The organism is Bradyrhizobium sp. HKCCYLRH2047 (genome assembly GCF_051168175.1).
Lineage (GTDB): Bacteria > Pseudomonadota > Alphaproteobacteria > Rhizobiales > Xanthobacteraceae > Bradyrhizobium.
On the sequence record NZ_JBNPUM010000020.1, the window covers coordinates 1 to 84109 of the forward strand.

Here is an 84109-nt window from a genome sequence, read left to right on the forward strand (position 1 = left end):
AAGGCCGGGCGCTGGCCGCGCCCGTGGCCCGCCTGCTCAAAAAAATGCAGGCGGCAGGTACCACAGGTCTGGCCGAATACGCCCGGCCCTCCCTGCGCGATGGTTTTGACGGCTGCTTCGCGTTCTCCCCGGCGCACCGGCTTTTGGCCACCGTTGCCTGCGCGGCGCGTGAGCGCCGGCGCAAGCGTGACACCAGCATCGGGGTGTCAGGACCGCGCGACTTGACCGTGCGTGCATCGCCGTTCGTCCGCGCGAATGATCACGCTGCAACGACACACGCCCATCGCATTCCGCTGCCGACGTCCATGACGACCGCGATACGTCCCCTCCGACGCAACGGAACGGGCCGGACTCTAATGCTGATTTTGCGAAATCGGCAAGTGGATTATTTTTCAGCGGAGGGCTGGACAGGATTTTCACGCGCGATCTGATTTGCCCGTCGGGCAGCCATAGCGCCGTCGCACTCCGCGACGCCGACCGGCCGGGTGCCGCGCCGGTTTCGGAGCTTAACCCTCATGGTGAGGAGCGCCGAAGGCGCGTCTGCGGACGATGCTGCGCATCGCCGGGCGAGCCACGAGGTCCGAGCAGGGACCTCGCCCTTCGAGACGCCCGCCTTCGGCGGGCTCCTCAGGGTGAGGAGAGGAGGCTTGCCGCGGGACTAAGTAGTCAGTGGCCAACACGGCGATCGTGGGCTCTCGTGAGGTTGGAGATGATGACCCATGTTCAACTCCGGCTTCGAAGCTAACCCTCATGGTGAGGAGGCGCGAAGCGCCGTCTCGAACCATGAGGCCCACGATGAGACCGCATACTCACCGCCTTGATCGCGCCTGCGATGCGTCACAGCGAAGGCCGTCATTGATCCAGATCAAACGCCCTCAAAAACACACCCCAGATCCGGATCAAATCCTTGATGTTCCTCGATTTGATCCAGATCAAACGGCCGCACGCCTACCGCAGCATGGCCCAGACACGTCCATATTGGCCGTCAAAAAGCGCCACATCTCGCCGTCAGATTCTGCGGCACAGCATGCGCTGATGACGCGAACTAACAGGCACGGCGGACCAACACGTCCGGCCCGAAATCGTCACACCAGCGCGCCCGTACAGAGAAACCAGCGTCCTGGAAAGCAATGCGAAACAACAGCGCTCAACGTTCGGCTCAACACGATTATGCTTCCCACCAACGACAGACCCGGCCACTCGCCCACGTGGCCGTGAACGTGGCACCGGCCCGGTATCAGCCGGCCGCACAGCCCGGCAGCCGCAGCACCGGACGCGGCGAGCGGCGGTTCTGGCTGACGATGCAGACGGTGATGCTGGCCGTCGGCGTGCTGCTGGTGAACCTGCTGCTGTTCTTTCCTGCGCTCGGCATCGCGCTGATGTGGAATCTGCTGATTCCCGTCGCGCCCTCCTTGGTGACGATCTCGCCCGGCCTGTGGCGCAACATCTGTCCGATGGCGACATTCCATCTGCTGCCGAACAAGATGGGCATCTCGCAGAACATCAGGATGCCGGAATGGGGCGCGGCGACGCTGGCGGTGATCAGCGTGACGCTTCTCTTCGTCGTGGTACCGATGCGGCGCATCGGGCTCAATGTCGATGGCCCGCTGACGGCGGTCATGCTGCTGTCGGCCGCGGTCATGGCGTTCGCGATGGGCTCGGTGTTCGAGATGCGCTCGGGCTGGTGCACCTCGCTGTGCCCGATCCATCCGGTCGAGCGGCTCTACGGCACCAACCCGGCGCTGACCTTCAAGAATGCCCGCTGCAACATCTGCGAGGCCTGCAGCAATCCGTGCCCCGACTCCACGCCGGAGCTGACGCCGACCGCCGGCGTGCCCACAAAAGTCCAGCAGTTCCTCGGCAACTTCCTGATCGGCAGCTTCCCCGGCTTCGTCTGGGGCTGGTATCAAGTGCCGGATTATCCGCCGCAGCAGGTCGACCAGGCCGCGATCATCACCGCCTATGTGTGGCCGCTGGGCGCCGCGCTCGTCAGCTACGTCGTGTTCAGGGTCGGCGAGCGCATCCTGCGCTACAGGCCGGCCGCCCGCACCCGGATGCATCGCATCTTCGCGGCGGCCGCGATCAGCACCTACTATTGGTATCGCCTGCCCGGCCCGGCGTCATTACTGCCGGACTGGTTTCCGCTGGTCTCGCATCTCATCACGACGCCATTCTTCTTCTGGTTCCTGGTGCTGCGCTCGCCGAAGGTGAGCTGGCTGAAGCGGCCGGTGATGGCGTCGAACTACTGGTCGAGCCGATTCGAGAGCACGGCCAACAAGAATCTCATCCGCGTGTCGCCCGGCAAGGCGTGAAGCCCCGCGGTCTCGTCCCACCATCGTCACAGCGTATCCGATCGAGGAGTAAACCATGTCGAACTTCAGGACCGTCACCGTCAAGGGCCGCCAGTTCCGCGTCCGCGCGGGTGACGTGCTGCTCGATGGCGCGCTCGCCAACGGCGTCGAGATTCCGTTCGACTGCCGCGCCGGCACCTGCGGCACCTGCATGGTTCACGTCTCGAAGGGACAGACGGTGTGCGGCGAGACGCATACGCAGGGCATGATCTATGCGTGCCAGGCGCGCGTCGTCTCCGACCTCGACGTCGACGTGGAGGACGTGCCGGAGATCGATATCAGCAAGGCACGGCTGGTCGGCCTGCGCGAGGTCGCGCCAGATATCATGGAGCTGATGATCGCGCCCGAGAAGAGCATCAGCTATCTGCCGGGCCAGTACTTCAAGTTCACCTTCGCCGGCTATCCGGCGCGCGCCTACAGCCCGACCGCCTCGTTCGACGGCCGCATCGGCGGCCGCGTCATCCATCTCAACATCAAGAAGGTCCGTGGCGGCCGCGTCACGCAAGCGCTCGGCAGCGGCATCCGGCCCGGCCATCGGCTGCGCATCCAGGGGCCCTATGGTCACGCGTTCCTGCGTCCGGGCGGCGCCGGCCGTCTCGTCCTCGCCGGCAGCGGCACCGGCTTCGCGCCGATCTGGGCGATCGCGGCGATGGCGCTGCGCGAGAATCGCAGCCGGCCGATGGTGATCATCGCCGGCGCCAAGAAACTGCCGCAGCTCTACATGACGCCGATCCTGGCGCAGCTCGCGCGGCTGCCGAATGTCACGATCATTCCGACCGTGGAGGAAGGCCCGATCAACCATCCGTCGATCCGCACCGGCCGCATCGAGCCGCATATGCCGACGCTGACGTCCTCCGATGTCGTCTATGCCTGCGGCTCGCCGCGCATGGTGACCGCGCTCGCCGGCATGGTCGAGAAGGCCGGCGCGACGTTCTATGCCGACCCGTTCGATTCAGCGCCGCCGGAAGCGCCATCCGGCCTGATCGGGCGCATCAAGACGCTCGTGGCGCGACGTCCGCCCGAGCCTGAGCCGGGCCGTGACGGCGGCAGGGGGCGTGACGCGTCGCTCGATCCGTTCGAGCGGGCGTTGTCGCTGGTGCCGAAGGATCCGATCGACGACGATCTCGGCCTGCGCCGGTCGGAGCCACGGCGCAGCCCGGCCGCCGAACGCGACCACGCGCTCTCGCTGGTCCGCGAGCGCGCCGCGCGCGGCGATCCCGCCCAGCTGCAGGAGCGCCCGCGCCGCGTCGCCGGCGAAATGGCGTCGGGGCATGTGTGAGGCGAGTGAGGCGGCCGCTCCAATTCCCAACATCGCGCTCGCAAGCATGAAGGGGCGTAGAGCCGGCAGAGCCGTGCAGCCGTCCTTCGAGACGCCCGCCTCCGACGGGCTCCTCAGGACGAGGGCTGAGTGTGCGGCGCGATCCTCAAGAGCTTCAAACCCTCTCCATGAACGCGCTAGCAGCGTGTTCATGGTCCCGTATGCAGCGGTTGCTCCGCCACTTGCCCCTCATGGTGAGGAGCGCCGCATCGCGGCGCGTCTCAAACCACGAGGCCCCAAATGCCTCGATGCACACCGGTCGTCACTCCGGGGCGCTCGCGCAAGCGAGCGAGCCCGGAGTCCATAGCCACGAATAGACGTGGTGGAGCACGATCACTGAGAGCCGTCTGACTCACGACGGCTGCGGCGTATGGATTCCGGGCTCGCGCTGCGCGCGCCCCGGAATGACGGCGAGGATGGAGAGGCAGCCCGTCGTCAAATCAGCTTGCGCCGCGCCAGGCTCCGCATCAGGGCGCCGACGCCAAACGTCCACGGCTCGCATTCGTCGCTGTTGCGCATGCGGTTGACGAGACGGCCGAGTTGGGGCGCCGAGATGGTGACGATGTCGTCGCGCTTGTGCGTGAAGCCCTGCCCCGGCGCGTCGCGGTCCTTGACGGGTGCGAACATCGTGCCGAGGAACAGCGCAAACCCGTCGGGATATTGATGCACGGCGCCGATGGTCTGGGCGACGAGATCGGTCGGATCGCGGCTGATCTTCGAGATCGAGGAATGACCGTCGAGCACGAACCCGTCGCTGCCGGTCACGGTGAGCGCGACGTCCATCTTGCGGACGTCGTCCAGCGTAAAGCTCCTGTCGAACAGGCGCAGCAGCGGTCCGATCGCGCAGGAGGCGTTGTTGTCCTTGGCCTTGGACAGCAAGAGCGCCGAGCGGCCCTCGAAGTCGCGCAGGTTGACGTCATTGCCGAGCATCGCGCCGACGATCTGGCCGCGGCTCGACACCGCCAGCACCACCTCCGGCTCCGGGTTGTTCCAGGTCGATTTCGGATGCAGCCCGGCATCCATGCCGGTGCCGACCGACGACATGGTCGGCGCCTTGGTGAAGACCTCGGCGTCGGGGCCGATGCCGACCTCGAGATACTGGCTCCAGGCGTTCTGCTCGATCAGCACCTGCTTGAGGTGCATGGCCTGGTCGGAGCCGGGCTTCAGCTTGGAGAAATCGTCGCCGACGAGACGCACCACCTCTGTCCGGATCGCCTCGGCCGAGGCCGGATTGCCGCGCGCGCGCTCCTCGATGACGCGCTCCAGCATCGAGATCGCGAAGGTGACGCCGGCCGCTTTGAGCACCTGGAGATCAACCGGCGCCAGCAGCCACGGCTTGGCGGGATCACGGCGATCGGGGGGCGTGTTGGCGAGGATCGCGGCGAGATCGCCGATGCGCTGCCCGCCCATGCCGCGCAGTGCAGCCGCGGGATCGTCGTGCTCGCACAGCGCGCTGACGGTCGGGAAGGCCGAGGTGACATCGTAGACGCCGTCATCGCGCACCGCCACAACGGCCGGACCATCGACGTCGGGCCGCCAGACCCGGCCGACCAGCGTTCCCTGGGTGCCGTCGTCGGGCAGCATGGTCTCGGGCGTCAGATTGATCATGGCGTTCTCCCTGGTGTCTCGTTGAGGCAGCCGTAGCATTGCTGCGAGAACGATCCAAGATGGGAGCGCGCGATCACCAGCTGTAGCGCACCGCGCCCTTGCCCGCGTAGGAGCGGCTGATGGTCGAGAACTCGCCTTCGAAGGTCGCGGCCGCCGACCAGCCGTTGCGCCAGGCGATTTCGGCCGAGGCCGTGGTGAGCGCGAGGTCGCGCGACTGCGCGGCGCCGTTGACGATGAAACTCGTGCCTGGCAGCGCCTGGAAGCTGGCGGTCATGGTGCGATCCGGGTTGAAATTGTGCGCCCAGGCGGCGCGGCCACGCAGCGACAGCACGCCGTCGGCGAGCGCAAACGACCGGTCGACGCGCGCGCCAAGCTCGGCGCGCGCATCCGTCACGGTCTTGCCGGCATAGCTCAGCGCGAAGGTGCCCGCGCCGGAGAGCACCTGCTCGGCATAGGACGGCAACACGTAAGCCGTCGCCTGCCCGCCGAGATAGGGCGTGACCCCGCCCCATCGCGTGGCGTAGCGGCGGCCAGCCTCGAGGCGGGCGGAATAGGCCGATGCATTGAAGCGGGCGCGGAGCTGGTCGACGCCCGCGACGGCCACGGTGCGGTCGGTGGTCACGTCGTGCCAGCCATAGGCGAGCGCGGCGGAGAGATAGTCCGGGCCGTTGCGATAGCGGGCGAAGGCGCCGGCCTGGAACAGGTCGGAGCGGCCGCTGCCGCCGCCATTGACGCTGAAGCTGGTGCCGCCGCCCGACAGCGCGAAGCCGGCCAGCCAGTTCGGCGACACGATGTAGTCGGCGCCGGCGGCGAGCCGACCTCGCGGATGGTGGTGTCGTTCGAGCCGAGCGCGGCATTGCCATCGGTGAACGAACCACCCCCAAACGGCGCCGCCCAGGTGCTCCAGCGCTCGTCGAAGCGCCGGGCCAAAGCGGCCTTGACCGGCATGCGCGCGAAGGCATCGCGCGGTGCGGCGCCCTGCCCTGCGTCGGCGAACGCCGCCGCCGGAGCCGATGGGTTCGCGATGCGCCCGGCGACGAAGGGATCGGTCATCAGGCCAAGGAAGATCTTCATCGAGTCGAACATCGCCTGCTGCGAGGCGGTGGCGATCTCGCCGGACGCCTGCGTCAGGCCGGCCGGGGTCAGCGCGCCGAAGGCGAGCGGGATGCCGCCGGTGCGGTTGAAATAGCCGGTCGTGGTGTCCGTGACGTTCTGCTGGTTGGTATTGGTCCCGGACGTGCCGAGCGTCAGGTTCAGATAGACGGTGTTGGCGTCGTAGCTCAGGCTCGAGGAGAAGTTGGCCGGCAGGTTGGTGTTGACCAGCGTGTTGAAGGTGCCGCTGATGCCGCCGGCGGCGTTGACGATCGTGTACTGCTTGTTGACATAGCTGCCGGGGGCGAACGCCGCCTGCACCGTGGCGCCACCCAGCGTCGCGGTGCCCGTCACGTTGACCCGGTCGGCATTGACCGGCGACACCTCGACCATGTAGCTCGCGGCAGCCGTGAACACGAGATTGCCCTGCACCGTCAGCAGCCCGATCGAATTGCCGGGCGCCAGCGCGCCGCCATTGACCAGCGTGCTACCGACGATGCCGTTGCCGCCGAGCGTGCCGCCGGCATTCACGGTCACGCTGCTGCCGGCGATCGAACCGTTGACGGCGAGGATGCCGCCATCGACCGTGGTCGGACCAGTGTAGGTGTTGATGCCGGACAGCATCAGCTTGCCGCTGCCGACCTTGGTCAGCGCGCCCGGTCCGACCGTGCCGCACTCGCACGGGTCGTAGTCGCTGATCACGCCGGAGACCTCGGTCGAGAGATTGTTGCCGCCAACCACCAGCGTGTTGAAGGCGCCGATGTAATAGCTGCCGGATCCCGCCAGGGAGCCGGCGGTGATGCGGCCGTCGCCATTGGCCCCCGTGCTGCCGGAGAAGTCGACCACGCCGGTGCCGTTGGTCACGAACTGCGCGGCGCCGCCGGTCGTATTGTCGAGGAAACGGGTGCGACCGCCCGCATTGGTGATGATGGTGGCGGAGCCTGCGGTCGCATGGTCGAAGAACAGGGTTGAAGCGCCGTCGTTGGTGGTGATGGTCGCATTCGCCGCGGTGGAATGGGCGTTGAACTGGATATGCCCGTCCATGTTGTTGGTGATCTCTGCGTTGCCCGCGGACGGCGTGTCGCTGCCGAAGCCCATCCCGAACATCAGGTAGGAATTGCCGCCATTGGTGATGACCGCGTTGGCGGCCGTCGCGGCATTGACGAACGCGACCAGGCTGAACGTATCATTCGTGATCGTCGCATTGCCGGCGCTGGTGTTGGCGTTGAACAGCGTGCGGCCCTGATGGTTGGTGATCACGGCGTTCCCCGCCGTCGCCGTATCGGTGCCTCCGGCGACGCCGAACGCCGTCGTGGCGATCGACTGGTTCACGATCGTCATCGTGCCGGCGGAGCTCGCGCCGAGGAAGTTGGTGGTGCCGCCATCATTGGTGAGCGAGACGATGCCGGACGTATCGGCCCTGACGACGTTGAAGATGCCGAAATTCGACACGTCGCCGATGATGCGGGCGGTGTGGGTGGCGTCGCCGAGCTGCAAGGTCGCGCCGTTGCCGATGAAGGTGCCGCCCGAATAGGAGTTGTTGCCGAGCAGGATGGTGGTGCTGTTGCCGAGCAGCTCGGCGCGCACGCCGGCAACGGTCTCGCCGAGATTGTTGTTGATCGTGATCGTCTGGCCGGAATTGGCGTCGTTGATGAAGCCCCAGCCGGAGCCGGCGACGCCGAAATTCACGTCGGCGCCGCCGATCGCATAAGACTGGGCGTTGCTGAGGACAATCCAGGAATCCGGATTGAGCGGCGCGGTGACCGTGATGGTCGATGGGCCGGTGGCGCCGAACAGCGCCCGCTGGCCGCTCGATGCGGGCGGCGCGCCGGCCGGCGGGGTCTCCCAGTTGGTCGCGAGGTTGTAGTCGGAGGTCGCAGTCGAAGAGCCGGTGCCGCCCCAGGTGTAGTCGGTCTGGGCCTGCGCCGACGTCGTCGGCCCGAGCCCGAAGAGCCCGAGCATGAGCCCCAGCGCGCCCCACACGCCTCGCGCCGTCGGACGCCCCGCCGTTTCGACCCGCCTCTGCACGCAATCCCCCGATCTTGCTCTGCACCCCCTGATGCAATCCAAGACCTAGCAGGCGCGCGGCGCCCGCCGAGATCGACGGCGCCCCTGTTTCTTGTTTGAAATCAGCGCGTTACGCGTTTGATCGCGGTTGTAGCGGGCGCGCAACGCATCCACCCAAAAAGTCGCCCCCCGCAATGGCCTGGGGGACGTGCGACCGATGGCTCACGGATTCGGCGAGCTCTCGCCGGCGACCTGCAGCAGTTGCGAGCGACGGACGCGCTCGCGATGGGCAGTGTAGAGGCCGCTGGAAACGATGAAGGCGGCGCCGACGATGGTCCAGACGTCCGGCACCTCGCCGAACACCAGGAAGCCGAGGATGCTGACCCACAGCAACTGGGTGTAGGAGAACGGCGCCAGCACCGAGGCGTCGGCATAGCGGAATGCCAGCACGACGATCCACTGCCCCATGGTCGAAGCGACGCCGACCAGCACGCCGAAGGCGATGTCCTGCCAGGACGGCGTGGTCCAGACGAACGGCACGATCGCGGTGAGCACGCAGACGCCGGCGATCGACGAATAGGTCATGATCGTGATCGCGTGCTCGCGCCCGCTCATCATCCGCGTCATGATCAGGGTGCAGGCCCAGGCGAAGGCCGAGACGATCGGAAACAGCGCAGCAAGATGGAACGCGCCGGTGCCGGGGCGAAGAATCACCAGCACGCCAAACAGGCCAACCGCGGTGGCGACCCAGCGGCGCAGGCCGACCTTCTCGCTGAGGAAGATGATCGACAGCGCGGTGACGAACAGCGGCGCGACGAAGCCGGTGGCGGAGGCCTCGGCGATCGGCAGGTAGCGCAGGCCGGTGATGAACATCAGCGACGAGCCGAGCAGCGCGACGCCGCGCAGCAACTGAAACTTGAGCTGCGCGGTGCGCATAGCGAACAGCGGCGAGCCCGGGATCATCGCCGGCACCATGATGAGTGCGAATACGACGAAGCGGATCCAGGTGATCTCGATCGAGGGCAGCGTCTTCGACAGATATTTCGCCGTCACGTCCGAGGTGCCGAGGAACACGGTCGACAGCAGGATCAGCGCAATGCCGCGGAACGGCCGGTCGGCGCGGGCGGGCGCGCGCTTGCGCCGGGCCTGCGGCTTGTCCTGCACGGACGTCGGCACGTCGTCGAGGCGCGCGGCGGCGGCCGCACTCGGGGGCGGGGTCACGGTCGAACTCGAAGGTTGGCAGAAGCGACGATTCGGTGAGTGGCGACAAAACGCCAATCACGGCCGCGGGACAACCCATGGAAAGCGGGCAGCCGATATGCGCTGGCTACGCGCCGAGGTAGCAAACATCCGTAATTTTCCGTGATGCTGCGCTACAGCATGGGCAGCCCACGCGGCTTCGGCCCGCGCGGAAAGGCGCGATCGATCGCGGCGATCTCGGCCGCGGTGAGCTCGATGTCGCCGGCCGCCGCATTCTGCTCGGCATGTTCGGGCCGCGACGCCTTGGGGATCGCGAACAGCGACGACGCCCGCGTCAGGAAGGCGAGCGCGACCTGGCGCGGCGTCGCGCCGTGCTGCTCCGCGATCCGCTGCAGCACCTCGCCGCCGGCGCTGCGGCGTTCCGGAAAGTCGTCATGGCCGAACGGCGAATAGGCGACCACCGCGACGCCGTGCTGGCCGCACCATGGGATGACGGCGTGCTCGATGGCGCGCTCCTGCAGGTGATAGAGCACCTGGTTGCAGGCGATCCTGCCCTCGCCTGCGACCTCCAGCAGCTCATCGAGATCGTCGACGTCGAAATTGCTGACGCCCCAGGCCGCGATCTTGCCGGCCGCCTTGAGCTCCTCGAACGCTGCCACCGTCTCCGCGAGCGGATAGGAGCCGGGCCAGTGCAACAGATAGCAGTCGAGCCGGTCGGTCTTGAGCCGCTTCAGCGAGCGCTCGCAGGCGGTGATGGTGCCACGGCGGGAGGCGTTGCTCGGCAGCACCTTCGACACCAGGAACACGTCGTCGCGCCGGCCGGCGATGGCTTCGGCAATGACGAGCTCGGCATCGCCATACATCTCCGCGGTGTCGATGTGGCTCATGCCGAGATCCAGGCCGCGCCGCAACGTGGCGATGGCGCGGCTGCGGTCGGCGTGGTCGAGATACCAGGTGCCCTGCCCGATCACGGACACACCGGCGCCGCCGGTTCCGAATGTCTTGTGCTTCATGGCGGCGAGCATAGAGGATGGAGCGCGCGACGTCGATTGGCGCTCCCCAGGAACGTCATTCCGGGGCGACGCGTCAGCGTCGAACCCGGAATCTCGAACCTGGTTTGCACCGGCTCGTTTCCGCCATGTCGAGATTCCGGGTTCGAGGCCTTGCGGCCTCGCCCCGGAATGACGGCGGGCTTGGCTAGCTCGCCACCTTCACCGACGCCTCGGCCTGCGCCGGCGTCTGCGCGATCAGCCGCTTCATCTCCGGAATGCACGAGCCGCAATTCGTTCCCGCCTTGAGCTGCGCGCCGATCGCGGCGGGCGTGCGCGCGCCGGCGGCGATCGCATCGCAGATGGTGTCGCGGCCGACGCCGAAGCAGGCGCAGACGATCGGGCCGCCGCCGACGCCGTCGGGCGCGCGGCCGGACAGCAGCATGCGGCGCTGGTCGTCGTCGAGACGATCGGCTGAAAACATCGTCTTCACGACGTTCCAGTCGCCGGCATCATGGCCCGGTCCGACGAAGACGCAGGTCTCGATGCGGTCGCCGCCGAAGGACGCGGCGCGATAGACGCCGCCGCCGACATCCATGTAGTCCGTGACATCGTCGGTGGCGCGCGCCTTGAACCACGCCGGCCAGCGCATGAGGTCGCCGTTGTCGGCGAACAGATAGCCGAAGCCGCCCTGCACCGTCGCCCGCGCCCACCACAGATGGGACGGCAGCGCGAGCTCGGTGCGCGACAGGATGAAGCCGCGGAAGACGTACTCATAGGGACTGATCGCGGCCGGCGTCGCCTTGGCCTCGGGCTGGCCGGAGAACGGATCGGTGTGCGAGGCGACGAGCGCGCCGACGCGGCCATGCGAGGAGTTCGTCGCGTTCCAATGGATCGGCGCGAACAGCATGCCGCGCTGCTGGCGCTCGCTGACGACGACCTTGAGGATGCACCGGCCGTGCTCGGTCGTCACCTTGGCGAAGCCGTCATGCATCAGGCCGTAGCGCAGCGCGTCGTCCGGATGCACCTCGACGAACGGCTCCGGCAGATGCGCCGATAGCCGCGGGCTCAAGCCGGTGCGCGTCATGGTGTGCCATTGGTCGCGGATGCGCCCGGTGTTCAGACGCAGCGGCCGCGCGGCATTGGTCTCGCTGCGCAGCGCCGGCACCTCCGGCGCGACGAAGCGGGCCTTGCGGTCGCCGGTGAAGAAGGCGCCGTCGGCGAAGAAGCGCGGCGCGGGCGGCTTGCCGGCGCGGACCGGCCATTGCACCGGCGCCATCGTGTCGTATTCGTCGTCGCTGAGGCTCGCCAGCGCGCCGATGTCGAAGTCGCGGCTGCCGTCGTTCTCAAACGCCGACAGCGCCGCATGCTCGCGGAAGATGTCCGCGGCGGAGCTGTAGTTGAAGGCGGAGGCGAAGCCGAGCCGCTTGCCGACCTCGCTCAACATCCACCAGTCCGGCATGGCTTCGCCGGCTGGCGCCAGGAAGGCGCGCTGGCGCGAGATGCGCCGCTCGGAGTTGGTGACGGTGCCCGACTTCTCGCCCCAGGCCTGCGCCGGCAGCAGCACGTGCACGCCGGCATCCACGGTGTCGTTGGCGCGGACGTTCTCGGAGACGACCAGCAGCTCGAGCTTCTTCAAGGCTGCGCGGACCAGATCGGCGTCCGGCAGCGACACCGCGGGATTGGTGCCGATCACCCACAGCGCCTTGATCTCGCCGCGCGCGATCGCCTCGAACATCGCGACCGCCTTCAGCCCTTCGTGGGTGGCGATATCGGGCGCCTTCCAGAAGCGTCTGATACGGTCGATGTCCGGCGGCGTGAAGCCCATATGCGCGGCGAGCTGGTTGGCGAGCCCGCCGACCTCGCGGCCGCCCATCGCGTTGGGCTGGCCGGTCAGCGAAAACGGCCCCATACCCGGCTTGCCGATGCGCGCGGTGGCAAGATGGCAGTTGAGGATCGCATTGACCTTGTCGGTGCCCTGAGCCGACTGGTTGACACCCTGCGAGTACAAGGTGACGACCTCTGGCGTGTCGCGGAACAGCTTGAAGAAGGCGGCGACATCGGGCTCGGACAGACCGGTGGCGAGCGCGGTCGCCGCGGTGCTGCCGGCAAGGCTGCGCGCGCGCGCCAGGGTCTCGTCGAAGCCAGACGTATGGCGCGCGATGTAGTCGCTGTCGAGCGCGCCGTTGTCGGCGAGATGCACCAGCAGGCCGGAGAACAGCGCCGCATCCGTGCCGGGCCTCAATCCCAGGAACAGGTCGGCTTCTTCAGCCGTGTCGGTACGGCGCGGATCGATGACCACGAACCTGGCGCCGCGCGTCTGCTTGTTGGCCAGCATGCGCTGGTAGAGCACCGGGTGGCACCAGGCGGCGTTGCTGCCCATGAAGACCAGCAGATCGGCCCGATCGAGATCCTCATATGTGCCGGGGACGGTGTCGGCGCCGAAGGCGCGGCGGTGGCCGGCGACCGACGACGCCATGCACAGCCGCGAATTGGTGTCGACATTGGCCGAGCCGAGAAAACCCTTCATCAGCTTGTTGGCGACGTAGTAGTCCTCGGTCAGCATCTGGCCCGAGAGATAGAACGCCACGGCGTCCTCGCCGTCGCGGGCGACGATGTGCTTGAGGCGGGTCGCGACGTGATCGAGCGCATCGCTCCACGCCACCCGCTCCATGCCGCCCTTGCAGCGGATCATCGGATAGAGCAGCCGGCTCTCGAGCCCGAGCGTCTCGCCGAGCGCCGAGCCTTTGGAGCAGAGCCGGCCGAGATTGGCCGGATGCGACGGATCGCCGGAGATCGCCGCGCCGCCGCTGCCGTCGGGCGTGGCGAGCACGCCGCAGCCGACGCCGCAATACGGACAGGCGGTGCGCACCGTGCGCAACTTGGGATCAACAGTCGTCATCGTGCGAGGTCCCCTCTCTCACGCTGCCCGTGGCCGCGCCGCGGCGCGGCCGAACATCATCTCGGTCCGGATCGCCGCGACCGGCTCGCGGCTGCGGATCAGGTCGCGATACCACAGAGCATCCCTGGTCTCCCCGATCAGCACGGCGCCGGTGAGGCGCCCGTCGGCGATGACGAGCTTCTTGTAGATGCCGCGCCTGGCATCGTTGAGCACGATCGTCTCGCTGCCCTCGGCACCAACGAAATCTCCGGCCGAGAACACCGACACCCCCGACACTTTCAGATTGGTCGAGACGACGCTGCCGCCATAGGCCGCCTTGCGTCCGGCCAGATGCTGCGCCAGCACCCGCGCCTGCTCGTAGGCCGGTTCGACCAGCCCGTAACAGGTGCCGCGGTGCTCGGCGCATTCGCCGAGCGCGAAGATGCCGGGCGCCGAGGTCTGCATCGCATCGTCGACGACGATGCCGCGGTTGACGGCGAGCCCCGCTTCCTTTGCCAAGGTCACATTCGGCCGGATGCCGGCGGCGAAGATCACCGCGTCCGCGGCGAGGCGGCGCCCGTCGGCCAGCTCGACGCCTTCGACCCGGCCGTTGCCGTGGATGGAAGCGGTGCTGGCATTGAGCAGAACCTCGATGCCCTTGCGCGCCACCAGCGACTTGAGCAGCGCGGCCGCCGGCGCATCGAGCTGCCGCTCCATCAGCCGGTCCATCAGATGCAGCAGCGTCACCTTGGCGCCGGCGCGCGCCAGGCCGTAGGCCGCTTCCAGCCCGAGCAGCCCGCCGCCGACGACCACCACGCGGCCCTTCTTGGCCGCCAGCGCCAGAAGCACGTCGGTGTCGCGGCTGTCGCGGAACGTGTGCACGCCCGGCAGATCGGCGCCCGGCACCGGCAGCCGCAGCGGCAGCGAGCCGGTAGCGAGGACCAGGCGCGAGAACGCCACGTTCTCATCGTTCTCGATCTGCAGCTCGCGGCGGCCGACATCGATGCCGGTCACGCGCGCACCGTATTTCAACGTCACGCCGCGCTCGCGCCACCAGGATGCCGGCTTGAGCTCGATCTCGTGGGACGCGGCCTCGCCGGCCAGCACCGACGACAGCAGCACGCGGTTGTAGGCCAGCCGCGGCTCCTCGCCGATGACGGCGATCGCGTAGCGGCCGAGCACGGTCTGCGACAATTCCTCCGCCAGCTTTGCAGCGGCCATGCCGTTGCCGACGATGACGAGCGGTTCACTCAAAGCGCCTACTCCGCCGCCTGCGCCTTGCCATAGGCTTCCGCGATCATGTAGCCGGACAGCGTGCCATAGGCCGCGGTCCAGGCGGCGGCGACCTCGGGCGTCCAGCCGTCGCCGAGTCCCTTCTCCAGCGTCCACAGCAGCGCGGCGCCGACCACCGGATAGTGCTCCGGCCTGGCGCCGTAATCGACGTGGCGCTTGGCGAGCGCGCTTGCCGCCGGCAGGATCGCAGGCAGGTTGGTCAATCCATTCACCACGACCGCCAAGGTCGCCATCAGCTTCTTGCGCTGCTCGGTGAGGTCGTCCGGAAACATCGCACGCACCTGCGGCGCGACCTCGAACAGGCGATCGTAGAAGATGGTCGCGGCCTGATCGGAGATCGGCGCGACCTTGGCAAAACTGTCCTGAACCAATGCGATCTGAGACGGCGTCATGGGAAATCCTTCGATGATGGAAACGAGAACCCGTTAGTCGCCCGACGCGGAGAGCGGTTCGATCCGCTCTCCGCTTTCCAATCGTTACGCCGCCTCGACGTAGCGATGGCGCTCGTAGAGGAATTCCAGCACGCGCTGCCGGCACTTCACGTAAGTCGGGTTGGTCGCGAGCTCGAGCCGCTTGCGCGGCCGCGGCAGCGCGACCTCGAGCACCTCGCCGATATGCGCGCTCGGGCCGTTGGTCATCATCACGATGCGGTCCGACAGCAGCACGGCCTCGTCGACGTCGTGCGTGATCATCAGGATGGTGTTGCCGAGCTTCTGATGCAGCGCCATCACCGAATCCTGCAGGTGCGCGCGGGTCAGCGCGTCGAGCGCGCCGAACGGCTCGTCGAGCAGCAGCACCTTCGGCTCCATCGCCAGCGCACGCGCAATGCCGACGCGCTGCTTCATGCCGCCGGAGATCTCGTTCGGGCGCTTGTCCTTGGCGTGGGCCATCTGCACGAGGTTGAGGTTGTGCATGGTCCAGGCGTCGCGCTCGGCCCGGGTCTTGGTCTTGGCGAACACCTTGTCGACGCCGAGACGCACGTTTTCATAGACCGTGAGCCAGGGCAGCAGGCTGTGGTTCTGGAACACGACGGCGCGGTCGGGTCCCGGCGAATTCACCTCGCGCTCCTCCAGCAGCACGCCGCCGGTGGTCGCCGTGGTGAGGCCTGCGACGATATTGAGCATCGTCGACTTGCCGCAGCCGGAATGGCCGATGATCGAGACGTACTCGCCCTTCTCGATCGAGAGGTTGATGTCCTTGAGCACCTCGGTGGTGGCCGCGCCGCGGGTGAAGGTCTTGTCGACGTGGTCGAGCTTCAGATAGGCCATGATCCGATCCTTCTCAGTTCGTCGCGGTGCCGCGGGTGACGACCTTGCCCAAGACCGCGATCAGGCGGTCGAGCACGAAGCCGATGATGCCGACATAGAACAGGGCGAGAATGATCTCGCTGATATGCGAGGAGTTCCACGCGTCCCAGATGAAGAAGCCGATGCCGACGCCGCCGATCAGCATCTCGGCCGCGACGATGGCCAGCCAGGACAGGCCGATGCCGATGCGCAGGCCGGTGAAGATGTAGGGCGCCGCCGCCGGGATCATGATCTTGGCGAAGAACTCCAGCGGATTGAGCTGCACCACCGCGGCGACGTTGCGGTAGTCCTGCGGAATGTTGCGGATGCCGACCGCGGTGTTGATGATGATCGGCCAGACCGAGGTGATGAAGATCACGAAGATCGCCGACGGCTGGCCGTCGCGGAACGCGGCCAGCGACAGCGGCAGCCAGGCGAGCGGCGGGATCGTGCGCAGCACCTGGAAGATCGGATCGAGGCCGCGCATGGCCCACACCGACTGGCCGATCAAGGTGCCGACACCGACGCCGACGACGGCAGCGATCGCGTAGCCGAAGGCGACGCGGCGCAGGCTGGCCTCGAGATGCCAGAACAGTCCCTTGTCGGCACCGCCATGATCGAAGAACGGATCGAGGATCAGTTCTCGGGTATCGCTGAACACCCGCGAGGGCGGCGGCAGCGCCGAGCCGGCCCGACGGCAGACCAGCTCCCAAATCAGCAGGAACAGGGCCAGCACGATCAACGGCGGCACCACACGCACCGCGGCCTCGCGGGCCATCTTTCCATAGCGTTCGGCTTTCGGCGCCTGCTTGGGCGTCATGGTCACGATGGACGCCGAGGTGGACGCCGCCGCGGTCGGCACGACCTGGGGAGCGCTATCGTTGGTCAACGCTGGCATGGACATCGGAAATCTTTCTCCGTGCAATGAGAGAGGCCGCGCGCCTCGCGCGCGCGGCGAGAGGTCCTAATCAGGCGTCGACGCGCTTGATCGACAGCGACTTCAGGTAGGCGGCGGGATCTTCCGGATCGAACACCTTGCCGTCGAAGAAGGTCTCCTTGCCGCGCGACTTGGAGGTCGGAATCTCGGCGGCGGCGACGTTCATCTCCTTGGCGGCCTCGCGCCAGATGTCCTCGCGGTTGACCTTGGCGATCAGCGACTTGGCGTCGAAGCCGGCCTCATACTTGCCCCACCGGATGTCCTCGGTGATGAACCAGAGGTCGTGGCTCTGGAACGGATAGGAGGCGAAATCACGCCAGTACTTCATGACGTGCGGCGAGTTCTCGACCACCTTGCCGGTGCCGTAGTCGAACTTGCCGGCGGTGCGCCCGGCGACGTCCTCGACCGGACAGTTCATCCACTGCCGCTTCGCCATGATGGTCGCCAGCTCCTGCTTGTTCTCCATCTTGTCGCACCACTGCTGGGCTTCCATGACCGCCATGGTCAGCGCCTTCGCGGCCTTCGGATACTTGTCGACATAGGCCGAGCGCATCGCGAAGGATTTCTCGGGATGCTTATTCCAGATCTCGCCCGTGGTGACCGCGGTGTAGCCGATGCCCTGGTTGACGAGTTGCGCATTCCACGGCTCGCCGACGCAGAAGCAGTCCATGGTGCCGACCTTCATGTTGGCTACCATCTGCGGCGGCGGCACCACGATGGTCTCGATATCCTTGTCAGGATCGATGCCGCCGGCGGCGAGCCAGTAGCGGATCCAGAGATCGTGGGTGCCGCCCGGGAAGGTCATCGCGGCCTTCACGGACTTGCCGGCGGCCTTCTTCTTCTCCAGCGCGGCCTTGAACGGCGCGGTATCGAGGCCGAGCTTGAGGTCTGCATATTCCTTGCCGACCGAAATGCACTGCGCATCGAGATTGAGCCGCGCCAGGATGTACATCGGCGTCGGCTGGTTGTTCTGCGTCACCTTGCCCGAGGAGATCAGGTACGGCATCGGCGTCAGGATGTGCGCGCCATCGATGCCGTTGCCCTCGGAGCCGAGCACGAGGTTGTCGCGCGTGGTGCCCCACGAGGCCTGCTTCTGCACGTCGACATCCGGCATGCCGTATTTGGCGAAGATGCCCTTGTCCTTGGCGACAAACAGCGGACCGGCATCGCTCAGCGCGATGAAGCCGAGCTTGGCGCCGGCGACTTCCGGCCCCGCCCCCTGGGCGAACGCTCCGCCCGGCAAGTTCAACTTCGCGGCTGCTAGCAGCGCGGCCGTGCCGGCGCCCGCCTTGAGAAGCTGACGACGGCTGAAGCCGTTACGGCGAGCAGGATTGGCAGTCTTCGTCATGAGTGCTGTCGTCCTTTGTCTGAAGAGCGCTCGATGGGTGAAATGGCCGTCCGTTGCGGGTCGCTGCGCCACGCACGAAAGCGCGTGTTCCGAGGTGGCCTCGGAAGGGGCAGCGTCACGATTCGGATGAGGATTGCGCGGACGGCATCGATGGCGTCGCAAATGCTCTTTCAAGCTTCGTGCCAACGCGCAAGTTTTGGATTTTGAAACTGATTCAACCGCTTAGCTTTGCACAGCGATCCATCAGAGCCGGGAGGCCGCATCCAAAATTTGCGATTCGCCCACTTTGTGTGCGCCGCACACAATGTGGGCATGCCGCGATTGTTCCATGAGCATCAGAGCGCCAAGACGGCTCTTTCAAGCAGCCGCGGCGACGGTATCCGAACGCAATCAATTGGAATGGCTAAACTTTTCATTGGCGCCAAATTTGGCACAGGCATTGCTTACAATTTTACAAGTCAACGATGACTGCGGTTCGCTGGACTGTCGAGGCCGATGGGGCCTGATTATCCGGGACGGACGCGCGCACGCGACCGAGGTCTTCTCGGCGCGGTCGTCGTGACGCCCTTCCCGCATTCGACATCCGATCCGCCTGCCCGTGGCGATGTCCTTCGAGAGCCAGACCCTCTCGCAAGGCAGCTCGCAATCCATTCCCGAGAGCAAGCAAAGGACGTTTGAATGTCGTATCTCGCGCCTTCCGAATTCGTGACCAAGATGGTGGACGCAGGCGAGTCCAAGATCTTCATGTCCACCCGCGACACCGTCATCCGCGCCTACATGGCGGGCGCTATCCTGGCGCTCGCGGCCTGGTTTGCCGTCACGATCAATGTGAATACCGGCCAGCCGATCATCGGCGCCCTGTTGTTTCCGGTCGGCTTCTGCATGCTCTACCTGCTCGGCTTCGATCTCCTGACCGGCGTGTTCGTGCTGTCGCCGCTGGCGCTGATCGACAAGCGTCCGGGCGTGACCATCGCAGGCGTGCTGCGCAACTGGGGACTCGTCTTCATCGGCAATTTCGCCGGCGCGCTGACGGTGGCCTTCATGATGGCGTTCGTGACGACCTTCGGCTTCACGCAGGAGCCGGACAAGGTCGGCGCCGTCATCGGCAATATCGGTGAAGGCCGGACGCTCGGCTACGCGGCGCATGGCGCGGCCGGCATGGCGACGCTGTTCATCCGCGGCATGCTGTGCAACTGGATGGTCTCCACCGGCGTGGTCGGCGCGATGATCTCGACCACCGTGCCAGGCAAGGTGCTGGCGATGTGGATGCCGATCCTGGTCTTCTTCTACATGGTGTTCGAGCATTCGGTGGTGAACATGTTCCTGTTCCCGTCGGGGCTGATGCTCCATGCGAAGTTCTCGATCATGGACTATCTGATCTGGAACGAGATCCCGACCGTGCTCGGCAATCTCGTCGGCGGCCTCTCCTTTACCGGCCTCACGCTCTATGCCACCCATATCAGGACGCAGCCGAAGCGCGATGCCAAGGTCTCCGTTCGCGCAGCCGCCTGATTTCATTTTCCCTCGGGAGCCCGCCCGCGCTAAGGTCGGGCTCCCTCGCCTTCGCCCCACAGCCAAATGCCATTGCGGATCACAATCGGAGCGCATTCCGACAAAGGGCAGAAGCCGGGCAACCAGGACTTCCACGGCGCACTGATCCCCGATGAGCCTGCGCTCAGCCTGAAAGGCATCGCGGTCGCCATCGCCGATGGCATCAGCAGCAGCGAGGTCAGCCACATCGCGAGCGAGTCCGCGGTCAAGAGCTTCCTGACCGATTATTACTGCACGCCGGATGCCTGGTCGGTGAAGACGTCGGCGCGACGCGTGATCACGGCCGCCAACTCCTGGCTTCATGCCCAGACCAGAGCCAGCCAATACGCCTATGACCGCGACAAGGGTTACGTCTGCACGCTCAGCGCGATCGTGATCAAGGCGGCCACCGCGCATCTCTTCCATGTCGGCGACTGCCGCATCTCACGCCTCGCCGGCCATTCGCTCGAGCAGCTCACCGACGATCATCGCGTCGTCATCTCGTCGCAGCAGAGCTATCTGGGGCGTGCGCTCGGGGTCAATCCTCAGGTCGAAATCGACTACCAGGCTGTCAGGATCGAGCGCGGCGACATCTTCGTGCTCGCGACCGACGGCGTTCACGAGCATGTCGGCAAGCGTTTTGTCGCCAACGTGTTGAAAGAGAATTCCCACGACCTCGACCAGGCGGCCCGCATCATCGTCGCCGAGGCGCTGGCGCAGGGCAGCGCGGACAATCTCACGATCCAGATCGTGCGGATCGACGAGCTCGGTGTCGGCGACGCCGCCGAGATTCCGGTCCAGGCCGAGCAGCTGCCGCCGGCGCCGCTGCTGGACGCGCGGATGATCTTCGAGGGCTACCGGATCTTGCGCGAGATCCATTCCAGCAGCCGCAGCCACATCTATCTGGCGGTCGACGTCGAGACGGAGCTCCCCGTCGCCATCAAGGTGCCTTCGATCGACCTGCGCGGCGACCCGGCCTATTTGAAGCGTTTCCTGATGGAAGAGTGGATCGCGCGACGGATCGACAATCCGCACGTGCTGAAGGCCTTCCCATCGACGCGCCGCCGCGATCATCTCTACGTCGTCACCGAATTCGTCGAAGGCCAGACCCTGGCGCAATGGATGATCGACCATCCGAAAGCCGATCTCGATACTGTCAGAGACATCATCGAGCAGATCGCCAACGGACTGCAGGCGCTGCATCGCAAGGAAATGCTGCACCAGGATCTGCGGCCTGCAAACATCATGATCGACCGGACCCGGACGGTGAAGATCATCGATTTCGGATCGGTGCGCGTCAGCGGCGTGGTCGAGGCCGACCCGGCCGCCGACCACGACAGCATCCTCGGCACCCAGCAATATACGGCGCCGGAATATTTTCTCGGCGAGGGCGGCTCCGAATGGTCCGATCAGTTCTCGCTCGGCGTGATCGCCTACCAGATGCTGACAGGCCGGCTGCCCTATGGCGCGCAGATGGCGCGCGCGAGAACCCCGGCACAGTTTCGCAAGGTGCGCTATCAGCCGGCCTCGGGCGATGACCAAACCGTCCCGCTCTGGATCGACGGGGCACTTCGCCGCGCCGTCCATCCGGTCGCTGCCAAACGTTACGAGAGCCTCTCGGAATTCGTCTTCGACCTGCGGCACCCCAATCCGGCCTATGTCGGCGGCGACCGGACGCCGCTGATCGAGCGCAATCCGCTGCTGTTCTGGAAGGCAACGACGGCGCTGCTCGCGATCGCCGTCGTCATCCTGCTCGCGGCTCGCCACGGCGGCTGGTAGGCGGGACTGGCGCTCGCCGCAGGATCAGGCGGGTTCAGGCGCGATCGCGCCGAGCGGCCTCGGCGCCACGCCTGCTCCCGGCTTCATGCGGAAATCATAGCTCATCAAGTGCCACGGCCCGGCCGCCAGCTTGCCGTCCGGCATCACCGCATCGGTGCGCCGCTGCACCTGGGCGATGAGGTCGTCCTTGACGCCGAAGACGACGTCGCTGTCGAGATATTCGTCGCCGCCGACGAAGACGTGGGTGATCAGCGGCTCGTAATCCTTGGCGTCCACCAGGAAATGCACATGGGCCGGGCGCATCGGATGACGCTTCGTCTCGAGGATCATCCGTCCCACCGGACCGTCGGTCGGGATCGGATAGCTGCAGGGCAGGATGGTGCGGAAGAAAAAGCGACCATCCGCATCCGTGATGAAGCGCGCCCGCGACGACGGACCATCGCTTTCATAGGACGGCCGCTGCGAATCGTAGAAGCCCTCGTCGTCGGCATGCCAGACATCGACCGTGGCGCCCGCCAGCGGAGCACCCGACAGATCGGTCACCCGTCCCTGGACGAACATCTTCTCGCCCTTGAGATCCGCCGAGATGTCGGTGCCGTGGGGCGTCACCTTGTGCTCGCCGACGTAGAACGGACCGAGCACGGTCGTCTCCGTCGCCCCTGCCCGGTCGCGATGATTGATGGCGTCGACCAGCATCGACACGCCGAGCACGTCGGACAGCAGGATGAACTCCTGCCGGCTCGCGGTGCAGGTCTGGCCGGTGCGGGTCAGGAACTCGATTGCGGCCGCCCATTCGTCGAACGTGAGATTGGTCTTGCGGACATAGTCGTGCAGCGAGGCCACCAATTCCTGCATGAGGAATTTGACCCGTGGGTCGGGTGTCCCCTCGAAGCTCTTGACGACGGCATCCGTGAGCTCGGCTTCGTTGAATTGCGTCATGGGCGGTCCTCCTGCGGCGAAGGCTACATCAGCCCGACGGGCGCTGCCATTGGAAGCGCGGCGATTTTCCGCTATCACCCAGCTCCAGCTCCATCGCCTTCGCGCAAGCCGTCCGCGCGGGCCACGAAAACCGAACGACAGCGGAGACGCCGATGCTCGCCCCCACTCCCGCCTCGCCCGAAACCGTCGGCATGTCGCAAGCCGCGCTCGACCGCATCGATGCCCACCTGAAACGGCGCTATGTCGAGGCAGGCCGTTTTCCAGGCACGCAGTTGATGGTCTATCGCCGCGGCAAGATCGTGCACGCGAGCTCGCTCGGCTTTGCCGACGTCGAGCGCAAGGTCCCGGTCCGGGACGACACGATCTACCGCATCTATTCGATGACCAAGCCGATCACCTCGGTCGCCTTCATGATGCTGGTCGAGGAGGGCAAGGTTGCGCTCGACGAGCCGGTCGCGAAATACATTCCGGAGTGGAAGAATCTCGGCGTGTTCGTCGCCGGCACGGCACCGGCCTTCGTCAGCCGGCCCCCGGCGCGGCCGATGCTGATCGTCGACCTGCTGCGCCACACCTCGGGCCTCACTTATGGCTTCCAGCAGCGCTCGAACGTCGATGCCGCCTATCGCGACGCCAAGATCGGCGCGGTCGAAAAGGCCGGCACCCTGCAGTCGATGATCGATGACCTCGCGCGGATTCCGCTCGAGTTCTCGCCGGGCGAGGCCTGGAACTACTCGGTGTCCACCGACGTGGTCGGCTATCTCGTCGGCAAGATCGCCGACCAGCCGTTCGAGCAATTCCTGAAACAGCGCATCTTCGATCCGCTCGGCATGAGCGACACCGACTTCCACGTTCCCGCGGCGAAGGCGCACCGGCTGGCGGCGTGCTACTCGGCCGACGCCGGCGGCGCCTTGTCGTTTCACGCCGCCGATCGCAAGGGCGGCCTGACCTTGCAGGACGACCCGGCGACCAGCACCTTCCTCAACCCGCCCGACTTCATCTCCGGCGGCGGCGGCCTGTGCTCGACCACGGCCGACTATCTGACGTTCTGCCGCGCATTGCTCAATGGCGGCGAGCTCGGCGGCGTCAGGCTGCTCGGGCCGAAGACGCTGAAGCTGATGACCTCGAACCATCTGCCTGGCGGCGTCGACCTGCCGGCGCTGTCGCGCTCGATGTTCGCGGAAGCGGCCTATAACGGCATCGGCTTCGGTCTCGGCTTCTCGGTGACGATGGACCCGGCCAAGACGCTGATCCCCGGCAGCGCCGGCGAATATGCCTGGGGCGGCGCGGCCTCCACCGCGTTCTGGATCGACCCGGCCGAAGAGCTGATCACGATCTTCATGACCCAGGTGCTGCCCTCAAGCGCCTACCCGATCCGCCGCGAGCTGCGCACGATGGTGTACGCGGCCATCACCGAGAGCAACGTTTAGGAGAGGCGCTGTGGCGGCAAAGCCGCTCAGGGAACCGACGATCCCCGCGCATTGCGCTTGGCGCGCTTGCACCGCTCTCCTATGCTGACAACGATGTGAACGGCTGCAACCGCCAGGACCTTGCGGACGCAGCCGCTCCAGCCTGATATGCGCTCGCTGCATACATTCGCCTGCGCCCGACGCATCTCCCCAGCCGACGTCAGTCCCAACGGCAATCAGCAGCGCCAGCTCAAACGGGGCATCCGTGCCAAAACTCTCCCTGCCGATCCGGCTTGCTCTTCTGGTCGCAGGGACCACGCTGCCGCTCATCCTGTTCGCAGGCGGGATCGTCTTGCACAACTACATGCAGGACCGCAGCGACGCCCGCCAGCGCGTGCTGGAGACGGTGCGCAGCATCCGCCTGACGCTCGATGCCGAAATGCAGCGCATGACCGGCGGCGTCCAGGTGCTGGCGCTGACCGATGCGCTGACCACCGGCGATTTCGAACGCTTCCGGCCGATCGCGATGGGCTTCCTCGAGCAGTACGGCAAGAACGGCACGATCGTGGTCGCCGACCGCGAGGGACGCCAATTGTTCTCGTCGGCGACGCCGGATACGGCTCACCTGCCGCCGCGCAACAACCGCGAGATCACCCGCCGCGTGTTCGAGACCAGGCAGCCGCAATATTCCGACCTGTTCTACGGCGTCGTGAAGAAGAGCCTGATCGTCACCGTCGAGGTTCCCGTCTTTCGCGACGGCGAGGTCGTCTATGACATCTCGTTCAGCCCGCCGATCGAGATGTTCCAGACCATCCTGGAAAAGCAGCGGCCGAACCCGGACTGGACCCTGTCGCTGCTCGACCGCCAGGCGACCGTCTTCGCACGCGTGCCGAATCCGACGAAGACGATCGGCAAGCAGGCCTCGCCCTCGGTCTTCGATCGCATGCGCAGCGAGCAGGAGGCGACGCTGTCGAGCGTATCGCTCGAGGGTGTGCCGCTGCTGTCGAGCTTCACCCATTCCACCCTGACCGGATGGACCATCGGCGCCGGCATCGCTGAGGATTCGCTGGTGGCGCCGCTGTGGCGCAACCTCGCCGTTACCAGCCTGCTCGGCGGCATCATGCTGGCGATCGGCCTGGCCTTCGCGGTGCGGATGGCGACGACGATCGCGCGCGCAGAGATGCTGCACGATCTGCTGATCGAGGAGCTCAATCACCGGGTCAAGAACACGCTGGCGATCCTGCAGGCGATCGCGGTGCAGACCTTCCGCAGCGCCAGCCGCCATGAGCGCGAGAAGTTCGAGGGCCGGCTCGGCGCGCTCGCCGAGGCGCATAATCTGCTCAGCAAGGAGAAATGGCAGGGCTCCGAGCTGCAGGACGTGATCGAGCGCGTGCTCAAGCCCTATCGCCTCAACACGCCCGACCGCATCAGGATCTCCGGCCCGAAGGTGGCGCTGTCGCCGCGGCTCGCGGTCGTGCTGTCGATGATCGTGCACGAGATCGCAACCAACGCCGCCAAGTATGGCGCGCTCTCGAACGACACCGGCACGGTCGATCTGTCCTGGGAGCTGACGAGCGCGGCCGACGCCGCGAAGAAGCTGCCGGCACGGCTGCGGCTGGTGTGGCAGGAGACCGGCGGCCCGGTGGTCTCGGCGCCGATCCAGCGCGGCTTCGGCTCCCGCCTGATCGAGCGCAGCGCGCGCGATCAGCTCGGCGGCGAGGCCACGGTCGACTTCCTGCCGCCGGGCGTGGTCTACACCATCACCTGCAAGCTCGACGATTGAGCCGCGTCAGCCGAACCTCTGCAGCGCCGGGAACGTCTCGAGCAGCCAGATGCTGAAGGTCGAGACCGCGCCGGTAAGAAAGCCGATGCCGGTGGCGATCATCAGCACGCCCATCGCGCGCTCGATGTTCACGAGATGGCCACGCATGCGCATGAACAGCGCCGAGAACTGCTCGATCATGAACGCCGCGACCAGGAACGGAATGCCGAGGCCGGCGGAATAGACGGCAAGGAGCCCGGCGCCCTTGGCGACCGTCGTCTCCGCGGCTGCGATCGAGAGGATCGCAGCCAGGATCGGCCCGATGCACGGCGTCCAGCCGAAGGCGAAGGCGAGCCCCATGACATAGGCGCCCCACAGGCCGACCGGCTTGGGGATCGGCAGCCGCCCTTCGCGCATCAGGAACGCGATCCGGGTCAGGCCGAGGAAGTGCAGGCCCATCACGATGATGACGATGCCGGCGAGAATGGACAACTGCTCCGACCAGGCCCGGATCAGGCCGCCGATCAGCGAGGCGCTCGCCCCCAGCATGACGAACACGGTGGAGAAGCCCAGCACGAACAGTGCGGCCGAGATCATCACCGCGCGGCGCGACGCGGCCGGAGGCTCCTCGCTCTCGATGTGCTCGATCGTGGCGCCGGTGAGATAGACCAGATACGGAGGAACCAGCGGCAGCACGCAGGGCGAAAGAAAACTGACCAGGCCAGCAATGAACGCGGCCGGAATCGATACGTTCTGGATCATGCGAGTCCCGCGATACGCCCCTCCAGGCGCAAGCCGGGGCACGACGCTTCTTGCCGCCGATACGGGGAATACGCAACAGACGTGCCGAAGTTACGGCGCTCAACGATGATCACCGCCTGCAGGCCTTCGCGAGGATTGAGCCCGACGTCCCCGGATCGGAGCCTCGTCGGCAAAGTCCCGCCCGGATGCGGCACGTCCACCCGTTCCAACCGGCTCGTCCGCGAGCCGCTGCGCGCATCACCGCGGGATCACGACATATCACAAATGCGCTAAATGCACCTTTGTGCACACATCGAACTGTGCTATTTCACCACTCGAAGCAAAGGCTGCCTGCGCTGACCCGGCTGCAGCTTCGGATCGCGCAGCTTGTCGGGATTGTCAGCTTGAACCATTTCATCGCAGAGCGATCTCAGATCGTCCTCGCTCAGACGGTTCAGCTTCATACGCAGGTCGAGGATGGCAACCGAGACCAAATGTGCCGATTCGCGATTGCCCGTCGCCGCGAGCGTGGCGCGGCACTGCTCCAGGGATGCAAGCACTGCAAGCATTTGTTCGTCTGAATTGGCCACAGGCGTCGTTTCCGTTCTAGCGTGCGACGAGATGGAGCCGAGCAACTCCCGACTCGCGGATGGCTTCCAAATACGTCATGTCGTTGCTCCCCCGCGCTTTGCCCATGCGGCTCATCCGAGCCGCGCGCCCACCCCCTGGGACGGCACGACGACGTCCTGGCATGGCGCATGGTGAAGACACATCACCGCTCCCCGGCATTCGATGAGTTAGCGCCACGATCCGTTCATCAAGATAGCATGACAACGGACCATCTTCGAATACCATTTCATTGCAGTCGAGGCAAAAACCGTCGATCTTAGGTTCGACTCGCGCTAAGCGTGTCTCTGTCCTACATGATGTGTCAGACCGCGCGTCTGCTGGCGGTAAGACCATGCTGCAGAGAACTGAACGTGGCAGACTCATCGACCCTCGATCGCTCAACCAAATCATGGCACGAACGTGCCCTGCCCGTAATTTATCGGAATCACTCTAGCAGGCGGAGAGAGCTTGTATGCGCGTTGCGGCGGAACGGGGCGTTCCTCAGAAGGAACGCCAGGACCTAGCCGAGACCCCTGCGACGCTGGCGCCAGGGGAGCACGGCGACTCGTCTGCTGCGGCAGGATCGAGCCTTGAACTGAGCCGAGAGAGTGGCGGCGCCAAGGGCGCAACGGCGAGCAAGCCGGCAAAAACTGCGACGGGCCGGGCCGCCCCGGCCAAGTCGACCGTGAGCAAATCGGCGCTGGCAAGCCTCACCGACTGGGATGCAGCGCGGATCTTCCTCGAGGTTGTCAGGGCCGGCAGCTTCCGCTCCGCGGCAGAGCGGCTGACGCTCTCGATCAATGCCGTACGGCGACGCATCGATGATTTCGAGCGGCAGATCGGCGCGACGCTGTTCACACGCGACGTCCACGGCGCTCGGCTGACCGACGAAGGCGCACTGGTGGTCTCTGCCGTCGAACGCATGGAGGCCGCGTCATTCGAGCTGCTGCGCGCGGGCGATGGTCTCGCCGGCGCTGCGTCGGGCGAGGTCCGGGTCGCGGTGACCGAGGGGCTCGGCACGTTCTGGCTGGCGCCGCGGCTGGTCGAATTTCAGCAGAGCTTTCCCAACGTCATGGTCGACCTCTATTGCGCGATGCGCTCGGCCGACGTGTCACGCCACGAGGCCGACGTGGCCATCCATCTCTCCCGGCCGGCGGCGCTCGACGTCAAGCTGGTCCGGCTCGGCCGCATGCACCTGATGTGCTTTGCGAGCGAGAAATATTTGGAGATATTTGGCATCCCAAAGACGATTGACGATCTCGTCAAACATCGCTTGGTTCTGCAGGTGGCGGACGAAGCCGCCGCCAACGCCGCCTTCGCCACCATCTTTCCCGGTTTCGAGCAGCGGGACCTGATCGCGATGACCACCAATGTCTCGAGCGCCAATTACTGGGCCGTGGCGCACGGCGCCGGCATCGGGGTCTTCCCAACCTATGCGAGTGCCCTGGGCGGGAAGATCATACCACTTGAGGTTGACCTCAAGTGGTCCTACGACATCTGGCTGTCTTACCATGCCACCACCGGACGCATCCCTAGGGTGCGTCACATGATCGACTGGCTGGTCGAGGCCTTTAACCCTGGCAAATACCCGTGGTTTAAAGACGAATTCATTCATCCACAGCAACTTAAAACAGTATATATGGGTGAACCCCTGACCCATCTATTCGGGGGCTTTCCGATGGAAGGACGGTAAAATCAGTATGAACAAATCAGCGGCAAAGAAAATGAAGCAGCGCAGTGCGGGCAAGCCCGACATCGAGCTCGGCAAGCGGATTCGCCTCCGGCGTGTGGAGCAGAAGATCTCGCAGGCTGAACTCGGCGAGAAGCTCGGCGTGAGCTTCCAGCAGGTCCAGAAGTACGAGAAGGGCGTCAACCGGGTCGGCGCTGCGCGTCTGCAGCAGATCGCCACCGCGCTCGACGTGCCCGTGACGTTCTTCTACGACGGCGACAGCAAGGCGCGCGAGGTCGAGAGCCTCCTGTTCCTGGACTCAGCCTTCAGCCTGCGGTTGCTGCGCGCCTACAGCAAGATCAAGGACCAGACCGTACAACGTCAGCTGGTATCCTTGATGGAATCGATCGCAGCGAACGAAGAATAGGCAAGGCTGTCTGATCCGTCAGACAGATCTGCCCGTGATGGATATGGACCATCTTCGCTCGAGGGCGCAACTTGGGGGCGCCAGGCTTTGCCAGCTCGGGCGAGTTCACTGCCTCGGCTCGAGGCCGAGTGATCGGCGCGGCCGGCACACCGGCCCTTCTCGTCCGCCCAGCGATCGCTGCGCGGTCTGAGGCTCCGTCGCCCTTGTATTCTCGTGCTCTCTGCCGTCATAGGAAGTGGCGGCATGGCGGCGTTTCGGTCCCGTCGGCCGACGCTGATCATGAACGCTGCGCGTCCTCTCCTGGGCCACCCGTGCACAGGTCGAGAGCATCGGCTCCGACGTCCTCTTGCCTGCCCATCGTGGCCTGAACTCACATTGACGCCGTCACCGGCGCGGTGAACGATGCCGGCCGCCTTGCCCTCCCTGCCGACGGACCCTCATGCCGACCATCTCCGAGCTCCCCACCACCTTCGCCGAGGGCAAGATCCTCATGACCAGAGCGAGCGACGGCGTCGGCATCATCACCTTCAACAACCCGGATAAGCGCAATGCGATGTCGCTGGAGATGTGGGAGGGGCTCGGCCAGGCCCTGGTCGCGCTGCGCGACGATGACGCGATCCGGGTCGTGGTGCTGACCGGCGCCGGCGGCAAGGCCTTCGTGTCCGGTGCCGACATCAGCCAGTTCGAGCAGAGCCGCCACAACGCCGCGGCCTCGGAGGCCTATGCCGAGCGCAGCGCCGCCCAGCGGGCGCTGCTCGCCGGCTACCCGAAGCCGACGATCGCCTGCGTCAGCGGCTTCTGCCTCGGCGGCGGCCTGCAGATCGCGATGCTGACCGACATGCGCTTCGCCGCCGCGGACAGCCAGTTCGGCATCCCCGCCGCCAGGCTCGGCATCGCCTATGGCTATGACGGCCTGCGCAACCTGGTGTCACTGGTCGGCCCGTCGCAGGCGCGGCTGCTGCTCTATACGGGCCTGCGGGTCGATGCCGCGGAGGCGCTGCGCATCGGCCTCATCGATCGGATGATCCCCAACGACGAGCTGCTGCCGGCGACGCTGGAGATCGCCCGCACCATCGCCGGCAATGCGCCGCTGGCGGTCAAGGCTGCCAAGATCACCATCGCCGAAGTGCTGAAGGACGAAAGCCGGCGCGACATGGAAGCCATCAAGCGGATCGGCGACGCCTGCATGGATTCGGAGGATTTCCGCGAGGGCCGCCGCGCCTTCATGGAGAAGCGCAAGCCGGCCTTCAAGGGACGTTAGAGCGCCTCCAGCACCGCCTTGGTCACGTCAATCGTGCCGGCCTTGCCGCCGAACTCGAACGGCTTGAGGCCGGAGGCATAGACCCGGTCGACGGCCAGCTCGATCCGCTGCGCCGCTTCGGCTGCGCCCTCGATGCCATGCGTGTCCGCCAGCCAGTCCAGCATCATCGCGGCCGAGAGGATCATCGCGGTCGGATTGGCCTTGCCCTGCCCCATGATGTCGGGCGCGGTGCCGTGGCAGGGCTGGAACACGGCGTGGCGGTCGCCGATGTCGGCCGACGGCGCCATGCCCATGCCGCCGACGAGACCGGCGGCGAGATCGGACAGGATGTCGCCGAACATGTTCTCGGTGACCAGGACGTCGAAATCCCACGGGCGCTTCACCAGCATGAGCGCGCAGGCATCGATGTAGAGGCGGTCCGTCTTCACGTCCGGATGAAGTTGAGCGACCTCGTCGAAGATCTTGCGAAAGTAGGCGAAGGCCTTGAAGACGTTGGCCTTGTCGACGCAGGCCAAAGTTCCCGAGCGGCCGCGCGCGCGGCGCCGGGCGGCGAGCTTGAAGGAGAAGTTGAACAGCCGCTCGGATGTCTTGCGGGTAATGACGAGGGTCTCGCGCGCCTCCTCATGTGTCACCACACCTTTGCCCATCGAGGCGAACAGGCCTTCGGTGGACTCGCGGATGACGACGAAGTCGATCCCGTGCTCGGCGGCACCAACGATCGGACTCGGCACGCCCGGGATCAGCCGCGCCGGCCGCACGCCGGCATAAAGGTCGAAATGGAAGCGCAGCTCGATCTGCGGCGCGATCTCGGTGTTGTCGGGATAGCGCACCGAGGGCAGCCCGCAGGCGCCGAGCAGGATCGCGTCCGCCTCTTCGCACAGCCGGATCGTGCTGTCGGCGATCGAGACGCCGGTTGCGAGATAGTTGTTGGCGCCGGCCTGGGCCTCGGTGAAGCGGAACGACAGGCCGGCCTTGGCCTCGACCTTGCGCAGCACCTCGAGCGCGGGCGCCATGACTTCAGGACCGATGCCGTCGCCGGGGAGGACTGCGATGTGGAGTGAATTGGTCGAGGGCATGGGCGACGCTTTCGAGGACGACATCAATGAGCCGTCATGCCCGGGCTTGACCCGGGCATCCACGACTTTCTAACGCCGCGGCGCCAAAGACGTGGATGGCCGGGTCAAGCCCGGCCATGACGAGCGGACGGAGTTGCGATTTACGGCGTCAGCACCGCACGGCCGACCAGCTGACCCTTTTGCAGATCGTGCAAGGCATCGTTGGCCTTGGACAACGGCATCGGCGTCACCGGGATCGGGGCGATGTGCTTGGCGCGGACGAGATCGAGCAGCTCCTTGGTCTCGCGGAGATTACCGACATAGCTGCCCTGGATGGTGACCGCCTTGATCGGAATGAGTGGCAGCGCCCACGGCGCGCCGCCGCCGAACAGGCCGACGATGACGAGCTTGCCGCCCTTGGTCAGGCAATCGAAGCCGAGCTGCGCGGTGGCGGCATTGCCGACCAGGTCGATGACGGCGCGGATCGGCTCGCCTGCGGCCTTGTTCAGTTGCTCCAGCGCATCCGGCGCCTTGCCGTCGACCGCCGCCAGCGCCCCGGCCGCCAGCGCCGCCTCGCGCTTGCGCGCGTCGATGTCGACCACGATCGCGCCCTTGCCGCCCATGGCCTTCAACAGCGACAGCGCCATCAGCCCGAGGCCGCCGGCGCCGAAGATCACGATCGGCGTGTCGAAGTCCTTCTCGACCTTCTTGAGCGCGCTGTAGGTCGTGACGCCCGAGCAGGCGTAGGGCGCGGTCGTCACCGGATCGAGGCCCTTGAGGTCGATCAGGTGGCGCGGATGCGGCACGGTCATGTGGTCCGCATAGCCGCCGTCGCAATAGACGCCGAGCGAGGCCGGCTTCAGGCACATGTTCTCGTCACCGGCGAGACAGGTGGCGCACTTGCCGCAGCCGATCCAGGGATAGACCAGCACGACGTCGCCGGCCTTCAGCCCGCCCTTCTCCGCCTCCGTGACCTCCGGCCCGAACGCCACGATCTCACCGGCGCTCTCATGGCCCATGGTCCGCGGCAGCGACACGCCGCGATCCTTGAGGGACAGCGGCTTGCGGCCGTGCCCGAGGTCGTAGCCGCCCTCCCAGATGTGCAGGTCGCTGTGGCAGACGCCGGCTGCCTTCACCTTGATCAGCACCTGCTTGCCGAACGGCTGCGGCGTCGGCTCGTCGACCTCGGTCAGCGGCGCATTGAAATCGGTGACCTTGAAGCTCTTCATGCTTTCACTCCCGTCGTCCGGCGCGGCCAGGACCGGACGGCGCATCGACGGGACGAGCGGCGCGGCTGCGCGCGGCAACGGCGCCTTTGGACCTCCTCCCGGCATGAGCGCGTCCGGCTGGTCCGGACTGTTCTTGCGATGTCGCGACATTGGCTGGAAACGCGTGGAGCGGCAAGGCTGCGCGCAGCATGTGCGGTCATGGCAGCCCTGCAGCGTTTTGCCTCAGCGAGCTCAAGGTTTTGCAGCGTCGCTGACGCCAGCCTCGCGCAGGATGCCCTCGGTGTGCTCTCCGAGGCTCGCGGCCCGGGGGCCGGCCGCAACTTTCGCCTCCGACATCCGGAACGGCAGGTTGACGACCTTGAAGTTGCCGGCTGCATCCTCCACATCGGCCAGCGCGCCGCGATGCGCGATCTGCGGATCAGCCAGCGCATCGGCCACGCTGCGGTAGGCCGAGCTGGGTACGCCGCCCGCGTTCAAGGCCTCCAGGCATTGGGCGACGTCGAGCCGGCGCGACCAGGCTTCGACGCCATCCATCAGCGCCCCCCAGTTTGCCCGCCGGTCGGAATATTTTGCGAATCTGGGATCATCGACCCAGTCCGGATGGCCGATCACGGTCATCAGGTTCTGGAAGGTCTTCTCGCTGGCGATGGCGATCATCACATAGCCGTCGCGACACTCCGCCGGGCCGAAGGTCGGCCGCGACGGCTGCGCGACGGGAAATTGCGACCATTGGATCTCGTTGAGCGTCAGGCTCAGCATCGATTCCAGCATCGAGCAGTCGATGTGCTGGCCGCGCCCGCTGCGCTCGCGCTGATACAGAGCGGAGGCGATGGCGCCGAACGCGTAGGTCCCGGTGACGACGTCGGCATGATAGATGCCGCAATAATCGGGCCGGCTGCGCCCCGGCTGGTAGGCGAGATGCGCCATGTCGTAGCCCGAAGCCGCATGGATCACCGGGGCATAGGCCGGGAGTTCCGCCGATGGGCCGGTCTGGCCGTAACCCGAGATCGAGCAGTAGATCAGCCGCGGGTTCAGCGCGCTCAAGGCCGCATAGTCCAGCCCGAGCCGCTGCATCACCCCGGGGCGGAAGTTCTCGACCAGGATATCGGCCGATGCGACCAGCCGGCACACCGCGGCGACACCGTCGCGCGACTTGAGGTCGAGCACGACGCTCTTCTTGCCGACGTTGAGCTGACCGAAAGCGGTAGAGCAGCCATGACGCATCGGAGGCCGGGTGCGCATGGTTTCACCTTCGACTGACTCGATCTTGATCACCTCCGCTCCCATATCGGCAAGCATGCGGGCACAGTGCGGGCCGGCGATGGTGGTCGAGAAGTCGAGGACACGCAGACCCTCGAAACATCCTGTCAAACGGCTCTCATCGTTTCCCACTAGACTCACCCTGGCAGCTCCCTGGTTTGAACTCTTCTCGCTCGGCACCGAGGCCGAGGCTCCGCTTTGCCGTCGCCGATTCACAAAGCGTAAGCCATCGATCGTCGTGCAGGTCGTTTCTAGATCGAACCATTCGATGTCGAAAGCGTTTGGCCTTTCGCCGCAATGCGGCAACGCTTTTCTTCATGACTGAATTTGGACCTTTTCTTGCATAGGACGAACATGGGGCTTGATCGAGGACATCTCTTGCGGGTTCTGTTCGTTACGACCGAAATGGACGATTTCGTCCGGGTGGGCGGACTGGCTGCCGTTTCGGCGGCACTTCCCCGGGCACTGCGCTCACATACCGACGTCAGGATCATGCTGCCCGGCTACCGGGACGTGATCGAGCAACTCACCCGCATCGAGATCGTCGGCCAATGTGCGCCTCTGGCAGAGATGCCGGGCTGCGCACTGGGACGGTCGTCGACCCGCGATGGCCTGCCGGTCTACGTCCTGCTCTGCGACGAGCTTTATGACCGGCCGGGCAACCCCTATGGCGACGAGAACGGGCAGGACTGGGCGGACAACGACATCCGTTTCGGCCGTCTCGCCGCCGCCGCCGCCGAGCTCGCAGCGGGCACGCTGGACAGGAACTGGGCAGCCGATCTGGTCCACGCCAATGATTGGCAGGCCGCATTGGTGCCGGCCTATCTGGCGTGGCGCGGGGTCGACGTGCCGTCGATCCTGACCATCCACAACCTCGCCTATCAGGGCCTGTTCCCGCGGGAGTCGCTGCGCCGGATCGGCGCTCCGGAATCCTCGTTCCACATCGACGGTCTGGAGTTCTACGACAAACTGTCCTTTCTCAAGGGCGGTCTGGTCTATGCGTCGCATCTCACCACGGTCAGCTCGACCTATGCCCAGGAGATCACGACGCCCGAGCTCGGCTGCGGGCTGGAGGGCCTGCTCCGGCAGCGCTCCAATGCCCATGAGCTGACCGGCATTCTCAACGGCATCGACGAGAGCTGGGATCCCCGCTACTGCCAGAAGCTGGCGCAGCCCTTCGCCGCGGGCGACTGGAAGGGCAAGAAGGCCAACGCCGACTACGTCCGCAAGCAGTTCGGGCTGGCCGTGTCGCGCGGTCCGATGTTCGGCATCGTCGCGCGCCTCGTTCATCAGAAGGGCATCGACCTGGTGCTGGAAGCCGCCGATGAGATCGTCGGCGCCGGCGGCCAGATCGTGGTCACCGGCACCGGCGAGCCGGCCATCGAGCGCGCCCTGATGGAGGCCCACCGCCGCCGGCCGGACGCGATCGGGGTCGCCATCGGCTTCAACGATGCGCAGGCGCGGCGCATCTTCGCCGGCAGCGACTTCACCCTGATGCCGTCGCGCTTCGAGCCATGCGGCCTGAGCCAGATGTATGCCCAGCGCTTCGGCTCGCTGCCGATCGGTCACCAGACCGGCGGCCTCGCCGAGACCATCACAGATGGCGAGACCGGATTCCTGTTCGAGAAGCCGTCGGCGGAATCCTTCCTCGGCGGGGTGAAGCGCGCGTTTTCAGCGTTCACCAGCACCGAACGGCTGAACGAGATGCGGCTGTCGGCGATGGCACGCTCATTCAGTTGGAACCTGTCGGCCGCCTGCTACAACGCGCTGTACCGGAAGATGCTGGCGTCTTAAGCCGGGACCGGCTGTCGTAGCCCGCATGAGCGGAGCGACATGCGGGATGATTTCAACGTTCGGAGCAGACCCCGGATATCGCTGCGCTCATCGAGGCTACGGCCAAATAACAAAAGCCCGGACATCGTCCGGGCTTTTTCATGGGCGCTTGAAAGGCTGGCTTCTTACGCCGCCCGGACCGCTTCCAGGAAGCTGCCGACCTCCCGCTTGAGGCGGTTGGAATCTCCAGCCAGCGACTTGGCCGACGACAGCACCTCGGCGGAGGCCGAGCCGGTCTGCGAGGCGCCGCGCTGCACGTCCGTGATGTTGGACGAGACCTGCTGGGTGCCGTGGGCCGCCTGCTGCACGTTGCGCGAGATTTCCTGCGTTGCCGCGCCCTGCTCTTCGACCGCCGCCGCAATGGCTGCTCCGATCTCGGCGAGCCGCTCGATCGTCGAGCTGATCGCCTGGATCGAATTCACCGATTCCTGCGTCGCGGCCTGCACGCCCGAGATCTGCTGTGAGATCTCCTCGGTCGCCTTCGCCGTCTGTTCCGCGAGCGCCTTCACCTCGGTCGCGACCACCGCGAAACCGCGGCCGGCGTCGCCGGCGCGCGCCGCCTCGATGGTGGCGTTGAGTGCGAGGAGATTGGTCTGTCCGGCAATGCTGTTGATGAGCTCGACGACGTCGCCGATGCGGGCTGCGGCCTGCGACAACTCGGCGACGCGCCCATTGGTCTGGCGCACCTGCTGCACGGCGTCGCCGGCCATGCGGGCCGACGCCTGGACCTGACGGCTGATCTCGGTCACCGACGAGGAGAGCTCCTCGGTGGCGGAGGCGACCGACTGAACGTTGGCGGACGCTTCCTCCGACGCAGCCGCCACCACCGTGCTGAGCTCCTGCGAGCGGCTAGCGGTGTTTGTCAGCATATCCGCCGACGTTTCGAGGCCCGAGGCCGCCGACGACACGGTGTTGACGATGTCGGCGATCGTCGACTCGAAGTTGCGCGTCAGCGCATCCAGCCGCCGGGCCCGATCGATCTGCGCCTGCGCGTCGCGCTGCGCGGCCTCGTCCGAAGCCTTCTTGGCGATCAGCGCGTCCTTGAAGATCTTCAGGGCGCGCGCCATCGCGCCGATCTCGTCCTTGCGGGACTCGTTGGGAATGTCGGCGCTCAGCTCGCCATTGGCGAGGCGCAGGGTCACGCCGGTCAGTCCGACCAGCGGGCCGATGACGCCGCGGACGACACCGATGACCACGGCGACCGACACGATCGCCACCAGCAGCAGAACGCCGAGCGCGATGAACAGCCGCAGCCGCGCCGCGCCGATCGCCTGATCGATGGCCTGATGCGCGGACTTCAGCGCCGCATCGCGCAGCACGATGACGTTGTTCAGCATCGGCGTGGTCCAGCGGCCCCACTCCTCAGCCGTGACCGGCGACGGCTGTCCGTCGCGCCCCGCCGCGACGATCTGACGGTAGCGCTGTTCGCCAGCACCCATCAGGGTCGTGCGCACATGCTCCAGCGCGGCGGACACCTCCGGCGTATTGCGAACGCTGCGCGCCGCGAGCTCGATCTGCTGCCACAGCAGGGTCACCTGTCCGCTCTGCTCGGTCACCTCGGCAAGACGCGCCGGGGTCCAGCTGACGTTCTGGATGAAGAAGCGCAGCACGGCGGAGCGCGCGCCGTTGATCGTGCGCATCGATTGCGACAGTTGCGCAAGCTGGGCCGAAGGCAACAGGTTCTCGACCTCGCCGCCGGCCCCCGACAGCTCGATCGCGGTCTCGTCGATGGCGGCATTCAGGGACTCGGCCGCCCGACCGAGGCCATCCGTGGTCGTCGCCTGGATGTTCGCCGGACGTTGCGCGGCCGGAAGCGGTACAGCGTTGCGCGCCGCCGAACGGACGCCACGCAGTGTCGTCGCTGCGGCATCGATGTTGGTGGTCGGCAGGCCTGCAACCTGCGCGGCGGTCTTGGCCCGTGCCAGCGACTCGTCCGTCGTGGCGATGGCCTTGTCGAGCTTGGCGACATCATCCGCCGAGGCGGACCCGGCCGCCGCGAGCAGATTCCACTGGCCGCGCTCGAGCGGGATCTGCGCATTGACCTTCAGTGCCAGCTCGAAGGCGTCCAGAACCTGCTCCGCCCGCTCGCGCTTGCGCAAGTCGCCCCACCCGCTCCATGCGAGCGCAAAGGCGAAGGCCATCGCGAAGAAGCCGGTCAGCAGATTGCCGGCAAGAATTTTCCATTTGAGACTGACCGCACCGGTCTCCGGCTTGATCGTCTCATTCTGCAGCACCGCGCGCTCGGACATCGGCCGTTCCCAATCAAGTATCGCTGCCCGGCCGGTCACGCTCGCATCGACCGATACGCGCTGGCGCAGCGGCCTCCGGCGACGTCCCCGTGCGGTCGGCAAACAAGAATCGCGGCGATGCTGCCGCGCCATAATGATTAACAACGAATGGCGACTAATCCCTTAAACCGAGCCGATCCGAGCGGTATCGGAATGCCGAGATACCGCACCAATCGGATCGACTCGGCTCATCGGCCTCTCTACTCCGCAGCCGCTGCGAGCGTCACCGAGGGATCGTGCAACACCACGCCGGAGAGCGGATCGTGCTCGCCCGACCAGGGCCTGCGATGCAGGACCGATCGCGTGTGCTGATAGCCCGCAGTCCAGCGCGCGATGATGCCTCGCTCGGTGAAATCGATATCCTTGGTATGGCTCTCGCGAGCGAGTTGCGGGGCCAGCAGCCGGACGACATGCATCCGCGTCTGGCAACCGTGACTGACAAGATCGCGGATCGCCGGATCATTGCGGGCCGACTCCGGCAAATGAACCGCAAGCTGATTGATGATATGCCGCAGCCGATGCGTCTGCTGCTGGCGCGCGATATGGCTCGAGATTCGGCTCGAATATTGCGCGTCCTTGTGCCGGTTGAACACCTCCGCCATGGTCGTCGGCTCGGCTCCCTCGGGATTCCACAGATGCACGGCGAAGATCAGCGAGTCCTTTCGCGGATTGTCGTCGAACACGACCTCGGTCGGCGTGTTCGACAGGATGCCGCCGTCCCAATACAGTTCGCCATCGATGCGAACTGCCGGAAACGCGGGAGGCAGCGCGCCCGACGCCAGGATGTGGCGGACATCCAGCACCTCGTTGCGGCTGTCGAAATAGCGCATCCGGCTCGTCCTGACGTGCGCCGCCCCGACCGTGAGGCGTAGACCGCCACTGTTGAGACGATCGAAGTCGACGAGTTCCTGCAGCGTTTCGCGCAGCGGAGCGGTCGAATAGTAGCCGGCCTGCTCGGCACCGAGCGGGTAGGACTCCCCGGCATGCGCCAGGGCGTTGGGACGGAAGAAGCCCGGAATCCCATGCGTCACGGTCGTCCAATAGGACAGCCGCTCGTTGAAATCCGGAAAGGCGGTGCGAACCGTCCAGGCGGGCGGGCGGTGCATCCGCTTCCAGAACTCCCGCAGCCGCGTCATGCGCTCCTGCACCGGGCTGCCGGCGATGAGAGCGGCATTGATGGCGCCAATCGATGTCCCGATCACCCAGTCCGGCTCCAGACCAGCCTCGTGCAGCGCCTGATAGACGCCGGCCTGGTATGAACCGAGCGCACCACCGCCCTGCAGGACGAGAACCACCTGCCCGGGCAGCCTGCCGCGATCGATCATCGCGCACATCGTGTCGTCGACGTCGGCCATGTCTCCCTCCTCATGTCTCCCTCCTGATGCATTGTCCTGTTCGCAGTTTTCCCGTCGCTGTTACATCGCCCAACCGTCAATGTGCGGTCCAACCACCATCGACCGGCAGGGCAACCCCGGTGATCGATGCGGCGGCATCGCTGGCGAGAAAGACGGCGAGCGCACCGATCTCCTCCACCGTTGCAAAGCGCTTGTTCGGCTGTTGCGCCAGCAGGACATCGCGGATGACCTGATCGCGGGAGATGCCGTGCGCCCTGGCCTGTCCGTCGATCTGCGCCTCGACCAGCGGCGTGTAGACGTAGCCTGGACAGATCGCATTGCAGGTGATGCCGATCTCGGCCGCCTCCAGCGCCGCGACCTTGGTCAGGCCGATGATGCCGTGCTTGGCAGCGACATAGGCCGATTTGAACGGCGACGCGACGAGGCCGTGCGCGGAGGCTATGTTGATGATGCGACCGAAGCCATTCCGCCGCATCGACGGCAGCGCCAGCCGCATCGTGTGGAACGCCGACGAGAGATTGATGGCAACGATGGCGTCCCACTTTTCGACGGGAAACTGCTCGAGCGGCGCGACGTGTTGGATGCCCGCGTTGTTGACCAGGATGTCGATACGGCCAAATTCCTGCAGGGTGTCCGCCATCATGCATGCGATCGCTTCCGGCTGCGTCATGTCGGCCGCAGCATAGCCGGTGCGAACACCGAACTCCGCAGCGATCTGCGACCTGATGCGGCCGATCTCCTCGGGAGCTCCGAAGCCGTTCAGCATGACGTGCGCCCCGGCACCGGCAAGTGCCTGCGCAATCCCCAGACCGATGCCGCTGGTCGAGCCGGTGATCACCGCCACCCTGCCGGAGAGCGGAGGTAACGTGGATTTGGTTTTCAGTGAATCTCCAGCCATGGCGTCGCTTTCGTCCCGAGCAGTTGAGCCCCGTGCCTGCACAAATTGCCGGGCCGCCATGACCAATGGAAATGCCGTTTGGCTCGCCACACGATAGGTGCTCGCTATCGCAATCGCTGGTGCCAAGCCTCGCTTGGTAGGATATTGCACCCGGGGACGTCGGCCCGATCGAACGGAGCACCTCGATGGAAATGCATCAGGTTCGGTATTTTCTTGCCGTTGCCCGGTTGCTGCACTTCACGCGCGCGGCCGAGGAATGCAACGTGACGCAGCCGTCGCTGACGCGTGCGATCAAGCAGCTCGAAGCCGAGCTCGGCGGCGACTTGTTCCGGCGTGAGCGGCCGGCCGCGCAACTCACCGAGCTCGGCCAGCGCATGCATCCACTGCTGAAACAATGCTACGAGGCTGCCGTCGGCGCGCGAACCCTCGCCTCGTCCTTCAAGAGCGGAGAGCTCGGCACGCTCCGCATCGCGCTCGCCGACTCGGTCGACCTTGCGCTGCTGATTCCGCTGCTCGATCAGCTGCAGCGCCAGTTCAACCAGCTCGAGCTCAGGTTTCTACGCGGCAGCAGCCGCATGATCGCAGAGCATCTGAAGAACGGCGAAGCGGAGCTCGGCATCGCCTCGGAGATCGACGAGACCTGGGATCGGCTGGATGTCTGGCCTCTCTTCACGGAGGACTTCGCGCTCGCCGTGAGCAGCCGGCACCGGCTGGCCGGGCAGGATCCGATCGCGATCGATGATCTGGGCGGTGACGCGTTGCTGTGCCGCAACTATTGCGAACATGCGGACAGGTTGCGCACGCTGCTCCGCGAACGCGGCGTCGACCTCGGACGAACTCATGATGTCCACTCCGAACGCGACCTGATCGCGCTGATGGAAGCCGGAGTCGGCATCGGTGTGGTGCCGCAAACGACCACGCTGCCGGAGACCCTGCACCGGGCCACCGTCGACGGACTCGACGTGCGGCGCACCGTTCATCTCTACGGCGTTGCTGGCCGTGAACGCACGGCGGTTGCCTCGACCGTGATGCGCATGCTGCGCGGCAGGAACTGGCAGGAATGGCTCGCTCAGCTGTCCTGAGCTGCGGCCTGGCGAAGCGCTTCGACCAGATCGTCGATCTCCATCCGCTTGCGGAAATCAGGATCGACGAAGCGCGCTTTCACGAGGCCGTCACGCCCGACCACGAAGGCCGCCGGAATGGGCAACACCCAGCCGTCATTGCCGTGGAAGCTCGCCAGGTCCTGGTGCGCCAGTAGTTGCTGGATCTCACGACCAAGCCAGATCGCGAGGTTGAGCGACAAGGCATAGCCGTTGTCGAGATCAGTCAACACAGGGAAGGTGGCGCCGGCGTCCGATTTGAACTGCTGCGTGAACGCCTGCAGCTCCGGCATGATCGCGACGATCGCGCCGCCCGCGGCGTCGATGCGCTCCTGCGCCTTGATCACCGCGCGAACGTTGAGCCGGCAATAGGGGCACCAATGGCCGCGGAAGAACATCACGGCGACCGGCCCTCGGACGAGGCAGGATTGCAGGCTCACCAGCCGACCAGCCTCATCGGGCAGGACGAATGGCGGCATCGTCTCACCGGGCCGCGGCGCAGTCTCGCCGCCGCCGTTTTCTCCGAGCCGAGCGACCAGGCGGTCGACGGCGGATGCGTAGGCCGGAAAGATCTCGCGACCCGCAGCGGCATAGGCCTCGAGCTGCTGCCGCAGGGTGCCCTGCATCTCCCTGCATTGCAGGAAGGCCTGTCTGAGCCGCTCGGCATCCGCGGGTGAAAGCACTGTCATGAGCTGCTCCGGCAGGTTCAGGACCCCAACCATGATAGTTTCCCGGGCAAGCCGACCACAAGGGCGGCCTGCCCGGCTGTCGCGCTCAGGGCCGGTAGAAATTGCCGGTGGGATCGAGCATGCCGGACGCGGAATAGAGCTGCCCGTCGCTCATGAAGAACACGGTGTTGTTCGGCACCTTCCTGGCGTGGCGCATCATGGCCCGATGATTGGCGTCGCCGGTAGCCATCGTCATCATGCTCGTCTTGCCGGCGCTGTAGACATAGGCCATGCCGGGCGCGAGATCGAGGCCGCCTTGCGCGATGGCTGCGGTGGCAGAGACCGCGACGACGGCCGCGGCGATCAAGGTCTTGGACAGGCGGGTCATGGATATCTCCTCCTCATGAATGCTGTCGCCCGTCATCGGGCGTTCGCATTACAAGCGCGACCTGCTCTGCTTGAGAAATGCCGTTGTCCAATCGCGAGGATAGCGTCCGCCTATCGATAGCGGCGGTCTATCGGCTCCAGAGAAAGGATGCATTTCCATCATGTCCTCTGCTCCCCGATGGTGCGCCTCGCGATGCCCGCTCGGCGCGGGCCGCTGTTCCATCAGAGGAGACAATGACATGTTGATGCAGATCGCAGCTATACGCGCGCGCCGCCTGAGCGCTGCTTTCGTCCTGGCCGTTGCTGCGACGGTGATCGCGGCGTCCGGCGCCCGCGCCGGCGAGTGTCCGGCCGACAAGATCAAGGCCGGCGCGCGTGAGAAAGCCGACGTCAAGGCGGTCGGCGTTACCGACGTCACGCTTGGCGCGATCGATCTCGCCAAGCAGCCCGCCAATATCAAGGACCGCGAGTTGCGCTTCCGCAAGCTGACCATCGCGCCCGGCGGCATCGTGCCGTGGCACAGCCATGACGATCGCCCGGCGCTGATCTTCGTTCAGCAGGGCGAGATCGTCGAATATGCCAGCAACTGCGCCGAGCCGATCCTGCACAAGGCCGGCGATCTGAGAGCCGAGGTGTTCGGCACGTCGCATTGGTGGAAGAACGACGGCAAGGAGACGGTCATCCTCTATGTCGGCGACGTTCGCAAGGATCCGCACGATCACAACATGTAGATCGCGCGCCTCCGCCGGCCGCCTTCGGATCGCCCCCTTCAGGCAGGCGATCCGGATACGGCCGCGTTGCGCCGTCGAGCCGAGGAGATTGCCATGACGGATCTGTCCGCACGGTTGCCGATTGGAGCCGGCAATGTGAATGCACGAACGGCGGCGCGGCGCGCGGTCGTGGTCGGCCTGCTCGCCTTTTTCAGCCTCGTCGATCTGTTCGCGGCGCAGGCGATGCTGCCGGTCCTCGCGCGCTACTATCAGGTCAGCGCGGCCGAGATGGGACTTGCCGTCAACGCCTGCACGCTGGGAATGGCGATCGCGAGCCTTGTTACCGGTCTGCTCAGCCCGCTGATCGATCGCCGGATCGGCATCGTCGCCAGCCTTGCCCTGCTCGCCGGCTTCACCGCCTTGCTCGGCAGCGCGCCCGACCTGGCCGTCTTCGCAGGCTTGCGCATCCTGCAGGGCCTGTGCATGGCCTCGGCGTTCGCCCTCACCCTGGCCTATCTCGGCGAGCAGTGCACCGCCAGCGAGGCCGGCGGCGCCTTCGCGGCCTATATCACCGGCAACGTCGCCAGCAATCTGGTCGGGCGCCTGCTCTCGGCCGGTCTCACCGGTGCCCTGGGCCTCAAGCCGACCTTCTACGTCTTCGCCGCGCTCAATGTCTGCGGTGCCCTTCTCGCCGCATTCGCGGTCGGAGGCGCGGCCATGCGTGCGCAGGGAACGATGCGGCTGCGCGGCGGGGCCATCGCCGATCACCTGCGCGACCGCCGCCTGCGCGCGGCCTTCGGCGTCGGCTTCTGCGTCCTATTCGCCTTCATCGGCGCCTTCACCTTCGTGAACTTCGTGCTGGTGCGGCCGCCGCTGTCGCTCGGCATGATGGAGGTCGGAGTGGTGTATTTCGTCTTCCTGCCCTCGATCGTCACCACGCTGCTCGCCGGCCGGACGGTCGCAAGGATTGGCACACAGGGCGCGATCTGGGGCGCACTCGCGACCGCAGGCCTCGGCCTCGTCCTGATGCTGTCGTCACGGCTCGGGGCGGTGCTCGCCGGCATGGTGCTGGTCGGCGCGGGCACGTTCTTCGCCCAGGCCGTGACCACAGGCTTCGTCGGAAAGGCCGCCACGCACGATCAGGGTGTCGCCAGCGGACTCTACCTCGCCAGCTATTTCGCCGGCGGCATCGTCGGCACGGCCGTGCTCGGGCAGTTGTTCGACCGGTTCGGCTGGACGGCCTGCGTCGCAGGCATCGCCGCCGCGCTGGGGATCGCGGGATACCTGGCGCGCTGGTTGACGCCGCCGGACGCTCAGGACCGGCTCGGCGCCGGCTCGGGCTGAGACGGCGGGGCCTGCTCATCGTCGTCGGCGATGGCGCGCCAGGCCGCCCCTTCGAGATCCTCATACTGGCCGCTCTTTAGCGACCAGAGAAAGCCGACCAGGCCGGCCAGGCCGAGCGCCAGAGCGAGCGGGACGAGAATGATCATCACTTCCATGACGCGGCCTCCCCGGCCACCTTGCGGGCACGTAGCGCATTCAGCATGACGATGATCGAGGAGCCGGACATCGCGGCTGCCGCGATCAGCGGGGTGACGACGCCGCTGATCGCAAGCGGCACCGCCAGGACGTTGTAGCCGACTGCGAGCCATAGATTCTGCCGCATCAGATGCAGCGCCTTGCGCGCGTAGTCGATCGCGGCCAGCACCGGCGCCAGGGGACGACCGAGGAAGACGAGATCGGCGGTGGCCTGGCTCAGATGCGCGGCCGAGATCGGCGACATCGAGACGTGCGCGGCGGCGAGCGACGGCGCGTCGTTCATGCCGTCGCCGACCATCATGACCTTGACGCCCGCGCGCTTCAGCTCCTCGATAACAGCGATCTTGTCGGCCGGCGTGACGCCCGCGCGCCACGCGCCGATGCCGAGCGCCTTGGCGGCCGCGGCCACCGCCGCCTCGCGATCGCCCGAGAGGATCTCGACCTTGATGCCGCGCCGCTGCAGGCCGGCGACGATCTTGGCGGCGTCAGGGCGCAGGCCCTGGCGCACCGAGAACAGGTACCTGCTATCGCCGCGGCTGAAGGCCACCACCGAGGCCTCGGGATCGACGCCCTTGGTCTGCGCAACCAGCGCCTCGGCGCCACAGAAGGCCGGACGTCCCAGCCTGATCTCGACGCCGTCGACGACGGCGCGGACACCCTGGCCCGGCTCCTCGACCGCGCCCATCAGCGGCGACCGCGCATTGGCGGCCTGGGCCACCGCCGCGGCCACCGGATGATGGCTCGACAGCGCGAGCTGGCCGGCCAGCGCGAACACATCTGCAGGAATGTCGGCGGCGTTGACGACCTCGAGCTCCGGCAGCGTCAAGGTGCCGGTCTTGTCGAAGATGACGTGATCGGCCTCGGCGAGGCGCTCGATCGCATCGCCCGCATTGAGCAGCACGCCGGACTTGAACATCGCGCCCGACGCCACCGTCTGCACGGTGGGAATCGCAAGCCCGAGGGCGCAGGGACAGGTGATGATCAGCACCGCGATGCCGGTGACGATGGCATCGTGCCAGCTCGCGCCCATCAGCACCCAGCCGAGCACGGTGAGCGCCGCCGTCGCGTGCACGACCGGCGCATAGAGCCGCGAGGCGCGGTCGGCGAGGCGCATGTAGCGCGAGCGCGCCTGCAGCGCGTTGTCGAGCAGGCGCGTGATCTCGGCGAGCAAGGTGCCCTCGGCGGCGGCGGAAACCCGGACACGCAGCGTGCCGGAAATGTTGAGCGAACCGGCATAGACGGCGGTCCCCTGCTCGGCCGGTACGTACAGCGTCTCGCCGGTGATCAGGCTCTGGTCGATCTCGGAGCGGCCCTCGACCACGACACCGTCGACGGCGCAGCGCTCGCCGGGCCGCAGCAGCACCAGATCGCCGGCGCGGACGGCGGCGACCGGCACCTCCGAAATCTCGTCGGGACCGATGAACTTGGTCGCGGTCTCCGCCTTCAGCGCGGCGAGATTGCCGGCGACCGCGCGGGTCCTCCGCCGCATGCTCTGGTCGAGATAGCGGCCGACCAGCAGAAAGGTCAGCAGCATGATCGCGGCGTCGAAATAGGCGTGCTCGGCGTGATGAAACGTCTCGACGATCGACATGCCCAAGGCCAGGATCACGCCGATGCAGATCGGCACATCCATGTTGACGTTGCCGGTCTTCAAGGCGCGCCACGCCGAGCGGAAAAACGGCTGGCCGGCATAGGCCGCGGCCGGCAGCGCGATCACGGCCGACAGCCAGTGGAAGAAGTCGCGCTGCTCGGGCAGCATGTCGCTGCCGTTGCCGGACCACACCGGGATCGACAGCATCATCACGTTCATGGTCGCGAACGCGGCGACGCCGAGACAGCGCAGCAGGAAGCGCGATTCCTCCGCCTCGGTGGCCTCGGCGCTCGCCTTCTCGAACGGATAGGCCTTGTAGCCGAGCTCGGCGAGGCGATCGATGAACCTGGCTGGATCGAGGGTGCCCTGCTTCCATTCCAGCGCGACACGGCGGTCGGTGAGATTGACGCGCGCGAGCGTCACGTCGGGCAGCGCGGAGAGGCCGCGCTCGATCTTGGCCATGCAGCCGGCGCAGCTGACACCCTCGACCGCGAGGTCGATGTGCTTCAGGCCGGCGCCGAGATCCTTGACGTAATGGGAGAAGTCACGCGTCACATGCATGATCGGACGTCCTTCAGTTCAGCAGCACGCGGTTCTTCGACAGGAACAGGCGGCGGCCGCTGGAATCGCCTTCGAGCACGAGGTCCCACTGGCCCGGCGCGATCGCCTCCGCGGTGCCGCGATAGATGCCGCCGCCGATCTCGGCCAGCGCGACCTCCTGGTCGGCGCGCTTGTCGGCCGGACGCTCGAGCCGGCCCTGGAAGGTCAGGCCAGACAGCGGATTGCCGCTCGCATCGCGTGCGTTGACCTGCACCACCGCCGCACCGCCTGCGCCGCGCTCGATATGCGCCTCGACCTGCCAGCGCCGCGCCTCCTGGGCGCGCGCCGCCGCGATCTCGTTCTCGTAGCCGAGGCTGGCGCTGTAGGCGCTGTCGACCTCGGTGCCTGGCAGGGTCGAGATCGCCGCCGTCATCATGTAGACGTTGACGCCGATCACCGTCCCGAAGAAGGCGAGAAGCATCGCGAGCACCATGCCTCCGGTCAGCTGGAAGGAAGGATTGGAACGGCTGGCCATTGACGGGCTCCCTTGCTCTACGGGCTGACGAAATTGTCGGTGGCGGAGGCGACGACGCCGAGACCGATATCCGTCACATGGAACTTCACCGGAATCGACTTCTCGGGATTGCTCTCTTCGGGCGCGGTCACCAGCAGGCGCAGCTCCTCGGTCTGGTCGCGTCCGATCACGATCATCGGCCGGTCCGGGGTCACGGAATCGGCGCCGACGACGTGGACGGCGGCGTTGGCCGGCCCTTCGATGTCGATGGCGATGACGCGATCGAAGCCGTGCTTGTTGAGGACGCGCACCGTATAGGCATTGCGGATCGAGCCGTCGGACAGCTTGATCGCGATCGGGTTGCGATCGTGCAGCACGTTGACCTCGAGCAGCGACCGGGTCGCGAGCTTGTAGACCATGGCACCGCCGACCACGGCGATGATCGCGGCATAGACAATGGTCCGCGGGCGCACGAGCTTGTAGATCGGCGGCTTGCCTTCCTGTCGGCGATGAATGTTGATGTCGTTGTCATAGCCGATCAGCCGCGTCGGGCGGCCGATCTTGGTCATGACGGTATCGCAGGCGTCGATGCAGAGGCCGCACTGGATGCAGTCCATCTGGGCGCCGTCGCGGATGTCGATGCCGGTCGGGCACACCGCCACGCATTGCTTGCAATCGATGCAGTCGCCGGCAGGCTGGCCGAGCGCGCGCAATTCGGCGGCCTTCTTGACCGACATGCGGCTCTCGCCGCGGTCATAGCGGTAGGTGACGTTGAGCGCCCATTCGTCGGTCAGCGCCGCCTGGATGCGCGGCCACGGGCACATATAAACGCAGACCTGCTCGCGCATGAAGCCGGCGAGCGTGTAGGTCGTCGCGGTCAGGATCGCGATCCAGACATAGGCGAGCATCGGCCCCTGGAAGGTGACGAGATCCTTCACGAGCGTTGGCGCATCGCTGAAATACAGCACCCAGGCGCCGCCGGTCCACCACGCGATCATCAGCCAGATCGAATGCTTGAGCACGAGCTCCGAAATCCGCTCCAGCTTCATCGGGTCGCCGGAGGCATCCTTCTTCATGCGCTCCCGGCGGTCGCCCTCGATCAGGCGCTCGACGGCATAGAACAGGTCGGTCCACACTGTCTGCGGGCACAGATAGCCGCACCAGATGCGGCCGCCGATCGCGTTCATCAGGAACAGGCCGATGGCGGCGATGATCAGGAGGCCGGTGAAGTAGTACACCTCCTGCGGCCACAGCTCGATGAAGAAGAAATAGAAGCGGTGGTTCGGGAAGTCGATCAGCACCGCCTGGTCGGGCGCGCCGAGGCCGCGATTCCAGCGCACGAACGGCAGGAAATAATAGACGCCGAGACAGAAGCCCATCAGGCCCCATTTGATCCGGCGGAAAGTGCCCGAGACGCTCTGCGGATAGACCTTCTTGTGCGCAGCATAGAGCGGACCGTAATCGTCCACCTGTTGCAGATCTTGGGGCTGCAGGTCGTCCGGTTTTACCGTCTGGTTCATGGCTGGCGGATCATGGCTGGGGTCTTCTCGCAGTTGCGGCCGAAGGTATGTCCACCTCCGGCCGCTCAGTTGATCCAGCTCAATTGAAGGGAAAGTTCCGTTGGATTTCCGTTACTTTCCGCCGCCCAGCGAGTGGACATAGACCGCCATCGCCTTGATCGTGGTCGGGTCGAGACGGCCCTCCCAGGCCGGCATGACACCGGCGCGACCGTTGGTGATGGTCTCGATCAAGGTCGCCTCGTCGGAGCCGTACAGCCAGATCTTGTCCGTGAGGTTCGGCGCGCCGAGCTCCGGATTGCCCTTGGCGTTGTCGCCATGGCAGGCCGCGCAGTTCTCGGCGAAGATCTTGGCGCCGGCCTTGGCGTCATAGCCCGGCCGGGTCGGCAGGCCCGCCAGCTCGCGGACGTAGTTGGCGACCGTGATGATTTCCGCCGGCTTCAGGACACCGTCCTTGCCGAAGGCGAGCATCTGGCCCTCGCGGGTCTTCGGGTGCCCCGAGCGCACGCCGTACAGCAGGGTCTGCTGGATCTGCTCCAGCGAGCCGCCCCACAGCCAGTCGTCGTCGTTCAGGTTCGGGAAGCCCTTCGCACCGGCCGCGCCGGTACCGTGGCAGGCGGCGCAGTTGTCGCCGAACACGGTCTTGCCCTTGGCACGCGCCAGGGCAAGCATCGCCGGATCCTTCTCGATGTCGGCGAGCGAGGCCGTCGCGAGCGCGGCCATCTTGGCGCCGCGGATCTTCTCGAGATTGGCAAGCTCGACCGCCACGTCCGCACGGGACGAGTAGCCGAACATGCCTTGCGTGTTGCTGGAGATCAGCGGCCAGGCCGGATACACGATCCAGTAGCCGATCGCCCAGACGATGGTGATGTAGAAGGTGATCACCCACCACCGCGGCAGCGGGGTGTTGAGCTCCTTGATGCCGTCCCAGACGTGGCCGGTCGTGGCCGTGCCCGTGACGCTGTCAACTTCGTTGTGGTCAGCCATGATGAATTACTCCTCCCGCAACGGCATGCTCGCCGCCTCGTCGAAAGCGGCCTTGTTGCGAGGCCAGAGGGCATAGGTCACGATCGCGAGGAAAATCGCGACGAAGATCGGGGTCCACAGCGTCGTCACGAGTGACGACGCGATGTTTTCCACTGCAATGATGGGCTTCATGATGCTCGCCTCTCGATCTCAGCGCAAATTGGCTTTTTCGTTGTAGATCTTGAAGTCCACCAGCGTGCCGAGCATCTGCAAGTAGGCCACCAGCGCATCCATTTCAGTCGGCGCACCCGCCTTGCCGTCGAAGTTGCGCACCACCGCCTTCGGATAGCGCTTGACCAGCGCATCCGCGCCGGCACCGTCCGGATCGACCTGCGCCTTGAGGTCGGCGGCGGCGTTGGCGATCTGGTCGTCGGTGTAGGGCACCCCAACCATCCGCAGCGTCTTCAGATGGTCGGCGATGTTGTCCGCGTCGAGCTCGGTCTCCTTCAGGAAGGGATAGCCGGGCATGATCGACTGCGGAACGATGGCGCGCGGGTTGGTCAGATGGGTGACATGCCAATCGTCGGAGTACTTGTTGCCGACGCGGGCGAGGTCAGGCCCCGTGCGCTTGGAGCCCCACTGGAACGGGTGGTCGTACATGCTCTCCGCGGCGAGCGAGAAGTGGCCGTAACGCTCCACTTCGTCGCGCAGCGGACGAATCATCTGCGAGTGGCAGAGATAGCACCCCTCGCGGACATAGATGTTGCGGCCGGCCAGCTCGAGCGGCGTGTAGGGCCTGACGCCGTCGACCGCCTCGATCGTGCTCTTCAAGTAGAAGAGCGGAGTGATCTCGACGAGGCCGCCGATCGCGACCACCAGCAGGATGCCGATGACCAGGATGATCGAGTTCTTCTCGAAGACTTGGTGTCGTTGCCAGAAAGACATGATTGGTTACCTCACTCCGCCGGCTGAAGGGCGACGGGCGACTGAACTTCTTCCTCACCGACACGGACCGTCATCCAGAGATTGTAGGCCATGATCAGCGAGCCGATGACGAACAGTGCACCGCCGGCTGCGCGGATGATGTAGAAGGGATGCATCGCCTCGACGGTCTCGATGAACGAGTACTCGAGGAAGCCGAGCGCCGTGTAGGACCGCCACATCAGACCCTGCAGGATGCCCGAGACCCACATCGCGGAGATGTAGAGCACGATGCCGAGCGTGGCCGTCCAGAAGTGCCAGTTCACGAGCTTGAGGCTGTAGAGACCCTTGCGGTTCCAGATCCACGGCACCATGCAGTACAATGCGCCGAAGGACACGAAGCCGACCCAGCCGAGCGCACCGGAGTGCACGTGACCGATGGTCCAGTCGGTGTAGTGGCTGAGCGAGTTGACAACCTTGATCGACATCATCGGACCTTCGAAGGTCGACATGCCGTAGAAGGCGACCGACACGACCAGCATGCGCAGCACGGGGTCAGTCCGCAGCTTGTCCCATGCGCCCGACAGCGTCATCAGGCCGTTGATCATGCCGCCCCAGGAGGGCATCCACAGCATGATCGAGAAGGTCATGCCGAGGGTCTGCGTCCAGTCCGGCAGCGCCGTGTAGTGCAGGTGGTGCGGGCCGGCCCAGATATAGAGGAAGATCAGCGCCCAGAAGTGGATGATCGACAGCCGGTAGGAATAGACCGGACGCTCCGCCCGCTTCGGGATGAAGTAGTACATGATGGCGAGGAAGCCGGCGGTCAGGAAGAAGCCGACCGCGTTGTGGCCGTACCACCACTGGAACATCGCATCCTGTATGCCGCCCCAGGCGATGTAGGACTTGGAGCCGAACAGCGACACCGGCAGCGACGGATTGTTGCCGAGATGCAGCATCGCGATCGTGACGATGAAGGCAAGGTAGAACCAGTTCGCCACGTAGATGTGCGGCTCCTTGCGCTTGATGACCGTCACCAGGAACACCAGAAGATAGACCACCCAGACGATGGTGAGCCACAGGTCGGAGTACCACTCCGGCTCGGCATATTCCTTCGACTGCGTAACGCCGAGCAGATAGCCCGTGCCGGCGATCACGATGAAGAAGTTGTAGCCCAGCACCACGAACCACGGCGCGAGGTCGCCGGCCAGACGGGTCCGACAGGTCCGCTGCACGACGTAGAACGAGGTCGCGATCAGCACGTTGCCGCCGAAGGCGAAGATGACCGCCGAGGTGTGCAGCGGGCGCAGGCGACCGAAGCTGATCCATTGCAGATCGAAGTTCAGCACCGGCCATGCCAATTGCGAGGCAATGATGAGACCGACGGTGAAGCCGGCAATGCCCCAGAACATCGCCATGATCGCGCCGAGCTTGATCGGACCGAGATTGTAGTTCGGTCGGCCATTGATCTCCTGCGGCGGCAGCTCGCCGCGCTCGAAGTAGCGGTTGAGGATGAAGAAGACGGACGCCGCGCTGGCGGCAGCCGCGAGCGAGGCGTGGAACGCGAAGGCCGTATCCAGTGCCTTCGCCGCAGCGAAGACGCACAGGAAGGCGGTGACGGCAAAAGTGAGCGACAAGCCACTTTCGCCGATGGTCATGGATTTTGTGGATGAGGACGCGCTCATGCGGAATCTCGCTGAAAGAACACGAGCCCAGCAACCACAATCGTTCACACGTGGAATTGATCGAAATCAACTTTGCGACCGGCTCGCCGTAAAGACTGGGAATGTTGCAGAACCAGCCGGAGGGAACCAGGACCGCGGCAGAGTACGATCCCGGCGATGCATGATCCGATGCACAGAGCCAGAGAGGCCCGCACGCGGCACACGTGCGGGCCTCATCTCCCAGACGTTGGCACAAGGCCTGAGATCAGGTCTTCAGATCAGGTCCTCGCGATCATTCCTTGGCGGCGGCGGCCAGAGCCCTGACGATATCCTCGCGGGCGACGATCCCGACGACCCTGTTGTCGCCGTCGGTCACGGGCAGGCTGCGGATACGATGCTCGACCATCAGTTGCAGCACGCGCGTCAGCTTCGTATCCGGCCTGACATAGATGAACTCGGATGTCATCACGTCGGCGACCGTCCGGTTCATCAGGTCCGTATAGCGCGGCAGCATCTGATTTGGCGTGAAGGCAAAGCATTTCAGCACGTCGAACTTGGTGACGATGCCGATCACCTCGTCGTTCTCGACGACGGGGTAGGTGTTGAAATCGTCGCGGTCGAACATCTCGCCGAGCTCGCGGATCGTCGTCTCCCGGGTCACGGTCGTGACGTTCCGCGTCATGTAGTTGCCGGCGGTTTCCTCGAGAAATCTGTACAAGGCGGCAATCCTGTTCTCGAATGAAGCGGGTCGAATTTCAGTGCGACAGCAGAACGCAACGCTCGCTGCGCGTCATCAGATGCTCGGTGACCCCGCCGAGCACGAGCTCGCGGAATCGGGAATGGCCATAGGCGCCCGCCACGACGAGACCGGCCGAAACATCGGCGGCGACGGCGTCGAGCGTAGCCGCAACGTTGCGCCCCGGCCCCGGTTCCGCGATGCGCGCCGATGCGACGATCTTGTGACGGCCGAGCCATGCGACAACGTCCGCAAGACGCGCCTCGCAGGCGTCATATTCCGATGTGTTCTCCGGGATCTCGGCGACCACGACGCCGCTCGCCCTGGCGAGCAGCGGCAGGGCATCGGCCAAAGCGCGGCGCGCCTCCGGTGTCTCCTTCCAGGCCACCAGCACGGTCCCGAGATCGAGGCTGCTGACGTTGTCCGGCACCACGAGCAGCGGGCGCCCGGCCTGCATGACAAGATCCTTGGGATTGGCCACCGCGAACGCATCGGACACCCCGGGCGGCACGCCGCCGGTGACGAGAATGTCGGCGGCACGGGCCTGCGCCAGCACGTAGCGCGCGGGGAAATCCACGGCGCTGCGCCAGCTCAACGACGCAGCCCGGTCACCCACTGCGGTGCGGAACTCCTGCTCGAGCTCGGCCAGTCGATTCCGCAGCGCGGCCTCACCCTGCTCGATCAGATCCTGCGCCTGCTCGCCGGTCGTGAAGTACAGCGGCGGCGCGAATTCCGCGGCCGCAACGCCGATGACAGCTGCGTCAAAGCGCGCCGCCAGGTCGGCCGCGACCCGAAGGCGGGCCTCATTCGGCTGACTGAGCGCAAGGCTCACCATGACAGTCGCGAACGTCATCCCGCCTCTCCAAACATTGCTTCCATGCAACTCTTAGAGGTGAAATCGCCTGCCGTGATGAGATAGATCAAGGTGCGGCGCGGGAGCATGGACGGCAGGACACCGTTGCAACCCGACCCAGGATCGGAGAAAGCCTTGAATTGTCGAACCAAAGTTTAAGTCGGCCCGGGTTGCAACGGCGCAATCTGGTATAGGATACCGCGGTGGTCGGCCTCCCGGCTGCGGCGGTAACGGCGAATCGGATAACGGCGAATCGATCAAAGGCTTCGAATTGCGCGACTTCACCCACCCCTTCCCGGATGCATCCGCCAGGCCCGAGGACGCTCCCGAGGACGCTCGGAGGCTGGGCTTCGGCGCGTGGGATCTCGATCTGGCCTCGGGCGAGTTCTACTGGTCGGTGACGACGCGGAAGCTGTTCGGCGTGGCGGCCGATCAGCCGGTGACCTACGGCTCCTTCCTGGCGCTGCTCGCGCCCGAGGATCGCGCGCCGGTCGAGGCGGCGATCGAGGATTCACGCCATCGGAGCACCGGATTCGACATGTCGTTCAAGGTGTCCGGCGGCGGGCACTGGATTCGCGTGCTCGCCGGCGTGGTCGCCGACGAGGCCGGCACGCCGCATCATCTGCGCGGCATCGCCCTCGACATCGACCAGGAGAAGCGGCTGGAGGAGACGCTGCGGCTGCGCGAGCAGCATTTCCGCTCGATCCTGGACACCGTGCCGGACGCGATGATCGTGATCGACGGCAGCGGCACGATCCAGTTCTTCAGCTCCGCGGCGGAGCGGATGTTCGGCCTCACCGAGGCAGAAGCGGTCGGCCTCGACGTCAGCGAATTGATGCCCGAGCCGGACCGCTCGCGCCATGCCGGCTACCTCACCCGCTACCATGCCAGCCGCGAGCGCCGTATCATCGGCATCGGCCGCATCGTGACCGGCCGCCGCCGCGACGGCACGACGTTCCCGATGCATCTGTCGATCGGCGAGATGCAGTCCGGCGGCAAGCCCTATTTCACCGGCTTCGCCCATGATCTCACCGAGCATCAGCAGACCCAGGCACGGCTGCGCGAACTGCAGTCGGAGCTGGTCCACGTGTCGCGCCTCAGCGCCATGGGCGAGATGGCCTCGGCGCTGGCCCATGAGCTGAACCAGCCGCTCGCCGCGATCAGCAATTACATGAAAGGCTCGCGCCGGCTGCTGGCCGGCAGCAGCGATCCGAACACGCCCAAGATCGAGAGCGCGATGGAGCGCGCCGCCGAGCAGGCGATTCGCGCCGGCCAGATCATCCGCCGTCTGCGCGACTTCGTCTCGCGCGGCGAATCGGAGAAGCGGGTCGAGAGCCTGTCGAAGCTGATCGAGGAAGCCGGCGCGCTCGGCCTTTCCGGCGCCCGCGAGCAGAACGTCCAGCTGCGCTTCCAACTCAATCCGGATGCCGATCTCGTGCTCGCCGACCGGGTCCAGATTCAGCAGGTCCTGGTCAATCTGTTCCGCAATGGGCTCGAGGCGATGTCTCATTCCGCACGCCGCGAGCTCAGTGCGACGAATCGCAAGATCAGCGACGACTTGATCGAGGTTGCGGTGTCCGATACCGGAACGGGATTCCACGACGACGTCATGCCCAACCTCTTCAAGACCTTCTTCACCACCAAGGACACCGGAATGGGAGTCGGCCTCTCGATCAGCCGGTCCATCATCGAGGCCCATGGCGGGCGCATGTGGGCCGAGAACAACGAAGCGGGCGGCGCGACGTTCCGCTTCACCCTGCCGGCTGCCCCAACCAAGGTTGAGCACGATGGCTGAACAGGCCAAGGTCTATGTGATCGACGACGACGAGGCGATGCGGGACTCGCTGAACTTCCTGCTCGATTCATCAGGCTTTGACGTCACGCTGTTCGAGAACGCGGAGGTCTTCCTCAGCCGACTGCCGATGCTCCCTTTCGGCTGCGTCGTCTCGGACGTGCGGATGCCCGGCATCGATGGCATCGAGCTGCTCAAGCGCATGAAGGGCGCCGGCAGCAGCTTTCCGATCCTGGTGATGACCGGCCATGGCGATGTGCCGCTCGCGGTCGAAGCGATGAAGCTCGGCGCGATCGATTTTCTGGAGAAGCCGTTCGAGGACGAGCGACTGGTCGCCATGATCGAAACGGCAATCCAGCAGGCCGAGCCAGCCGCGAAGAACGAATCGGTCACGCAGGACATCCTGGCGCGCGTCGCCAGCCTGAGCCCCCGGGAGCGCCAGGTGATGGATGGGCTGATGGCCGGCCTCTCCAACAAGCTGATCGCGCGCGAATACGACATCAGCCCGCGCACCATCGAGGTCTACAGGGCCAACGTGATGACCAAGATGGGAGCGAACAGCCTCTCCGAGCTGGTGCGTCTGGCGATGCGCGCAGGCGCGCTGAAGGATTGAGCTAGATCAAGCTACCTTGACAGAATCGAGTGTTATGTTGTGCCTCGGTTCAACATCACATTCTCGCGGCACGTGCGATGTCGGCTCACACAAAACTCACGGTCTACGTAGCCGACGACGATGCTGATGTCCTCGGCTCGCTGCGCTTTCTGCTGGAGGCCGACGGCTTCGACGTGCGCACGTTTCGCAGCGGCACGGCGCTGCTCAAGGCGTCCGACCATGCGACCGTCGACTGCTTCGTGGTCGACTACAAGATGCCGGAGATCAACGGGGTCGAGCTCGCCGAACGGTTGCGTCAGCAGGGAGCCACCGCTCCGGTGGTGCTGATCACCGGCCATTACGATGACCGGCTTGCGGCGCGCGCGGCGGCCGTCGGGATCCAGGATTTCCTGCTCAAGCCGCTGCTCGACGACAACCTGGTGAAGCGGATCCGCAAGGCGATCGCCAACGACCATTCCGGTACCGCCCAGCGCGTCGTCTGACCCGGCCGGCCTACGTACATCTACGTAAGGGACCCCCCTTAAGATAACGGCCGAAATGTCCTTAACGGGAGCCGCAATGTACCACATCGCCATCCGCCGCAAGGAGATGGTCATGCTCAATCAGTCGATTACCCACCCGGTCGTCACCACCAACGCCCCCCACGCCGTCCCCTCTGCTGTCGTCCCTTCTCCTGCCGCCAATCCCTTTGCCGAGATCACCGGTCATGCCGGGCTGATCGCCAGCGAGTTCTCCTACAAGAAGGACGAGGAGATCTATGGCGAGGACGAGCCGGCCGAGTACGTCTACCAGGTGATCTCCGGCGCCGTTCGCAGCTACAAGCTGCTCTCCGACGGCCGCCGCCAGATCGGCGCCTTCCATCTTCCCGGTGACGTTTTCGGCCTCGAATTCGGCTCGATGCACCGTCTCGCCGCCGAAGCCATCATCGACACCACCGTGCGCCTGGTGAAGCGCCGCAGCCTCGAACAGGCCGCAGGTGTCGACGTCGCGGTCGCCCGCAAGCTCTGGACCATGACGGCCGGCGATCTCCGCCATGCCGAGGACCACATGCTGCTGCTGGGCCGCAAGACCGCGATGGAGCGCGTCGCGACCTTCCTGCTCGAGATGGACCGCCGCCTCGCCGTCGCCGGCATGATGGCGCTGCCGATGTGCCGCCGCGATATCGGCGACTATCTCGGCCTGACCCTGGAGACCGTGTCGCGCGCGCTGTCGCAGTTGCACAGCCAGGGCGTTCTCGGTTTCTCCGGTGCCCGCCAGATCGTGCTGCGCAACCGCCAGCGCCTGCGCAGCATGGACGCCTGAGGCGCCCTGCCCGTTCATGCCCTGCGCACGCGCTGCCCGGTCTCCGGCATCAAGAGCGCGATCAAGAGAAGACCTGTCAGCGCCACGCCTGACAGACCCATGAATGCAGTGGCGCTGCCGTAGCGGTCGCTGGCGAAGCCGGCGACCACGGTGGACAGCGATCCCCCGATCCCGGATGCCGTCCCGACGATTCCCTGCGCCAGATTGAAATGTCCGCTGCCGAAGGCGACGTCGGCCACCGTCAGCGGAATCATGACGGCGAACACGGCCGCCGTGACACCGTCGAAGATCTGCACCGCCACCAGCACGTAGGGATCGTGCACGACCGCGAACAGCGCGCCGCGCGTCGCGAGCGCGGCAAACCCCAGCATCAGCAGCGGCCTGCGGCCCCATTGCTGCGCGACCGCGCCGACCGAAGGCGAGGTCAGCGCCACGATCGCCTGCGGCACCACGATGCAGAACGCGATCAGCATCGGCGCCCACTCGCTCGATTTCGTCGTCACCACGCCGGCCATCAGCGGCAGCATCGCCGCATTGGCGAGCTGCAGCAGGAACACGCCGAGCGCGAAGACGAGCAGCGCGCGCTGGCGCAGCAGGCCGAGCAGGTTCGACAGCCGCGCGACCTCCTTGTCCTCGTGATCGGCCTGGCCGTGCGCCCGCGCGACGTCGATCTCGCGCTCGCGGATGCGCGACAGCGCGATCAGCGTCGGAAAGGCGAGAATGAAGGTGACCAGGAACACGGCGCGGCTGGACAGCAGATAGCCGCAGGTGCCCATCACGGCCGCAGCCACGCCGTTGCCGAGCGACGCGAACCGCGCATTGCGGCCGAGCCGCTCCGCCATGCCGCGCGGCCCGACCAGGCCGAGGCTGATCGCCGCGATCGCAGGTCCGAGCACGCAGCTCGCCGCCGCATGCAGCGTCGCGGCACCCGCGACCACGGGAAAGATCGGCCAAGCGGCATAGGCGAGCGCGCAGCAGCCGATGGTCGCGATGGCCAGACCGGCGACGCGGCGCTCCGACCGGGCCGCATCGATGATCGCGCCGCCCGGCATCTGCCCGATCAGCCCGACGATGCCGCCGATCGACAGCACCAGGCCGATCTGGGCCTGCGTCCATTTCTGCGTCGTCAGATAGACCGCGATGAAGGGACCGAAGCCGGTCTGCACATCGGCCAGGAAGAAGATGAACCAGTCCAGCCCGCGCAGGCTCTGCCGCGACGGCGCAGGTCTCGCAATCGTCGGGCCATGATCCTGCCCGGCATCCGGACGCGCGCCCGCCTCTGCCGCGCCGTCAGGCTCGGGCTCCCGGTCAGGTGATCTCGACGGCCGTGCAATCGGCATGGCTTTCTATTCTCAACTCATGAGGCTGACGGGACAGAACATCCCCCACCGTGTTCCGCTGCACGCGCAGGCCGGACCGGCAATCTCACGCATCAACTCAATGATCGAAATCCCAGGGTGACAGCTTGCCGGACGCGCCGAGCACGACGACGGGCTTGTCCTCCTTGTATTCGGGCGCGGCCTTCACCTGCTCCTTGGTAAGGTCGAGCGTGACCTGGTCGCTCTTCTCCGCGATGTGCTTGAAGTCGAGCGCGGTCCAGTCGACCACGATCTTGCGGCTGCCGACGCCGAGGAAGCCGCCGAAATCGATCACCGCGGCGCGCACCGTCCCGGTGGGATCGACGATGACATCGACGATGTGGCCCATGTCCTCGTCGGTCGAGCTGCGCACGTCGCGGCCGAGCACGCCATGCGCATCGCGCGCGCCGAGGATCGTGACCGAGGGCGGCGGTGCCGGCTCCTTCGCGGGCGCCGCTGCGTCCCTGGCAGTCGGTGTCGGCGACGGCTGCTGCGCATGCCCATCGCCTGCATACGGACCGATCAGCAGCGGCAGCATGACGAGGCAACTGCGAGCAGCCCGGCGAAGAGTGTGTTTCAGCGTCATCATTGCGCCAGCACCAGCGAGACCTGGATCTGACCGCGCCGCCGCAGCACCTCCATCGAGATATCCTCGCCATGGCGGCGAATGCGCAGGTCGATCGTCGAGCTGCCGAGCCGGAGATCGCGCAGCACAACCCAGTCGAGGAAAGGCGGCAGCCGCGGATTGCGCAGACGGATCTGGCCGCGCTCGGCGTCGAACTCGAGTCCGAGGGCCGCTTCGAGCAAGGTGAACGGCGTCGCGCTGGCCCAGGCCTGCGGCGCGCAGGCCACCGGATAGAGCGTCGGGCCGCGATGCTTCTCCCGCCGGAAGCCGCAGAACAGCTCCGGCAGCCGGCGCAGATCCATGTAGGACGCCGCTTCGAACAGGCCGCCGAACACCTGCTCAACCGCATGCTTGAGGCCATAGCGCGACAGGCCGAGCGCAATCAGCGCGTTGTCATGCGGCCAGATCGATCCGTCGTGATAGGACATCGGATTGTAGCGCGCTTCGCCGCACGCCACGGTGCGGATGCCCCAGCCCGAGAAGAAATGCGGCCGCAGCAGGTCAGCGGCGAGCTTGCGGGCGCGGTCCTCGCGCACCATGCCGCTGAACAGGAGCTGCCCCGCGTTGGACGTCCGCACCCGGCACGGCTGCTTGTGGCCGTCGAGCGCCAGCGCATAGGTGTTCAGATCCTCGCACCAGAAGGCGTCCTCGAACCGTTCCGCGAGACGGGCGGCCTCGGCCTGGAGCCGGTCCGCCATCTCGGCCTTGCCGAGCCGACGGGCGCAACGCGCCGCCAGCTGCTTGCCGGCAAAGACATAGCCCTGCACCTCCGCAAGCGCGATGTAACCTTCCGCGAGGCGGCCGTCGGCATGGAACACCGCGTCGTAGGAATCCTTCCAGCCCTGGTTGGCGAGGCCCTGCTCGGAGGCGCGCTGATATTCGACGAAGCCGTCGCGATCGGGATCGCCGGGTCCGTCGATCCAGCGCAACGCCAGCTCGATCGCCGGCCAAAGCTCGCGCAGGGTGTCGATGTCGCCGGTGCGCTCGATGTAGAGGCCGGCGAGCAGCACGAACAGCGGGGTGGAGTCGACGCTGCCGTAGTAGCAGGCGAACGGCACCTCGCGCAGCGCCGCCATCTCGCCGCCGCGCATCTCGTGCAGGATCTTGCCGGGCTCGGCATCGGCCAGCGGATCAGTCGTGCGCGCCTGATGCACGGCGAGCCGGCGCAGCACGCCGCGGGCGATGCGCGGATCGACCCACAGCATCTGCATCGCCGTGATCAGCCCGTCGCGGCCGAACGTCGTCGAGTACCAGGGAATGCCGGCATAGGGATAACGTCCTTCCGGCGTGTCGGTCATCAGGATGTTGAGGTCGGCCGCCGCCTGGCACAACACCTCATTGAGGATGTCGTTGGAGGTCTCGATGGTGGTGGCGCCGTGCGTGCAGCGGCGCATCTCGCGCCGATGGGCGAGCAGGCTCCGAAAGAAGCGCCCCGGCCGCTCGCCGGCCTTGGCGTTGCACATCACGGCCACGAACAGGGACGCAGATTCCTGCGGCGCAAGATCGAAATGATAGGTCGCGACATTGGTGGTGAGACTGGTCGGACGCGGATCGAAGCTCATATCCGTGGTGCGTGTGACATTGTCCAGCCCACGATAGTGAAGCACGACCTCGCCTGGATCGACCAGCCGGCTCGAGCCGACCCCGCGGCGGGGCCGCACCGAGCCCCGCACCTCGAACAGGTCGGCAAAATCGTTGTCGAACGTGAGCTTGAGATCGAAGCTGGCGTGGCGATCACCATGGTTCTGCAGCCCGATGCGCTGATAGGCCGTGCCATGCCAGAGAAAGATCGTCCGCACGATGTGCAGCATGTCCTTCGGCAGCACCAGGCGGCCCTGGCTGTAGATGTCGGGATTGGTGAGATCGACGGTCAGCGCGGAGTTGTCGTCACGCAGGCTCGAGCCGAGCAGCAGGGGCTGAACGTCGTCCAGCGTCAATTCGAGGCGCGCGAGATAGCGCGTATCGGCGTTGAAGAGACCGTCCGGTCCGCCGGCTGAGGCGCCGATGTCGCCATGGCCGTCGAGGACGATGAACGTATCGTCATGCTTGAGCGAGCGCCGCGGCCGTGCCGCCGGCCCCGTCATGGGAATGTAGAACGGCTGCTCGGCAGGCTCGTCCGTCCGGGTGATCAACGACAGTGTGCTTGCGACTTCGGCGGACATGTTGGCCTCATGCGATATTGAAGTGCCCGGACAACCGAGAGTGCACGTTCTCGACGCGATCCGACGCAACGATCAGGCGGCGAACTTGGCGAGCCGGTTCATCTCCTGGGTCACGAGGTCCCGATACGGGCCTTCGTCCTGCATCAGCCGGTCGGGCGCGCCGTCCTCGATGATCCTGCCCGATTTCAGCACCACCACGCGGTCAAAATTCCGCAATGTCGCGAGGCGGTGCGCGATCGCGATGACAGTGCGGCCGCGCATCAGGCGGCCCAGCGCCTCACGGATGGCTTCCTCGGACTCGCTGTCGAGCGCCGCCGTGGCCTCGTCGAGCAGCAGGATCGGCGCGTCCTTGAGGAAGGCCCGCGCGATCGCGATGCGCTGGCGCTGTCCGCCCGACAGCTTGACGCCGCGATCCCCAACCATCGTCTGCAACCCCTCCGGCAGCGTCTCGACGAAGTCGCAACGCGCCGCGATCGCCGCCCGCAACACCTCGTCGTCGGTCGCACTCGGACGTCCGTAGCGGATGTTTTCCAGGATGGAGCGATGGAACAGCGAGATGTCCTGCGGCACCACCGAGATCGCCTCCCGCAGGCTCTGCTGGGTGACCTTGGCGATGTCCTGGCCGTCGATCGTGATGTGACCGGCTTGCGGATCATAGAACCGTTGCAGCAGCGTGAACAGGCTCGACTTGCCGCCGCCGGACTGACCGACCAGGCCGACGCGCTGGCCGGGCTGCAGCCGCAGCGTGAAATTCTCGAACAGCTTGTGGCCGCCCGGATAGTGGAAGGTGATGTTGTCGAACGCGATCGCCGCGCCGCTCTTGACCAGCGGCTCGGCCTCGGGGTGATCGCGCAGCTCGTGCGGCTGCAACAGGGTCGCGATCGCCTCGCTCATGCGCGCCACATGCTGGGTGACGTCGACCAGCGCGACCGCGAGATCGCGCGTCGCGTTGAGAATGCAAAGGCCGAGCGTGCAGACCAGCACGACGTCGCCGGTCGTCGCCCCGCCCCGCTGCCACAGCGAAATCGCCCAGGCCATGAGCGCGACCGTCAGCACGATCGTCACCGTGGCGTGCAGAATGCGCAGCTTCTCGAGGTAGCGGAGACTGCGCCCCCGCGCCTCGAGCTCCCTGTCGATGGTCGCGTCGAACCGGTCGTGCTCGTGGCGCAGGCCGCAGAAGGCGCGCACCAGCGGCATGTTCGAGATCACGTCGACCATCTCGCCGTCGACCATCGCCGCCTTGTCGGCGAAATCGTCGTGCAGCGGCTTGCCGGCGGCGGCCAGACGGAACATCGCCACCACCATCATGGCCGCGATCAGCAGCAGGCCGATCGCCATCGGGCCGCTCACGGTTCCGATCAGGCAGATGGCCGCGACCGTGGCGAGGCATGGCGGCAGCACGTTCCACATGAACATGTTCTCGACGGTGAACACCGCGTTCGACGTGGCCGTGATCCGGCTCGACAACATTCCCGGCAGGCGATCGCCGAAATAGCTCGGCGCATGCCCAGTGAGATGACGGAAGATGTCGCGCCGAAGATCTCCGGTCACGCGCACGAAGGTGGAGCTCGCGATCCAGCTCGCGACGCGCCAGAGAATGTTGTCGGTCGCAATCAGCGCCATCAGCAGCACGAACGCGGTCCAGACATTGCTGTCACGCGACGGCCCGGAGGAGAGAGCGTCGACCAGCGACTTCACACCATATTGCGTGCCCACCGAGCAGGCAACTGCACCGACGACGGACAGCAGAATAATGAGATGCGCTGCAGGGCGCCTCATGAGATAGCGCAACACGAAAGAAAAGGGCCGGTGCGCGTAGCCTGAAAGCTGATCCATGATCTTCCCATTGAGATGAGCGCGTCGTTGCGACACCTGTTGCGGCGAGTTGAACGATGAACAGTTTGTCCGGTTCCTTGCGCTGCCGCGCTGCAACCCTGCCCTTCGACAATGACGGCAGCAGCGTTGAGGATCAGGGATGGCATCAATGAGACGCCGAGGAACACGTTGTGTCGAAGAAAGAGTGATCAGGGCAAGGGAACTTCGCACATGCGACAACGTTCCCGCTTCGGCAGTGCCGGTGCCATTCGGTAGGGGGCTTCATCCATGATCACGAATAGGAGACGACGAGATGCGCATTGCGCAGGTAGCTCCATTGACGGAGGCTGTGCCTCCGAAGCTCTACGGCGGCACTGAGCGGGTCGTTCATTGGTTGACCGAGGAGCTCGTGGCCCTCGGACACGACGTCACCCTGTTCGCCAGCGGCGATTCGCAGACATCGGCGAAACTCTCTCCGACATGGCCGAAGGCTCTGCGCCTCGACGGCTCGGTAAGGGATCCGAACGCGCTTCACATGGTGATGCTCGAAAACGTACGGCAGCAATGCGACGACGAACAGTTCGACATCCTGCACTTCCATCTCGATTACTACCCGTTCTCCCTGTTCCACCGGCAACCCACCCCCTTCCTCACAACCCTGCACGGCCGGCTCGACCTGCCGGAGCATCAGCCGGTATTTTCGGTCTTCAAGGATGTTCCCGTCGTCTCGATCTCGGACTCGCAGCGCCGACCGGTGCCGAATGCGAACTGGGTTCGCACCGTGCTGCATGGGCTTCCCGAACGGCTGCTGATGCCCAAGCCTGTGACGCCGAGCTATCTGGCCGTGCTCGGACGCATCGCCCCGGAAAAGGGAGTCGACCGCGCCATCAAGATCGCGATGCGCTGTGGGATTCCGCTGAAGATCGCCGCCAAGGTCGACCGCGCCGACCAGGATTACTACGACGAGCTGATCCATCCCCTGATCAAGGACAATCCCTTGGTCGACTATATCGGCGAGATCGGCGACCACGAGAAACCGGAATTCCTGTCCGGTGCGCTCGGCCTGTTGCTGCCGATCGATTGGCCGGAGCCGTTCGGCCTGGTGATGATCGAATCGATGGCCTGCGGCACGCCCGTGATCGCCTACAACCGCGGCTCGGTTCCCGAGGTGATCGACGACGGCGTGACCGGCTTCGTCGTCGAGGACGAGCTCAGCGCGGTCGCAGCGGTCAGTCGCCTGTCCGGCCTGAGCCGCGCCCGCGTGCGCGAGCAGTTCGAACGCCGCTTCACCGCACGCCGCATGGCGCTCGACTATCTCGCGGCGTATCGCAGCCTGATCGAGATGGCGGAGCCGCGCATCCGTCTCGTCAGCAGCGCTGAATAAGTAGATCGAATCCGAGACCGGGCACTGAGCTGCCCGGCCTCCTGATCATCTCAGCTGACGGCAGTCCACTCCGGCGAACATGCGCTGGAACTCGTCCATCGGCGACATCAGAGCACGTGGTCGACGGCCTCGTCGATGACGGCATACACCGCCTCGAGGTCGCCGGAGGTGACGCAGTATGGCGGCATGACGTAGATGGTATGACCGAGCGGACGCAGCAGCACGTCGCTGTCGCGGAAAAAGGCCTGCAGCCTGGGACCGACCTCGGCGAGGTAGCCGGGCTCGTCGGCATGGAGATCGAGCGCCGTGATGGTGCCGCAACGCCGCAGCGCGGAAAATCGCTCGTCGTAACGTAAGCGGTCGAGGCAGCGCTGCTGCGCGGCCGCGACGGCGGCGATCCGGGCCCGCGTCTGCGGCTGCCGCCACAGCTCGAGATTGGCGCTGGCCGCCGCGCAGGCAATGGGATTGGCCGTGTAGGAGCTGGAGTGAAAGAACGTGCGGGCGCGGTCGGTCGAATAGTGCGCCTCGTAGATCGCGGGACTGCACAGCGTCACCGCAAGCGGCATCGCGCCTCCGGTCAGTCCTTTGGCGTAGCAGGCGATGTCGGGCGCGATGTCCGCCTGCTCGCACGCGAACAACGTGCCGGTGCGGCCCCAGCCGGTCATGACCTCGTCGGCGATGAACAGCACGCCGAACGCCTTGCAGATCCGGTGCATCTCGCGCAACACCGCGGCCGGATACATCAGCATGCCGCCGGCGCCGAGCACCAGCGGCTCGACGATGAAGGCGGCCGGCCGGTCGTTTTCGCAGACCGCCGCGAGCGCGTCCAAGGTCGCCTGTTCCCTGCCCTGCGACGGAAACGGGATGACGATAACGTCGAACAGCAGCGGCTCATAGGCGGCGTTGAACACGCCACGCGCGCCGACCGACATCGCACCGATGGTGTCGCCGTGATAGGAATGCTGCATCACCACGATGCGCGAGCGCGGCTCGCCGATGTTCCTGAAATAGCCGAGCGCCATCTTCAGCGCGACCTCGACGCTGGTGGCGCCACTGTCGGAGAAGAACACGTGCGCAAGGCTCGGCGGCACCAGCGCGAGCAGCCCCGCGGCAACCTGCTCGGCCGGCTCATGGCTGTGACCGGCGAAGATCACCTGATCCAGCCGCTCGGCCTGGTCCTGAATCGCGCGCACGATATGCGGATGGCAATGGCCGTGCGTGACCACCCACCACGACGCGATCGCATCGATGATCCGCCGGCCGTCGGCGGTGAAGAGATAGGCGCCCTCGCCGCGCGCGACCGGCGTCATCTCGGGCTGGAGCGCATGCTGCGTGAAGGGATGCCAGATCGGCGAGGTTGCCTTGCGCATCATGGTTCGAAATCCCTGCGCTGGAATTGCGTGGCGAACACGTACTGCAGCGATCGCGCCGTCAGCGGCGTGATCCAGGGCAGCCGGCCCAGGCGCTTCACCCCGCCGAGCCGGCAGATCGTCTCCTCATTGTCGGCATGGCCGTCGCCGATGAAGGCGATGCCGAGCACGCCGATGCGGCGGCTGCGCAGCGCCGCCAGCGACAGCAGCGAGTGATTGATGGTGCCGAGGCTGGTGCGCGCGCAGAGCACGACCGGCAATTGCCATCGCGCGAAGACATCGAGATAGAGCGTCTGGGAATCGAGCGGCACCATGACCCCGCCGGCCCCCTCGATCACGACAGGCCGGCCGACGGACTGCGGAGGATGCAGGCTGAGCGGATCGATGCTGACGCCTGCGAGGCGGGCCGCGCGATCCGGCGAGGCCGGCTCCGGCAAACGATAGGCTTCGGGCAGCACGCGATCGTCGGCGAGCTCGGCCAGCCGCTGGACACGGCAGGAGTCCGTCTCCTCGGCAAGGCCGGCCTGGACCGGTTTCCAATAGCAGGCCCCCAACAGCGCCGTGAGGCCGGCCGCGAACACCGTCTTGCCGATCCCGGTATCGGTGCCGGTGACCACGATGCGTGGCGTCATGCCCGCGGCCTCCCGATCTCGTCGGCGAGCGCATCGAGCAGCATGGCAATTGCTGCTTCGTCGACATTCAAGGTCAGCGACAGCCTGAGCCGCGCCGTGCCCGGCGGCACCGTCGGCGGCCGGATGCCGCGGACGTCGAAGCCTCGCGCCTGCAGCGCGGCAGCCAGGCTCATCGCGCGCGCATTGTCGCCGACGACGCAGGGAATGATCTGCGACGGCGACCAGCTTTCACCGAAGCGCGCGTCGATCGCGCGATGGGCGAAGCCAACGAGCTGCGCCAGCCGCTGCTGCCGCTCCGGCTCGTCGCGCAAGATCGCAAGCGCCTCGAGCACCGCCACCGCCATCAGCGGCGACGGCGCGGTGCTGAAGACGAAGGGCCGGCAGCGATTGATCAGCGTGTCGCACAGCACGCCGCTCGCGGTGACCAGCGCGCCGGCCGCGCCCAACGCCTTGCCGCAGGTGTGAACGGTGACGACGCTCTCGCGTCCCTCATAGGCTGCGGCAAGGCCGCGGCCCTGCGCGCCGTGGACCCCGGTCGCGTGGGCCTCGTCGATCAGCAGAAAGGCATCGTGTCGCTCGGCGATCGCCATCAAATCCACCAGCGGCGCGAGGTCGCCGTCCATGCTGTAGAGGCTTTCGACGACGATCCAGGGCTGGCCGACACCGCCGTCCCTGCGCCAGGTCAGGATCGCGTCCTCGGCCGACTGCGCGTTGTTGTGGATGAATTGGCACGTCTCGGCGCGACCGGCACGCGCGCCCTCATGGGTGCTCGCATGAACGAGCGCATCGAGCACCAGCAGGTCGTCGCGTTGCGGCAATGTGGTGAGCACGGCGAAATTCGCCATGTAGCCGGAGCCGAAGAACAGCGCGCGCTCGGCACCGAAGAAGCGCGCGGCCTGCGCCTCGAGCCGTTCGTGCTCATCGCAATTGCCGCGCAGCAGGCGCGAGCCGCCGGCGCCGACCGGCGTGCCGGCCTCCATGGCCGCGGCGACGGCGCGCTTGATGCGCGGCGCCTGCGCCAGTCCGAGATAGTCGTTGGAGGAGAAATCGAGACCGGCCGGTGGAGTGAGCTGCCGCAACCGGTCATCGGCCGCGAGCCTCTGCAGGCCGTCGGAATAGATCGCCAACCTGTCGGACAGCATGGACATGGCTCCGCTCTGTTTCGGTCAGCCGCGGGCGTGGACCGGCACGACCAGGCAGTTCCGTGGGCGCGGTCGCGCCGAACTCGCGATGAGGTTCGAATCAGGCCGGGGACGATGCGTCTGCGCTTTCGCTGGCGGCGGCCGGTGCGACCGGACGCGCCGACAGCGACGAGGTCATGCCGAGCCGCGCGAGCAGATCGGCGTCGCGCTGCGCCTGGGGGTTGGCCGTGGTCAGCAGCACGTCGCCGATGAAGATCGAATTGGCGCCGGCGAGCAGGCACAGGCTCTGCAGCTCGTCGCTCATGTACTGCCGGCCCGCCGACAGCCGCACCACGCTCCGGGGCATCAGGATGCGCGCGACCGCGATCAATCGCACCAGCGCAATCGGATCGGGCCGCGTGGCCGTCTCGTGGACCGGCACGCCCCTCACCTCGTTCCACATGTTGATCGGCACGCTGTCGGGATGCTCGGCGAGGTTGGCGAGCAGCACCAGCATGCCGAGCCGGTCGTCGATCTCCTCGCCCATGCCGATGATGCCGCCGCAGCACACCTTGATGCCGGCCTCGCGCACATGCGCGAGCGTATCGATGCGGTCCTGCAGCGTGCGCGTGGTGATGATGCGGTCGTAGAACTCGGGCGAGGTGTCGACATTGTGGTTGTAGAAGTCGAGCCCGGCCTCTCTCAGCCGCTGCGCCTGCGGCGGCGTCAGCATGCCCAGAGTCACGCAGGTCTCCATGCCTAGATCCTTCACCGCGCTGACCATGTCGCAGACCTGATCGAGGTCGCGGTCCTTGGGACTGCGCCAGGCGGCGGCCATGCAGAAGCGCTCGGCTCCCGCTGCCTTCGCGCGCCGTGCGGTGGCGACCACCGCATCGCGATCCATCAGCTTCGTCGCCTTGAGACCGGTGTCGTAATGCGCGCTCTGCGAGCAGTAGCCGCAATCCTCCGGGCAGCCGCCGGTCTTGATGCTGAGCAGGCTCGCGGTCTCCACGCGGGTGGGATCGAACTGCCGGCGATGCGCCGACTGCGCCAGGAACATCAGATCCGGAAATGGCAGGCCGTAGAGCGCCTCGGCGTCGTCCCGGGTCCAGTCGTGACGGACGGCAGCGTCGTTGTCGGGGCGATCGGACAAGCTGCTTGGAACGGGCATTTCGACACCTCACGCGGATTATAGATTTTCAAAGATATTATCTATGAAAATCCGTATTAAAGCACCGTAGGGCACAGCGGCTTTCCTCGCATCGGTTTTTTCGATAGATAATCTATCGCCATGCAGGACGAGAATCTCACCACGGCCCACCGCATCGCCGAGGCCATCACCGAACGGATCGTCAGTGGCGCGCTCCCCCCGGATGCGCCGCTGCGACAGGACCACGTCGCGCGCGAGTTCAAATCCAGCCACGTGCCGGTGCGCGAGGCATTTCGGCAGCTCGAGGCGCTGTATCTCGTGGTCGCGGCACCGCGGCGCGGCGTGCGGGTGGCGCCGCTCGATGCGAAGTCGACCAGGGAGATCGTCGAGATGCGCGTCGCGCTCGAGGTGATCGCGCTGCGCAATGCCGCGCCGCGCTACACGCCGACGCATCTCGCCGCGATCGAGCTCGCGCTGATCGAGGCCGACAATGCCGAGACCATCCAGGAATTCGAGACCGCGAACCGCGCCTTCCACCGCGCGCTGGTCGCGCCCTGCGCGATGCCGCGGCTGCTGGCGAGCCTCGACGGATTGCGCCTGGCGAATTCACGGCTGGTGCTGGCGATGGCCCGCAATGCCGGCTGGCGTCCGCGCACCAACCAGGATCACCGGCTGATCCTGCAGGCCCTGCGCGCCCGCCAGATCGGCCACGCCTGCGAGCTCCTGACGCGGCACAACCAGACGATCGAACGGCTGGCAAGGCCGGGCGTGTAGCCGGCTTCGACCCGTTCCTTGCGACCGGGCGCATACCGCCATGCGCCCGCGACGGCTGGGGCGCTCGCCTGCTCCCGTGTACATGCTGATCCGGACGCGCCCCGCGAACCGAAGGTCTCCAAAGGTCTCATGTCCGACCGCCACCACGCTTCGAAGCTCGCCGGCGACGGCACCACCGATGGCCTGCCGCCCGGCAAGCGGCCCTGGGCCATCGCCGCGATCTTCACGGCGCTGTCGATGGCCTCGCTCGACGTCGCCATCGCCAACATCGCGCTGCCGTCGATCTCGGCCGATCTCCACGTCTCCCCGGCCGAGGTGGTCTGGGTGGTCAACATCTACCAGATCGCACTGGTCGCGACGCTGCTGCCGCTCGGCGCGCTCGGCGAGATCGTCGGCCATCAGCGCATCTATCTCGGCGGCCTGCTGCTGTTCACGCTGGCCTCGGTCGGCTGCGCGCTGGCGTGGTCGCTGCCAACGCTGGTGATCGCCCGCGCGCTGCAGGGCCTCGGCGCCAGCGGCATCATGAGCGTCAACACCGCGCTGGTGCGCTACGTCTATCCCGGCAAGATGCTGGGACGCGGCCTCGGCCACAATGCGCTGGTGGTCGGCATTTCCTTCACCTTCGGCCCGACGATCGCGTCCGCCATTCTCTCGCTCGGCTCCTGGCCGTGGCTGTTTGCGATCAATCTTCCGTTCGGCCTGATCGCGATCGCCATCGGCATGAGGATGCTGCCGCGGACGCCGCGGGCCGAACATGGCTTCGACTTTCTCGGCGCCGCCCTCGCTGCGCTCTGCCTCGGCCTGTTCATCACCGGCATCGGCAGCGCCGCGCACGGCGCGACGCCGGCCATGGTGGTCGCCGAACTGGTCGCAGCGCTCGTGCTCGGCGTCATCCTGGCCCGCCGCCAGGCCGACCACCCGGCGCCGATGCTGCCGATCGACCTGTTCCGCCGCGGGGTGTTCGCGCTGTCGGCGGCGACCGCAGTGTGCTCGTTCTCGGTGCAGGGCCTCGGCTTCGTGTCGCTGCCGTTCTATTTCGAGGACATTCTCCAGCGCTCGCAGGTCGAGACCGGGTTCTTCATGACGCCCTGGCCGCTCGCAGTCACGATCATGGCGCCGATCGCCGGCCGGCTGTCGGACCGTTTTCCCGCCGGCCTGCTCGGCGGCATCGGCCTGGTGATGCTCGGCTCCGGCATGGCGCTGCTCGCCATGTTGCCGGAGAACCCGAGCATCGCGAACATCGTCTGGCGCATGCTGATCTGCGGCATCGGGTTCGGCTTCTTCCAGGCGCCGAATATGAAGGCCATCATGTCAAGCGCCCCGCCGCACCGCAGCGGCGGCGCCAGCGGCATCGTCGCCACGGCCCGGTTGACCGGCCAGACCACCGGCGCGGCGCTCGCCGCCTTGTGCTTCAGCCTTGCGGGGCACCAAGGAGCCACCCTTGCCTTGGCCCTCGGCGCCGGTTTCGCCGCGCTCGGCAGCGTGATGAGCTTTCTGCGGCTTGCCGTCGCTCCGCCGCGCGGCCCATGAGCCGACGCAACTACAAGCCGGGCCCATCACAAATCCTGCGCGCGGCAAACGCATATTCTTGATTTGAAGGATGCAAACGTTCGCGCCACAGTGCCGCCCTCTGTTCAACTGGCGCGTTGAACGAAAGGGATCTGCGATGGCAAACCTCACGATCAACGGACAATCCTATACTCTGGACGTCGAGCCCGACACGCCGCTGCTGTGGGCGATCCGCGAGAACGCCGGACTGACCGGCACCAAATATGGCTGCGGCATTGCACAATGCGGCGCCTGCACCGTGCATCTCGACGGCGCGGCCGTGCGCTCCTGTGGCGTCACCGTCTCCGAGGCCCTGGGCAAGCAGATCACCACCATCGAGGGGCTCGCGAGCGACACCGGCCTGCACAAGGTGCAGCAGGCCTGGGTGGAGAACGACGTTCCGCAATGCGGCTACTGCCAGAGCGGCATGATCATGGCCGTCGCGGCGCTGCTCAAGGACAATCCGAAGCCGAGCGATCAGGACATCAACGACGCCATCACCAACATCTGCCGTTGTGGAACCTTCGCGCAGGTGCGCGAGGCGATCCACGCCGCCGCCAACGCCTGAGGAGGACGGCATGAACCAGCATGTGACGCCGCGCCTCGACCGCCGGTCCTTCGTCATCGGCACCGCCGCGCTCGGCGGCGGCCTCGCCCTCGGCCTCGACCTTCCCTTCGGCGGGCCGCAGATCGTGCGCGCCGCGGATGGCTCGCCCGAGGTCAACGCCTGGGTCGTGATCCGCCCCGACGACACCGTGGTGATCCGCATCGCCCGCTCGGAGATGGGCCAGGGCTCGCTGACCGGTCTGGCCCAGCTCGTCGCCGAGGAATTGGCTTGCGACTGGAGCAAGGTCACGACCGAATATCCGACGCCGGGCCAGAACGTCGCGCGCAAGCGGGTGTGGGGCGATTTCTCCACCGGCGGCAGCCGCGGCATCCGCGCGTCGCAGGACTACGTCCGCAAGGGCGGCGCCGCCGCGCGGATGATGCTGATCCAGGCCGCCGCCGACGAGTGGAAGGTGCCGGCGGCCGAATGCACGGCTGCGAATAGCGTCATCACCCACAAGGCCTCGGGCCGGACCACGACCTACGGCAAGGTGGCCGAGGCCGCCGCGAAGCTGACGCCGCCAGCCGACGTGAAGCTGAAGGATCCGAAGGACTGGACCCTGATCGGCAAGGGCGTGAGACGGCTCGATACCGCCGACAAGGTCACCGGCGCGATGATCTACGGCGCCGACATGAAGCTGCCGAACATGCTCAACGCCGCGATCAAGGACTGTCCGGTCACCGGCGGCAAGCTGAAGAGCTATGACGAGGCCAAGATCGCCGGCATGAAGGGCGTCAAGAAGGTGGTCGCGATCGACGGCACCGCCGTGGCCGTGGTCGCCGACACCTGGTGGCACGCCAAGACCGCGCTCGATGCGCTGCCGATCGTGTGGGACGAAGGCGAGAACGCCAAGGTCTCCTCGGCCTCGATCGGCAAATGGCTCGCGGAAGGATTGGAGTCCGGCCCCGCCTTCGTCGGCAACGAGAACGGCGACGCCAAGGCGGCGCTGGCAAGCGCGGTGAAGAAGGTCGAGGCTACCTACAACTATCCCTATCAGAACCACGCCACCATGGAGCCGATGAACGCCACCGCGCTCTACACGCCCGAGCGCTGCGAGGTGTGGTGCGGCACGCAGAACGGCGAGGCGGCATTCGCCGCAGTGCTGGAAGCCTCAGGGCTGCCTGCCGACAAATGCGAGGTGCACAAGCTGATCCTCGGCGGCGGCTTCGGCCGGCGCGGCCAGACCGACTATGTCCGCCCGGCGGTGAAGATCGCCAAGGAGATGCCGGGCACCCCGATCAAGCTGTTGTGGTCGCGCGAGGAGGACATGACGCATGGCCGCTATCACCCGATCACGCAGTGCAAGCTGACCGGCGGCTTCGACGCCGACAACAATCTGACGGCGCTGCACATGCGCATCTCCGGCCAGTCGATCCTGTTCAGCCTGCGGCCGGATGCGCTCGTCAACGGCAAGGACCCCGCGACCTTCCAGGGGCTCGCGCCATCAGGCGAGGCGACGATCGGCTACTCCGTGCCGAATTTGCTGATCGAGCATGCGATGCGCAACCCGCACATCAATCCGGGCTTCTGGCGCGGCGTCAACGTGAACCAGAACGCGATCTATCTCGAATGCTTCATGGACGAGCTCGCCGATGCGGCCGGCCAGGACCCGCTGGAGTTCCGCCGGAAGCTCATGGCCGACCATCCCAAGCATCTCGCGGTGCTGAACGCGGTCGCCGAGAAGATCGGCTGGGGCACCCCGGCGCCGGACGGTGTGTACCGTGGCCTCGCTCAGCTGCACGGCTATGGTAGCTACGTCGCGGGCGCCGCCGAGATCTCGGTGATCGACGGCAACAAGATCAAGATCCACCGCATCGTCGCCTCGACCGATCCGGGCTATGTCGTCAACCCGGCGCAGGTGGAGCGGCAGATCGCCGGCTCGTTCGTCTACGGCCTGTCGGCGCTGTTCTACGGCGGCTGCACCGTGAAGGACGGACGGATCGTCGAGACCAATTTCGACAGCTACAATTCGATGCGCATCGCCGAGATGCCGAAGGTGGACGCGATCATGATCCCGAGCGGCGGCTTCTGGGGCGGCGTCGGCGAGCCGACCATCGGCGTCGCCGCCCCCGCCGTGCTGAATGCGTATTTCGCCGCCACCGGAAAACGCATCCGCTCGGTGCCGCTGCGCGACCAGAACATCACCTTCGCATGATCCGTGTGGCGGCAGCCGTTGGGAACAATGGCCGCCGCCATGCTATTCTGAATGGATGAGAGTGAGCCAGCGCACCCGCAGAGAGGTCGGCGGCCTGATCGCGGCGGGCGCAGCCCTGCTCGCCGCGCCGGCGGTGCTGCGCGCGCAGACGACGGCGCGCGTGATCATCATCGGCGGCGGTTTTGGTGGCGCGAGCTGCGCCCGCGCCCTGCGCCAGGCCGACGCAAAGCTTGACGTCACGCTTGTGGAGACCAACAAGACATTCACTTCGTGCCCCCTGAGCAACGAGGTCATTGCCGGCCTGCGCGATATCACAGCGCAGCAGTTCGGCTACGACAAGGTCGCCGCCGAAGGCGTGCGCGTCGTGCTACAGGCGGCCACCGCCATCGATGCGGCTGCACACAAGGTGGCGCTCGCCGACGGCGCCACGCTGGCCTATGACCGCCTGGTGCTGGCACCCGGCATCGATCTCGATTTCACGGCCCTGCAAGGCTACGACGAGGCTGCCTCGACGGTCATGCCGCACGCCTACAAGGCCGGCGAACAGACGCTGCTGCTGCGGACGCAGGTCGAGACGATGCCGGATGGCGGCACGGTCGCGATCGCCGTGCCGGCCAATCCGTCGCGCTGTCCGCCAGCGCCTTACGAGCGCGCCAGCCTGATCGCGCATTATCTCAAGGCGCACAAGCCGAAGTCGAAGGTGCTGATCCTCGATGCCAAGGACAGCTTCTCGCAGCAGAAGCTGTTCGAGCAGGCGTGGCAGCAGCTCTACCCCGGCATGATCGAGCGCATTCCGCTGTCGCAGGGCGGCCGCGTCACCGGCGTCGAGATCGCCACGCGCACCGTGGTCACCGAGTTCGGCAACTACAATCCCGATGTGACCAACATCATCCCGCCGCAGAAGGCGGGCCGCATTGCCGCGCTTGCCGGTGCGGCCGACCGCACCGGTTGGTGCCCGATCGATGCCACGACCTTCGCCTCGAAGCTGCTTCCGGATGTCCACGTCATCGGCGACGCGTGCCTCGGCGGCGGCATTCCGAAATCGGCCGGCGCGGCGCGGGCGCAGGGCCAGACGTGCGCGGCGGTGATCGTGCGCGACCTGACCGGACGGCAGTCCGATACGCCGCCGCTCACCGGCATCTGCTACAGCCTGGTGGCGCCGAACTACGCGTTCTCGCTGGCAGGCGTGTATCAACCCAAGGCGGATCTGTTCGCCGAAGTGGAAGGTGGCAAGACAAGCCCGATCGACGCCCCCCAGGCCACGCGCGCGGCTGAGGCAGAGGCGACAACGGCCTGGTTCAAGGCGCTGACCCATGATGCGTTCGGCTAGCCGGTTCATCGCGATCCTCATCATCGCCCTGCCCGCGACCGCCGCCGCGCAGCAGCTCGCGCCGTATACGATCAGCGGCGACGGCATCGCGCAATCGCTCACCGGCCAGCCCGGCGACGCCGCGCGCGGCCGTGCGCTCGTTCTCGCACGCAGCTCGACCTGCATCCTCTGCCATTCCGGCCCGTTCCCGGAAGCGCGCTTCCAGGGCGATCTCGCGCCCAGCCTTGCTGGCGCCGGCAGCCGTTCGACGATGCCGCAGCTCCGCTTGCGGCTGGTCGATGCCTCCAGGCTCAATCCGGCAACGATCATGCCGTCCTACTATCGCATTGACGGACTGACCCGCGTCGGTTCCGCCTGGCGCGACAAGCCGATCCTGTCGGCGGAGCAGATCGAAGACATCGTCGCCTATCTCGCGACCTTGCGCGAGTGAGCCCATATGACCGGCATGTTCGAACGATCCCACATCTCGCGCCGCCATTTGCTGCAACTGGCGGGAACGCTCACCGCGGCCAGCGCGCTGCCGCTGATCACGGTCCGGCCGGCGCAGGCGACGCCGGCGATGCTGGCGTCCGCCATCCGCAACCTCGTCGGCGAGGCCAAGGTGACGGTCGGCAAGGTCCGGCTCGACATCCCGCCGCTGGTGGAGAACGGCAACACCGTGCCCATGACGGTCAGCGTCGATCACCCGATGACGCCTGACAATTTCGTCAAGAGCATCCACGTCTTCAACGAGAAGAACCCGCAGCCCAACGTCGCCAGTTTCCACCTGACGGCGAGCGCCGGCCGCGCCCAGGTCACGACGCGCATCCGGCTCGCCGACACCCAGAAGGTGGTTGCGATCGCGAAACTGTCCGACGGCACGTTCTGGTCGGCGAGCGTCGACGTCATCGTGACCTTGGCCGCCTGCACCGAGGAGATGCCGTGATGCCTGCCGCCCTCGTCAACGTTCCCGCCAAGGCCAAGCGCGGCGCCGTCATCGAGATCAAGACGCTGATGAGCCACGTCATGGAGCCGGGCTATCGCCATACGGCCGCAGGCGAGGCCATCCCGCGCGACATCATCACGAGCTTCACCTGCAGGTTCAATGGCGCCGAGATCTTCCGCGCCGACCTCTATCCGGCCATCGCCGCCAATCCGTTCCTGTCGTTCTTCACCACGGCGACCGAGAGCGGCCGCTTCGCCTTCGAGTGGATCGGCGACAACGGCTTCGTCGCTACCGCCGCGGCGACGATCACGGTCGACTGATGCGGCCGGCGCTTCTCACTGTCATGACGATGATCGCCCTGACCTTGCCCGTGCTGGCCGGCGAGATTGCAGAGTCCGCGCGCCGCTCCGGCTATGACTTCATGTCGTCGGACACCAAGGCGATGCAGGACGACGACACCGCCAATCCAGCGATGCTGTCGGTGCTCGACGGCGAGGCGCTGTGGACGACGAAGGCAGGCACGGCCAACAAGGCGTGCGGCGATTGTCACGGCGCGGTCGATGTCAGCATGAAGGGCGTCGCTGCGCGCTATCCCGCCTTCAATGCCGCGAGCGGTGTGCCGGTCGATCTCGGCCAGCGCGTCAATCTCTGCCGCAGGCAGCATCAGGAGGCCGCGCCGTTCGCAGCAGAGAGCCGCGAGCTGCTGGCGCTGACGGCGCTGATCGCGAAGCAATCGCGCGGGATGCCGATCACCGCCGGTAACGACCCGCGGCTGGCGTCCTCGATCGCACGCGGCCGCGACTTGTTCTTTCAGCGCCAGGGCCAGCTCAATCTCGCCTGCGCCAACTGCCACGACGATAATTGGGACAGGCATCTCGCGGGCTCATCGATCACACAGGGACAGCCGACCGGCTATCCGATCTATCGCCTGGAATGGCAGGGCATGGGCTCGCTGCAGCGCCGCCTCCGCGGCTGCATGACCGGCGTGCGCGCGCAAGCCTTCGACTTCGACGCGCCGGACATGATCGCACTCGAGCTCTATCTGATGTCGCGGGCACGCGGCTTGACGATGGACGCGCCGGCCGTGCGACCGTGAACGTGGGGCACCATCGGTGCGCTCCCTCTTCCCATTCGTCACGGGGCCGCAACGAGCTTTGCTCGCGCTGAGATGGTTGGGGTGAGCAGACGCACGGGAAGTGTTCGTGGAGAGACCTGTCCCCGTCACCCGGATTGCATCTTCGATGCAATCCGACCTCTCCCCGCCCTAGCGAAGCTTCGCTTCGCCCTGGCGGGGCGAGGTGCACCTTCACTGCCGCGAGAGCTCAACAACATCATGCTGCTATACATCGAGTCGAACTTGTAGAAATTGATAGCCAGCGATGAGCACACCCCAGCTCAGATCGCGAGCTGCCAAGGCCGCCACGCGCATCACGCCCCTGTCTTCCGCCGCTTCCGCCCGCGCGCCCTGATCGTATCGATCGCAGGCGGCGGCCCTTCCGAGACCTGCTTCAGGCGTGGATCGGCGGCGATGAAGTCGATGAAGGTGCGGACCTTGGCCGAGAGATATTTGCGGCTCGGATAGACCGCCATCAGCGGCGCCTTGAGCGTCAACGCCTCCGGCAGCACCGTCTCGAGCCGGCCTGTCGCGAGATCATCCATGATCAGCCAGCGCGGCAACACGGCAATGCCCATGCCAGCGACGGCGGCATGGTGAAGCAGCGTTTCGTTGCCGCTGATCAGCACGTCCTTGAAAGCCGGCATGACCTCGCCGTCGGGACCAGGCAGCGTCATCGCGCGCGTGGGGATCAGCGCATATCTCAGGAACGCATGGCCATTGAGATCGGCCAGCGCCGTCGGCCGGCCCGCCGCGGCGAGATAGCGTGGCGCAGCGACGAACTGCATCAGGATCGAGGGTAGCGGACGGGCGATCAGTCCGTCACCGGGCGAGGCCGAGGTGCGGAGCGCGAGATCGAAACCCTCGTCGATGAGATTGACGAGCCGGCCGCTGAGGTCGACATCGAGCACGACCTCCGGATAGCGCGAGCGATAGGCGGTGAGCACGTCGGCGAACAGCGAATTCGCAAACCACACGGAGGCGCTGAGCTTCAACGTGCCGCGCGGCAGCACGGTGGCCTCGCTGACATCAGCCTCGACGTCGTCGAGCTGCTCCAGCAGCTGACGCACCTGCTCGAAATAGACCACACCGGCTTCGGTCAGCCCGACGCGGCGGCTGGTGCGGTTGAGCAGCCGGGTCGACAGCCGCCGCTCCAGCTCCATGACGTGCTTGGAGACCATGGCGGGTGACAGGCTCAGCCGCTCGGCCGCCGCAGCGAAGCTCTTGAGCTCGGCGACCTGGCAGAACACCCGGATGCTGACGAGGGAGTCCATTGATCATCAACCAGCAAGCAATGATTTCTCAACGGGAGGCATAATGATCAATCCAGAAGAAATCATCAACCTGCGCCGACCAGCCCCCACTCGTTTGGAGACTTCCATCGTGTCCACCACTGCATCGACCACCGATCTCACCCCGCTTCGGCCCTCGCTCGCGCTGCGCATCGGCCTGTGGACCGCACAGGCCCTGATCTTCGTGGCCTTTGGCGGAGCCGGCCTGACCAAGCTGTTCACGCCGATCCCGCAGCTTGCGGCGATGATGCCGTGGGCAGGTGAGTATTCCGAGGTTTTCGTGCGCGCGATCGGGCTGGTCGATCTCGCCGGCGCGCTCGGCATCATCCTGCCGTCGCTAACGCGCATCATGCCGCGCCTGACCGTCCTCGCCGCGCTTGGCTGCGCCACGCTCCAGGTGTTCGCCCTCGCCTTTCATCTTTCCCGCGGCGAGGCCGCCGTCACCCCGCTCAATATCCTGCTGCTCGCCTTGTCGCTGTTCGTGCTGTGGGGCCGCAACAACAAGGCGCCGATCCGGCCGCGCAACTGACCCGGCAACCACCGGCCTTGGAATCGCCACGGCCGACGGTTTCCCCTTGCGACGAGAAAGCAGCGATGAGCGAACCCGTTCAAGATCTCTCCCGTCGCGGCTTCGTCGCTGGCGCGACGGCCCTCGGCACTCCAACCCTCGCCGTGCCGGCCGTCGCCCAGCATCGCGCCGGCATCGTCATCCTGATCGATCGCAATGATCCGCACGTGATGGGCCACGCCATCAGCTATTCGGGGAATCTCACGCGGCATTTCGCCAGCCTCGGACAGACGCCCATCATCGAGGTCGTCGCCAACGGCAGCGGCATCGATGTCTTCCGCGCCGACAAATCTCCGTTGAAGGAGCCGATCGCCGCACTGCGCCAGATGTATCCGCATATCGGCTTCAGCATGTGCGCCTCGTCGAAGGCGATCGCCGAGAGCAAGGAGAATCTGATGATCGAGCTGATCGAGGGCGCGAAGCTCGTGCCATTCGGCATCGGCCGCGTCGTCGAGTTGCAGCGCAAGGGCTGGGCCTACATCCATGGCTGAGACTGTTTCCTTCAGCGCCCTCACGCGCCGCACAGCGCTGCTGGGAGCCGCCACCGCCCTCCTTGTATCCTCGCCGCGCGTCCGCGCCGCGGCTGATGATTCGAGGCCGCCGCTCTTCCGCAGCGGCCGCAGCCAGTTCATCGTCGAGCGGCCGCGCAATCCGCTGCCGCCGTTGAAGCTGCAGGACTTGAGCGGCAAGGACGTGACGCTCGCGCCGAAGCCAGGCCATGTCACGCTGGTGAACCTGTGGGCGACGTGGTGCGCGGCCTGCAAGACCGACCTGCCGACGCTCGCCGCACTGGACCGCGTCCGGATGCCGGCGCTCGACGTCTGGACCATCTGCACCGACCGCCGCGACATCAAGACCATCCGCCGATACGCGGAAACGGTCGCGATGCCCCGTCTGTCCTTCGCCGACCCGCATGCGCAGGCGACCAATCCAGCCAATGCCGACGCCTCCGTCTTCGCCACGCCGGCGATGCCGATCACCTATCTGATCGGGATGAGCGGCTTGATCGAAGGCGATGTGACCGGTGCGGCAGAGTGGCTGTCCGAGCCCGGTGAGGCGCTGCTGCGCTACTATCTCGATCAGCCGGCCACGTGACGGTCGAAGACAGATCCGGCGGCCGGACTGGTGAGACGGTGCAGGCATTTGCCTCACCACAACGTCATTCCGGGGCAAGGCCGACAGGCCGTGAACCCGGAATCTCGATGTTGTCTTGCGTCGGCTTTCAACAAGCTCGAGATTCCGGGTTCAATCGCCAACCCGCCGCCGCTTCGCGACGTCGAGTTGACGATTGCCCCGGAATGACCGTCTGAACCAACTTGGCTTTCGTGCCGCAGTCGGCCTACTCCGCCGGCGCCGCTTGCATGTCGGCATGCGGCACGTAGCTCTCGGACATGCCGAGCCGTCCCAGCCAGAACAGCCCGCCCGCGACCACGACATAGGCCAGCGCCACCGCCGGCGTCACACCGAAGCCGCCGCCGATGCCGACAGCCTCACCATGCATGAAGCCGAAATAGGTCATGACCGCACCGGCGAGCGCGAACGCCGCCGCCTTGGTGAAGTCGCGCTCGATGACGAACACACCGATGGCGCCCAGCACGAGGCCGGCGAGGATCGAGCCGCCACCCATCACTTCCAGGCCGTGATACAGCACGCCCTGCTGCGGCAGCGCGGCGATCGCGGCGGTCTTCACCGCGTCCACCTTGTCGGCAGCGAGCCCGCCGACAGCCTGCGCCGCCGTCACCGTCGAGGCCAGCATGGTGTCGATCTGCAGCTTGGCCCAGGCGGCGAGATGCGGCGTGAACGCGAGCACGATCGCCGGCGCGTGCTTGACCGGCGTCGTCTGGAACGCCTGCGCGCCGATCAGCATGCCGATGTAGAGCAGGATCGGCGAGATCGCGACCACCGGCACCAGCGCCAGCAGCACCGAGATGATGCCGAGCCAGGACAGCACGATCACCATCAGCCCGGTCGCCGCGGAGTAGCCGATGCGGCCGCCCATCGCCTTCCAGCCGGGATGGCCGATGTAGACGGCGTTGATGAAGGGATTGCCCATCATGCAGCCGATCAGGCTGACGACGCCGTCGGCGGTCAGCACGCGCGTCGTCGGATACTCGTCGCCCGCGGCTTCCGCGCTCTCGACATTGTCCATGGCCTCGACGAGGTCGTAGATGCCGAACGGGATCGCGGTCACCAGGATCACGCCGAGATATTCGAAGCCGGAGAACACCGTGCCGAACGCCGGCAGCGGCACCGAGAAGCCAAAGTTGGCGAAGGCATCGCCGACGCCCTTCACGCTGAGCCCGCCGAGGCCGAGGCCGAACAGGTTGGAGCCCCAGGCGATGACCATGCCGACCGCGATCGCCACGAGACCGGCCGGCAGGCCTTTCGGATATTTCACGCCGCCGAACCAGCTGACCAGGATGATCGCGAAGCACACCAGCCCGATCTGCGGCGTCATGTACATCTCGAGCGCCGGCCGCATCGAGATGAAGGTGACCGAGACGCCGGCGAGCGTGCCGAGCAGCGCCGCCCTCGGCGTGATCTTGCGGATATAGGGCGCGACGAAACCGCCGATCATCAGGATGAAGCTCTGGAAGAACACCCAGACGAGGCCGGCCGACCAGCCCTTCAGGGGATCGCCGGTCTTCAAGGTGACCGGCAGCATGATCACGAAGGTCACGATGAACATGTGCGGGACGCTGACGCCCGAGGGCAGCGCGCAGACGTCGCTGCGTCCGGTCTTCTGCGCCAGCCGATAGGCGAGGAACGCGTAGTACAAGGTCGACAGGCACATCATCAGGCCGAGCGCCGGCAGGATGCGGCCGAACACCAGGCTGTCCGGCATCTTCAGCACGAAGCGCAACAGCCCGGTGAGGACGAGCATGTTGACGAGGATGTTGGTGCCGAAACCGAAGAACGCGTTCCAGTCCCCTTGTGTCCAGAGCACCGGTTTGAAATCCGCACTTGTCGAGCTTGCCGTCCCGCTTCCGCTCATCGCCTTGCTCCCCTGTTGCCTGCAGCGACTACATGATCAAACTCATCCGTCTCAGATCTTTCAGCTCGTCTCTCAGATCATGGCCTTCAGCACCGCGGCCGAGTCCGCGACCCAGCCGAAGATGCCGCCCTGGGCCTTGATCATCTTCAGCCCCATCTCGTGGAATTCCGGGAAGTAGGACGCGCAGCCATCGGAGATGACGACGCAGCGATAGCCGCGGTCATTGGCCTCGCGCACGGTGGTGTTGACGCAGACCTCGGTGGTGACGCCGCACACCAGCAGATTGGCGATGCCATGGAGCTTCAGCACCTCGCCCAACTCGGTCGCGTAGAAGGCACCCTTCCCCGGCTTGTCGATCACGACCTCGCCATCGACGGGATAGAGCGCGGGAATGATGTCGTGCCCGGCCTCGCCGCGGATGAGGATGCGGCCCATCGGACCGGGATCGCCGATGCGAAGCGACGGCGCGCCGCGCTCGACCTTGGCCGGCGGCGCATCCGACAAATCCGGCTCGTGGCCCTCACGGGTGTGAATGACCAGCATGCCGGACTCGCGTGCCGCCGCCAGCACATTCGCGATCGGCTCGACCGCGCGGGCAAGCTGCGACACGTCATTGCCCAGTGTCTCGCCGAACCCGCCCGGCTCCATGAAGTCGCGCTGCATGTCGATGATGACCAGCGCGGTCTTGGACAGATCGAGCGTGATCGGCTCCGGCTCGGCGATGATCGTCGCGGTTGCCGCTGCAGATGAGTTCGCCATGTCAGCCGCCTGCCTCCCCGCGAGAATGTCTCGCAACTGATGAAGCAAGCGGTGTGCCATTGTGTACAATGCGGCGAGGCGCGACGGCCCTGGCGAAGCACGAACTAATTCAAGGGGTTGAGAAGATGGCCGACATTGCCCGGTTGCTGGGCAGGCTCGTTCGGCGCGAACTCAGCCCATTTCATGAGCGATCATTGCATGCAATGATCGCCATGCTGCATCGCCTTGCGCCAAGGAAGGAGATTGAGCTTCACCTCGTCCCGCCTGTGCGCAGCATGACCACCGATCGCGCCAAACCGACAAATGTCGGGTCAAGCCCGGGACGACGGCGGGAGAACGTCACATCACCTTCCGATAAAAATAATCTTCTTGCTATTTTTCGGAAATCATGATTGTCTATGCGCATCCCGCCTCATCGCAGAGGGGCGTAGCGCGCGATCGTCACGACACGCGAGGCGGGGAAGCGATGGCCGCGAGAGATCGCAGCGTCCTCTTTCGAGGGTGCGGACGAACGATGGCTTGCGGACGTGAAGTCGCAGCGTCCTGACACCCCGACGCTGGTGTCACCCGCGCAATGCGCAAGCATTGTCGCGGCATGGTGGCCAACAAGCCCGGCGCACCAGGGAGACTGCGTATAAGCGTGAAGACCGTCGCGCAGGGAATG

Annotated in this window: 74 protein-coding genes and 1 pseudogene; 32 read left to right on the forward strand and 43 right to left on the reverse strand. The window is 66.2% G+C overall.

From position 1 onward, the window contains the following. The 3 genes from ACQR1D_RS30120 to ACQR1D_RS30130 all read left to right on the forward strand — a co-directional run. Positions 1 to 431: hypothetical protein (locus ACQR1D_RS30120; RefSeq protein WP_434848848.1), on the forward strand; the 431-nt coding region annotated here is incomplete at its 5' end. 777 nt (positions 432 to 1208) lie between these two features. Beyond that, positions 1209 to 2312 (forward strand): ferredoxin, encoded by a 1104-nt coding sequence (locus tag ACQR1D_RS30125; RefSeq protein WP_434894248.1) that lies wholly within the window; start codon positions 1209 to 1211, stop codon positions 2310 to 2312. Positions 2313 to 2367: 55 nt separating this feature from the next. Further along, positions 2368 to 3630, forward strand: coding sequence for a 2Fe-2S iron-sulfur cluster-binding protein (locus ACQR1D_RS30130; RefSeq protein ID WP_316183516.1), 1263 nt, complete (start codon positions 2368 to 2370; stop codon positions 3628 to 3630). A 474-nt stretch (positions 3631 to 4104) separates the two neighbouring features. Here ACQR1D_RS30130 and ACQR1D_RS30135 read toward each other — a convergent pair whose 3' ends face one another. From ACQR1D_RS30135 to ACQR1D_RS30185, 11 genes and pseudogenes are all read right to left on the reverse strand, one after another. After that, a complete protein-coding gene (locus tag ACQR1D_RS30135) occupies positions 4105 to 5277 on the reverse strand; it encodes a fumarylacetoacetate hydrolase family protein (RefSeq protein ID WP_434839701.1) in 1173 nt (390 codons plus the stop codon). Positions 5278 to 5350: 73 nt separating this feature from the next. Beyond that, positions 5351 to 6067, reverse strand: a complete 717-nt coding sequence (locus ACQR1D_RS30140; RefSeq protein ID WP_434894249.1) for an autotransporter outer membrane beta-barrel domain-containing protein — start codon at positions 6065 to 6067, stop codon at positions 5351 to 5353. A 905-nt stretch (positions 6068 to 6972) separates the two neighbouring features. Then, positions 6973 to 8331 (reverse strand): annotated as a pseudogene (locus tag ACQR1D_RS30145) (hypothetical protein); the annotation flags it as partial. A 267-nt stretch (positions 8332 to 8598) separates the two neighbouring features. Further along, positions 8599 to 9552, reverse strand: coding sequence for a DMT family transporter (locus ACQR1D_RS30150; protein ID WP_315802556.1), 954 nt, complete (start codon positions 9550 to 9552; stop codon positions 8599 to 8601). 197 nt (positions 9553 to 9749) lie between these two features. Beyond that, positions 9750 to 10589: an aldo/keto reductase gene (locus ACQR1D_RS30155; RefSeq protein WP_316239044.1), complete on the reverse strand. Its 840-nt coding sequence runs from the start codon at positions 10587 to 10589 to the stop codon at positions 9750 to 9752. A gap of 184 nt (positions 10590 to 10773) precedes the next feature. Beyond that, a complete protein-coding gene (locus tag ACQR1D_RS30160) occupies positions 10774 to 13467 on the reverse strand; it encodes a nitrate reductase (protein WP_434839703.1) in 2694 nt (897 codons plus the stop codon). An 18-nt stretch (positions 13468 to 13485) separates the two neighbouring features. Then, positions 13486 to 14700: an NAD(P)/FAD-dependent oxidoreductase gene (locus ACQR1D_RS30165; RefSeq protein WP_434839704.1), complete on the reverse strand. Its 1215-nt coding sequence runs from the start codon at positions 14698 to 14700 to the stop codon at positions 13486 to 13488. 5 nt (positions 14701 to 14705) lie between these two features. After that, a complete protein-coding gene (locus ACQR1D_RS30170; RefSeq protein ID WP_316239042.1) occupies positions 14706 to 15131 on the reverse strand; it encodes a globin family protein in 426 nt (141 codons plus the stop codon). An 84-nt stretch (positions 15132 to 15215) separates the two neighbouring features. Beyond that, the gene (locus tag ACQR1D_RS30175; protein ID WP_434839812.1) at positions 15216 to 16010 is read right to left on the reverse strand and encodes an ABC transporter ATP-binding protein; all 795 of its coding nucleotides are present in this window, start codon (positions 16008 to 16010) and stop codon (positions 15216 to 15218) included. A 10-nt stretch (positions 16011 to 16020) separates the two neighbouring features. Beyond that, positions 16021 to 16929, reverse strand: coding sequence for a nitrate ABC transporter permease (ntrB, locus tag ACQR1D_RS30180; protein ID WP_434839705.1), 909 nt, complete (start codon positions 16927 to 16929; stop codon positions 16021 to 16023). Between the two features lie 64 nt (positions 16930 to 16993). Further along, on the reverse strand, positions 16994 to 18310 hold the full coding sequence (locus tag ACQR1D_RS30185) for a CmpA/NrtA family ABC transporter substrate-binding protein (RefSeq protein WP_434839706.1): 1317 nt from the start codon (positions 18308 to 18310) through the stop codon (positions 16994 to 16996). A 678-nt stretch (positions 18311 to 18988) separates the two neighbouring features. On the opposite strand from ACQR1D_RS30185, the gene ACQR1D_RS30190 reads away from it, so the two are divergent. Continuing rightward, positions 18989 to 19822, forward strand: a complete 834-nt coding sequence (locus tag ACQR1D_RS30190) for a formate/nitrite transporter family protein (protein ID WP_316183509.1) — start codon at positions 18989 to 18991, stop codon at positions 19820 to 19822. A 66-nt stretch (positions 19823 to 19888) separates the two neighbouring features. Beyond that, complete coding sequence (locus tag ACQR1D_RS30195) at positions 19889 to 21619, forward strand: protein kinase domain-containing protein (RefSeq protein WP_434839707.1); 1731 nt, start codon at positions 19889 to 19891, stop codon at positions 21617 to 21619. Between the two features lie 24 nt (positions 21620 to 21643). Here ACQR1D_RS30195 and ACQR1D_RS30200 read toward each other — a convergent pair whose 3' ends face one another. Further along, complete coding sequence (locus ACQR1D_RS30200; protein ID WP_434839708.1) at positions 21644 to 22558, reverse strand: intradiol ring-cleavage dioxygenase; 915 nt, start codon at positions 22556 to 22558, stop codon at positions 21644 to 21646. A 152-nt stretch (positions 22559 to 22710) separates the two neighbouring features. Here ACQR1D_RS30200 and ACQR1D_RS30205 point away from each other — a divergent pair, with 152 nt between their 5' ends. Then, positions 22711 to 23985 (forward strand): serine hydrolase domain-containing protein, encoded by a 1275-nt coding sequence (locus ACQR1D_RS30205; RefSeq protein ID WP_315802518.1) that lies wholly within the window; start codon positions 22711 to 22713, stop codon positions 23983 to 23985. 244 nt (positions 23986 to 24229) lie between these two features. After that, entirely contained in the window at positions 24230 to 25747 is a 1518-nt protein-coding gene (locus tag ACQR1D_RS30210) for an HWE histidine kinase domain-containing protein (protein ID WP_315802517.1), read from the forward strand. 6 nt (positions 25748 to 25753) lie between these two features. On the opposite strand, the gene ACQR1D_RS30215 is transcribed toward ACQR1D_RS30210, so the two are convergent. Then, positions 25754 to 26488: a cytochrome c biogenesis CcdA family protein gene (locus tag ACQR1D_RS30215; protein WP_315802516.1), complete on the reverse strand. Its 735-nt coding sequence runs from the start codon at positions 26486 to 26488 to the stop codon at positions 25754 to 25756. A 302-nt stretch (positions 26489 to 26790) separates the two neighbouring features. After that, positions 26791 to 27036 carry a hypothetical protein gene (locus tag ACQR1D_RS30220; RefSeq protein WP_315802553.1) on the reverse strand — a complete coding sequence of 82 codons (246 nt, stop codon included), beginning with the start codon at positions 27034 to 27036 and terminating at the stop codon, positions 26791 to 26793. A gap of 512 nt (positions 27037 to 27548) precedes the next feature. Here ACQR1D_RS30220 and ACQR1D_RS30225 point away from each other — a divergent pair. The 3 genes from ACQR1D_RS30225 to ACQR1D_RS30235 all read left to right on the forward strand — a co-directional run bounded on the left by ACQR1D_RS30225 (position 27549) and on the right by ACQR1D_RS30235 (position 30433). Next, entirely contained in the window at positions 27549 to 28769 is a 1221-nt protein-coding gene (locus tag ACQR1D_RS30225) for a LysR family transcriptional regulator (protein WP_434839709.1), read from the forward strand. 7 nt (positions 28770 to 28776) lie between these two features. Then, the gene (locus tag ACQR1D_RS30230; RefSeq protein WP_015668220.1) at positions 28777 to 29172 is read left to right on the forward strand and encodes a helix-turn-helix domain-containing protein; all 396 of its coding nucleotides are present in this window, start codon (positions 28777 to 28779) and stop codon (positions 29170 to 29172) included. A gap of 439 nt (positions 29173 to 29611) precedes the next feature. Continuing rightward, on the forward strand, positions 29612 to 30433 hold the full coding sequence (locus tag ACQR1D_RS30235) for an enoyl-CoA hydratase (RefSeq protein WP_316183504.1): 822 nt from the start codon (positions 29612 to 29614) through the stop codon (positions 30431 to 30433). Here ACQR1D_RS30235 and ACQR1D_RS30240 read toward each other — a convergent pair. From ACQR1D_RS30240 to ACQR1D_RS30250, 3 genes are all read right to left on the reverse strand, one after another. After that, positions 30430 to 31509 carry an isocitrate/isopropylmalate dehydrogenase family protein gene (locus ACQR1D_RS30240; protein ID WP_316218375.1) on the reverse strand — a complete coding sequence of 360 codons (1080 nt, stop codon included), beginning with the start codon at positions 31507 to 31509 and terminating at the stop codon, positions 30430 to 30432. The genes ACQR1D_RS30235 and ACQR1D_RS30240 overlap by 4 nt on opposite strands. A gap of 140 nt (positions 31510 to 31649) precedes the next feature. Further along, complete coding sequence (locus ACQR1D_RS30245; protein WP_315802512.1) at positions 31650 to 32717, reverse strand: alcohol dehydrogenase; 1068 nt, start codon at positions 32715 to 32717, stop codon at positions 31650 to 31652. Positions 32718 to 32948: 231 nt separating this feature from the next. Further along, positions 32949 to 34016, reverse strand: a complete 1068-nt coding sequence (locus tag ACQR1D_RS30250) for a CaiB/BaiF CoA transferase family protein (protein ID WP_434839813.1) — start codon at positions 34014 to 34016, stop codon at positions 32949 to 32951. Between the two features lie 339 nt (positions 34017 to 34355). Between ACQR1D_RS30250 and glgA the strand changes: the two genes are divergently transcribed. Next, positions 34356 to 35771: a glycogen synthase GlgA gene (glgA, locus tag ACQR1D_RS30255; RefSeq protein WP_434839710.1), complete on the forward strand. Its 1416-nt coding sequence runs from the start codon at positions 34356 to 34358 to the stop codon at positions 35769 to 35771. Positions 35772 to 35935: 164 nt separating this feature from the next. Here glgA and ACQR1D_RS30260 read toward each other — a convergent pair whose 3' ends face one another. From ACQR1D_RS30260 to ACQR1D_RS30270, 3 genes are all read right to left on the reverse strand, one after another. Beyond that, positions 35936 to 38059, reverse strand: coding sequence for a methyl-accepting chemotaxis protein (locus ACQR1D_RS30260; protein WP_434894250.1), 2124 nt, complete (start codon positions 38057 to 38059; stop codon positions 35936 to 35938). A gap of 239 nt (positions 38060 to 38298) precedes the next feature. Next, positions 38299 to 39453, reverse strand: coding sequence for a patatin-like phospholipase family protein (locus ACQR1D_RS30265; protein WP_434894251.1), 1155 nt, complete (start codon positions 39451 to 39453; stop codon positions 38299 to 38301). A 76-nt stretch (positions 39454 to 39529) separates the two neighbouring features. Then, positions 39530 to 40351 (reverse strand): 3-hydroxybutyrate dehydrogenase, encoded by an 822-nt coding sequence (locus ACQR1D_RS30270; RefSeq protein ID WP_434894252.1) that lies wholly within the window; start codon positions 40349 to 40351, stop codon positions 39530 to 39532. Between the two features lie 185 nt (positions 40352 to 40536). Here ACQR1D_RS30270 and ACQR1D_RS30275 point away from each other — a divergent pair, with 185 nt between their 5' ends. Continuing rightward, on the forward strand, positions 40537 to 41433 hold the full coding sequence (locus tag ACQR1D_RS30275) for a LysR substrate-binding domain-containing protein (protein ID WP_434894253.1): 897 nt from the start codon (positions 40537 to 40539) through the stop codon (positions 41431 to 41433). Here the strand turns inward: ACQR1D_RS30275 and ACQR1D_RS30280 are convergent. After that, positions 41421 to 42140 carry a peroxiredoxin-like family protein gene (locus tag ACQR1D_RS30280; RefSeq protein WP_434894254.1) on the reverse strand — a complete coding sequence of 240 codons (720 nt, stop codon included), beginning with the start codon at positions 42138 to 42140 and terminating at the stop codon, positions 41421 to 41423. The two genes, ACQR1D_RS30275 and ACQR1D_RS30280, sit on opposite strands and share 13 nt — an antisense overlap. Positions 42141 to 42225: 85 nt before the next feature. Then, positions 42226 to 42507 (reverse strand): hypothetical protein, encoded by a 282-nt coding sequence (locus ACQR1D_RS30285; protein WP_316183496.1) that lies wholly within the window; start codon positions 42505 to 42507, stop codon positions 42226 to 42228. Between the two features lie 244 nt (positions 42508 to 42751). Between ACQR1D_RS30285 and ACQR1D_RS30290 the strand changes: the two genes are divergently transcribed. Then, positions 42752 to 43237: a cupin domain-containing protein gene (locus ACQR1D_RS30290; protein ID WP_434894259.1), complete on the forward strand. Its 486-nt coding sequence runs from the start codon at positions 42752 to 42754 to the stop codon at positions 43235 to 43237. A gap of 93 nt (positions 43238 to 43330) precedes the next feature. Continuing rightward, entirely contained in the window at positions 43331 to 44560 is a 1230-nt protein-coding gene (locus ACQR1D_RS30295) for an MFS transporter (protein WP_434894255.1), read from the forward strand. Here ACQR1D_RS30295 and ccoS read toward each other — a convergent pair. The 10 genes from ccoS to ACQR1D_RS30345 form a co-directional block, all read right to left on the reverse strand. Next, on the reverse strand, positions 44530 to 44715 hold the full coding sequence (ccoS, locus tag ACQR1D_RS30300; protein ID WP_315802502.1) for a cbb3-type cytochrome oxidase assembly protein CcoS: 186 nt from the start codon (positions 44713 to 44715) through the stop codon (positions 44530 to 44532). The two genes, ACQR1D_RS30295 and ccoS, sit on opposite strands and share 31 nt — an antisense overlap. Then, positions 44706 to 46907: a cation-translocating P-type ATPase gene (locus ACQR1D_RS30305; protein WP_434839715.1), complete on the reverse strand. Its 2202-nt coding sequence runs from the start codon at positions 46905 to 46907 to the stop codon at positions 44706 to 44708. Before ACQR1D_RS30305 ends, ccoS begins: the two co-directional genes overlap by 10 nt. 13 nt (positions 46908 to 46920) lie before the next feature. Next, positions 46921 to 47421, reverse strand: a complete 501-nt coding sequence (locus ACQR1D_RS30310) for a FixH family protein (protein WP_316218366.1) — start codon at positions 47419 to 47421, stop codon at positions 46921 to 46923. Between the two features lie 17 nt (positions 47422 to 47438). Continuing rightward, positions 47439 to 48920 (reverse strand): cytochrome c oxidase accessory protein CcoG, encoded by a 1482-nt coding sequence (ccoG, locus tag ACQR1D_RS30315; RefSeq protein ID WP_316183543.1) that lies wholly within the window; start codon positions 48918 to 48920, stop codon positions 47439 to 47441. Positions 48921 to 49031: 111 nt separating this feature from the next. Further along, on the reverse strand, positions 49032 to 49904 hold the full coding sequence (gene ccoP, locus ACQR1D_RS30320) for a cytochrome-c oxidase, cbb3-type subunit III (protein ID WP_315802498.1): 873 nt from the start codon (positions 49902 to 49904) through the stop codon (positions 49032 to 49034). A gap of 6 nt (positions 49905 to 49910) precedes the next feature. Beyond that, the gene (locus ACQR1D_RS30325; protein ID WP_315802497.1) at positions 49911 to 50075 is read right to left on the reverse strand and encodes a cbb3-type cytochrome oxidase subunit 3; all 165 of its coding nucleotides are present in this window, start codon (positions 50073 to 50075) and stop codon (positions 49911 to 49913) included. Between the two features lie 18 nt (positions 50076 to 50093). Continuing rightward, a complete protein-coding gene (gene ccoO / locus ACQR1D_RS30330) occupies positions 50094 to 50828 on the reverse strand; it encodes a cytochrome-c oxidase, cbb3-type subunit II (protein WP_434839716.1) in 735 nt (244 codons plus the stop codon). Between the two features lie 11 nt (positions 50829 to 50839). Further along, the gene (gene ccoN / locus ACQR1D_RS30335) at positions 50840 to 52486 is read right to left on the reverse strand and encodes a cytochrome-c oxidase, cbb3-type subunit I (RefSeq protein WP_434839717.1); all 1647 of its coding nucleotides are present in this window, start codon (positions 52484 to 52486) and stop codon (positions 50840 to 50842) included. Positions 52487 to 52757: 271 nt separating this feature from the next. Beyond that, positions 52758 to 53183, reverse strand: coding sequence for a CBS domain-containing protein (locus ACQR1D_RS30340; protein ID WP_315802494.1), 426 nt, complete (start codon positions 53181 to 53183; stop codon positions 52758 to 52760). Between the two features lie 37 nt (positions 53184 to 53220). Beyond that, on the reverse strand, positions 53221 to 54054 hold the full coding sequence (locus tag ACQR1D_RS30345) for a universal stress protein (RefSeq protein WP_315802493.1): 834 nt from the start codon (positions 54052 to 54054) through the stop codon (positions 53221 to 53223). A 271-nt stretch (positions 54055 to 54325) separates the two neighbouring features. Between ACQR1D_RS30345 and fixL the strand changes: the two genes are divergently transcribed. The 4 genes from fixL to ACQR1D_RS30365 all read left to right on the forward strand — a co-directional run bounded on the left by fixL (position 54326) and on the right by ACQR1D_RS30365 (position 57761). Next, entirely contained in the window at positions 54326 to 55849 is a 1524-nt protein-coding gene (gene fixL, locus ACQR1D_RS30350; protein ID WP_434839718.1) for a sensor protein FixL, read from the forward strand. Further along, positions 55842 to 56459 carry a response regulator FixJ gene (fixJ, locus tag ACQR1D_RS30355; RefSeq protein ID WP_434839719.1) on the forward strand — a complete coding sequence of 206 codons (618 nt, stop codon included), beginning with the start codon at positions 55842 to 55844 and terminating at the stop codon, positions 56457 to 56459. The genes fixL and fixJ overlap by 8 nt, the downstream gene beginning before the upstream one ends. A gap of 77 nt (positions 56460 to 56536) precedes the next feature. Continuing rightward, positions 56537 to 56941, forward strand: a complete 405-nt coding sequence (locus tag ACQR1D_RS30360) for a response regulator (RefSeq protein WP_316183541.1) — start codon at positions 56537 to 56539, stop codon at positions 56939 to 56941. Between the two features lie 112 nt (positions 56942 to 57053). Beyond that, complete coding sequence (locus ACQR1D_RS30365) at positions 57054 to 57761, forward strand: helix-turn-helix domain-containing protein (RefSeq protein WP_315802551.1); 708 nt, start codon at positions 57054 to 57056, stop codon at positions 57759 to 57761. Positions 57762 to 57775: 14 nt separating this feature from the next. Here ACQR1D_RS30365 and ACQR1D_RS30370 read toward each other — a convergent pair whose 3' ends face one another. The 4 genes from ACQR1D_RS30370 to ACQR1D_RS30385 all read right to left on the reverse strand — a co-directional run bounded on the left by ACQR1D_RS30370 (position 57776) and on the right by ACQR1D_RS30385 (position 63742). Continuing rightward, positions 57776 to 59101 (reverse strand): MFS transporter, encoded by a 1326-nt coding sequence (locus ACQR1D_RS30370; protein WP_434839720.1) that lies wholly within the window; start codon positions 59099 to 59101, stop codon positions 57776 to 57778. Positions 59102 to 59198: 97 nt separating this feature from the next. After that, the gene (locus ACQR1D_RS30375; protein WP_316218388.1) at positions 59199 to 59657 is read right to left on the reverse strand and encodes a PRC-barrel domain-containing protein; all 459 of its coding nucleotides are present in this window, start codon (positions 59655 to 59657) and stop codon (positions 59199 to 59201) included. Between the two features lie 47 nt (positions 59658 to 59704). Next, positions 59705 to 61906 (reverse strand): amylo-alpha-1,6-glucosidase, encoded by a 2202-nt coding sequence (locus ACQR1D_RS30380; protein WP_316183538.1) that lies wholly within the window; start codon positions 61904 to 61906, stop codon positions 59705 to 59707. Positions 61907 to 61978: 72 nt separating this feature from the next. Further along, positions 61979 to 63742, reverse strand: a complete 1764-nt coding sequence (locus tag ACQR1D_RS30385) for an ABC transporter ATP-binding protein (RefSeq protein WP_434894256.1) — start codon at positions 63740 to 63742, stop codon at positions 61979 to 61981. Between the two features lie 292 nt (positions 63743 to 64034). On the opposite strand from ACQR1D_RS30385, the gene ACQR1D_RS30390 reads away from it, so the two are divergent. Then, on the forward strand, positions 64035 to 65105 hold the full coding sequence (locus tag ACQR1D_RS30390) for a glycosyltransferase family 4 protein (RefSeq protein ID WP_315802487.1): 1071 nt from the start codon (positions 64035 to 64037) through the stop codon (positions 65103 to 65105). A 107-nt stretch (positions 65106 to 65212) separates the two neighbouring features. Here ACQR1D_RS30390 and ACQR1D_RS30395 read toward each other — a convergent pair whose 3' ends face one another. The 4 genes from ACQR1D_RS30395 to bioB form a co-directional block, all read right to left on the reverse strand. Continuing rightward, complete coding sequence (locus ACQR1D_RS30395; RefSeq protein WP_316218358.1) at positions 65213 to 66478, reverse strand: adenosylmethionine--8-amino-7-oxononanoate transaminase; 1266 nt, start codon at positions 66476 to 66478, stop codon at positions 65213 to 65215. Then, entirely contained in the window at positions 66475 to 67107 is a 633-nt protein-coding gene (bioD, locus tag ACQR1D_RS30400) for a dethiobiotin synthase (RefSeq protein ID WP_434894257.1), read from the reverse strand. The genes ACQR1D_RS30395 and bioD overlap by 4 nt, the downstream gene beginning before the upstream one ends. Beyond that, positions 67104 to 68249 carry an 8-amino-7-oxononanoate synthase gene (locus ACQR1D_RS30405; protein ID WP_410053188.1) on the reverse strand — a complete coding sequence of 382 codons (1146 nt, stop codon included), beginning with the start codon at positions 68247 to 68249 and terminating at the stop codon, positions 67104 to 67106. Before ACQR1D_RS30405 ends, bioD begins: the two co-directional genes overlap by 4 nt. 100 nt (positions 68250 to 68349) lie before the next feature. Beyond that, the gene (gene bioB, locus ACQR1D_RS30410) at positions 68350 to 69399 is read right to left on the reverse strand and encodes a biotin synthase BioB (protein ID WP_316239020.1); all 1050 of its coding nucleotides are present in this window, start codon (positions 69397 to 69399) and stop codon (positions 68350 to 68352) included. 120 nt (positions 69400 to 69519) lie between these two features. Between bioB and ACQR1D_RS30415 the strand changes: the two genes are divergently transcribed. The 9 genes from ACQR1D_RS30415 to soxA all read left to right on the forward strand — a co-directional run bounded on the left by ACQR1D_RS30415 (position 69520) and on the right by soxA (position 77813). Continuing rightward, entirely contained in the window at positions 69520 to 70152 is a 633-nt protein-coding gene (locus ACQR1D_RS30415) for a GntR family transcriptional regulator (protein ID WP_315802482.1), read from the forward strand. 129 nt (positions 70153 to 70281) lie between these two features. Further along, positions 70282 to 71682, forward strand: coding sequence for an MFS transporter (locus tag ACQR1D_RS30420; RefSeq protein ID WP_316218354.1), 1401 nt, complete (start codon positions 70282 to 70284; stop codon positions 71680 to 71682). A 136-nt stretch (positions 71683 to 71818) separates the two neighbouring features. Beyond that, a complete protein-coding gene (locus ACQR1D_RS30425) occupies positions 71819 to 72268 on the forward strand; it encodes a (2Fe-2S)-binding protein (protein WP_315802480.1) in 450 nt (149 codons plus the stop codon). A 10-nt stretch (positions 72269 to 72278) separates the two neighbouring features. Beyond that, positions 72279 to 74462 carry a molybdopterin cofactor-binding domain-containing protein gene (locus ACQR1D_RS30430; RefSeq protein WP_434894258.1) on the forward strand — a complete coding sequence of 728 codons (2184 nt, stop codon included), beginning with the start codon at positions 72279 to 72281 and terminating at the stop codon, positions 74460 to 74462. Positions 74463 to 74523: 61 nt separating this feature from the next. Continuing rightward, the gene (locus tag ACQR1D_RS30435; protein ID WP_434839729.1) at positions 74524 to 75792 is read left to right on the forward strand and encodes an FCSD flavin-binding domain-containing protein; all 1269 of its coding nucleotides are present in this window, start codon (positions 74524 to 74526) and stop codon (positions 75790 to 75792) included. Then, positions 75776 to 76222 (forward strand): sulfur oxidation c-type cytochrome SoxX, encoded by a 447-nt coding sequence (gene soxX / locus ACQR1D_RS30440; RefSeq protein WP_315802477.1) that lies wholly within the window; start codon positions 75776 to 75778, stop codon positions 76220 to 76222. Before ACQR1D_RS30435 ends, soxX begins: the two co-directional genes overlap by 17 nt. A 15-nt stretch (positions 76223 to 76237) precedes the next feature. Beyond that, positions 76238 to 76717 (forward strand): SoxY-related AACIE arm protein, encoded by a 480-nt coding sequence (locus ACQR1D_RS30445; RefSeq protein ID WP_409997918.1) that lies wholly within the window; start codon positions 76238 to 76240, stop codon positions 76715 to 76717. After that, entirely contained in the window at positions 76717 to 77037 is a 321-nt protein-coding gene (soxZ, locus tag ACQR1D_RS30450; RefSeq protein ID WP_434839730.1) for a thiosulfate oxidation carrier complex protein SoxZ, read from the forward strand. Before ACQR1D_RS30445 ends, soxZ begins: the two co-directional genes overlap by 1 nt. A 23-nt stretch (positions 77038 to 77060) precedes the next feature. Further along, complete coding sequence (soxA, locus tag ACQR1D_RS30455) at positions 77061 to 77813, forward strand: sulfur oxidation c-type cytochrome SoxA (protein WP_434839731.1); 753 nt, start codon at positions 77061 to 77063, stop codon at positions 77811 to 77813. 332 nt (positions 77814 to 78145) lie between these two features. On the opposite strand, the gene ACQR1D_RS30460 is transcribed toward soxA, so the two are convergent. After that, entirely contained in the window at positions 78146 to 79105 is a 960-nt protein-coding gene (locus ACQR1D_RS30460; RefSeq protein WP_434839732.1) for a LysR substrate-binding domain-containing protein, read from the reverse strand. 109 nt (positions 79106 to 79214) lie between these two features. On the opposite strand from ACQR1D_RS30460, the gene ACQR1D_RS30465 reads away from it, so the two are divergent. The 3 genes from ACQR1D_RS30465 to ACQR1D_RS30475 all read left to right on the forward strand — a co-directional run bounded on the left by ACQR1D_RS30465 (position 79215) and on the right by ACQR1D_RS30475 (position 80786). Continuing rightward, positions 79215 to 79652, forward strand: coding sequence for a DoxX family protein (locus tag ACQR1D_RS30465; RefSeq protein ID WP_315802549.1), 438 nt, complete (start codon positions 79215 to 79217; stop codon positions 79650 to 79652). A gap of 65 nt (positions 79653 to 79717) precedes the next feature. Next, positions 79718 to 80182: a hypothetical protein gene (locus ACQR1D_RS30470; RefSeq protein WP_434839733.1), complete on the forward strand. Its 465-nt coding sequence runs from the start codon at positions 79718 to 79720 to the stop codon at positions 80180 to 80182. Next, positions 80175 to 80786 carry a TlpA family protein disulfide reductase gene (locus ACQR1D_RS30475; RefSeq protein WP_434839734.1) on the forward strand — a complete coding sequence of 204 codons (612 nt, stop codon included), beginning with the start codon at positions 80175 to 80177 and terminating at the stop codon, positions 80784 to 80786. Before ACQR1D_RS30470 ends, ACQR1D_RS30475 begins: the two co-directional genes overlap by 8 nt. A gap of 244 nt (positions 80787 to 81030) precedes the next feature. On the opposite strand, the gene ACQR1D_RS30480 is transcribed toward ACQR1D_RS30475, so the two are convergent. Further along, positions 81031 to 82686, reverse strand: a complete 1656-nt coding sequence (locus ACQR1D_RS30480; protein WP_315802471.1) for a regulator — start codon at positions 82684 to 82686, stop codon at positions 81031 to 81033. A 72-nt stretch (positions 82687 to 82758) separates the two neighbouring features. Beyond that, entirely contained in the window at positions 82759 to 83445 is a 687-nt protein-coding gene (locus ACQR1D_RS30485) for a cysteine hydrolase family protein (RefSeq protein WP_434839735.1), read from the reverse strand. 125 nt (positions 83446 to 83570) lie between these two features. Between ACQR1D_RS30485 and ACQR1D_RS30490 the strand changes: the two genes are divergently transcribed. After that, positions 83571 to 83837, forward strand: coding sequence for a hypothetical protein (locus tag ACQR1D_RS30490; RefSeq protein ID WP_316183523.1), 267 nt, complete (start codon positions 83571 to 83573; stop codon positions 83835 to 83837). Positions 83838 to 84109 lie beyond the last annotated feature (272 nt).

What these genes read in the sequence shown, in the direction of transcription:
- ACQR1D_RS30185 (WP_434839706.1), bottom strand. Translation starts at nt 18,310, where the DNA reads ATGACGAAGACTGCCAATCCTGCTCGCCGTAACGGCTTCAGCCGTCGT.
- ACQR1D_RS30305 (WP_434839715.1), bottom strand. Translation starts at nt 46,907, where the DNA reads ATGCATGTGACGCGTGACTTCTCCCATTACGTCAAGGATCTCGGCGCC.
- ACQR1D_RS30160 (WP_434839703.1), bottom strand. Translation starts at nt 13,467, where the DNA reads ATGACGACTGTTGATCCCAAGTTGCGCACGGTGCGCACCGCCTGTCCG.
- ACQR1D_RS30295 (WP_434894255.1), top strand. Translation starts at nt 43,331, where the DNA reads ATGACGGATCTGTCCGCACGGTTGCCGATTGGAGCCGGCAATGTGAAT.
- ACQR1D_RS30230 (WP_015668220.1), top strand. Translation starts at nt 28,777, where the DNA reads ATGAACAAATCAGCGGCAAAGAAAATGAAGCAGCGCAGTGCGGGCAAG.
- ACQR1D_RS30475 (WP_434839734.1), top strand. Translation starts at nt 80,175, where the DNA reads ATGGCTGAGACTGTTTCCTTCAGCGCCCTCACGCGCCGCACAGCGCTG.
- ACQR1D_RS30385 (WP_434894256.1), bottom strand. Translation starts at nt 63,742, where the DNA reads ATGGATCAGCTTTCAGGCTACGCGCACCGGCCCTTTTCTTTCGTGTTG.
- ntrB (WP_434839705.1), bottom strand. Translation starts at nt 16,929, where the DNA reads ATGTCCATGCCAGCGTTGACCAACGATAGCGCTCCCCAGGTCGTGCCG.
- ACQR1D_RS30130 (WP_316183516.1), top strand. Translation starts at nt 2,368, where the DNA reads ATGTCGAACTTCAGGACCGTCACCGTCAAGGGCCGCCAGTTCCGCGTC.
- ACQR1D_RS30425 (WP_315802480.1), top strand. Translation starts at nt 71,819, where the DNA reads ATGGCAAACCTCACGATCAACGGACAATCCTATACTCTGGACGTCGAG.
- ACQR1D_RS30470 (WP_434839733.1), top strand. Translation starts at nt 79,718, where the DNA reads ATGAGCGAACCCGTTCAAGATCTCTCCCGTCGCGGCTTCGTCGCTGGC.
- ACQR1D_RS30375 (WP_316218388.1), bottom strand. Translation starts at nt 59,657, where the DNA reads ATGCTGCCGCTGCTGATCGGTCCGTATGCAGGCGATGGGCATGCGCAG.
- ACQR1D_RS30135 (WP_434839701.1), bottom strand. Translation starts at nt 5,277, where the DNA reads ATGATCAATCTGACGCCCGAGACCATGCTGCCCGACGACGGCACCCAG.
- fixJ (WP_434839719.1), top strand. Translation starts at nt 55,842, where the DNA reads ATGGCTGAACAGGCCAAGGTCTATGTGATCGACGACGACGAGGCGATG.
- ACQR1D_RS30445 (WP_409997918.1), top strand. Translation starts at nt 76,238, where the DNA reads ATGTTCGAACGATCCCACATCTCGCGCCGCCATTTGCTGCAACTGGCG.
- ACQR1D_RS30405 (WP_410053188.1), bottom strand. Translation starts at nt 68,249, where the DNA reads ATGCTGTCCGACAGGTTGGCGATCTATTCCGACGGCCTGCAGAGGCTC.
- ACQR1D_RS30155 (WP_316239044.1), bottom strand. Translation starts at nt 10,589, where the DNA reads ATGAAGCACAAGACATTCGGAACCGGCGGCGCCGGTGTGTCCGTGATC.
- bioD (WP_434894257.1), bottom strand. Translation starts at nt 67,107, where the DNA reads ATGACGCCACGCATCGTGGTCACCGGCACCGATACCGGGATCGGCAAG.
- ACQR1D_RS30275 (WP_434894253.1), top strand. Translation starts at nt 40,537, where the DNA reads ATGGAAATGCATCAGGTTCGGTATTTTCTTGCCGTTGCCCGGTTGCTG.
- ACQR1D_RS30370 (WP_434839720.1), bottom strand. Translation starts at nt 59,101, where the DNA reads ATGCCGATTGCACGGCCGTCGAGATCACCTGACCGGGAGCCCGAGCCT.
- ACQR1D_RS30220 (WP_315802553.1), bottom strand. Translation starts at nt 27,036, where the DNA reads ATGCTTGCAGTGCTTGCATCCCTGGAGCAGTGCCGCGCCACGCTCGCG.
- ACQR1D_RS30420 (WP_316218354.1), top strand. Translation starts at nt 70,282, where the DNA reads ATGTCCGACCGCCACCACGCTTCGAAGCTCGCCGGCGACGGCACCACC.
- ACQR1D_RS30460 (WP_434839732.1), bottom strand. Translation starts at nt 79,105, where the DNA reads ATGGACTCCCTCGTCAGCATCCGGGTGTTCTGCCAGGTCGCCGAGCTC.
- ccoS (WP_315802502.1), bottom strand. Translation starts at nt 44,715, where the DNA reads ATGGAAGTGATGATCATTCTCGTCCCGCTCGCTCTGGCGCTCGGCCTG.
- ACQR1D_RS30245 (WP_315802512.1), bottom strand. Translation starts at nt 32,717, where the DNA reads ATGAAGAGCTTCAAGGTCACCGATTTCAATGCGCCGCTGACCGAGGTC.
- ACQR1D_RS30325 (WP_315802497.1), bottom strand. Translation starts at nt 50,075, where the DNA reads ATGAAGCCCATCATTGCAGTGGAAAACATCGCGTCGTCACTCGTGACG.
- soxX (WP_315802477.1), top strand. Translation starts at nt 75,776, where the DNA reads ATGATGCGTTCGGCTAGCCGGTTCATCGCGATCCTCATCATCGCCCTG.
- ACQR1D_RS30390 (WP_315802487.1), top strand. Translation starts at nt 64,035, where the DNA reads ATGCGCATTGCGCAGGTAGCTCCATTGACGGAGGCTGTGCCTCCGAAG.
- ACQR1D_RS30225 (WP_434839709.1), top strand. Translation starts at nt 27,549, where the DNA reads ATGCGCGTTGCGGCGGAACGGGGCGTTCCTCAGAAGGAACGCCAGGAC.
- soxA (WP_434839731.1), top strand. Translation starts at nt 77,061, where the DNA reads ATGACGATGATCGCCCTGACCTTGCCCGTGCTGGCCGGCGAGATTGCA.
- ACQR1D_RS30265 (WP_434894251.1), bottom strand. Translation starts at nt 39,453, where the DNA reads ATGGCCGACGTCGACGACACGATGTGCGCGATGATCGATCGCGGCAGG.
- ACQR1D_RS30310 (WP_316218366.1), bottom strand. Translation starts at nt 47,421, where the DNA reads ATGGCCAGCCGTTCCAATCCTTCCTTCCAGCTGACCGGAGGCATGGTG.
- ACQR1D_RS30235 (WP_316183504.1), top strand. Translation starts at nt 29,612, where the DNA reads ATGCCGACCATCTCCGAGCTCCCCACCACCTTCGCCGAGGGCAAGATC.
- ACQR1D_RS30250 (WP_434839813.1), bottom strand. Translation starts at nt 34,016, where the DNA reads ATGCTTGCCGATATGGGAGCGGAGGTGATCAAGATCGAGTCAGTCGAA.
- ccoG (WP_316183543.1), bottom strand. Translation starts at nt 48,920, where the DNA reads ATGAACCAGACGGTAAAACCGGACGACCTGCAGCCCCAAGATCTGCAA.
- ACQR1D_RS30215 (WP_315802516.1), bottom strand. Translation starts at nt 26,488, where the DNA reads ATGATCCAGAACGTATCGATTCCGGCCGCGTTCATTGCTGGCCTGGTC.
- ACQR1D_RS30290 (WP_434894259.1), top strand. Translation starts at nt 42,752, where the DNA reads ATGCAGATCGCAGCTATACGCGCGCGCCGCCTGAGCGCTGCTTTCGTC.
- ACQR1D_RS30200 (WP_434839708.1), bottom strand. Translation starts at nt 22,558, where the DNA reads ATGACGCAATTCAACGAAGCCGAGCTCACGGATGCCGTCGTCAAGAGC.
- ACQR1D_RS30170 (WP_316239042.1), bottom strand. Translation starts at nt 15,131, where the DNA reads ATGACGCCGTCTCAGATCGCATTGGTTCAGGACAGTTTTGCCAAGGTC.
- ACQR1D_RS30415 (WP_315802482.1), top strand. Translation starts at nt 69,520, where the DNA reads ATGCAGGACGAGAATCTCACCACGGCCCACCGCATCGCCGAGGCCATC.
- ACQR1D_RS30380 (WP_316183538.1), bottom strand. Translation starts at nt 61,906, where the DNA reads ATGTCCGCCGAAGTCGCAAGCACACTGTCGTTGATCACCCGGACGGAC.
- ccoN (WP_434839717.1), bottom strand. Translation starts at nt 52,486, where the DNA reads ATGAGCGCGTCCTCATCCACAAAATCCATGACCATCGGCGAAAGTGGC.
- ACQR1D_RS30260 (WP_434894250.1), bottom strand. Translation starts at nt 38,059, where the DNA reads ATGTCCGAGCGCGCGGTGCTGCAGAATGAGACGATCAAGCCGGAGACC.
- ACQR1D_RS30485 (WP_434839735.1), bottom strand. Translation starts at nt 83,445, where the DNA reads ATGGCGAACTCATCTGCAGCGGCAACCGCGACGATCATCGCCGAGCCG.
- ACQR1D_RS30345 (WP_315802493.1), bottom strand. Translation starts at nt 54,054, where the DNA reads ATGACGTTCGCGACTGTCATGGTGAGCCTTGCGCTCAGTCAGCCGAAT.
- ACQR1D_RS30490 (WP_316183523.1), top strand. Translation starts at nt 83,571, where the DNA reads ATGGCCGACATTGCCCGGTTGCTGGGCAGGCTCGTTCGGCGCGAACTC.
- ccoO (WP_434839716.1), bottom strand. Translation starts at nt 50,828, where the DNA reads ATGTCTTTCTGGCAACGACACCAAGTCTTCGAGAAGAACTCGATCATC.
- ccoP (WP_315802498.1), bottom strand. Translation starts at nt 49,904, where the DNA reads ATGGCTGACCACAACGAAGTTGACAGCGTCACGGGCACGGCCACGACC.
- ACQR1D_RS30395 (WP_316218358.1), bottom strand. Translation starts at nt 66,478, where the DNA reads ATGATGCGCAAGGCAACCTCGCCGATCTGGCATCCCTTCACGCAGCAT.
- ACQR1D_RS30240 (WP_316218375.1), bottom strand. Translation starts at nt 31,509, where the DNA reads ATGCCCTCGACCAATTCACTCCACATCGCAGTCCTCCCCGGCGACGGC.
- soxZ (WP_434839730.1), top strand. Translation starts at nt 76,717, where the DNA reads ATGCCTGCCGCCCTCGTCAACGTTCCCGCCAAGGCCAAGCGCGGCGCC.
- bioB (WP_316239020.1), bottom strand. Translation starts at nt 69,399, where the DNA reads ATGCCCGTTCCAAGCAGCTTGTCCGATCGCCCCGACAACGACGCTGCC.
- ACQR1D_RS30280 (WP_434894254.1), bottom strand. Translation starts at nt 42,140, where the DNA reads ATGACAGTGCTTTCACCCGCGGATGCCGAGCGGCTCAGACAGGCCTTC.
- ACQR1D_RS30195 (WP_434839707.1), top strand. Translation starts at nt 19,889, where the DNA reads ATGCCATTGCGGATCACAATCGGAGCGCATTCCGACAAAGGGCAGAAG.
- ACQR1D_RS30205 (WP_315802518.1), top strand. Translation starts at nt 22,711, where the DNA reads ATGCTCGCCCCCACTCCCGCCTCGCCCGAAACCGTCGGCATGTCGCAA.
- ACQR1D_RS30270 (WP_434894252.1), bottom strand. Translation starts at nt 40,351, where the DNA reads ATGGCTGGAGATTCACTGAAAACCAAATCCACGTTACCTCCGCTCTCC.
- ACQR1D_RS30430 (WP_434894258.1), top strand. Translation starts at nt 72,279, where the DNA reads ATGAACCAGCATGTGACGCCGCGCCTCGACCGCCGGTCCTTCGTCATC.
- ACQR1D_RS30365 (WP_315802551.1), top strand. Translation starts at nt 57,054, where the DNA reads ATGCTCAATCAGTCGATTACCCACCCGGTCGTCACCACCAACGCCCCC.
- ACQR1D_RS30360 (WP_316183541.1), top strand. Translation starts at nt 56,537, where the DNA reads ATGTCGGCTCACACAAAACTCACGGTCTACGTAGCCGACGACGATGCT.
- ACQR1D_RS30285 (WP_316183496.1), bottom strand. Translation starts at nt 42,507, where the DNA reads ATGACCCGCCTGTCCAAGACCTTGATCGCCGCGGCCGTCGTCGCGGTC.
- ACQR1D_RS30190 (WP_316183509.1), top strand. Translation starts at nt 18,989, where the DNA reads ATGTCGTATCTCGCGCCTTCCGAATTCGTGACCAAGATGGTGGACGCA.
- ACQR1D_RS30480 (WP_315802471.1), bottom strand. Translation starts at nt 82,686, where the DNA reads ATGAGCGGAAGCGGGACGGCAAGCTCGACAAGTGCGGATTTCAAACCG.